Here is a 115,343-nt window from a genome sequence, read left to right as displayed (position 1 = left end):
TCAACCGTTTGGCGCATTTCTTCCAAACGTTTTTCATTGGATACTTGCATCTGTTGCAAACGTTGATCCGTCGCCTCTCGATTTTGCTGCAAACTAAGCTGAATATCCCGACGAATTTCCGTCAAATGCTGATAGAGCTCCCGCCGCAAGTCCGTCATGTCCTTAGAGGCACTTTGCTGTTGCAACAAAGATTGACGCTCTAGCTGGTAACCCATTTGGTCTGAAAGTAGGTCAGCCATGTCCTCGGTTTCATTCTCCAATTGTTTGGGCAAGAGCTGGACTGTCCGCCACAAGAAAATGAGCCCAAGCAGAACTACGCCTACTAAGAATAAAATAAGAAAATCCATTGGGTTCATCCTCGCTCCTATTTCTAATCTCGACTGTAAATAACCACCACATAACCCTTGTCTAGGGTAATGATCATGTCCCTATCTATAAATTCGTTACTGGTGTAGCACTTTTTGAAAAAATAATTACTAGCATTTAGCGGATATTTGGCATCCTTTATTTCCAAACGACTATCATCCGACGGCATAAAAGCAATATACTCCATACCTTCAATTGGTGTGATTTTATGCTTTCCTTCTGGATAAAATCGAACAATATTTTGCTCATCGCAGAGCTGGATTTGCTGCATGTGACCTGAAAAAGCTGGCTCACTGGGCAAAAAGAGATTGGCCATCATGTGGTCCAAGCGTCCGCCAAATGCGCCATAGATAGAAATTTGACCATCTGGGTAGAGACGCAACATTTCTTTCAAGGCCAACTCCAAATCCGTATCATCCTTCTCCGCAGGTGCCTGTAAAAACTCCTTTGCACATTGACGAATGAGAGAAAGTTCTGCCTCTGATACAGAATCAAAATCTCCAACAGCAAAATCAAGAGGTAACCCTGCTTTTGCCAAAAAGAGCGAATCCACATCTACACCAACATAGATATCAAAGAGCTCATCAGGTACAAGTTCAGGTAAGTCACCGCCTGCAAATAAAGCAATCTTAGTCATTTAATGCCATCCGCAAACGATCCACGCGCTCTTGCACGTCACCTTTGAAAAGGTAAGAGCCAGCCACAAAGACATTGGCACCCGCTCCTTTAGCAGAATGAATGGTCTGATCGTCAATACCACCATCCACTTCAATATCAAAATCAAGCTCTTTTTTGTCTCGAAGTGCAACTAAAGCGGCAATTTTCTCTGCCATTTCCGGAATATATGCCTGCCCACCAAATCCTGGATTGACCGTCATGATAAGGACCTGATCCACCAAGTTCAGCACATGCTCAATAGCTGATAGAGGCGTTCCTGGATTGATAACAACGCCAGCTTTCATGCCTGCAGCTTTAATTTTTTGCAGAGCGCCGTGAATGTGCACTGTTGTTTCCGCATGAATGGTCATGATATCCGCACCAGCACGCGCAAATGTTTCGATATGATTTTCTGGGTTAGATACCATCAGATGACAATCAAAGGCCAACTTGCTGTGGGGACGCATGGCAGCGACCACATCAGCACCAAAGGAAATATTTGGCACAAAATGACCATCCATAATATCAATATGAACATACTCAACGCCTGTTTCCTCCAAACGTTTGAGTTCTGTTTCAAAATTAGCATAATCTGCTGCTAAAATAGATGGGGCGATTTTATAGATTCTGCTCATAAGATTCAACTTTCTAGAGTTTTTTACTCACTTTTTTGTAGCTTTCGCGTGTATTTTCAATTTCACTTAAAAATTGTAGGTAATTGTCGTAGCGACTTTGGGCAATGTCTCCCGCTTCTACTGCTGGTTTGACCGCGCAGCTTGGTTCATGGGTGTGGGTACAGGTACGGAACTTGCACATCTGGCTAACTTCCGCAATCTCTGGGAAACAATCATTGAGTGCTTCGCTCTCCGTCACCTCATAATTCAAAGAAGAAAAGCCAGGCGTATCCGCTATTTTTCCATCGTAGACATTATAAAAACTAACCGCACGAGTCGTGTGCTTACCACGCCCAAGACTGTCAGAAATAGCACCTGTTTCCAGAGCCAATTCTGGGGCAATTTTATTGAGCAAGGTTGATTTTCCAACACCTGTCTGTCCCATAAAAACCGTCACCTGATCTTTGAGATAAGGCGCTAGCTCCTCCAATCGGTAGAGGAAAGGATAGCCAATTTTCTCATAGATTGCCTTAAACTCATCTAGCTCCGCTTGATTTTCCAATAAATCCAGCTTGGTAATATAAATAATAGGATGGATGTTTTTTTGCTCTAGGAGCACCAAAAAACGGTCCAAGAGATTAGCGTTGAAATCAGGCTCCTTGGCAGACATGATGACCACCGCTTGATCAATATTGACAATGGGAGGACGCACTAAAGAATTTTTACGCTCGTGAATGGCTAAAATATAGCCTTCAGAGTTTTCTTCTGCTGAAAATTCCACAAAATCCCCTACGTAGGGTTTTTGTCCTTTTTTGCGAAAATTCCCCCGCGCTCGTGTTTGATAAACTTGTCCATCTGACTCAACGTAGTAAAAGCCTGCTAGAGCCTTGATAATTCTTCCTTGCAACTGATTTCCTCTTTGTATGTTATGCCTCATTATACCAAAAATCCAGCTATAAATCAGCTCTGTGGGCAAAGAAGCGCTGGAATATCTTGCCTTTTCTACGAAAAAGTGTATAATAAAAGAGTTCCGCGGAGGTGGTGGAACGGCAGACACGCATGCTTCAGGCGCATGTGCCCGTACGGGTGTGAGGGTTCAAATCCCTTCCTCCGCATCTTTTGAGCTTTTTCTCGGCGTTGGACTTCGGTCAATGAACTTCAATTCTATCATCACTCTCCGCCTTGTTGAAAAACTCAAAATACATCATTATGAAGGCTGTTTCATGACTCGACGACCCGTCAGGCTGATGAGATTGGTCGCAAGTCATAGACACAGCGAACCATCCATCAACTACGACGAACTGATAAAATGATATACCCAACCTTCCATCACGAAGGCTGTTCTGTTTTTATTAGCTATCTTCTTATAAAACAACAGTATACAGATATTTTTTAAGTTTATTTCAGAAGGACACAAAAGACGAGCGCAAACTCGTCTTTTTCTTTATTCAATTACCTCTTGGTCGTGTGGATGACCAATGACTTCTTCTATTTTTTTCTCCGTGTCTTCAATGATATTTCCCTGACGGTCCTTCGAAACTAAATGACCATCTACTAGGTCACCCTCCAAATCGACCGAGATAAAAATCAATTCTTTTAGTCCTTCATCTGTCAGCTCATAGATGCCACTGCCACCATTATTGTGTGTCGTTTGATCCAAGCGCATGCGATTATTCTTATAAAACATCATAAAATCATCTGCATCTTCCACCAAAATATCCGACAACAAATCAATGACTTTTCCTTTTATCTGACCATAAACCGTCATCTTTTCGCTATCAGAAATAGGCGTCTGAAAGCCTACCAAGAGTTCGTTTGTCCCATCGCTATCAAGGTCTACCTCCTTAGCGACCACATCCGCTGCCTTTTCTACCATAAATTGTTGCAACATCTTCACACTAGTTGGATTTACCAAAGGGAATTCCTCTTGCTCCCAGTGCTCTACTGGAATAAGCTCCTTGTAATCCTTATAGATTCCAGCATAGGTCTTCTCCAATTCCTGCGTCACATCATGATGACTACTCGGATTCGATGTCTCTCCTGAAACACTTCCACAAGCAGTCAATAGCAGAGCACAAACAATCAGCAGCGTCTTTTTCATATAAATTCCTTCCAAACAAAAAGTAAGCGTTTTCTACATTATAAACAAAAATAGTTCCCTCTGCAAGGATTTGTCAAAAATGAAAAAGAAAAACACACTCAATTTCTTGCAATTTTCAGATTCCTTATTTAACCAGAGCGCATGTCAAACACTTACTCAATTAATCATATCAGTGGATTCAGTTAGCTGAAATTCTCTAGAAAACCCTTCAAAAAGGCTTTCCATAGGCCCAGTCGTCTTTAGAAAATTGTCAATTTCACCTCATCCACCAATTACTCTTCCCAAAAAACTGTTCCAATTACGGACAGACCAAAATAACGATATCTTATACTTTCAACTCTTTGATAGTCCTTCCTGAGAGTAGAATCCCTTTAGCGACTAATCATCACATTCCATCCAGCACTATCCTATTTTCAGACCCGATTTATATTTATAGATCACGGACAATATTTTAAAAATGTTCGATAAGAAACAAACAGACCATTTTGTTTCTATTATTTTGGAGCAGAATCTGCTATAATAAAATTACAAAGTTATTAGAGAAAACGATTGCTGAGATGACTATTATGGCAATTACTACAAAAAACAAGACCGTTTTCAATTTTCAAAACCATGCTAAATCCATTACTTATGGCGGATTAGACGGTATCATCACAACCTTTGCAGTTGTCGCGGGTGCTATTGGCGGAAGTCTTGGTCCTACTGCTATTATAATTTTAGGTTTTTCAAATCTCTTAGCCGATGGATTTTCCATGGCTGCGGGTGATTATCTGAGCTCCACCACTGAAGAGCACAAAGAGCATGCTCACGCTATCAAAAATGCCATTATGACTTTTCTGTCATTCAATATTTTTGGTTTGGTACCACTGGTAGCTTATTTACTTTTAGCAAATCTAGCAGTCATGTCTGATACCATCACTTTACTGATGGCGTCTGTCATTGTTTCCCTTGCTCTAGCTACTCTGGGCTGGGTTAAAGCTACTATTACTGGGCAAAGTAAAAAGTCCGAAATCATCCGGACATTGATTGTTGGTATTGTCGCAGCTGGTGTTGCTTACGCTATTGGCCAACTCTTGGAACAAGTTATTTAAAAAAATTCAAAAAGACCGAGCGTGATAAACTCAGTCTTTTTTAGTGAGCTGATAAGTAATTTTTTCCAATTCTGAACTGTAATGGAAAAAGGCTGTATCCATGGCACCATTGGGCTCTTCCACACTGCCATCAAGAGACGTAGGCAAGAAAACAACGAATGTTCTCATTAATTTTCTTTCTATAATCCTTGCTCTTTTAATGCATCCGATAATCGTCCAAACCGCTCAATAGTGAGGGCTTCGCCACGTACACTTGGTAATAGCTCTGCCATTTCAAGGGCAGCTTGGAGCTTTTCTTTCACATCCTCTGCTTTACCAAAGCGGTTGGTCAGATTGTTCCAAAGAGTTTTGCGACGATGGACAAATGAGCTCTTCGCCACATCAAAGAGAAAATCTTCATCTTGAACACTCACTAAAGGCTGATCCCGACGGACCATTTTGAGAATGGCACTATCCACATTTGGCGCCGGTACAAAGACGGTGCGCGGCACGATGAAGGCAACCTTGGCTGTCATGTAGTACTGGACAGCGATAGAGAGGCTGCCGTATGCCTTGGTGTTAGGTTCCGCCGAAATGCGATCCGCCACCTCCTTTTGCATCATGACCACAAACTCTGTGAAAGGAATCTTGCTCTCAATCAAGTGCATAAGGATAGGCGTGGTGATGTAGTAAGGCAGGTTTGCCACCACTTTGATAGGCAGGTCAGGATTTTTGAACTCTTGGATTTGCGTTTGCAAGTCCGCTTTCAAAATATCTTGGTTGACTACTTGAACATTGTCGAAATCTCGAAGGGTATCCGCCAAAATCGGAATGAGCCGGTCGTCAATCTCAAAAGCCATGACCTCAGCGGCATTCTCCGCCAAAAACTCGGTCAAAGCACCGATGCCAGGCCCAATCTCGATGACATTGACATTCTTGTCAATCTCCGCCGTATCGACAATCTTCTGTAAAATATTAGTATCGGTCAAAAAGTTCTGACCGAATGACTTCTTAAAGGTAAACCCGTGATGCTCAAGGATGGCGCGGGTTACCGAATGATCTGCGATTCTCATAATGTTTCTTTCTAGGTAAAAATTTAAAATAAAACTTTAGGAACTACCAACCCCATCTTCTACTCTCGCCAAAATAAAAATGGTATCTATCATTAGAAGCTATTTGTTTATACTGGATTAAATCTTTAAGCCCATCCTTACTAAAAACAATAAAATAAAGACAATCTTCGGTCACAGTTAAAAAAATATACCCTGAAACAGTCTGATTCATACTTTTAGTCGAAAGCATAAACCAACTGCTCCATTTATATTTTTTGAATATCTTCCAACTACCTGTTTGATTTGCGTAATTCTTACTTATACGCAAATCAAATTCAACCTTTATTAACTCATTAAATATATCTTCAAAATACGGTCCGATTTTTCTAGTATCTTCAGGCATATCTTCAAAAATAGCGCTTTTGACACGATAGGCTTTCCCTGAAAAATTTGATATTGGCAACGATTCTCCCCTACCTCTAAAATCTTTAACCTCGCCTTCATCTAAAATCTTTAACCTCGCCTTCATCTAAAACTTCACCTTCGAGATTCTCTTTTTGCAACTTTTCTTTCAACATTGTTTCAAAGTTATCAATAAATTCCATTATTTCCCCCCTTAATAGCATCAGAATAAAACTCATCTATTCCGCTCAACCATTTCTCTTTAATTTTGTTAGCCGGAACTTCCTTTCCCCTACCATAGTAATAATTACATTCTTTGAATTTTGGGGGATTATCTCTACCCTCCTCATCATGCCTAGCATATTTTGAAAATGACTTCAGGTCAATTGTGCACTTAATAAATTTAGAGCCAGGTCTAAATATAAAGACTAAATCCTCATTATCATTATTTTTGCCAAATTTTCCACTACTAAAAATTTTACCGAAATCCAAATTGAAATAACTGTCACTATCAAATAAAAAATAAATTCCTTGTATTGGATCTCCATCCTTCAATTTACTATCATTTTTATCATAGACAAGTATTCTCGTCAGTAGTCCACCAATTTCTACTACCAATCTATCATTTCCTTCGGCATTGTTCTTTTGTATATTAGTTAAAGCTTCATATATATCACTATTAGAAATAGTTGTTATTATCAAATCTTTGTTTTTATATCCTTGGATTTGCTCTAATAACTCAATATACTCTCTCACACTTAGAATCATTTTTCTTAGTTTCGCTTTATTTCTAGAATTTAGCTGTGAAGTTACTTGCTTCTTACATCTATCATGAGCTTGTTGCAATTCTTTTGTTATTTGAAAAGAATATTCAAAATTACTAACTTGTCTATCAGATTTTCTATTATCTAACTCACTCTTCCAGAGCAAAAATGTTGGGAGCGCTACACCTATACCTACAATTATTTCTCCCTGACTTAATGTCATGTAGATATTTTTGATAAACTGATTGTCTTGGGTTACACCCTTATTATAAAAAAATGCTAGGCAAAAATTAATAACCCCAGTACAAAACAACACACATAAAAACAAATTTATTCGCCTATTATTTCTCATCATCGCAATCACCAAATCCTTCCATACACTCTTCTACCTCTTCCAACATCACTCCAAACAACTCCAGTCGTTTCAAGAGTTGTTTTCCGTTGCTGTAGCCGATGCGCAGCTGTTCGCCCAAAAACTCACGACGTTGGCGGCTATCAGTGGCTGCAATGAGGCCTAGGCGAACGAGATCACTCTGAGTGATGTCAAAATTGTTTTCGTCATCAAAATGCTGGGTGACTTTGGAGAGAGCCTTCTCTAAGTCTTCAAAGGAGGCATGCTCAATGCCCAGAGAGCGTCCTTTGCTCTTAGAACCTGGGCTAGCTTCATCTCGATTGAGAAAGGCGTGGCGGACAGTGGGAATGGCATCCATAATGATCCGGCGAATCCGCTCACCATTGTAGTCAGGGTCGGTAAAAACGATGACACCTCGGAGATTGTCCAATTTTTCAATGCGCTCCAAGTCATCTTCCGTAATGGCAGAGCCACGGGTTTCATAGGTATCCACGTTATAAAAACGTTTGAGATTGGCAGTATCATCTCGCCCTTCAACAACAACCACTTCGCTAATTTTAATCTTATCAGTCAAGTCCAAATAACCTCTTGGCATTCTCGGTCGTAGCCATTGCCACCTCCTTGACGCTCAAGCCTCGCAGCTCGGCGATTTTCTCCACGACATAGCGAGTATAGGCCGTTTTGTTTTCCTTGCCGCGTTTGGGCACTGGCGCCAAGTAAGGGGCGTCAGTCTCAACTAGGATTTTTTCTAGGGGCAAATGCTGTGCGGCTTCCTGAATATCTGTGGCTTTTTCAAAGGTTACCACCCCAGAAAATGAAATAGTCATCCCTAGCTCCATAAAGCGCTCTGCCATTTCCAAAGAACCTGAAAAAGAATGCATAATGCCGCCACGAAGACCTACACCAACTTCCTTGATGACCTCATAAGTATCTTCAAACGCGTCACGGGTGTGAACCACAAAAGGCAAATCCAGTTCTTTAGCGAGAGCCATCTGGCGCTTAAAGACCTCTATCTGCACCTCTTTAGGATCCTCCATCCAATAATAATCAAGGCCAATCTCCCCAAGAGCGATGACCTTTGGATGCGCAAGGACTTGACGCAGGTAACTTTCCACCTGGTCATCATAAGAGCCAGCCTCGGTCGGGTGCCAGCCAAGAGTCAGGTAAATCTCTGAATGCTGATCCGCTAACTCCAGCGCTCGCTCAATGGTTGGACGGTCAAAACCAACCACATTATGATAGACGACGCCCATCTCGCGTGCCAAGGTCAGCTCTTCTTCAATCCTATCTTTAAAATTGTCCACATTTAGATGCGTGTGGGTATCGAAAATTTCCATTCTATTCATCCATACTTTCTATCACTCTATTTTACCATAAAACCCATTCTTAGTGAGCTTGCTGCAGCAAAGAAAAAACCAAGAGACTCGAGTTTCTCTTGGTTTCTCATCTTCATCTTATGCTACCGCAAGCACTTTGCGCCCTTTACGGCGACGAGCTGCTAATACGCGACGGCCATTTTTTGTAGCCATACGGTTACGGAAACCGTGTTTGCGCGCACGACGGATTTTACTTGGTTGAAAAGTACGTTTCACGATGAATACCTCCTCATAGATTTTCGTATTCGTTTAGCCGGCTAGTTTTGATCAGTTACTAAACATACCAAGCTATTCTACACTAACCAATGGCCATTTGTCAAGTGCTTCTGGTTAGAAATTTCGTGTTTCTTCGTAGTAGGGAACTAGGCGCATCATCCCCTCATAAAGTCCTTGAAGCAGCACAGTTTCTTCCAATCCTTCCGTCCAGTCAATATCCGTTTTTGCCAATACCTTGCGAATAGCTCCGCTTTGAACTTTGTCTCGGAGGTTCAGACGATTCTCCTCTGTTGCCGGAATCCGAATGACCTCTTCCTGGTTCATATATTGATAATAAGTTCCTTCTTGAGCGGGACAATTCAATAGTCGAGCCTGCTTTTCAAGGCTATATTGGTCCTTCTTGCGCTCCATAATGCTGACTTCGACAGAAATACCAAAATGTTCAGCCTCTCCATACAAACGCAGAGCAAACACGGGTTCTGTGATCTCCCCGTGTCCCAGCAAATATACCCAAAAATGCGGACGAGCAATTTGCGCTTGATTAACCCAGTTACTAACACGTTGCAAGCGAAACTGTGGATGAAGTGTCTGGAAGCGCGTTGCCAGCTGTGAAAAAGCGAGACGAGCTGCTTGCCCCTCTCGCTTGATTCGCTCCATTTCTTGACGCAAGTCACTCGCTTTTTCAGGCATGATGTACTTGGCTCCCTTGTGGACAAGGAAAGCTGAAATGGCACTGTATTTAGTCATGATTACCCTCAATATCTACTACCACATAGCGATTTGGCTCATTGCCTTCTAAATAGCTTGTCAAACCGTCCATTTTAGAAATGATGCGATGGATAATCTTACGCTCGCTGCTAGACATTGGGTCTGTGTGGTAAGCTTCTTGATCTTCCAATACACGCTCTGCCAATTTTTGCGCATAACCTTGAAGAACTTCGGCGCGATGCTCTACATAGTCGTTAACATTGATTGTGATGTAGAAATTGCGCTCATAACGATTGTAAAGGAAGTTTTGTGCCAACAATTGCAAAGCTTTGAGCACTTTTCCGTGGTAACCAATCACACGGCCTGGTTCATTGGCATCCACTTGGATATTGATGGTGCGACGGTTGTGAGTGCTTTCAAGGCTTGCTTCCACATCCATATCATCCAAAATTTCTTGCACATAAGCAGAAACTTCTGACACTACTTGGTCAATATCGTACTCATGTTCAATCTTGATATCCAAATCTTCAAAGCTTTCTGTCGCAGAGGCATCTTCCTGAACAGACTCAACATCTGACTCTGAAATAGACTGAGCCGCTGTGATGTCTCCCTCTTGAAGAATTTCAACTCGTCCTGTTTCTTCCAAAATCGTTGTCGCTTCTTTGTCGTTTTTCAAGATTTCAGCTTTGATTCCATCATCCAAAGTTTGGCCTGATTTTTCTAATTCTTTGACAGCTGTAACGACACGACCCAAATCAAGTGTCGCTTCTGATACACTCTTAACAGGCTCATTTTTATCGTTGACTTCTTTTGGTACACCGCGTACAGCTTTTTGATTGGCTTTGACAACAGTGGTTTCATTAATCACATCAATGTCAACTTGGGCTGGCTTTTTACCAAATCCCAAAAATCCTTTTTTCTCGCGCGCAACCACTGTAATGTGGGCTTTTTTGCGTGGAATATTGAGTTCGTTCAAGCCATTTTGAATGGCTTCTTCAACAGTTGCTCCTGTAAATTTCATCATAGTCTCCTTTTATCGATTTTTACGAGCTTTTTTCTTGGCACGACGAATGCGAGCTTCGCGTTCTTTTTCTGCATCAAGAACAGCTTGGCGCTCCGCAATGATTTTAAATGGGTTATTGAATAACAAAGTTTGGAAAACTTGGAAGGCATTGGAAACCACCCAGTAAAGGGCAACCCCGCTGGCTGCGTTAAGGGCAAAGATGAAAATCATAACCGGCATAGCGTAAGTCATAACTGTCAGAGCCATGTTTTTCTCCAGTGCAGCTTTATTGGATAACCACATGCTGAGGAATGTAAAGCCTGCTGCAAGGATTGGCAAGATAAAGTAGGGATCTGTCTCACCAAGATTGAGCCAAAGGAATTGACCTACCCGCAATTCTGGTACCCGAGTCAAGGATTGGAAAAGGGCAATCAAAATCGGCATTTGAATAAGAATTGGCAGCATAGATGCCCACATATTCACGCCATTTTCTTGCTGAAGAGCTCGTGTTTCTTCTGCCAGCTGCTTACGACTTTCTAGGTCCGTAGCTGGATATTTTGCTTGTAGTGCTTTGATTTGTGGTTGCAATTCCTGCATCTTGCGTGACGATGTCATCTGCATCTGGAAAAGCGGGAGTAACAATGTTCGAATCAAGAGAGTAAAGAGGATAATCCCGATTCCAATACGACCATTGATAGAGAGGAATTGGATGATATCACCAAACCAATAAATCAACTGATCCCAGCCTGTCGACTGACTGGTCACGTCTCCTCTGCCACAACCGGCTAAGAAGAGCAGGGCGGCCGCTAATATGCTAGCCCATTTTAGTTTCTGTTTCAAGAGTTTCACCTTTCTGGTAAATAGTTGCTAATTTTAAAACATGGCGAAGATTATCGCGGACTTCTTGGTAGGACAAATTTTCCACACCTTTTCGGGCGATGACCACAAAATCATCTGTTGTCAGATTCGGAGAAAATTCCATCAGGACATGGCGAATCGAAAATGCTCTTGCTCCTTAGGCAAACGGTAGACCACAAACTTCCGATTTGCCACATTTTTTCCCTGTGTAAATAGATCGTTAAAATCGCGTTTTCGCTTGACACGATAGCTTTTCTTCAAAATACAACTCCATCTTTCAAAATTATCTTTATTATATCATATTTAACCATCATTTTTCAAAAAACCCGAAAAACTAGGCACTTGAGGGACTTATCTGCGCATTTTAACACAAAAAAACAGAAAGAGAAATATCTCTTTCTGTTTTAGCGGCTAACTAGACATCTTTTTTCTTTTTACTAAGAGCAAAGATTCCAAGAGCTGCTAGGCCGAGACCAAGAAGGCTCCAGAAGCCAGTTTCAACAGATCCTGTCTTAGGCAAGATTGGTGTAGCTGGTTTTGGTGTCGGAGCTAGCTTCTTAGGCGGTGTTGGTAAATCACCTTTTGGCTCTTCAGGTTTTGGAGGTGTCGGTGGAAGTGTTTGCTCCTTAGGAGGTACAACCGTTACTTTGTTAGTCTTCTTAATGAGGTTGGCATTTGGATCATGATTGAATTGTACTGTTGCAGTATTATCGATTCCCTTGGTGAAATGATCATCTGTCAAAGCTTTCACATCTGTGATACTTGAGTAGATTATCACGTTTACAGTGTAGCCTCTAAGGGCTTCCATTGTGTCCTCATCTGTGAATTCAACCGTTACAAGTTGTCCTTCTACTTTAATTGTTCCGCCCAAAGCAGCAATTGCTTCAGCCGTCAATCCACCTTTAGCATTTACCTTAGCCAATTGTGCCATGCGTTCTTGTACTTCAGCAGTCTTCGCTTGTGCTAAAGCTTCTTGAGCTTTTTGTACTTCTACTTTCGCAGCTTCCAATTTAGCTTGTACATCTGCTATTAAGGCTTCTTGCGCAGCAATTTCAACTGAATTATCAATTGTCGTTCCAGCTACTGAAGTATCAGTAGAGGATGCTGTATCTGTCGCAGGTTGCTCTGTAGTAGATGCTTCTGTTGATTTCATAGCTTTAAGCTCAGTCAATTTAGCTTGTGCTTCTGCCAACTGTGTTTCAAGTGCAGCGACTGTCGCTTGAGCTTTCGCAAGAGCAGCTGTGGCTGCTTCTGTTTGACCAGATTGCTTGATTTCTTCCAATTTAGCTTTTTCATCATCAAGGGCAGCTTGCGATTTTTCAACATCTTCATCGATAAAGTTCGCATTTTCCTGAGGAGCATCTATAACCTTCACAGCTACTTGGTCCTTCTTCACAGCGAAGAGATTGTCCAAGTTATCCGTAATCGTGATGCTTGTAAGGTTTTGACGTTTGTCATCAGCTTCGTCCATTGGAACGACTGACTTGATGTCAAAGCGGAAGGCTTCTGTAGCTTTAAGAAGAGCTAAGAGGCTAATTTGGCAGGAATGTAAAGTTGGATTTGTTTGAAGCCAGCAAGTTTTGCAAAGTCTACGACACTTGCAGTCACTTTATTGCCTTCTACAGTTACTTTCACAGCATCTGTTGTGTATCCATCTACATAGGCTACCACATCACCATTGATTGCAAGGACAGATTCAAGCGTATCTGTCACGACAAATTCACGGTATGTTGCAATGTCTTGTGGAAGATCCGCAGTGACATTATACATGTAGGATTGATTTGTTTCGATGTCAAGATGTTCAAGAGTATGATTGATTTTCTTATCAATTTCTGGTTCGTTAGGAGTTGGTGGTAATACCGGAACAGTGTTTGAATCCTTCTTAGTTGCCGGGTTGTTATTGACGATGTAGCTTGCAGTATTTGGAATGCTTGTCACACCATTTGTCATGTATGGTGTCAAATCAGCACCATCTTTGACCTTAGCAGAGAATTCAACATGAACTGGTTTACCAGCTTCTTTACGAACTTGATCTTTAGTCAATTTAACTGTAACAGTTTGTCCAGAGATAGAAATTTGATTTGAAGAGATTGCTTTACCAGCCAAGGTTGCAGTGATATCACCTTCAAATGTCAAGGCATCTTTGAGTGTATCGCTGATTTCGAATGCAAATGCGCCAGTTGGAACAGTTGTGGCGATTGTGTATGTAAATACTTCTTGGCGGGCTGATAGTTTCGCACTTTCTGCACCATTTACTTTCTTCTCAAGTGGAGGAGTATTTGGTGTAGGCGGTGTTACGGTTTGTCCATCAACTGTTACATCAAAGAATTTCGCGGCGTCACCAGAAATAACTGGTGATATCCAAGTGATCAAGCGTATTGTTAATCTTCTTTTCAACAGTCGGTGTTTCACCCGGAGGCGTTACCGTTACTGGTGGTGTAGGTGGTGTTTCGCTATCTGGCGTTCCATCTACGTGTGATTTATTTTGGTAAGTCACTTTAGTTGTATTTGGAATCGCTTGACGAGTCACACCTTTACGGATTTGTGAGACAATCACAAGCTCTACTTCTTTACCTGCATAAGCTTTCGCTGCATCGAAGTCTGTAATGGTGGCCGTAACAGTTTGACCGCTCACTTCAACCTTGAAGAACTTAGCCGCGTCCCCTGTAATCGTTGGGGGCCTTGTACTTCCAATTCTTTCTCAAGCGTATCCTTAATCACAAATGTCTTGTAAGTGGCGATATCGGTTGGAAGGGTTGTCTTAATGTTGTACTTGTAGTCTGTCCCGTTACTGGCGGTGTTGGTGGGGTCTCGCTATCTGGAGTTCCATCAACATGTGATTTATTTTGGTAAGTGACTTTCGCAGTGTTTTCAATCTTCGCTTCTGTGCTTGTTGCTTTCACCTGCGCTGTGATCACGAGTTCTACTATCTTACTTGCCAAGTTCTCATTCACTTCGTCGACAATCGTGTAAGCTTTGTAGCTTGTGATGTCCATTGGAAGGAGTGCCTTGATATTGTAAGTGTAGTTAGACTCTGGTAATACAAGGGCGTCCGTCAATGTACCATTAATCTTCTTCTCAACCGTTGGAGTTTCACCTGGAGGAGATACTGTGACCGGTTCCGTTTTCCTATTCCCCTGTTTATTAACAGCATTTGTGAAGTCGATAGAAGCTGTATTTGGAATCTGAGGAGTCTTCACACCTTTGTTGATTTGAGCTGGAATAACTAACTTAATTTCTTTGCCAGCTGAATCTGTAGCTGTTATGAACTCTTTCATTGTTGCAGTAACCGTTTGTCCATCCACTTTTACATCGAAGAATTTAGCGGCGTCACCTTCAATGAATGGTTTGTTATCAGCTGTATTGAGAGCTGTCAATCGATCATCCAATGTATCCTTGATAACAAATTTCTTGAAATCTTGGATGTCTGCTGGCAATTGTGACGTAACGATATAGTTGTAAACTTTTTCGTTTTCGATATCCAAATCTGTTACAAGTTCTTTTGTATCAGGAGTCTCAATCATTTTCTCAACTGTAGGATCCTCTTGTGGAGGTGTTACAGTTACTGGTGGAGTAGTAATGACATGTGACTCCCCATTTGGCTTGATGCCCGTCTTCGTTGCCACGTTTGGAAGAGTGGCTTGCACATCATAGTTGAATGGCACACCTGCCTCATTTCCATCAACAGTTGAAAAGATGTGAGTATCATCTCCATTGATTAATTTGATGGCTGCTGGAGAGTTTGGACTAACTGTTACTTTATTTGAAGTTTGCGAATTATTGTTTAAAGTGACATTGGCAGTATTTGGTATTTTAATTTTACCATTTGCATCCGCATACTTTGCAAGAACAGCATTGTCACGGACACGCGCTTGAATCCCTAATGTGATAATCGCAGGACCATTGTTGCCTTTGTTCAACGCCTCAATTTCAGTATTAATTTGACGAAGCTCTAATCGACTCAATTTCGACGCATCTAACTCAAAATAGACACGATCTCGTGAAACACCGTTAACTTGAACGACCTCTTCCTTCAAGTACTTTGCCAAGGTAGTAGCTTCTTTGCCGTTAATCAATACTTTGTCTTCACTTTTTTCATCATGAAGGGACATCAATTCTGGTACCAGAGTATCTTCAATCAAGCAGCGATCGAAAAGACCAGACCATGTGGAATTGAGTTGGTAATAGTAAGCATCCAAGCGAGTTGGCAACTCAAGGTGGTCTGTACCTGCTACATTTAAGTCTTGAGTTACTTTTTTACTAATATCTGTCTTCACTGGTGGAACGACGTAAACCGCATTTGATCGACGTAATTTTGCTGTAGTGTCCTCAGGATCTGCCGTGGCACCATCCCAAATGATTTTCGCTTGGCTCAAGAAACCGAGACCACCATTGTCTGTCATCATCTTTTTGTATTCATCAGGGTTATTCTCGAATGAATATTGATCTTTGATTTTAGCATTGATAACAAGGTTATAGACCTTAAATTTGTGACCACCATAGTTTCCTTCGGTAACAGTATCCGACTCATTCGGACCTTTTAATGGAGGGACTGTCGCATAAACAATGGTGATTGGTTTGCCAGCAGCATCTGTACTTTGCTTCGTCGAAACTTTAAAGTCAGGCAGGGTTTTACCACTTTCACCCTCAACGTGTGCATCCACATAGTCCACATGATAATTCAATGCATCTACGAACATAACATTGTTGTTCATTGCAAGCGCACCATTATACATGTTGTAGCGTACTTTATAAGTAAATGCTTCACCTTGATCAGAAAGTGTTGCTGCATAGGTCGGACGACTAATACTTGGATCTGCAGATTTCAACAATGGATCTTCAGCGATGGTACCAGTCTTGCCATCATCACCATTTGTATCGTTTGAGATATCTTTATCTTTAACATCTTTGGTAGCGCGTGGATAACAATATTGCAAATCTTCTACAGAAATAGTTGAGGCTGCACTTTTCCCGATTTCAGCAGTTGTATATGTCCTAACTTGGAATGTACCTACTAACTTACCAATGGTGTAGTTTTTCTTCTGTGGAACATAGTTTGCCGGGACTTCAATTTCGTTAGCTACGTCGGCTTGTTGCGATGCTTCACTGTATTCCAATTCGTAATCGAACTTATTGTCTCCAGATTTAAAGACAGTGTCTGGCACAGAGATGGTGACTTTCGTTCCTTCCTGTGTAACGGTCCCACGAATTTCCGTAGCTTCGTTCGTTACCTTGTCAACAATCTTTTTACCATTGATGCTCACTGATTTGACCTTATAACCATCTGTGATGGTAAAGTTACCCAATACATCTTGTTTTGTAATGGCGGATGTCAGGGACTGTAAGATATTAGCCGCAAAAGCGTTAATGTCCGATTCCTGAACGTAGTAATTCGCGTCCTTCCCATTCGGGAGCGTTTCAGCACCTGAAGCGACTGATTGCAGAGCCGTTGAAAAGACTTCACGTACGGAACGGGGATCACCAGTTTTGATAGTCGTACGACTATCCGGATCACCAAAAGCATTTTCATAGGCGTACATATAGCCATATCGCGTGTCGAAGGCTTCAAGTGTCTGTTTGTCTTCCCAGAAACCAACTGCAACTTTACCATTGGCCCCTGCTGCGGCCTTTAACTTATTTCCTGCATCTGCCAATTCATTTGCACGTGCAAGGTAGTTTTGCGCTGCTTCTGGCCAACGTCCATTTGTCCCCCAGTCTTTCATCAAACTATAGGTACGATAGAAACTTCGGTCAAAATAGACTGTTGAGTCACTTGGATTATTTGGGTCGCGATATCCGTTAGCCACTCCGTCAGTAATCAAAAGGAAAACAGTCTTACGGTTATTTGCCATACCCCCATCATTATTCTTGATGGCTTCGTATTGCTTGATGGCATCGTCAATAGCGGGTACAGTCGGTGTCCCGCCACCGGTTGATATCTTGGTAATTTCAGCATTAATAGCATCAGTAGAAGACATCAAATTGCCATTCGATTCAAAACGATAGCGACCACTGGACTGTTCCTGTGTTTCTCGTAGTGTTTTAAAGTTACTATCTGTCCCGGTTATCTCCAAAGAAGCGTTGGTAAAATCGTAATATCCTTTAGCAAACATACCTTTGATATTCATTGAGGTGCTGCCCGCATAACGAAGAAATGTACGAGTGTAGTAGCTAAAAATTGGTTCCTCTGGTTGATAGAAATCCGTTACTTGACCGCGTTCTGGATCATTATACGTGTAAGAATCACCAACAGCAATAGTATCCATGTCAACATATGCCCAAGGAGAATTACGATCAGGAACAAAGCGACTAGCTCGAGAAAGAATGTCCGCATCGTCATATAGACGCTCCGCATCGATACCCGCATAGGAGGTAATCATGACACGGTCAGTAGTCTTAGGATCATTTGTAAAAACTAACTTCGGATTATTTTCATCATAAGCTTTAGCACTAGTTGTTTCTGTAACCTTCTTCAATGCCTCTTTAATATTCGGCATAGTTTTTTCAAAAGAACCACTGGCGTCCTGAATAATGACCAAGTAAACCTTTCGAGCTTTGCCTCTCTGTTTTTGATTGCATGTTTTTCTCTAAAATATTTTATTCTTTTTTCCTACGGAACGTGAGTATTCCAGCCACACCTGCTAGAAGGACAGCACCAAACACTGTAAAAATTGACATTTGTTCTCCAGTTTTTGGTAAGACATTCTTGTTCTCTTTCATTGTCGAACATTCTTGTACCTTATCACCCGACTTAGCTGTTTGCTGCTCCTCAAGTACTGATTGTTGTGGTTGAACCGTCTTCTTGGACCCAACACGGTAAACCGCTGGGGTACCAGCTGTTTCTACAACCATTGGTTCGTTAGCATTGGCAATGCCTGTTGCGATTGTCCAATGTGTAGGTTGTGGTCGTGGTTTTTGAACCAAGTACTGCAGGAGTTTTCAACTCGCGTTTGCCTTCTTCAAGATTTGCATCCAATTCTTCGACAGCTGCGGGTGCTGGAATTGCTTCGGTCACAACTTCTGTTTTTGTTCCCACTGAGACACGTTTAGGGATCATCGGTATTGTTTCAGTGCCTTGATCGCGGACACCATTTGTTACCGTATACGTGATTTCTCCGGGTGTTCCTTCGTTGAGAACTGTCTGCGTATTGGCTTTAACTTCAGGGTCTGCAATGTAGGCAGTTGCTACTGGAACATTTTCCTTTTCCTCAGTCACAATAGGTGCTGGTTGAGGCATTGAACTCATCCTATTTATTTGAGCATACAAGGCTTCGATTTGAGCGACCAATTCCCTAGATTGAGTTTTATTGATTGCCTTTAATCCAACTAAATTAATCTCGTCAAGGGGCTGTAAAGCATAGGGTTTATCAGCTTCGGTGTATGCTGGATCTTGAACAATTTCCAAAGCTTCCGCATAAAGTGCTCGGGAATTATTGATGAGAGACCATTCATTTGCGTCTGGAACATCTTCGTCAGCTGGAGGATCTTGAGCATAAATGGTAAGTCCAAATAACAAGGAATTATCTTGATAAGCATTAAATGAGGATAGAACAGTGGTAGAAAACAGAGTGATAACTGATGCTACGGCGACTTTCTGCAAACATTTGTCCATAAGGATCTCCTTTGAATATTCTTTTTCTTTATTATCTCTAATTGTTACAGTAACTCGAGAAGCATTTTTTCAACATCTTCTTTAGCTACTTCCGACACTTCGATGTTCTGAATCGTACCATTTGCATCTACAAAGGAACGGCTTCTACTTGTAGTTTAGCTGCGGCACTCAATTCATTATCGAAATAATAAGGGAAAGTGTATCCCTCTTCTTTAACATATTTTTGAGCAGACTCTTTGGTCTCTCGGTCATTATCTGTCGCATTGATGAGAACGAACTCAATTTCATTACCATGCTTCTTATACATTTCCTCTATGATAGGTAGCATTTGTTGGTAACGAGGGCACCAACTCCCCCACTCCACAATCAGAGTTGGTTTGTTGGCAAATTGAGTGGATGAAACAGATTGACCTTTTATATCCGTCACATCGAACTCTGGTAAGTTCTTGTTAAGCAATCCCATCACAGCTGGGAGAGATTCTTCTGTCTCTGAAGAAGCAGTTGAAGTAGTTTTCTGACTCGCTTTTTCTGCAGCTTGATGACTAGAATAAAAAATATATCCTGTCCCGGCTACAATCGCAATGAGGGCGACGACTAAAATGATTAAATTCCTATATCCTTTCAATTAGCATATTCCTTTCTTATAGCAATTATTAATCTGCCGTATTTTACCACATTTTTTTATTAAATAAAAGATGTAAGCCTTGGAATTTTTTGCTTGAAAACGCTTTTGTTTTTTGTTTATAGCAACAAATAATGGGGTTTTATAATTTCCCCTACTAATCTTACTTTTCCCCTTATTCCAAAAGGTTTTGTCTGCTAAATAATTTTATTTTTATGCAAAATAAAACAAAAAAATATTTTGATAACTAAAAAAGAGAACCAAATGGTTCTCTTTTTTAGTTAGTTATACTAAAGATAAAGTTAATAACATATCCTCGATATGCTGGATAGATCTCTCACGACCTAAAAGATAAATGGTATTTGGCAATTCTGGTCCATGCATTTCGCCTGAAACAGCAATACGGATTGGCATGAAGAGATTTTTACCTTTGATGCCAGTTTCTTTTTGAACAGCTTTGATTTGTGGGAAGATATTTTCCGGTTGGAATTCTTCATCTGTCATAGCTTCCAACTTGGCTTTGAAGGCTTCAAGTACCGTTGGTACGGTTTCACCAGCCATGACTTCACGTTCAGTATCCGTCAATTCTGGGAAATCTGAAAAGAAGAGATCTGTCAAGGACACGATTTCATCTGCTGATTTCATTTGTGGCTTGTAGAGTTCTACCAATTTTTCAGCTTTGTCGGTCAGACGTCCTGCTTCTTCTAAGAATGGTTTACAGAGTTCAAAGACAGTTTCTAAATCAGCATTCTTAATGTAGTCATTGCTCATCCAGTCCAACTTCTTCTGATCAAAGGCTGCTGGTGATTTGCTGAGACGATGTTCATCAAAGAGCTCAATGAGTTGCTCACGTGAGAAAATCTCCTCTTCACCACCAGGATTCCAACCCAAGAGGGCAATAAAGTTAAAGACAGCTTCAGGCAAATAGCCTTTTTTACGGTAGTCTTCGATGAATTGAAGCGTATTGGTGTCACGTTTTGACAACTTCTTACCAGTTTCAGAATTGATGATAAGGGTCATATGACCAAATTCTGGTGCATCCCAACCAAGTGCTTCATAAACCATGAGTTGTTTTGGCGTATTGGCAATGTGGTCGTCTCCACGGATAACGTGAGAAATCTGCATATCATGGTCATCCACGACAACGGCGAAACTATAGGTTGGGTAGCCATCTTTTTTCTGGATAACCCAGTCACCACCGATGTTACCACCCTCAAACTCAATATCACCTTTGACCAGGTCAGTCCATTTATAGATACCAGCTTCGTTAACTGCTAGGCGGACAGTCGGAACGATACCTGCTGCCTCACGCTCTGCAATATAAGCAGTTTTTTGATCTTCGGACATCCCGAGGAATTCATTGATGTAACGAGGTGTTTCGCCTGCTGCTTCTTGGCGTTCTCGCTCAGCCGCCAATTCTTCCTCAGTCACGTATGATTTGTAGGCTTTGCCTTCTGCCAAGAGTTGGTCGATGTATTTTTGGTAAAGGTCCAAACGTTCTGACTGACGGTAGTTTTCATGGGTCTCCGGACTTTCGTCCCAGTCAATGCCCAACCAACGTAGGTTTTCAAGCTGGCTACGCTCACCGTCTTCTACGTGGCGTTTACGGTCTGTATCCTCAATACGGATTAAGAAAGTACCGCCATGGTGACGAGCATACAGGTAATTAAAGAGCGCAGTTCGCGCATTTCCGATGTGTAAAAGCCCTGTTGGACTTGGTGCATAACGCACGCGAATTTTATCTGACATGTTTTTCTCCTAGTCATTATTTTCAATCATTTCTAGTATAGCACAATATTGATTTTTAGACGAAAAAATCAGCCAAAGAGGCTGATTTCTACTATAAATGTTTATCCCTTATCTCGACTATTCAAGATGAGATTGAGTACAACGGCAACGACCGTCGCGATCACAATTCCATTGGTCAAGAACATTTGGACCGTAGTCGGTAGACTAACAAATAGATTGGTACCATTAAAGCCGACACCGGCTGCAATGGCAACTGCTGCGATGATGAAATTGTGCTCATTCCCAGCAAAGTCCACACGATTGAGCATCTGCATTCCCTGTAGCGCCACCATTCCAAAAAGAACCAGCATGGCACCACCCAAAACAGGACTTGGAATCATTTGTGCTAGGGCACCAAATTTAGGCAAGAGACCAATAACGACCAAGAATCCTGCTGTGTAGTAGATAGGACGACGGGTCTTGATACCAGACAAGCAGACCAGACCGACATTTTGTGAAAATCCTGTATAAGGGAAGGTGTTGAAAATTCCGCCTAAAAGCACCGCAATCCCTTCTGAACGGTAACCATTGCGCAAACGCTGTTCTGTCAGCTTGTCATCTGTCAAATCTGACAAGGCCAAGTATACACCCGTTGACTCAACCATAGAAACCGTTGCAATGATACACATCATGAGGATAGATGTGAATTCAAAAGTCGGAGCCCCAAAGTAGAATGGCGTTGGTACGTGAACCCATGGTGCATCCGCTACTACCGATGTATCCACCAAACCCATAAAAGCGGCGATAAGAGTCCCTGCGACAAGACCAATAAGGATTGAAATAGATTTAACAAACCCTTTGGCAAACATATGAACCAAGAGGATAATCAAAATCGTGATGAGCGCCAAAATCAAACTTTGCAGGGTTGGCTCAGCGGTGTTATTCCCCATATTACCCATAGCAACGGGAATCAAGGTCAAACCGATGGTTGTGATAACCGCACCAGTTACGATTGGTGGGAAGAGACCCGCAATTTTTGAGAAGATACCTGCCACTAAAATGACGTAGATTCCCGACGCAATCAAGGCACCAAACATGGCACCAGATCCTTGTTGCGCACCAATGATTGAAAGTGGCGCAACCGATTGGAAAGCACAGCCCAAAACAACTGGTAAACCAACGAGATCAAGTAGGTCAATTGTGTTGCTGAATAGCCCAAAACAGAGGCAATCATGATTGGCACTAAGATAGATCCTGCATACATTGAGAGCAAGTGTTGTAAACCTAGAATAGCTGATTGTGAGTGAGAATGTTCTTGATGTTGCATCAAGCGTCTGCCTCCATAAAATGTAGTTGTCCTTGATCAAAGTTTTTAATTCGTGCAAGTGATGTCACTTGGACGCCGGTTTCTTCTAACAGTTTACGTCCATCTTGGAAAGATTTCTCGATAACAATACCAACACCAACCACTTTAGCTCCTGCTTGTGAGATGATGTCAAGCAATCCCTTTGCCGCTTGACCATTGGCCAAAAAGTCGTCGATAACCAAGACTTTGTCCTCAGAACTAAGGAATTTTCCAGCAATAGACACAGTGGAAGTAACCTGCTTAGTGAAAGAATAAACCTCCGCGGTCAAAATCCCCTCTGTCATCGTAATGTTCTTATGCTTTTTCGCAAAAATCATTGGTACATCCAATGCTTCTGCCATAGAAGCTGCTGGTGCAATTCCTGATGCCTCAATAGTGACTACCTTAGTAATCCCTGCATCGCGATAGGTCTCCGCAAAGACTTTTCCCATTTCCTTCATCAATTTATGATCCACTTGGTGGGTGAGAAAGGAGTCTACTTTTAAAATTTTTTCTCCTAGAATATCTCCATCTTTTAAAATGCGTTCTTCTAATAACTTCATGTGTTCTCCTTATTTTCAAAAACAAAAAAGAGCCTGCTCGCTTTTCTTTGGAATACCAAAGAAAAGCTTGGGTGATACACCACAAGCAAGCTCCATGCTCACTTATTGTTAGACATTCCGGTGTCTTGTAGAAACGCTGAGCCAATTCTCAACATAAATAAGTCTTTTATTTTGTTCGGGAAATTCCCTTGATTGAAATAGTCTAGCATTTTATATCCAATTTGTAAACAACTTTTAACCTTAATTTAGGATATTTTTTTGATCAATGTTCGCGATTTACAATAAATGTATAAAAAACTAAAATAAAACTCAGGCTAAGAGCCGTCAAGCTAATCAAATCAATCGGTACAATCAAAATCAAACCTGAAGCAAAAGGATAGTTCCCAATTGAAAATAGGTACCGATTCCACTACTAAGCAAGGCCAGTTGTTCCTCTGGTAAGGTATTCAGAATGAGCGCATTCAACTTTGGACTGATGACAGCCGCTATCATCATAAGAATCAGTAACATCAGCCCAACTCCGTAAATATGGTGTTGATAAAAGAAGAAAAAGAGACCAGAGACAAACAGTGTTAACAGACGAACAACGGTCATGATGGAAGGCCGTTTTAACAAAGTCATAGCAAGAATACTACCAACGATTCCACCAACAAGATGAAATAGACCGATGACCGCCAAGGTCGTGGTCGGATTGACAATGACAAATCGTGAATCTTGAGTCATCATCACCGCAATGATAATGGACATCACATTGAGAAGACCGTTAACGACAGGGGCAACGACCATGCAAAATTTGATTTCTGGAATCTTGATACATTCGTGAATAGCGGTTTTGAGGTTTCGCCACATATCTTTGAGGAGAGGTTGTTCTCTTTGTCCTGACACCTGAATAGGCCGTTCCTCCAAAAGCTGGAGAAGCTTCGGCTTGATAAACAGGAGAAAGCCCAGACTGATGGCAAAGATCCCCGCATTGACAAAAGCTAAAGCTTGATAGCTCATGATACTGACCAAAAGCGCACCAGCCGATTGAAAACCAATGCAAAGGAAGAACTCACTGCTTGGCGAAAAGAATAACTGGTTTCTCGTTCGCCGTCGGAGATAATCCGCAAGCTCAATGGCGTATAAAGGCCATTTTCATATTGACCAGCCAAGTCGGAGAGAAAATTCATCAGAGAAACGATGATGACAACCCACAAACTAGGCGCAAAACCCATCACCAAACCAACCAATAAATAAAGTAGGACACGAAATACAGGAGTCTGGAGAATGGTCCCAACTTTATCCGTCGTCTGATCGGCAAAGTAGCCCATGACAAATCCGGTTAATATCGGCAAGGTTTCAGAAACACTAACGATAGCAATAGCCAGCTTAGCATTTGGCAACTGAAGAATGTAAGTCATAAGTGCCAAATAATAAAGGACATCGCCAAAGTTTGATAGCATATCGCTTGCAAATAAGGTCATGTAAATTTTATTGGTTAATACTTTTTTCATGATTTTTACATTTTGTCTGAATGTTCAGATTTTTGTTTTTCTTAAAGAAAGAGCATGTTTGCTCCTTCTTTACTTATAAACAATGAACCTCTAAGCGGCTAAAGACAAAATCACCTGTTACCTCTAGTAACTTGTCCGTCTGCGCACCACTTGGATTGGCCTTGATGGAACTCATTACCGTATCACCTGTGATGCGAACAGCCCAAGTCTTTGGAACATAGAGTTTTAAAGTTGAAAAGACGGTATCACCAGAATAAGTAGCTTTGTCCCCCAACATGCTATCGGCCGTAAAATAAACAGAACTAGCAGAAAAGAATGTATCACCACTGACATCAGTAAAAGGGGTATCAATATAGCACGTACTACCACCAAAAACTGTATCAGAATTGGATGATTTAACCTTTCCCATATCGGAGTCACTTGCCTTGCCAAATAACCTTTTCTCTGTTTTAGCACTGCGATAGAAGTTGAATCTTCTCTCTTTTTTAAACAGCATCCGCACTCCGATATAAATGAGAAGACTGGCTACAATCAAGGTCCCTGTCCCTACGCGCAACCATTGAAAATGATGATTGAGCAAGATAAAAACAGCAAGCGATTCACAGATACTGATGATATACGATTTGCAGAAAATAGATAGATTCCCCAGCCTCCAAATCAATCTCAACCAGCGGAAATTGCATATTGCTGTCAATAGTGTATTTCATTCGATTATCCATGTGTTTCTCCTTATCCGTTATTTGCTGCTGCTTCCATCTGCTTGACATAGTCAATAGCGATGACTAAGGTAACAACCAAATCTGCATAGTCATCTTCCAAGACTTGTCCCTGATAGGTAGAGGCTAAACGCAACCATTCTTGATGAATTTGTGCGATTGTTCGACCATTTTTCGACAAAGTGAAATTCATATCCCACCAGTCACCGTTGATTTCAAGTCCCAGATTATTGATGCTATACTTATCCTTAAAAAAAGTAAACTCCTTCAGTAACGTAAAGGTCTCCCCACTCGCCATGGTCACTTCAAACTCAGGCAAGAGAAAAGAAAATCGATGCTTGATGGATGAAACTTCTTTTCCTAAACTATCGGTCACTGTAAATTCTTTAAACCATTTCAAAAATGAACCTTCTACATGATAGACTGGCAGTCCCAATTCATCTGCGATATCAAAGGTCCCATTTAAGGACAAAAATTTTTGCTTGATTCGGTATTCTTTCATGATACATCCTCACTTTCTTTTTTGTACCACATGATTAATACAAATATAGCACCAAGCTCTGCTATCGTCAAGAAAAGACTAAAAAAGAGTTCGGGACAAAAGTCAGTTCCAAACTCTTGTTTTATATATTTTTTTGACATAAGAGGAGACTGCCGCAAAATCGCCATGTCCTCACGCACGCTTTCTTCTACATCTGTAAAAGGGAGAAAATCCTGACCAGCTACATCCACGCCCAAATCACGGGCCAACTGCTGGGCAAATCCCTCATTTGTAAAGGTCTGAGCGCCACAGTCCGTATGATGCAAAACGACAATTTCCCGTGTTCCTAATTGCTGCTGAGAAATCACCAAGGATCGCAACATATCATCGGTGATCCGTCCACCAGCATTTCGCAAGATATGAGCATCACCAAGTGCTAGTCCTAGCGCCTGCGCCACATGTAGACGAGAATCCATGCAGGTCACAATAGCTACTTTTGTCTTCGGTCTAAGTGGCAGATGATGGGTACCATGAAGGTCCACATAGGCTCGATTGGCTTTCATAAAATTCTTGAAATAGGACATGGGAACTCCTTCTTTATTCGAAATACAAACTATTATGATGTTGCATATTGTATCATTTTTAATAGATTTTGTCTTTTCGAACTGCTTCGCGAGTGTTTCAGCCGAACTATGCTATAACAACCGTAGTTTTCACGAAAGAATTAGGACGATTATGAAAAAATATATGATTGGAGCATTCCTCACCATTGGGCTTGGAGCTCTGCTATTTTTCTTCTACCAAGAAAATCAATATACTCAACAGCACGAGGATTTTCTGCCAATTTTTGAGAAAACCGTTGGACAATCTCCCGGCTATAAGGCAAGTAGTTGGCGGGAAAAGCGGAGCATCAGACGTCAGGTGCTTGAGGACATTGAGCGTCTTGATAAAATGGGCTGGAGTAAAACAACAATCCAAAAAGGCTATTTGGAGACTTTAGGAGATATATCGGATAACCAAGAGCCTATGGCTCAGAAGCTTCAAGAAGCCTATGAAGATACACTTCTAATCGGACAATCAGGTTTTATGGACTTGTGGAACGCTGATATGGAGGATGTGAGCCCACTTGCAGCTCAAAATCGGTTACAAGTTCTTATGAATTATATACACTTTCCTAAGAAGTTAGTGCAGGATCCAAAAGAAATAGAGCATTTATTAAGAGCCTTCTCTCCCCAATTATCTCCTATTGACCCTTTTTGGCAAGATTTAGCAGATACGGTTCAGGCAGCCTTTCCCCTAGGAACATTAGCCCACGACGGCAAACTTCAAAAGCAAACCCACCAGCTACGCTACCTCATTTCTGCTCAACAAGTACAATGGGTCCGAGATAATTTCCGATCTGCTCAAGAAGACGATCGAACAGCGCTGGCTAAATACTTAGCAACTTTAAAAGAGGATGATTATAATTTGAATGAATCCTCCCGACTTCACAATAAACTTGCAACAATCGACAATGGCAAAAAATCGGACCAAGAAGCGCAATACGCAGATGATATTTCGCAAAATAATTTCAAAGTCGTCCTACATTTCCATGCAGAATTTAACCTATCTGAAAACGGTAAATTTCTCAACAAAATAGATCCCGAGGATACGAACGAAAATGGAATTGTAAATGGCGCAAGTTTTAATTATGCCGACAAAAATGATGCTGTCCACCAACAACTAGATGTTGACCCAGTCAAACTGCACGACCCTAAGTTTATTGTCAAGGAAACGGATAACGAAACGGTTCATGCTAATGAAAAAGAGGCTTCAGACTTTGAGTCTCCTAGTAAAAAAGAAGAGAGCGACGAAAATAACACAATAAAGTGGAACTCCGTTTGGAATTCCATTTTTTCTTATGCAAAAACCTTCTGCAGAACCTCTCCTAGCGTGGTGACACCAATGACCTGGATGCCCGTAGGCACCTGAATACCTGTCAAAGAATTTTTGGGTACGTAGACTTTCGTAAAGCCTAGTTTTGCTGCTTCATTGATTCGTTGCTCAATGCGGTTGACACGGCGGATTTCCCCCGTCAAGCCGATTTCGCCGATGAAGCACTCTTGAGGATTGGTCGGCTTATCCTTGTAGCTGGACGCGATAGCGACAGCGACTGCTAGGTCAATAGCTGGTTCGTCCAAGCGGACGCCTCCAGCTGATTTGAGATAAGCATCTTGATTTTGTAAGAGAAGACCTGCTCGTTTTTCCAGCACAGCCATGATCAGACTGGCACGGTTAAAATCAAGTCCCGTCGTTGTTCGCTTAGCATTACCAAACATGGTTGGCGTGACCAAAGCCTGTACTTCAGCTAGGATAGGACGCGTTCCCTCCATGGTCACGACGATGGCAGATCCTGTCGCACCGTCTAGCCGTTCTTCCAAGAAAACTTCGCTAGGATTGGTCACTTCAACTAGACCCTGAGACTGCATTTCAAAAATGCCGATTTCATTGGTAGAGCCAAAGCGATTTTTGACTGCTCGCAAAATACGGAAGGTGTGCTGGCGTTCGCCTTCAAAGTAAAGAACGGTGTCCACCATATGCTCCAGAGTACGCGGTCCAGCCAGCGTACCTTCTTTGGTCATGTGGCCGACGATAAAGGTGGCAATATTATTGGTCTTGGCAATCTGCATGAATTCATTGGTCACTTCACGGACCTGACTGACAGAACCTTGAACACTGGAAATTTCTGGACTCATAATGGTTTGGATGGAGTCAATAACCAGAAAATCAGGCTTAATTTTCTCAATCTCGGTACGGATGCTCTGCATATTGGTCTCTGCATAGAGACAAAACTCGCTGTCAATGTCGCCCAAGCGCTCGGCGCGCAGCTTGATTTGCTGAGCAGATTCTTCCCCAGATACATAGAGCACGGTGCCGATAGTAGATAGCTGGGTGGAGACTTGTAAGAGTAAAGTAGATTTCCCGATGCCAGGGTCACCGCCGATCAAAACGAGGCTTCCTGGAACCACACCACCGCCAAGCACTCGGTTAAATTCGTCCATATTGGTCTTGGTCCGTGCAACCTGAATAGAAGACACTTCATTCAGCTTCATCGGGCGCGTCTTTTCCCCTGTTAGACTAATTCGCTCGTTTTTGACCTCGGCCACTTCTACTTCTTCGACAAAGCTAGACCAAGCACCGCAATTGGGACAACGCCCTAGATACTTGGGTGAATGGTATTCACAATTTTGACAGACAAAAGTTGATTTTTTCTTAGCGATGATGGTTTCCTCTACAATTCTACTTCAATAATTTGGCAATACTCAATCATTTCTAGTGGAGCAAAAGGCCGCATGAGCATGCCATGACAGACGATGATCACACAATCGTAGTGCCGATACTGTTCGAGCGCTGTCAGAAAACGTTCCTTCATTTGACTAGCAGTTTCATAGCAAACTGGCGAATGAACCGGCAATTCTCCATTATAATCTTCATATAGTTGAACCGCTTGCATAGCCTCGTCTCTAGTTGCATTTTGGCCTGTCATATCTGGCCTCCACTCATGAAAGAAGGGCTCAACCAAGAGTGGCAGATGGATTTCACGGACAATAGTTGCCGCCGTTTCCAAGGCTCTTGTAACAGAGGACGAGACAATGACCTGCGCCTGCAATAAACGATTATCTTTTGCCATTCTAGTTGCGATCGCTCTGCCATTTTCCGACAAGGGAGCCAAGTCACGTCCAAAACCTGTGTAAGTACTTTTGCCATCTAGCATGCTATAATCTGGCTCACTATGTCGCACAAAAAGAATCTTCATCTATTTTCCCGTAGAGCCAAAACCGCCTGTGCGCTCGCCTGTCGCCTCATCACCATCTGCAACAAGGAAGGGTGCAAAAACAGCTTGAACAATGCGCTCGCCGACTTCCACAACAACCGTTTCATCGGTAATATTTTTCATTTGTGCAAAGATATGTCCCTCATTGGCTTCATTGCCATAATAATCACCATCAATGACCCCAACTGAGTTGATGAGGACCAAACCTTTCTTACGTGGATTGGACGAACGGTCATAAAGATAGAGTACCTCAGTCTCTTGCATGTAGGCTTTGTTGCCTGTTGGCACTAGCTTAATTTCACCTGGGAGCAATTCCACGCGCTCCGCTGCTTTTAAATCATAGCCCGCTGCATGGGCAGTTTCCCGCTTGGGCAACAAGTTTTCGTCTGTAAAACGAGATACTAACTCAAATCCACGAATTTTCATACATTCTATCCTCATTTCCTTGATTTCTTTCCATTATACCACAGAAATCAGGCACAGAAAGTCACCAAGCTGAAAAAGACCCTTTCCTGTTTTATTCGTAAATTCTCGGTAAAATAAAAAAAGATCAGCACTAGCCCATCCTTCTTCAGGTGATTCATTTAAAAGTCATGGGAAAATGGATGCAATGGATGAGCGATAACTATCGTTTTACGATCCTGTTGCTATCTACTACAGCTTTGGAGGGGGGCCATTAACTAGTCTAACCACCAGATTGGTAGAATTACTATTGCCGTCAGCCCTATTAAAAAGACGAGAACGATTCCTGTCTTCTTTCTAGACCTTCATCCTTTGAAATCCTTTATGCGCATCTCAAATCTCCATGTGTTAATCCTATTTTATCATAGATTTTTTCCTTGCCTAATATATAAATCCTATAACTTTTTTAGGTTTCTTTATCAGATAACAGTCCATTCCTTTGAGAACGAAACTGTTTCAAACATGCCCATTTTATAGAGAAAAAATACTAAATATAGCTTTTTACTATTTCACCTGCCACTTCTTTCCCTGGTTGGATGAGAAAACGCTCCCAACTAAATAAGCTAAGCTTGTCTTTATTTACCCGCACAGCTCCGTCTATGGTATAATAAGTTAAATGCAGCAAAAAGGAGAAAACATGACAAAACAAACCATTGCTGTCTTGGGCCCAGGTTCTTGGGGAACCGCCCTCGCACAAGTACTCAATGATAACGGACATAATGTCCGTATCTGGGGTAATTCAGCAGAACAAATTGATGAAATCAACGAACATCATACTAACAAACGTTATTTTAAGGATATTGTCCTTGATGAGAACATTGTAGGCTACAAAGACTTAGCAGAGACGCTCGATGGCGTAGATGCCATACTTTTCGTAGTACCAACCAAGGTGACGCGCCTAGTGGCTCAACAAGTGGCTCAAGTGCTCACAAAAAAAGTGGTCATCATGCACGCTTCTAAAGGTCTGGAACCGAAGAGCCATAAGCGTATATCAACCATCTTGGAAGAAGAAATTCCAGCTCAACTCCGTAGCGAAATTGTGGTTGTTTCAGGACCAAGTCATGCCGAAGAGACTATTAAGCGTGATATCACCCTTATCTCTGCAGCTTCTAAATCCATGGAAACAGCAACCTACGTTCAAAATCTCTTTGGCAATTCCTACTTCCGCCTTTATACCAACACAGATGTCAGCGGTGTTGAAACTGCAGGTGCTCTCAAAAATATTATCGCAGTTGGCGCAGGCGCCCTTCATGGACTGGGTTATGGAGACAATGCAAAAGCTGCCATCATTGCACGCGGCTTGACAGAAATTACCCGCCTCGGCGTCGAAATGGGTGCTAATCCTCTGACCTACAGTGGTTTATCAGGAGTCGGGGACTTGATTGTCACCGGAACTTCTATTCATTCACGCAACTGGCGAGCAGGAGACGCTCTGGGGCGCGGTGAAAAGTTAGAAGATATCGAACGCAATATGGGCATGGTTATCGAAGGGATTTCGACTACCAAGGCAGCCTACGAACTAGCACAAGAATTGGGCGTTTATATGCCAATTACGCAAGCTATTTACAGCGTGATTTACCAAGGAGCTAGCATGGATGAAGCCATCAAAAGTATCATGGCTGGTGAATTCCGTGCTGAAAATGAATGGTCTTAAAAAATATGGAGAAGAATATGACAAAAAAAGTTAGAAAAGCCGTTATCCCCGCAGCTGGTTTGGGAACCCGTTTCCTTCCTGCTACTAAAGCTCTCGCTAAAGAGATGCTGCCGATTGTAGACAAACCAACTATCCAATTTATCGTCGAAGAAGCTCTCAAATCAGGTATCGAAGATATCCTAGTAGTCACTGGTAAATCCAAACGTTCTATCGAAGATCATTTTGACTCAAACTTTGAATTGGAATTCAACCTCAAAGAAAAAGGCAAAACAGATTTGCTCAAGTTAGTGGATGAAACCACTGGCATTCGTCTTCACTTCATCCGTCAGAGTCATCCAAAAGGGTTAGGCGATGCTGTATTACAAGCCAAGGCTTTTGTCGGCAATGAACCTTTCGTCGTTATGCTAGGTGACGACCTTATGGACATTAACGGTACGGAAAAACCATTAACTCAGCAATTGATTGAGGACTACCAAGCAACCCATGCATCTACTATCGCAGTTATGCCTGTTCCTCACGAAGAAGTGTCCGCTTACGGTGTCGTCGCACCACAAGGCGAAGGTGTTAATGGCCTTTACAGCGTTGAGACATTTGTCGAAAAACCAGCACCCGAAGATGCCCCATCTGACTTAGCCATCATTGGTCGCTATCTCTTGACTCCTGAAATCTTCAATATCTTGGAAAATCAAAAACCAGGAGCAGGAAATGAAGTGCAATTGACAGATGCAATTGATACACTCAACAAAACACAGCGCGTATTTGCTCGTGAATTCAAAGGCAATCGCTACGATGTTGGTGATAAATTTGGTTATATGAAGACTTCAATTGACTATGGTCTCAACCACCCACAAACCAAAGGTGACCTGAAACAGTATATCATTGATCTTGGTAAACGCCTAGAAGGTAAACAACATAAAGAAAAATAAGCTAAAAAGATTGGGGAACCCAATCTTTTTTCTATGCTATGATCGTAAGAATGAAAAATCCGATGAGAACAAAATAGAGAGCGCAAGCTAAGTAGCTCTGCCATTTTGCAAAGAGCTGACCTTCATGTGGTGGAGTAATCATGACAGCACAGAGCAAGCCACCGACCAAACCACCCAAATGCCCTGTCAGACTAATAGAGGGTGTCAAAAAGCTAATCGCCAAATTAACCACCAAGAGACCGACATATCGCTCGCCCAAAGCCTTGATATGGGGACTTTTAGCATGATAGCGAAGCAAAGCCATGAGATCAAAAAGCCCAAAGAGCGACGTGGAAGCCCCAGCAGTCACTACGGCAGGAGTAAAATAGAGCACAAAAGCGTTCCCCATCACTCCAGACAAGAGATAAATAGCGAGAAATTTCTTCCAACCAAAAAGCTCCTCCACCTGATAGCCCAAAACGTAGAGCGTCAGACTATTAAAGAGAAAATGCTCCCAGCCAATGTGAACAAAAATAGGCGAAATTAGGCGCCATAGTTGACTTGGGTCCATCTTGATGGCATAGCCCAAAAGTCCACCAAATTCGTAAATTGTATAGGCGTCTGTCGTACGACCAACACGTAACATTTGGATTGCAAAAAAGACTGCTGCCGTCAAGGAGAGCAGTGCATTTGTAGCTAGAAATCGTTTATCAAATGCTTGCTTCATTTATTTCTTATGTACACTTTCTGATTCAAAGTTTTTTCTTTCTAGTATGATAGCATGATTTATGATTTTTTTCTAAACCTAACCTTGCTCTTGCTATTTAAAACAAGTTTTCTTAGAATAGTAGTGAGATTTATAGTGGAAAAAGATAGGAGAAGACATGCAGGATTTAACCAAAGGGAGTCCCATTCGCATCATTTTGTGGTTTACAACTCCCTTGCTGATTGGAAGTTTCTTCCAACTGGCTTATAATTTTGCCGATAGTATGATTGTTGGGCACACCTTGGGACAGACTGCTTTTGCTAGTGTCGGTGCTACAGGAAGTTTGGTTTTTTTAATCATCGGATTTGCTCAAGGGTTGACGTCGGGATTATCCATTGTGACCTCTCAAAAATTCGGCGCTGGAGACCAGATAGGCGTCAAAAAAAGCTTTGTACATGGACTCTTTTATTCCATGGCAGTCAGCCTAGTCCTTTCCATTTTAGCATTGATCTTTTCTCGCTCTATGCTGGTTCTCATGCAGACACCTGAACGCCTATTAAACCATGCACATGTTTTTCTCTTAGCCATATTTGGTGGGATGATTTTCACAATCCTCTTTAACTACCTATCCAGTGCTATTCGTGCTCTAGGAAATTACAAAACACCCTTGATAGCGTTGATGATTGCTTGCCTTATCAACATTATTTTGGATTTTGTTTTCATCTTAAACTTCCACATGGGAGTCTTCGGCGCAGGCCTTGCCACCATTATCGCGCAAGCATTTTCCGTTTTCTATCTTCTTTTTTACATCCATTTTAAGGTTCCTTATTTTCAGGTTGGATTAGCCGATTTGAAACTAGATAAGATAAATCTGAAAAATCACGCTCGACTTGGATTTCCTATGGCTTTTCAAGCTAGCATCATCGCTCTGGGTACCATTACACTGCAAATCGCGCTCAATAAGCTGGGAACAGATGCTGTTGCTGCGCAATCTATCGCCAGTAAAACAGACCAATTAGCTATGTTTCCTATGATGAATCTAGGACTAGCTATCTCGACCTTTACGGCGCAAAATTATGGTGCCAAGCAATATCAACGTATCTTATCAGGCTTGAAGAAAACAGTTATCATCAATATTCTCTGGTCCATTTTCTTTGCTACCCTGCTGATCGTGTTCAATCGTTTCTTCTCAGGACTCTTTGTGGCAAATGCCAGCCCAACCGTACTAAATCTCGTATTGACCTACTATATTATCAACGGTTGCTGTTACTGGATTTTGTCCATCCTCTTCATTCTACGCAGCTTTATTCAGGGTCTAGGCTACGGTTTTGTCCCCACTTTGGCTGGTTTTATGGAGTTAATCATGCGAGCAGATGTCGCTATTATCGGTCTCATATACTTTGGATTTACAGGAGTAGCTACTGCTAGTCCCGCCGCTTGGATTGGCAGCGTCCTCGTTCTCATCCCAAGTACCCTTATACTCACGCGCCAGCTTAAAGCACGAACTATAGAAAACAAAACGTAAAAAGCCTAGCCTCAAACTTTTTCAATGGATGTTTTTCCAGAAAGAGTTTGACAGCAGGGCTTTTCTTCTTCAATTATTTTTTTGAGAAGCTAACTTCAAAAACAAAATCTTTTTGCTTAGTTGTCTGATAGATATCCCAGAGTGATCGCCAATGTGTGCAGGTGTGCTTCTGTTACACGGTAGTTTTCCGGGACATCCCATTCAATAACATTGTCAGGATACATTTGCAAGCCTAAGTCCAATTTATCCGTCATTTTATTATCATAAGAGAAAATTTGTGCCCCGTCAGTTGTTTTATAGATAACCTGTACAAAGAGAGCATTCTCTTCATCCATTGAATTTTTTAAACCATTTGGTCCTACTGGTGGTTCCACTTGATTCATACCATCTAGAACAGGTTGTTCAGGCTTGATTGGTTCTTCAACATTTTGTGCTGGTTCAGGAACAACTGGTTGAGCTGTTTTTTGCGCAGCAATTCCATAAAAGGCAGTTCCTTCTTGGTTCCAACCACGCTTTGCCAATACTGTATATTCATTGGCATCTTTCGTATACAAATGAACTTTCAAACCTTTGTGATAAAGACGATAAACGACATCACCTTGATTATCTGAAGTGGTCCAAGCAGTTCCTTCTTGGCTCCAACCACGTTTTGCTAATACTGCGTATTCATTTGAATCTTTGGTATAGAGATGAACTTTGAGTCCCGTATGGTAGAGACGATAGAGAGGTGTGTCTGCGTGAACTTGCGCACTCGCTGATAAACCGACAAACAAGAAAACAAGTGCCAGCAAACCAGCTACAAAAGATTGCTTTTTCATATAAACTCCTTATAGCAATCCTATATATATGCATTTCAAAATTTCACAAATTACTTTTGTCCATCTAAATACAGTAAAAATCTCCTCATTATGCATTAAAAAGAACTCTGCTTTTACAAATAACAGAAACTTTCTACTGGAATATCAAAGTTTTCTTTCGCAAACTCCTGCGACTGAAAAGGATAAATAGTCGACACCGATCTCCCAGAAAAATCCTTCAGATAGCGATCATAATATCCACCACCAAAGCCAATGCGATACCCCTCCTTATTCCAAGCTAGACCTGGCACATGAATGAGATCGATCTGATCCGGGCTAATTTCTTTGTCAGAAATGGGCTCGCGAACACCAAAGGAACTTATTTGAAGCTGGGCAGCGTCATATTCCACAAATATCATTCTTCCTTTTCCAAAGGTTTTGGGAACGAGGACTCGTTTCCCATCCGCGAGAGCAGCGTCAATCAACAGTTGTGTATTAAACTCAACGTCCATAGATAAAAAGGTGGCAATAGTCCCAGCTTCTTGGTAAGCAGAGGACGCTAGGATTTGTTTCGTTAGCTCTTTATCCCATCTTACCTTCTCAGTACTATCTAGTGCTTGGAGTTGCGCAATCATCTGCTTTCGTAGCACAGCTTTTTTCATCAAAGACTCACTTCCTCTAAGAAATCACCAGCAACTTCTAGCAAATAGAAATGGTGCTTTCTTTTTTCTTCTATTATGCCAAAAAAGAGGACATTTGTCAGAAACAATCAAATTTTCTTTCCAAATATTTGTTACAGTTTCCTATAATAGAGGCATTGACATGATCCATTTTTTTGCTAAAATTTTTTTGATGCTGCAAAACAGCACAACTATTATGTCATCGGAGGTCATATGAAAAAGAAAACACTCTATCTCATCCTACTTACAGGACTTGTTCTATCAGTAAGCATCCTTCCCTTAAAGGCATGTGCGGACAGCCAGTCTTGGAAAAGTTGGTTGATTGAACAATATTTTTGGTTACGTGGTGATAAAAGTTACTACGATCAGCAAGATGAAGCTATTTTTGACCAGTATGTCAAATCATCTGGCGAAAAAAGCAATCTCGGCTTCTACCTATCAACTAGCGATGTCAACGGCCCATTGAAATATGATTACGTTTCTAGAGAATTTCAAGCTTATACCTGGAACGACAATGAGAAACCCGATCAAAAAGTGATCTTTTATCTTCACGGCGGTTCTTATCTAAACAATCCGTCTTCTTATCATATCGCAGCCCTACGCAAGATTTCGGAAAAATTGGATGCAAAAATCGTCCTTCCTATCTATCCTAAGGCTCCAACTTATCACTATCATAAGGCCATGCCTTTGCTCGTTGATTATTATAAAAAGACTCTAAAAGAAACCAAAGCCGAAAATCTAATCTTAATGGGAGATTCTGCTGGAGGCGGGCTAGCTCTTGGTTTGGCATTAGCCCTCAAAGAAGAGCCCGAAAAACCAGCTATGCCAAAAGATATTATCCTGCTTTCTCCTTGGTTAGATGTCTCAATGGAAAATCCAGACATCAAACAATATGAATCTGTTGACCCCATCTTGTCAGCTTGGGGATTGGAACGCGTTGGTCAACTCTGGTCCGACCATAATGTCAAGCACCCTTATGTCAGCCCTATTTACGGTGATATGGCCGGCTTGCCAAAAATCACTTTATTTGTTGGAACACACGAGATTTTTTATCCAGATATTACTAAATTTGCAAAGCAATTAGCAGATAGTAAACATCCATATGAGCTGATTGTCGCTGAAAAAATGAATCACGTCTATCCGATTTATCCTATGCCTGAAGCGGAAACTGCACAAAATCAAATCGTCTCCATTATCCAACAATAGCCATAAAAAAACGGCCTTCTACAGAAAGTCGTTTTTTTTTGACTATTGTTCCATCAGATTCTCTGCTTGTTCTCTAATGGTTGTCATGGCTTGTGTGAGCTGGTCGCGAGCTGCTTTTAATGTCGACACCAATGTCTCACGTACTGAATCAGGGATAGAGGCATCGTCATCGCCGATTGTCGCAAACTGTTCTTCTAAAGCCTTATATTGCTCATCCATCATTTGCACCAGTTGCTCACGATATGGAGTCAAATTTTTCTGGGCTACTGGCGGAACTTGTGTGACTAACTCATCAAAATCGGCCACGTAAGAGTCCATTAGTGATCTAAAGGCTTGCTTATAGTCTTCCAAAGTTTGAACTGCTTCAATTTCTGCATCAGAAAGGTATGTGATCGTAGATTCCTTTAGAGTCATTGCAGTGCTAGCAGTCGTTTCTTCCGTAGAAGAAGTTTTTTCTATCTTAGATGAGCTAGAAGAAGCCCCGTCTTCCTTCTTACCTCCCCAATTTGAACAAGCGGTCAATGCTAAAATAGCAAGTAAAGCTACAGCTGATGTGATTCCTTTATTTTTCATATAAAAACTCCTTATTATGTACTTTATTTTACCATTCCTTGTGACAAAGGTCTACTGGTCTCTGTACATAAAAGCCTGACTTCACAAGAAAGTCAGGCAATCTATTATAAGCTATTGACTACTGAAACGACATTTTCAACAGTGAAGCCATAATTGTCAATGACCGTTTGCGCTGGAGCTGAAGCACCAAAGCGGTCAACACCGATCACTTGACCATCTAAACCAACATACTTATACCAGCTTTGTGTCGCTGCCATTTCGATTGCAACACGACGGCGAATATTGGCTGGGAGAATTTCTTCTTTGTAGGCAGCATCTTGTGCATCAAAAATATCTGTTGATGGAACAGAAACCACACGTACTTTTGTACCAGACTCTTCTAATTCTTTTGCAGCTTTGACTGCCAAGTTCACTTCTGAACCAGATGCCAAGAGAATGGTATCAAACCCTTCTGCTTCATAAACTACGTAAGCACCTTTAGCTACTTTAGCAAAATCAGTACCTTCTTCAACCGTCAAGTTTTGACGAGTCAAGATCAAAGCTGTTGGGGTAGATTCACTTGTAAGCGCCAAATACCAAGCAGCTTGTGTTTCACGCGCATCAGCTGGGCGAATAACGTTGAGGTTTGGCATCGCACGAAGTCCTGCCAAATGTTCGATTGGCTCATGTGTTGGACCATCTTCACCAACTGCGATTGAATCATGTGTGTAGACATAGGTCACAGGTAATCCTTGAATTGCAGAAAGACGCATGGCTGCTTTTGCATAGTCTGAGAAGACTAAGAATGTACCACCATATACACGCAAACCACCATGAAGAGCCATACCATTCAAGATAGTTGCCATGGCAAATTCACGAACACCAAATTGAATATTACGTTCAAGTGGATGTTCAGAGTCTTGCAAACCTTCCCCTTTGATGAAAGTCATATTTGAATGTGACAAGTCTGCAGATCCACCAAGGAAGTTTGGCATGATTTCAGCAGCTACGTTCAAGGCATCTTGTGAAGAATTACGAGTCGCTTGTGAAAAGCCATTTTCAATAGCTGGGAAATCTTCTGGTTTGATGACAACGGGATCTTTACCAGCCAAGATAGCAGATACTTCCTCAGCTAATTCTGGATAGGCAGCTTTGTAGTCTTCTACCAATTGAAGCCAAGCATCATAACTTGCGACACCACGATCTGCTACATGTTCTTTGAAATCTGCATATACTTTTGCTGGAACTTCAAATGGTGCATATTCCCAACCAAGATTTTCACGAGTAGCAACGACTTCGTCTGCACCAAGAGGAGCACCATGTGAAGAGTTAGAACCCGCTTTAGCTGGCGAACCATGACCGATAATGGTCTTGATTTCAATCAAGGATGGTTTACCAGACGCTTTAGCCGCCTCAATAGCTTGGTTAATCGCATCAACATCTGTACCATCTTCTACCAAATCTGTGTGCCAGTTGTAAGCTTCGTAACGAGCACGAACATTTTCTGTAATACTCTCGGAAGTTGGTCCATCCAAGTTAAGTATAGTGGTCAAAAAGATTGTAACCCTCTTTATTATATTTAGCTGCAAGGAAGCGTTCTGCTTGCGCAAAACCAACCGCAGTTGAAATCCCTTGTCCAAGAGGACCCGTTGTAGCATCAATACCAGCTGTATGCCCTACTTCTGGGTGCCCGGGTGTTTTAGAATTCCATTGACGGAAATTTTTCAACTCATCAAGAGTAACATCCTCATAGCCCGTTAAATGCAATAAAGCGTAGAGCAACATAGATCCATGGCCTGCAGATAGTACAAAACGGTCACGGTTGATCCAATTTGGTTGTGCAGGGTTAACTCGCATATGATTTGTAAAAAGGCTGTAAGCCATTGGAGCTTGTCCCATCACTGCTCCCGGGTGTCCTGAATTTGCTTTTTCAATAGCATCAATGCCTAAAAAGCGAATGGCATTTACTGAAAGATTTGACATACTTTCCTCCTGTTTTTGAGATAAATCTATTATAACATAAAGCGTTTTCTATTGTTTAATTTTCGCTATTTACTGAATCAAATACCCACACATCGTCAAATGTGTAGGTATTGAACCTTATTTTACAACAATGCTTTGAATTGAATATTTGAATCTTCTAAGAAGCAATCATCGAAGCCACGTGGGTGGTGATATTCGATTCTATCTTTGTCTTGTGGGTAAGTGTATTTACCACCAACTTCCCAGATAAATGGATGGAAATCATATTGAAGGCGTTCTTTGCGCATGTTCCACAATTGAAGGATTTCATCTGTTGAAGCCATAAGGTTTGACCAGATGTCGTAGTGAACTGGGATAATAACTTTAGCACGAAGATTTTCGGCCATACGAAGAAGGTCAATAGATGTCATCTTATCTTGAATGCCAAGTGGGTTTTCACCATAGTTGTTCAATGCTACATCAATCTTAAAGTCACGACCATGTTTTGCGAAGTAATTAGAGAAGTGTGAGTCTGCACCATGGTAAATTGTTCCACCAGGTGTTTCAAAGACATAGTTAACAGCCTTGCGAGCCATTTCTTCGTCCGTCACAGCAAGACCAGCCAATTCACCATCTTGAGCATCTGCAACGTCAACAGGAAGGGTTACCAAGCAAGTACGATCAAATGATTCAACAGCATGGACCGTCATATCTTTCAGTTGGAAAGAATCACCTGGTTTTACAATCATGATACGATCTTCAAGAACACCCCATTTTTTCCAGATTTCACCACATTCATAAGGACCTACAAATTTTACATGGTCTAATTTTGGATTGTTAATAATCGCTGCTGCAGTATTGATATCAATGTGATCGCTATGGAAGTGTGATACCAAGTAGTAATCTAGTTCATTGATTGCAAATGGATCAATTACCATTGGTTGAACGCGCAAGTTTGGTTGCAATTTGCGCACACCCGCCATGTTGGCCATTTGATGTCCGCGTACCATATCTTTCACTTTTTTGGTAGATTTACCACGAGCTGACCAAAGGTCCATGACAATATTTGCACCGCCAGGTGTTTTAACCCAGACACCGCAATTTCCAAGCCACCACATTGCGAAGTTTCCTTCTGGCACCACTTCTTCTTCAATCTCTTCATTGAGCCATGTTCCCCACTCTGGGAAAGTTGAAAGAATCCATGATTCACGTGTAATATCTTGTACTTTAGCCATTATATTTCCTCCGAAATTCTACTGTTTTGTAGTTTACTACAGTTACAGTATATCCTTAAAAACGTTTCCAAAAAAGACCAAGTGTCACACACTTTTATGTTCAAAAATGGATGGTTTGTCTCATCGATTATTTTTGAACACAAAAAATCCCCAGCTCTATCTTTCTGCCTATCAGAAATAGCTGAGGTCTACTACTAGTATAAAAATTTATTGTTCAAGTAAAATATCTTGCATTAATGCCTACCGGATTATTTTTTTTATTTTGTTCTTTAAGGCATTTCGCTCACTATCTTCTTTTACAAATTGTGCGATAGCCTTATCCAATTCCCTAGACAAATTGGATGTTTCGGATAACCGTCCTTGCTTTGAAAAACGGATTAAGCGAATAATATCCTCGTCGCTCAAAATGGAGTGAATAACAATCTGTGGAAAAGGAGAATCCAAGGTATCCATGGTGGAGATTACCATGTCAATAGACATCAGGTCTCTCACGCTCTGAAATTGTTCAGGGGTAAATACGGCTTCAATTTGACAATTGCTTAAATATCGTTGACACTGCTTTAGCAGCAATTTTTTTATACCAATTCCGTCATCTGAAACAATTACTACGTTTTGAGCCTTCTGTTTTGCTCGGCTATTGCGTAATTCTCCGCCTAGATGAATGGTCAAGTAAGCTGGTGTGTCTTTGAACTTAGCCAGTACGGTAACCCCTTGCATCTTCTTAGCAGCAAGAACCTGACCATTCTTATCCACCGCAAACATTACAATAGTCCCCCGACTTCACTTTCCCGGCCCGGCGCCCAATGGCCACCCGCCCGAGGTGTCGCATCTCCCTGTAGGTCGTATTAAAATGTTTTAGTTGTTGCATTCCAAAGACGATCTGTAAGGCATAGGCTGCCATACAAAATGCTCCAAAAACTAGCATAAAATTCATTTAAAATACTCCTTTATTTCTACTCAACATCCGCAAATCCGAGTCTGTTTTTATCTTTCGCAATTCTTCTTTTAAGCTTTCATCGCTTGCGATTCGGAAAATATCATTGTACAATTCAAGCAAGTCGGACTCCACTTCTTGTTCAACTTTTTGTGGAATGGCAACCAAGAAAATAAATTCCACATCTTCTTCCCTAATTTCCTGCGCCTGATTCACAACACCAAGCATCAAAATTGTTTGAGAAGATTGTCCATTAACGGTATGGGGGAATCCAATTCCATTTCCAAAATTAGTTGATTGCTTTTTCTCCCGCTCAAGAATCCGTCTTGAGAACTCCTTGTCGACCAGTCCTTCCTTTTCAAGGGACCGAGACATGATTTCCAGATTGGCTTGATAAGAATTTTCGCTTGATAAACCTATGTACTTTGCGGTCAAGGTCTCAAGATTTTTTTGATGATAGCGATGAACTCGCTGCCATTCATTTTGCAACCATTGATCATCAAACGAATTGGTAATTTGAATAACTGGTGATTTTCTGCCGCTGAATTTCAAGGGAATAGTCGTAAAGATTGCAAAGTAATCATCACTATCCAAGGGATCAAATTCCTCCTCTGAATACTGAGTAACGGCAATATCCTGCCCTAAAACTCGTATTAACTGCCAGCATGCCGTTCCACGCCCTGTGGTACAAACCACAGCGATTTTTCTCTGCTTATTGGACCAATCCTGCTTATTTTCCCGCAGAATCATCTCAAAGTAGAGAGCAAGATAACTCAATTCAGACGATTCAACTCTTCCACCAATCTTTTCTTCTAGAACGCTGGCAGCTACTTTAGCCATTTCAAATGCCAAAGGATACTTGCTTTGAATCTCTCCGTGAAAAAGATCACTGGCCTGTGCATGGAAAATTAAACGATTGATTAGGAATTTTAGGTGAGACTTGATTTCTATGTTGAATTGCTTGGCCAAATCCTTAACATGTTTCAAATCTTTATTGATGGTCGTGCGACTGACACCAATTTCATAAGCCAAATCATCAATCAAGAGGGGACTTGAACTTTGAATGAGCCGCTTTATCAAATAGGAAGACCGCTTACTGGAAGAATTGAAGTCACTTTCCTTACGGAGGCTACCTGCCAGAATTTCTTCTAACCGATCATAGTCATAGACTTCTAATACCAATTGATTCTGTTCAAACCGGATGTGAAGATCGGCGTCAAGCACTTCATTCAACTGCTCAATAGACTTTTGTAAGGTTGCTGAGTTGATGTTCAAATCAGATCGCATCTCTTCAAAGCTAACCCGATGCTGCAATACCAATGTCTCTAAGACTCGATACCAACGATTGATGATGGCCACTCTGCTCCCCCCTTTTTTTAACACTTTATCCGCGCGTCTTACCACCTGCCACATTTGTTGTGATTCCTGTGATATAACTGGCTCTATCTGAAATATAATAGGCTACCAAATCAGCCACTTCACTCAATTTTCCACTTCGCCCGAGCGGAGTTGTGCTCGTTGAGGCATAGCCAGCGCGGATTTCGTCAACTGTTTTTCCTCTAGTATATCCGAGCGCCTCTTCATATGCAAGCGTTCTCAAACCTGTAGCTTCCATAATCCCTGGTGCAATTCCGACTACACGTACATTGTGTTTTCCAAGCTCCTTTGCCCATGAACGAGTGTAGCTGTAAACCGCTGCTTTAGTTGCTGCGTAAGCACTTTGACGTTCAGAACCTTCTAGACCTGCCTCTGATGCCATATTAATAATGACGCCATTTTTCTTTTCAACCAAAATACGGCCCACTGCTTGGCTGACCAAGTACAAGCCTTTTTGATTAATCATGATAATTTTATCAAAGGTAGCATCGTCCAACTCATATTTTCCATAAGGATCTTTTAGATCTATCAATAGTCGAGGAATATTGATACCAGCATTGTTAACCACCGCATCAATGGTCCCAAAGCGTTCTACAGTAGCAACTACAGCTGCTTCTACCTGTTCACGAGATGTGACATCCACTTTTTGGAATAGGAGATATTCATGCTGTTCTCCATTATCCACAATGTCAAAATTGGCAACATTGACTCCCAATTCCAATAGTTCATCCACGATTGCTTTCCCAATCCCTGATGCCCCCCTGTTACGACAACTGTTTTACCAGCAATATTTAACCAATCTGTCATTTTATCCTCCTTGAACTTGTTTGGTTTATTTTTGCTTCTTTATTATAAAACGCTTCCAAAGGATAATTAAGACACTCTTTTTTACAACTTAGAAAATTTTTCTTGACTAATTTCAACACAAAAACCCCAACCATTTCTGGCTGGGGTTGACTATTTCTAACGATTAAAGACGACCGTTCAATTCTGCTGCAAGCTCTTCAAAACCTGGTTTGCCAAGGAGAGCAAACATGTTTTTCTTGTAAGCTTCTACACCTGGTTGGTCAAATGGATTGACACCATTGAGGTAACCTGACAAGCCAATTGCGATTTCAAAGAAGTAGATCACATAACCAAGTGTGAATTCATCTTGAGCTGGCAACGTAAGGAACATATTTGGCACACCACCATCAGTATGGGCCAAAAGTACACCGTCTGTTGCTTTTTTATTTACAAAGTCCACATCTTTTCCTTGCAAGTAGCCAAGACCATCAAGGTCTGCTTCTTCTGTAGGAATAGTGATATTTTTGCGCGGTTTATCCACACGGACAACTGTTTCAAACATATTGCGGTAGCCTTCTTGGATAAATTGACCAAGAGAGTGCAAGTCTGTTGAGAAGTTAGCTGAAGTTGGGTAAATACCTTTTTGGTCTTTTCCTTCTGACTCACCAGCTAATTGTTTCCACCATTCGCTAAAGTATTGAAGTGATGGCTCATAGTTTGCCAATACTTCTGTCACATAACCTTTTCTGTAAAGGACATTACGGATAACAGCATATTGGTAAGCTTCATTTTCTGCAATTTTATTTGACGAGTAAACTTGACGAGCCGCATTGGCACCTTCCATAAGAGCAGTAATATCTGCACCTGAAGCCGCAATTGGTAATAGACCAACTGCTGTCAAGACTGTGAAACGTCCACCAACACTATCTGGAACGACAAAAGTTTCCCAACCGTTGGCATCTGCTTCTACTTTAACAGCACCTTTTTGGCGGTCTGTTGTTGCATAAATGCGTTTGTTTGCTTCTTCTTTACCGTATTTTTTAACCAAAAGTTCTTTAAATACACGGAAAGCAATCGCTGGTTCTGTTGTTGTCCCTGATTTTGAAATCACGTTCACAGAGAAGTCTTTATCTGCTACATAATCTACAAGATCTGCCAAGTAGTTAGAAGAAATTGAGTTTCCTGCGTATAAAATTTGTGGTGCTTTACGTTCTTCTTTTGATTGCAGGTTAGCAAATGAAGTGTTCAAGAAATCAATCGCTGCACGCGCACCAAGATAAGAACCACCGATCCCAATTACAACCAAGACTTCGCTATCTGATTGAATTTTTTTAGCTGCTTCTTGGATACGAGCAAATTCTTCTTTATCGTAATTTTCAGGTAGATCAAGCCAGCCCAACATTTCTGCACCAGGACCAGTACCTTCACGTAGAGCTGCATCCGCAGCAGTTATATGCATCTGCATATAATCCAGCTCATGCGGCGCTACAAATTGATCTAGTACTTTTGAATAATCAAATTTAATATGTGTCATTGTAAACCTCCGATTTCAATACTTTATGATACCGTTTTATCTGTATTTTATCAAGTACTTTGTTAAGTCTCAACCATATTTCATACAAAAAAAGAGCACACACCTCACACTCGCTTAGGGCTGCTGGATTCCTCCCCTGACCCGCTTCACGCAGAAATGTTGCTCCGCTATTTATTATACCATAAACTCTTCATTATGCAAGCGACGTACCTGCCTGCTCTTTGGCTGCCTGTTTAGCAGCTTTCTTTTTCTCTCGTCCTTGGCGGAAGAAATCCTGCATTATCTGCGCACATTCCTCCTCTAAAACACCCGTTTCAACCTCTACTCGATGATTGAGACGCTCATCCGTCAAAATCTGATAGAGACTCTCAGCTCCACCAAATTTTTGATTAGCTGCGCCATAGATGACCTGTGGGATACGAGCAAGCCCAATGGCTCCGCTACACATAACACAAGGCTCGATCGTCACAAAAAGAGTACTATCTAGTAAACGCCAATTCTGCTCTCTTGCATTGGCTTCATTAATGGCCATGATTTCCGCATGCATGATTGCTTGACCCAGTTCTTCACGCGCGTTGTGTCCTCGACCGATAATGCGTCCTTCTTTTACAATAACACACCCTATGGGAATTTCTTCCTTTTGTAGAGACTTTCCAGCTTCCTTCAAAGCCTCTCGCATAAAATATTCTTTTTCTTCTTGTGTAAATTTCATAGGCTTATTATAGCACATTCCAATCTATTCAGTATGTTTTTCAGAGCAAAACAATAGACCGATGGTCTCCCATCGATCTACTGCGGATTAAAAGAACAGGCCAGTTAAAATAATGATAATTTCGGCCACCAAAGTACTACCAAAAACCGTGATAAAGGTTTGTTTGAAGCCATTTTTGTGATTGAGACCAGTGAGGCTCAAGAAGGTTAAAAAGACGCCAGATTGTGGTACGATGGGCAAAATATTAGAAGCAACAGCCGCCACACGGTGAATCATTTCCGGTGAAACTCCGGCATCCAAATAGTATTGGGCGAAGTTTGGCATGACAATACCTAAGGCTCCTGATGATGAACCTGTAATAGCTGACATAGCTGAAGTCAAGACAGTCAAACTGATAACAGGTGGTCCAGGAATGTTCAAGATGACATCTGAGAATACTCCAAAACCAGGCGCTACCATAACCACAGAACCAAAGGCTACTGCAGAGGCTGTCGCAAAGATTGGTCCAACCGCACCACTTGCACCGATGCTGAGAGTCGCAATTTTCTTATCAATATACTTATTAAATAGAACGATAGCTGAAATAATCCCTGTCAAGAGCGCCACATAAATGATATTTTTCTTAACAAACTCATCACCTAGTAGACTCCCTGTGATAGCGACAACAATCAAGAGTGCCAAAGGTAAAATGCTGGCTACAAATGGTGGCAAGATTTTATCAGTTGTGTCTTCTTCTGTTTGATTAGTGTAAGTCGCATAGTTTTCACCTGCTGCCAGAAGTATTGAGGTATTGGATAGGAATAACGTTTTGAATAGCTGGTGTACCAGGCAAGATGGTCATGGTAAAGGTCGCAATTCCCAACCAAAGCGGCGCTTGAATAAGATTCCATGATAAGTCCATCTTTTTAAAGAGGGATCTCGCCAATGGTAGGACAGCAAACATAACCACGAAAAGGCTGATACCGCCATAAGTCAAAATGGCGCTGATGATAAAGATGGCTACCAAGATACGGTATGGATTTTGATAACCGACTTTTTACCCAGCAAGAAGATGGCAAAGTAGCTCATGACATAGCCACCGAGTGCACCCATATAGTTGTTTGGTTCCTTGCCTAAGATTGACTCAACCAGCGGCATACTATTTAGAAGAACAACCAAGATAGTTGCCATAGGAGCCGCAACAGTGATATGAATTTCCTTTAGCGAAAAATAAATGATGGCAATAATGCCTAGCAAGACCCCAATCGGTCCTAAAAATTCCATAATATTTCCCCTCTCATACTAAGATGGAGCAAGGGATAGAGGAATGTCACTCTATCCCTTATTCTCCTATTTCCCACTGAATGGAATGCTCTTATTGAGCAGTGTAACCGCCATCCAAGATAACTGGTTGACCAGTAACTCCTTTTGCCTTGTCGCTTGCAAGGAAAGATACATAGTCAGCGATTTCTTGCACGTCAATCAAGCGTTTTTGTGGTACCAATGGGTACAATACTTGTTCCAATACATTTTCAAGTGGAATGTTGCGTGTTTTAGAGAGGTCTTCGAATTGATCACGAACGAGTGGTGTGTCCACATAGCCTGAGCAGATAGCATTAACAGTGATTCCTGAATCTGCTGCTTCAAGCGCTGCAACTTTTGTCAAACCGATCAAACCATGCTTAGCTGAGTTGTAAGCTGCTTTACCGGCAAAACCGATTACACCATTGATAGAAGCCATGTTGATTACACGACCGAAGCCTTGTTTTTTCATAGTTGGGAAAGCACGCTTGATAGCGATAAATGGTGCTGTCAGCATGACTTTCAACATAAATTCATATTTTGCTGTTGGGAAATCTTCAATCATAGCAACGTGTTGCAAACCTGCATTGTTGACTAAGATATCCAAACGACCATGTTTTTCAACTGTGTAGTCAATGGCTTTGTTGATTGCTTCTTCGTTTGTTACGTCACACAAAACAGAGTCAGCTGCTAAGCCTTGTGTTGTGTACTCATCAACAACGGCATCCAATTTTTCTTGGTTGATATCTGAGAAGACAACAATTTTTCCTTCTTTCAAGAATGTTTCACCAATTTGTTTACCGATACCGCTTGCTGCACCTGTTACGAATACTACTTGTTTAAACATATTTATTTCCTCACTTATCTTGTTTAATGTTGTTCTCTGTTATTTATTATAAATCAATGTTGCTTCTGTTGCTTCTTGGACTTCTTCAAAGGTATAATCTGGATGAATTTCTTCTACCGCGATTCCCTCTGGAGTAACTGTGAAGACACCCATTTCTGTGACAATCTTGTCGACAACCCCTGCTGCCGTCAAAGGCAACGAGCACTCTTTCAAGATTTTCCATTTCCCTTTATTGGTATGTTCCATAGCTACGATTACTTTTTTAGCACCAACTAGTAAGTCCATGGCACCACCCATTCCTGGAACCATTTTTCCTGGAATCAGATAGTTTGCGATGTTCCCTTTTTCATCAATTTGTAAAGCACCAAGGACAGTAGCATCTACGTGACCACCACGAATGATACCAAATGAAGTTGTACTATCAAAGAAAGCTCCACCGGATACAATACCTACTGGCTGACCACCAGCATTGACAATCGTTGGGTCAATTTCATCGCCTGCTTTATCCAAGCCGACAAAACCATTTTCAGATTGCAACATGATTGTAATGCCTTCTGGCAAGAAGCTAGCTACTTTTGTTGGCAAGCCGATTCCCAAGTTAACCAAGGAGTTATTTGGAAGTTCTTGTGCCACTCGTCTCGCAATGCGTTCTTGAATTTCTTCTTTACTCAATTCTTTCATAATGACACTCACTCCCCTTCCACTAGATAATTGACAAAGATGCTTGGTGTTTGGACCGCAATTGGTTCAATATCCCCGATTGGCACAATTTCACGTGCTTCAACGATCGTAATTTCTGCATTGGCTGCCATAACTTGGTTGAAATTATTTTCAGAACCCTTGTAGCACAAGTTTCCTAAGTCATCAGCTTTATCCGCAAAAATCAAAGCTACATCTGCTTTCAAAGGCAATTCTAGAAGGTAATCTTTGTCATTGACATGCAATTTTTGCTTGCCTTCTTCTACTAAGGTCCCGATACCTGTTGGGGTCAAGAATCCCCCAAGTCCAAAAGCTCCCGCACGAATACGTTCTGCTAAGGTTCCTTGTGGCACCAAGTCAATGACTGTTTCACCAGAAGTCATTTGACGTCCAGCTTCTTTGTTCAATCCGATGTGAGAAGCAATGATTTTCCAGAATTGGTGTTGTGCCACCATTTTACCAACTCCCTTGTCAGGGAAACCTGCGTCGTTACAGATGAGAGTTAAATCTTTAACTCCTTTTTCTACTAAAGCGTCAATTAAGCGTTCCGGCGTTCCATTTGTCATGAAACCACCAACCATGATGGTATCGCCGTCTTTTACAAGGTTGACAGCTTCTTCAATGCTAATTCGTTTATTCATGAAACTATCCTCCTTTTTATTTTTCAATCAATACAGACGTTCCTTGACCGCCACCAATACAGAGTGTTGCCAAACCTTTATGCGCTTGACGTTTTTCCATCTCGTGCAATAGTGTTACCAAGATACGCGCACCACTAGCGCCGATCGGATGACCAAGAGCTATTGCCCCACCGTTGACGTTGACAATATCTGCATTAAGGCCGAGTTCGTCTACAACACTGATAGCTTGTGAAGCGAAAGCTTCATTGGCTTCCACCAAATCTAAGTCTTCCACAGTCCAACCAACTTTAGCAAGAGCTTTTTGAGTAGAAGTAATTGGGCCAGTCCCCATTACTTCTGGTGCGACACCAGCACTTGCATAACCTTTAATAGAGCCCAAGATTGGAAGACCAAGTTCTTCAGCCTTGTCACGGCTCATGAGAAGAACAGCTGCTGCACCATCATTGATTCCTGAAGCGTTTCCTGCGGTAACAGTTCCTGAACCGTCACGAACAAAAGCTGGACGAAGAGCTGCTAATTTTTCAAGTGTTGTCCCAGGTTTGATGTACTCATCTTCTGTAACCAAGATTGGATCGCCTTTGCGTTGCGGTACTGGCACTGGAACGATTTCCTCTACGAAACGACCAGCGGCTTGCGCAGCGGCAGCTTTTTCCTGACTAGCCAATGCAAATGTATCTTGTGCTTCGCGACTGATATCATAATTTTTTGCAATATTTTCTGCCGTGATCCCCATGTGATAATCATGAAAGGCATCTGTCAAGCCATCGTTTACCATAGTATCGATGATTTTTCCATCGCCCAAACGACCGCCCCAACGGTAATCTTTAAGGACATAGCTCGTTTGGCTCATGTTTTCAGCACCACCAGCGATGACGATATCTGAATCCCCACAGATAATGCTTTGAGCCGCTAATTCGATGGATTTGAGACCAGAACCACACACCATATCCACAGTGAAGGCAGGCTTATCATTAGGAATCCCCGCCGTTACCGCTACTTGTCTGGCAACATTTTGACCCAGTCCTGCATGAAGGACGTTTCCGAAGATAACTTCGTCGATTTGCTTAGGTTCTAAACCTGATTTTTCTAGTAAGGCCTCTACAACCACTTTTCCCAATTGAACAGCTGAGACTGACTTGAAGGCTCCGCCAAATGAACCAATGGGGGTTCGCACGGCTGTTGTGATAACGACTTCTTTAACCAATGTGTGATTCTCCAATCTTAAGTTTTACCAGAAAGCGTTTTCTTGTTCCTGGTTTTATTTTATCGCGGATGAAAGCGTTTGTGAAATTCGTTTTTTTATTATGATTATAAAAAATTTTTATCATTTTGATTGACGGCTACAAAAATTGTCCGTAATATTAATAGGTAGAGAGACTGATAAAAATTATGGATATCAAACACTTGCGTTTCTTTATTGCCATTGTGGAAAATAATTTCAATCTGAGCCGTACTGCTCAACAACTTTATATTTCACAACCTGCTCTCAGTATCATGATCAACGATTTTGAGGAGAAACAGGGTATCAAGCTCTTCAATAAAAAATACAATAAGATTCTAGGCTTGACCATGACAGGGAAACAATTTTACGAAGAGTCTCTAGAAGTCATTCGAAAGTATGATAAAATGCATCAAAATCTTTTCGCTACAGATCAAAAGATTGAGGGCAATATCACCATCGGTATTCCTCCATTGATTTTATCGGTTGTATCTTCGAAAATCATGCCTGAAATCATTCTGGAAAATCCTAACATTCACTTCAATATCAAGGAATATGGGGCCAATCGACTGCGTCAAGACCTAATTTTAGAGAATGTCGACATCGCTGTTCTTCTCCATCCTGAACGAATTGCCGCAAACACTATTGATTCTTTCCAAATCCAAGAATCAGAACTCTGCGCATTCGTCTCCAAGGAACACCATTTAGCCAATAAAAAAGCCTGACTTGGGCAGAGCTCCACAATGAAAAATTGGCTATATTTGATAAGACTTTCATGATTCACCATTTAATAAAGGAAAAATGCAAATACACGGATATCAATCTTCAAATCGTTTTGGAGTCTGCCTCATGGGATTTTCTAGTGAATTCGACTCGTATCAATCCACAACTGATGACCATTATTCCCAAACCAACGGTTGATAACTATGTCTTACAAGATATTGTTGCTATTCCAATGGAAAATCCTATTCCTTGGAAAGTCATGGGCAGCCGTCTCAAGAAAGATAACCATTCCACTATCGAAGAATATATTTTCAACAAAATTCTTGAAAAATTTCACGTAATATAAAAGCACTTATCCACAGCTTGTGCGTAATTTTTGCAATACAACGCTGGAACAGAAAACGACTAGACTGACTACTGCACAAGATCCTGACATGGTCAAGTCCAACTGATAGCCAATGAAAAATCCTGTGCTCGCATTCACCAAAGCGACAGCAAGTCCTCCAAGTAAGAGTTGCTGAAATGAGCCAACCCAAGACAATGCTGTCATAGCTGGTGCAACTAAAAAGACAATAACCGTCATAGAACCAATAGCGTCAAAGGATAAAACCGTTGTCAAGGCCACCAAAAGCAAAATCAGAAACTGCAATTTTTTAACAGGTAGACCCGTCAGGCGAGCCTGCGTTTTGTCCAAGAGAAAGAGCGATAAAGGCCGATAAAAGAACGCGAAGAAAAAGCTATTGAGGAGCAATGTCACACCCGTTTTTATCATGGATACTGATAGACTGATTCCAAAAATATCCATCCGATGCAAGGGAGCAAATAAGACTTCTCCCATCAGTACCATGTCCACATCCAAATGCACATTGCGCGCAAAAAGAGAGATCAAAATGACTGCCAAAGCAAAAAAGAAAGAAAAGACGAGACCTGTGGCCGCATCATGATTGACTTTCTGACTGTGCAATAAATCAATTGCCAAAACAGCTAGCACTCCAAAAAACGTCGCACCCAATACCAACAGAGGCGATTCTAAGCTATTACTGATGAAAAAACCAAGGACAATCCCTAGTAAGACCGAGTGTGACATGGCATCCGCCAGCATGGATTGATTCCGCAAGACCAGAAGTGATCCAATCATGCTACAAGACATGGCAACCATCACCATAATACACCAAACTTCAAGCATGTCCATTCTCCTTTCGCACATAGGTTACATAAGAAAAAGCAAGCAAAGTCGTCACTGTCATACAAACGATAATACTTGGTCCAGTAGAGAGCCCGGAAATGGCAGAGCTCACCCAAGTTCCGATAAAAGCAGATAGGCAAGCGCTGATAGCCGATAATTGCAGGACGCGACGATAAACAGGGCCTAACAAGAGCCCCAAAATCGCTGGCGCAATCAAAAAGCTACTCATAAGCACCGCCCCTACCACCTAACTGAGCAAATTTCTCGTCAAAAAGATAGATTTTAAATGATTGATAGTTGAGGAAAAAAATTAGGAGGCATAGAGCTGCTACCAGACAAATTAACCAAACATCGTCTAATTGAATGAAAGCAGCTTAAGGCCAGAATATTGATCAAGCTATGTTGGCTATGTCGCTTGACCAACTGGACCAGTCCATAAGAAAGATAACCCGATACCACCGCTCCTAACATGAGAAGAAATGGATTTCGCGACTGAAAGACGATAAAGGAGAAAATCACTCCTGGATAGGCTGCATGACCCAAGCTATCCCCTATCAAACTCTGCTTGGTTAAAACGCTAATCGTTCCTATCATACTGGCAGAAAGCGCTAGAAAACAGGTTCCTAAGGCAACTGTCCAGAAGGAATAATCCTGCAAAAGCTCAAACACCGTCATGTCCTCCCTCGTTGGTTAAAAAAATTCGATCCACCACACCATAGGCCTCCTGATAATGCTCTGTCGTAAGCGTAGTTGTCATATCTCCGCTAGCAATGACTCGACGATTGACCCAAACCAAATAATCAAAATAGGTATTCAAACTCGTCAAATCGTGATGAACTACGATGGATGTTTTTCCTTCTTTTTGAAAATTTTTTAAAGTATCCATAATAATGGTTTCTGTCAAACGATCAATTCCCGCTAAAGGCTCATCCATTAAGTACAATTCTGCCTCCTGAGCCAATGCCCGTGCAATAAAAACTCGCTGACGCTGGCCGCCAGACAACTGGTCAATCTGCCGGTGAGCTAAATCCTGTAAATTCATTTTTTCAAGAGCAGCATGTGCCATTTCCCGATCCAGCTTACTTGGCTGCTTGAGCCAGCCCTCGATATGAGCGAAGCGTCCCATTAAAACAATCTCAAAAACAGTAGCCGGAAATTGCCAATTGACCTGATTGCTTTGCGGAATATAGGTTGGTCCCACGATTGCTGTGCGACTCCCTTTGGGGATGGTGAGATTGACCCCCTCCAAAGCCGAAACGGTGCCATAGTTGACACTTACATTTGTCAATTCAAGAGCTGATTTCATTATTGTTCTTTCTAGAGAAGTCGCTAACCCCTCACTTATATGTGGAAAATAGAGAAAGCCGAAGTGTCCGCTAACGAGTCAGAGAATAATTCCTTACCTTCACCTGTTACAACTTCAACTTGACTGCCTTTAGCCGCAACCGCTTCTTGAAGTTTTTCCATGCGCTCTGGATTTGTAGTTGACTCGGTAAAGATTGCCTTAATGTTATGCTCAATAATCAAGTTAACAGTTTCAATCATGTCGCTATTGGCAACTTCGGAATCCGTGCTAACTCCTTGTGGAGCATAGAGCGTGAAACCATAAGCACGCGCAAAATAATTAAAGGCATCATGCGGGGTAACTAAATAACGGCTATTTTGGGGTACAGCTGCCAACTGCTCTTTGTTCCAAGCGTCCAACCTATCCAATTCAGCTAGGTAATCTTTCGTATTTTTAGAAATAGCTGATTGTTTATCTGGGATGAGTTTTTGCAATTCTTCTGAGGCAACTTGCACTGCTGATTTGTAGGGAGTAATATCAAACCAGAAATGGGGATCCACAACACTTTCGCCATCTTCATCCATGGTTCCGATATCTGATTTTTTGAAGTCCTTGGATACGGCTACTCCACCTTGTTCCAGAGCATCAACCATTTTCCCTTCAAAATGAAGTCCATGATAAAGCACGAGATCGGCTTCTTGTAATTTCTTCAAATCGCCCGCTTTAGCAACGTACAAATGTGGATCTTCCCCTGCTGGAATAATCAATTCGCGCTTGACATAGTCGCCCGCCAACTGATCAACCATATCATACAAGAATGAAGTTGTAACCGTTACGACTGGCTTTTCTGATGGATGATTGGTGTTTTTATTAGCTCCGCAAGCTACCAAAAACAAGATGGATAATGCCGCTATAAAACCGGCTATTACTTTTTTAAACATAAATCCTCCTGAATTAACCTTTGTTATTTTATTTATTAGGTATACCTAACTTTGCATTTAATATATATTAAAAAAATTATCTTGTCAACCTTTTTAAGCATTTTTTGATATAATATTTTTATAGAAAGTGAGTCAACATGACACCAAATAAAGAAGATTATCTGAAATGTATTTATGAATTAGGCCAGTCTCAAGTGCGCATGACCAACAAACAGATTGCTGAAAAAATGCAATTTTCTGCACCTGCTGTTTCTGAAATGATGAAAAAATTATTGGCGGAAGGCTTAGTTTTTAAAGACACGAATGTCGGTTATGGATTAAGCCAAGAAGCACTTAAAATGGTAGCCGATCTTTACCGCAAACATCGTCTAATTGAAGTTTCTTTGGTAAAGGAATTGAAATATTCTCCAGAAGAGGTCCATGAGGAAGCAGAGATTTTAGAACATGCTGTATCAACACACTTCATTGACCGGCTTGACCAGCTCTTAGGTTTTCCTACTACCTGTCCACATGGCGGTACCATTCCAAAAGCAGGAGAACCACTTGTGGAACGCTATTCGAGGCGATTATCAGATGTCACAGAATTGCGCGATTATCGATTGATGCGAGTCCATGATTTTTATCAACTCTTACAATATCTGGACCAACACCACTTAGAGATGGGGGATAGCTTTTCTGTGGTAGCACGTGATGATTTCTCTAAAACCTTAACGTTGCAGTTCAAAGGTAAAGAGCTCGCTCTGCCATTTTCCATCGCCAGTCAACTATATGTCGAAGACAAGTAAAAAGCATCCTGACGGATGCTTTTTATATGCTTAAATGGTTACAATGTTGCTACCTCTTTTTCTATTGGAGCCTTGGTTTTCAAAGCCAAAACAACTGAAAGTAGGCTCAAAAAGAAGAAAATGGTCCAGCAAAGAAGCATATTAATTGTCGCCAGACTAGAGAAGAAGACTGTCCCAATCGGAACGGCTAGTGTAAACAAAAGAGTTAGAAGATTGTTGGTCCGAGCAAGCATTTCTGGAGCAGTATTGGCTAGAAGAGGGGAGTCAATTTTAGGATTAACCTTTCCAGTCAAGTAAGCAGCGAAAACCAAAATCAATACGCCTACGATAGCTGGGAGTCCAAGGATATAACTGAAGCTCATCCCTGCAAATACAAGTGCAGTTAGCACCATCATTGTATGGATAGACAATTTGGAAAAGTAATCTTTCGAAAAAAGGCTTCCAAGGATCATAGCTCCAAGAAATAGATACTAAAAATTGCACCAATAGCACCACCTAGACTATTTAAAAGGAGAACAGAAGCCAGTACTGCGCCAAAGCTAGCAGAACTTTCTGACTGAAAGATGACTCTCATACTGTCAATGGCATCTTTCATCTGTTCAAGAAAAGTTTGGTCGGGAGCATCCGCAACTGTTTCATGAGTCAACTCATTTTTATAGAAAAACAAAACGAGTCCTGAGACCAGGAAGCAAGCTCCATTTATCAAAGCAACGAGGGCAAAATTCTGCTGACTAATCTCTAGTAGCCATAAGCCGGTTGCCTGACCAGCTAAAATACAAATAAACGAGACAAATTGTAAGAAAGAATAAGCTTCCATCATGTCTTTTTCGTCAACATTTTTCTGCATAATCGGCAGGCGAAGCCCCCCCCAGAATAATCATTCAATACATCTGATACAACATTAAATAAACAAACGATGGAGAAAACAACTAAGGTGCCTTGATTGATAATGAGAGCCATGATAACGAAGAGGATAGCTTGAACCAAGGCTGTCCAAATCAAGCAGCTAGCCTTTCTCTTGGTGTGGTCTGCCTTAATTCCCACCCAGAGGCTAAATAGCGTCGGAAGAACCATGATAATGTTGGCTGCTGCAACGGCTAAATTTGATTGGTATTGACTAGCCGCATAGATAACAAAAACCATATTATAAATATAGGCACTGAACGAATTTAAAATCCGAGATGTGGTTAAAATTCTATATAATTTGTTTTTCAAAAATAATCCCATTTTTTATTCTCCTATAGTGTGCTAGCAAACAGAGATACTCGGACTTTTACCTATTGGTTAGTTTTAAGAAAATGTTGATATCTCTCTATATTATCTATTCGCAAAGTTTTAAAAAAGTTAAAATAAAAAAGAAACTATTTCTATAATTTTTTAAATTTGTGATTGTGTTTTAATATATCCATATCAAAAGCAAGTAAAAAAGCATCCATCGAGATGCTTTTTGTCTGTTTAAAATACGAGATAGAGGAGGACAAGAAGAAAGATATTCCATCCCATTCGGATCAGATGATGCTGGAGGTTGGGACGTTGGCGCATGTGGATGCCATTACTGAGGGCAATCCCTGAAATTGCAAAAAGCCCAGCTATTTGACCTTGCATTAGATAAATATAGGTAAAAGCGATGGTAACAACCACTGCAAAAACAGTCAGAGCCATATTACGAGTGGTGATAATCTTGGCTACACGATTGCCTATAATGGCACTATATGCTACCAAGGCAAGATAGAGGGCTAAAATAAGGACTACAACGATTTTTATTTTCTTTTCTCTTCTCTTATTAGTTCATCGATTTTTTGTATCTAACAAAATGGTAACAGGTCCGTCATTTATGAGGCTGACTTGCATATCTGCACCGAAAATCCCTCGCTCGACGGGAACAAGTTGCGCCAGCTGGTCATTGAATTGATCATAAAGCTGACTAGCTAGTAGCGGACTAGCCGCGCCAGTAAAAGCCGGTCGGTTTCCTTTTTTAGTCTCCGCAAAAAGCGTAAATTGGGAAATAGATAGGATTTTTCCGCCTATATCTTGCACTGATAAATTCATCTTATCATCCGCATCCGAAAAAATCCGCATCTGACTGATTTTTCGCACCGCATAGTCGACATCTTCCTGAGAATCTTCTGGACCAACACCAACTAAGAGCAAGAGCCCATGGTCAATCTGACCATGGACGGCTCCATCAATGGATACTGAAGCTTCCGTGACACGCTGAATAACAACTTTCACAAGGTTTCCTTTCTTGAAAAATACTAACAATAGAAAGACTAGTTTCGCCTATTGCCAACTTGTGGGCTCTTGACTTTGTCAAGCCCCTATTGCCAACTTGAAACAATCCCCCGGATTGTTTCAACCATTCGTTCTTTTGACTGAATAGACTTCTGGGACAGATTTGATTTTGTCCACTAGGCTATTTAGGCTAGCCAGGTTTGAAATACCAAAGGAAACGTGAATGGTTGCAAACTTCATATCCTTGGTTGGCTGGGCATTGACCGATGAGATATTCTTGCCAGAATTGGTCAATACTTTAAGGGCGTCATTGAGGAGACCAGGGCGGTTGAGACCGTAGACGTCGATATTTGCCATGTATTCCTTGGTTGAATTATCATCTTCCCAATCGACATCAATCAGACGCGCTTCGACGTTTTCCTGACTCTTAAGATTCATACAATCTACGCGGTGAACTGCGACGCCTCGTCCTTTAGTAATATAACCCACAATCTGATCACCAGGAACTGGATTACAGCATTTGGCAATCCGAATGAGCAAGCCAGAGGCTCCTTCGATGACAACTCCGCCTTCGTGGCGGATTTTGAGCGAGTCTTTATTATTGGCTTGCTTAACTTCGCCACCGTTGACTAATTCATCCGCTTCTGCTTTGGCACGCGCCCGCTCGGCTTCGCGGCGCTCTTTTTCCGTCAAACGATTGAAGACTGACTGAGCAGAAATTTCGCCAAAACCTACCGCTGCAAAGAGGGCTTCCTCGGTTTTGTAGCTCGTTTTTTGCAGAACTTCATCCATATGTTTGCGATCAAAATATTGGTTAGCAACATAGCCATTTTCCTGCAAAAGATTTTGAATCAGTTCACGTCCCTTGGACACAGAAAATTCCTTATCCTGATTCTTGAAAAATTGACGAATTTTATTGCGTGCCTTATGAGTTTTGACCAGATTAATCCAGTCACGACTTGGACCAAATGAATTAGCATTGGTCACAATTTCCACTTGGTCGCCCGTCTTCAACTTGGTCGTCAAAGGAACCATACGGCCGTTGACTTTCGCTCCCGTTGCCCGCTCACCAACCTTGGTATGGATTTCATAGGCAAAATCAATTGGCACAGAGTCTTTAGGTAACTCTCGCACGGAACCATCTGGCGTAAAGACATAAATGCGTTCCGTGAAAATATCATCTTTGACCGAATCAACAAATGTCTTGGCGTCCCCAGCGGCATCTTGCTGAAGCTCCATCATATTATTGACCCAGCGCAACTCACTTTCCTTAGCCCGCGCATCACCGCCGCGCTTGTAAGCCCAGTGAGCTGCCACCCCATACTCCGCCACTTGGTGCATTTCCCACGTACGAATTTGGAATTCAATGGGTCCTTTTGGGCCAAAAACGGTCGTATGGATGGATTGGTAACCATTGGCTTTGGGATTGGCAATATAATCCTTGAATCGACCTGGCATTGGACGCCAGAGCTCATGAATGTAACCCAGCATGGCATAAACGTCGCTTGGTGTTTCCATAATACAGCGAATAGCAATCAAATCATAAAGCTGGTCGAAACGCTTTTTCTTGTCATGCATCTTCCGATAGATGGAATAAATGTGCTTAGGACGACCGCTGACTTGACCATTGAGATGGCGTTCTTGTGCGTAGGCTTGAATTTTTTCAACAACTTCTGCAACCAACTCTTCGCGCTCACGGCGCTTTTCGCGCATGAGGTGGGTAATCTTATAAAATTCTGTCTCGTTAAGATAGCGGAAAGCCATATCCTCCAGCTCCCACTTAATAGAAGATATCCCCAAGCGGTGGGCCAAAGGAGCATAGATTTCCATTGTTTCTCTTGAAATACGCTCCTGCTTATCCTTGCGCAAATGCTTCAAAGTGCGCATATTGTGCAGGCGGTCGGCTAGTTTGACCAAGATTACGCGCATGTCTTTAGACATAGCAATCAGCATTTTTCGGTGATTTTCTGCTAGTTGCTCTTCGTGACTCTTGTATTCGACCTTCCCTAACTTGGTCACGCCATCCACAATCATACGGACATCAGGACTAAATTCTGTCTCAATATCCTCTAAAGTGACATCCGTGTCTTCGACGACATCATGCAAAAATCCGCAGGCAACCGTCGTCGCATCCAATTGCAGACCTGCTAAAATCCCTGCTACCTGAATAGGGTGTACGATATAGGGCTCGCCCGACTTACGAAACTGCTCCTTATGTGCTTCAACCGCATAATCCAGAGCCTTATGGACAAAAATAACATCATCCTCTGGCATATATTCAGCAGTTAGAGCAACCACTTCCTCCCCCGTTAAATTGACTTCTTTCATCCCGACTCCTCTTTCTAGATCTATTATTTGTACTATTTTACCACTTTCAGACCAAAAGAAAAAGGGAAGAAATTCCCATTTCAACTACTTCGTGCTTTTATCTATTCCTTATGGTAAACTAAAACTAGTAGAAAACGAGGAAAGCACATGATTGATGTAGAAGATATTTTAACGCAGATGAATCCGAATCAAAAAGTAAACTATGATCGCGTCATGCAAAACATGGTCAAAAAATGGCAGGCAGATGATATACGTCCCACCGTTTTGATGCATGTTTGTTGCGCTCCTTGTAGCACTTACACTTTGGAATATATTACCCAATTTTGTGATGTGACCATTTATTTTGCCAATTCTAACATCCACCCAAAAGACGAATACGAACGTAGAAGCTATGTCACACAGAAATTCGTCCATGATTTTAATAAAAATACAGGACAATCGGTTCAATTTTTGGAAGCGCCTTACACGCCTAATGAATTTTTCAAAACCGTGCACGGTCTTGAAAAAGAACCAGAAGGCGGCGATCGTTGTCGTGTCTGTTATGATTACCGTCTTGACAAAACAGCACAAAAAACGGTCGAGCTCGGATTTGATTATTTCGGCAGTCCCTTGACCATTAGCCCGCATAAAAATTCTCAAACCATCAATGCTGTCGGAATTGAAGTCCAAAAGATTTACGATACCCAATATTTGCCAAGTAATTTCAAAAAAAATAAAGGCTATCAGCGATCTGTAGAAATGTGTGAAGAGTACGATCTTTACCGCCAATGCTACTGTGGCTGTGTCTTTGGAGCACAAGCTCAAGGAATTGATTTGATACAAGTGAAAAAAGACGCCAAAGAATTTATGAACGATAAAGACCTCAAGCACGACTACTTGCATATTCGCTTTATTTTCAACGGAAAAGAGATTGACTCTTATTCGCATATAAAAAGGTTGACCTTTTGGGTCAACCTTTTTGAGTGAAAAGAGACACATTATTGACAGACTAAAGCCAAACCTCTCTAATTAGTTTGTCTTTTTCTATGTCTTTATTAATTTCACGCTAATTCCACGTGATAGCACCACAGGCATCCCTAAGTCAAGTAGGGAAGATGTCTGTTATTTCTTTAGCTACCAGATGAGATCTTCTAAGGTCCTTGATGCTAGATATGAGGTATTGACCATATTATTCAATCCAAGAGAAAGGGTTCTTTTCGTTTTGGGAGGATAAAGCAGTTAACTGAAAGACCATAGTCATCACTTTGGTCTCTCCTTTTTGCAGACGGATATCCCCAAATTCAGGATGGTGAAGGCTATCTGGAAGGGTTTGTGGCTCTGTTGCGAGACAGTTAAATTGTCCTGCATCTTGGGCCTCTTGATGACATGGATTAGCCGTAAAAAGTACCAGACCATTGCGGTCACTTGAAACCATCAATTCTATTTGTTTTTCTTGGTCGCGCACCACGACACAAGGTTTTGTCATATCCCCATCCACCAGATAAGCGTGGTCCAAGGTCAAGGACTGAGCAATTGTCCATTGAGATAAATCATCTACGCCCGCTTGAAGAGTCACTAGATTGCCTGTGGGTACCTGCTCCGCATCCAACTCCAAACAAGCTTGACTATCCACATAAATCTCAGCTGCGGCTAATTGCTCACTAAGCTTCCAATAGGTGTGGAGAGTAGGGTCGAAAACCGTGGGACCGTCAATCGTTCTCGCTTTGTAGCGAACAGTCAATTCACTTTCTTCTGATAAGTGATAGCAAATCAACAAATCAATTGTTCCTGGAAAACCATCACTTTCCTCAGTTAGCAAGGTATGCAACAAAAGATAATCTTCAGTTTGATCCACCAAATCAAAATGGCAGGTAGATAAACCATCTCTACCACCATGTAAGAGATGCGCTCCCGCATTTGGTTCTAGCTGATATTCCTTACCAGCTAGATTAAACTGAGCCTGGCGAATCCGGCCCGCCACACGACCAATTTGCTTATTCACCTGAAAAGGATTTTCCACATACTCTTCAATTGAATCAAATGAGAGAACATGATTCACTCGTTTGTCGCCATGAAGAAGAGAAAATTCATGGATAATGCCACCTAAACTAAGGACGGTGACCCGACTTCCAAGGCTATTTTTCAGTATATAGCTGTAAATATCTCGCCCATCAACACGTCCCATTATTGCTGCCATTTTTCACGTCCATTCTATTTCAACTTCTAAACCGTAATGATCACCAATAATAGCTTCTTCTTTACCATCGAGCACCACACACGATCGTGCGATTTTGACTCCCTGACTGACAAAGACATGGTCAACTTTTAGAGCTCTGCTATTACCTTCCCATCCGTCAATATCCGCCAAAATCGTCGCCTCTCCCTTGACAATCTCTGCACAAGCATGGCTATCTTTTAGATGTAAGTCGCTGGCTAGAATGGTTCGATAACCTTCTTGCCCTGTTGGATTATTGAAATCCCCCATCAAAACCAGCGGCATCTGTACGCCCTTGAGTGCTTCTTCCAAGCGCTGCCACTCCCCTTGGAATCCCTCAACAATCATCACATCTTGCCCTTGATAGCACGTTTCTGCTACCAATACACGGCGCGTGTGGTAGTCTGTCTCATCATCCACATCAGACACCAAAATCTCCCGCGCTGTAAAAGGGGTCTTAGAGAGAATGGCCACTCCCTCATGGTAGCGATTATAGCCGCTATGATTTTTTTCACCAGCTGCTGCATTTTTCCTAGGGGATCTTCTTCCAACCAACTATGTGTGTTTAGTGTGAGGCACTTCATTTTGCATCCTTTCTAATAAAGAAAAGCTGGGAGCCTCTCTCAGCTTTTCTTATTTTTACAGTTCTACACTGGCCACAGTTGTGCTTGCAGCTTGCAGACCAGTTTGAAGTAAATGGACAGATTTGACTTCTGCTGTATTGGTAAAGGCTACGACAACCGTTGTTTCACGATCTGCTGAGCGAATCGCTGCCAAGTCAGCTACTACTAAAAGATCACCTTTTTGGACACGTTGACCTTCCATGACTTTGACCGAGAATGGAACACCGTTCAGTGCAACAGTGTCTAATCCCACATGTACCAATACTTCCAACCCACTATCTGTCAATAGACCGAAAGCGTGCTTGGTTGGGAAAACACTGGTTACCACACCTGAAACCGGTGAATAAATATTGCCATTATCTGGCTCAACCGCAAAGCCATCAAACCAGCCGCAGGCATAACGGCAATCACCACCATCAAGCATTTACCGAACTTTTGCCAAAATTCGAAGCTAAAAAACTGTTTGAATGATGTTTTCATCCTAATTCTCCTTTTTTGTAACCGTTTTACGCAATCGGTTGCATTGTTGTGGATTCATTATATCATGTCCTAAAATTTTGTAAAGACTTTTTTAAGTTTTTTATCATTCTGGCTGTTTAGACAAACAAAAACAGCTGAAAAGCTGATGAAATTGGCTTTTCAGCTGTTCTATTTTTTTTGATAAATTGGGGTTGAAGCTCTCTCAATAATTTGATGAGGAATAAGGAATAACTTCTGCCGCTTTTTCTCCCAGTTCATAAGGAAAAACTTCAACAGATGTTAAAGCTGGGGTCGCAATCTCTGCAATCATGGAATTGTTGAAGGCAATAATGGCGCAACAATCTGATTCAACACCAATCTTCTTGAATAGGCGCTGTAATCGTACCGCCATAATATCATCACAGGCAATAAATGCCTGAGTCTGCTGCTTCTCTAAAAAATTTTTTAAGAGGTGACCATTTTTTTCTTCATCCACACGGGATAAATGGTGCGTCTGAGCCCTCTGATGATGCGCCTTACTTTCAGAAGCATACCCCATGTAGCGTTCAGCTTGCGCTAATTCATCCATGTTTGTATAGGCATATGTGATCCGTTGATAGCCCTTTTCCAGTAAAAACTTGGTCACATCTTGTCCGGCTTTACGATTATCATTATCTACAAAATAGGTTGAGCCTGTATCTTCCACATAACTTTGTCCAACTACGACACAGTCTACCTTCTCTTGCTTCACAAAATCAAATACAACATCATCTGTTTTAGAGCATAAAAAGATGAATTTTTCTACCCGATTGCTACGAATCAGATTCTGAACATTTACCAGCAATTCTTCTTCTGTCCGACCTGTTGCCAGACTCACTATGTAACGATAATCCGTACAAATGCTTGAAATCCCTTGAATCATTTGCATGAAAAAAGGATTATTCCCTAGAGAATCTTGGCTTTCTCGGACAGGCAAAATAATGCCGATGGTATTGTTTTTTCGATTAGCCAGATTTTGAGCAGAGAAATTCGGCGAATAGTCTAGTTCAATCATGGCTTGACGTACGCGCTCCTTCGTCGCCTCGCTAATCATATGATTATCATGCATAGCACGAGAGGCTGTTGATGTTGAAACGCCTGCCAGCCTCGCTACATCTTTGATAGTCGCCATCCTCTCCCTCTTTTATCTTTTCATTTCTAATGCAAAAGACACCGTACTCAAGGCATATAGCGGCGCTGTCTCTGTCCGCATAATGCGCGGACCTAGACCGACTTTGACGCCACCTACTGACTCAAAATTCTCAATTTCTTTGGGCGAAATACCACCTTCTGGACCGAAAATGAAGAGAATTTTTTGCCCAGCTTGAACCTCTTGCAATTCATGCGCAAGGGCAGTTAATTCCCCTGCCTTAGCTGTTTCTTCATAGGCAATAAAAATCTTATCAAAATCTGCTAACTGTGCTAAGAAATCCGATTTTTTTTCAAATAGTCTTACTTGAGGCACACGATTTCGTTTAGATTGCTCTGCGGCACCAAGAGCAATTTTGGCTAATTTCTCTTCTTTTTTAGTGAGTTTTTTGCCATCCCACTTAACCACGGACCAGTCCGCTGGAAAAGCCCAAATGCCCGCTGCACCAAGCTCTGTCCCTTTTTGCGTGACCAAATCCAGCTTATCCCCCTTAGGAAAGCCCGAAGCGATGGTGACATGGACGGGCATTTCGACATTGTCTGCTAGCTCTTCTACGATGTCAAAGGTGTGAGCTACGCTATCTGCCACTTTTGCCAAGCGTTTGATGCCATCATCAAAAACCAAGACCACTTCATCGCCCTCAGCCAAGCGCATGACGTTAAACATGTGCTTGATGGTGTCTTTGTCTAGAATTTCCATCCGATTTTCCGCTTTGCCACTTACAAAATACTGCTGCATTATCCGCCAATCACTCCCGAAATATCGTCTGTCTTCTTGAAGATACAAGCATTCCACTCGCCCTGCACCATGTGGGTTTCAAGGAAAAAGCCTGCGCTTTCAGCACTTTCGCGTAGCATGTCCCATTTTTCAGAGATGATGCCAGACATGATTAAATACCCCTCGTCTTTGACGAGACGGTAAGCATCCGCTGTCAAATGCACGAGAATGTCAGCCAAAATATTGGCTACAATCACATCTGCCTCCTGCGTGACACCTTTCAAAAGATCGCCAGCAGCTACGTGAATGTTCTCCATATTTGGGTTGAGCTCAATATTGTCCTGAGCCACGCGCACCGCTACATCATCCAAATCGTAAGCGAAAATTTCCTTAGCCCCCAAGAGCGAGCTCGCAATAGAAAGCACACCGGACCCTGTCCCCACGTCGATGACGGTTTCGCCACCACGCAAGACTTGTTCCAGTGCAAAAAGGCTCACTTTTGTCGTTGGGTGAGTCCCCGTACCAAAAGCCATTCCAGGGTCCAACTTGATGACTTTTTCACCTGCTATCGCCTCGTAGTCCGTCCAAGACGGTACGATGGTCAAATCATGCGTAATACGAGCTGGCTCATAATATTTCTTCCAGTTGTCCGCCCAGTCTTCCTCGACCAATTCCTGACTTTCAAGGGTCAAGTCTCCAGTTTCTAGACCAAAGCTGGTGAAATCCGCCAAACGCTCTTTCAGCTTCTCTTTGACCGCCGAAATATCCAAGGTGTCTGGGAAATAAGCTGTGATCGCAATCATGTCCGACTGCGCCACTTCAGGATAGAGCTCGCCAAAACGGTCCTCCTGCCCAATGTAATCCGCCGAGCCGCTAATCGCAGCTCCAGCGCTCCCCGCCTCAATCAAAAGATTAGAGACCGCCTGCTCCGCGTCCCGATGGACGTGGACGGTGAGTTCTTGCCAAGTGTTCATAATAAGATACAAAGGGACGCTTCGCTTGCGAAAATTTTCGTAGAAAAATAGTCCCGTGTTCAGTTAGATGGATTTACTGAACATTCCTTTCTTTATTGCTTTTTTCCTTTACTAGAATTTACAGATTTAGACATAATAGTTAAACCTATTTCCTCTGAAAATAACTTTTTAATATCGTCCAATAATCCTAAATAGTACTCACTTTGAAATACTGCTGTCTTAATCCTTGAAAGATAAATTTCATCCATCATTTTTGAACCTTTTCTTTTCGCTATTGGAATATTTTTTCTACACAATAGGCAACTATCTCTTCGCTTAATTTACTTAGATATTCAAATTTTTCAGGAACATTTTTATTATTAAATATTTTTTCTAAAGGTCTATCATGATCCAAAGATAGATTTCTCAGCTCCGTGGAATAAAATTCACCATATTGTTTTGAATCAAAATTTTGCATTGAATATAGTAAATGTTTTTCCTTATTTATCACAATTTGAACTGGTAAATTTTCAGGTAAAATGATATAGCAGACATCGTCTAGCGTAGCTATTTTTCCTGCCGTATTATCTAAGACAAATTTTGTTTCTTTTAATTTTTCTTTTATAATACTTCTGAATTCTTCCCAAATAATTTTATCACGTTCCTTAAATAATTTATTTATGATCCTTAAATTAAACACATATTTCTGATAGCTTCTATCTTGTGTCAAAATACGACTATAGAAAATTCCAACAAGCTTTTCACGTGAGTATTTAATGTCTGGTAATTGAGTAATCTTAAATAATCGTTGTTTATCGGCTTTCACCTTATCCGAGATAGAGTCTTTGAAACGATATTCTTCGTCAAATAAAAATTCCTGAAAAAGCCTAAGGCTAGATAGGTAATTATTTATTGTTTTCTTACTCCTAATAGGGTTAGCAGTTGATTTTTCATTTACAAGAATCAATTCCATTAACTCAATTGGGTTTAATACATTTTCATTTTTTGATACCCCTCTCTCAAAATTAAGTGGATTAAATTGACCATTTTGAAAATATGGTTCAAAAAAATTTTGAAACGAAGACTTTAAATAGCTTTTATATGATTTTGCACTACTTTCATTGGCGATTCCATTTTCAACTATCCACTCCCTATTAAATATCTAAAATCTGTATAAAATTATATGTACTAATCACTTTTCCTCCTACTAGCCAGCCCAGCCAGCTAAACTTTAATTCCAAAATACAAGTTTCTCCTAATACCTCGGATATCCAAACCATTCTTTCTCTTCCAAGCCTGATTTACCTTCTTCAAAGACCTCTGCGTTCCATTCGAGGCCGAAATCAACGGCTTTTTCGTCTTCCAAGAAGTCCATGAGGTCGCTGAGGCCTTCGGTTGCTACATCGTTCAAGAACATAGCGAAATATTCCAAAAACTCACGTGACAAGCCTTTTTTAGGCTCGTAAGGAATGGCTACCAGATAATCATCTGCGTCAAACTGTGATTTTTCAGGATTGTAAAAGAGAACGTAGTCTTCAAAAATAATGTCTTCCCTATTGACTTGGCCTTCTTCATCAATCGTTTCAACGCCCGATTTGTTTTGCGCCTCGAGGACAAAAGTGACCTCAACCGCGTGGTTTTTCTTGTCCCAATCCATGGTAAAATCGTAGTTCAAATGCTTGTCTAATTCTTCCTCTAACACTGATAAAAAGCCAAATTTAGCCATATGAATACCTAATTTCTATTTTGTAGTATAATAATTATATCATGTTCAAGTAAAAAGAGGGATAGCTATGCAAAAACAATACCCATTCTTGGGGCATATGGCTGCAATTTTTTGTGTGTTTGTTTGGGGAACATCTTTTCTAATTAGTAAATACCTGATGGATCATATTTCTCCCATCACATTGATCCCCATTCGATGCTTTATCGCTTACATCAGCCTGTGGATCATTCATCCTGTCTGGCACATCAATTGGAAGGAGGAAATTCAGTTCCTTCTTGCTGCACTCTTTGGCAATACCCTCTATTTTTTAACAGAAAATCTCGCGCTCACCATGACTCAGACCTCAAATGTCAGTATTCTCGTCACGACCAGTCCACTCATGACTGCTTTTATATTACAGTTTTCTAAAAAAGAAGACGGTCTCAACTGGCGACAATGGCTAGCTTATTCCATTTCCTTTATTGGCGTCATTTTAGTTGTTTTAAATGGTGTACTTGGTTTAAAATTAAATCCCTTAGGAGATTTGCTTTCTCTAGGTTCTGCCTTATCTTGGACAATCTATAGTTTTTTAATCTTAAAATGTCAAACCAACCACCACAGCAGCCTCTTTGTCATGCGTAAAATCATGGGTTACGGATGCCTGCTATCCTTGCCTTTCCTAGCTTTTTCTGAAAACTCCAATTTCTCTGTTCTCCTGACTCCTTTTGGTTTTTCAAGCCTAGCCTATCTCGGTGTTATCTGTAGCGCGCTTTGCTACATTCTTTGGAGTCTTTCTATCAAGCAAATCGGAACTCTTCGAACAAATATTTATATTTATGCCATCCCTTTAGTGACGATGGCGGCTGGTGCTCTACTTCTCTCTGAAATCATCACCTTGACTGGAGCTATCGGCGCCGCACTCATTCTTACAGGAATGATTCTCAGCACTCGCTGGGAATAAGAAAGGAATATCATGCCAGATAATCTCGCACTTCGAATGCGCCCCAAGACCATTGATCAGGTCATTGGTCAAAAACATCTTGTGGGTAAAGGAAAAATCATCCGTCGCATGGTGGAAGCCAATATGCTCTCTTCCATGATTCTCTACGGTCCTCCCGGAATCGGGAAGACCTCCATCGCTAGCGCTATCGCAGGTACAACCAAATTTGCTTTTCGCACCTTCAACGCAACCGTTGATACCAAAAAGCGCCTGCAGGAAATCGCCGAAGAAGCTAAGTTTTCTGGTGGCTTAGTTCTGATGTTGGACGAGATTCATCGCCTAGATAAGACCAAACAAGACTTCCTCTTACCACTTCTGGAAAATGGCAATATCATTATGATCGGAGCAACCACAGAAAATCCATTTTTTTCTGTTACACCTGCTATCCGCTCGCGTGTGCAAATTTTCGAGTTAGAGCCTCTATCCAATGAAGACATCAAAAAAGCCATTCAGACCGCAGTTGAAGATAAGGAACGTGGCTTTGATTTTCAAGTTAAACTGGATGATGATGCGCTTGATTTCATTGCAACAGCGACCAATGGTGACCTGCGCTCTGCTTTCAACTCACTGGGTTTGGCAGTCATGTCTACTCATCCAGATGAAAATGGTCTGCGCCAGCTTACCCTTGATAGCGTCGAAAATAGTCTGCAACGCAGCTACATTACCATGGATAAGGACGGAGACGGACACTACGATGTGCTCTCTGCCCTGCAAAAATCCATTCGTGGATCCGATGTCAATGCCAGTCTTCACTACGCTGCTCGCTTGATTGAAGCAGGTGATTTACCCAGCTTAGCGCGTCGCCTAACTGTTATCGCCTATGAAGACATTGGTTTGGCCAATCCCGAAGCACAGATTCACACCGTTACTGCTCTTGATGCCGCTCACTGATTTGCGCAAATCAGGGCATCTTCCTATTCCTCGTCACTTACGCGATGGACATTACGCTGGTAGCAAGGAATTAGGCAATGCGCAGGAATACAAATACCCACACGCTTATCCAGAAAAATGGGTTGACCAGCAATACCTACCAGACAAACTAAAAGGCGCCAGCTATTTTACCGCCAATGAAACAGGAAAATATGAGCGTGCTCTCGCCATTACCCAAGAAAATATCAAAAAATTGAAAGAGCAGAAAGCCTTGTCAGACAAGGCTTCAAAATGATTTCTATGATACCGCTTCCAAAAAATGAGGTTTGCCTCTTGAAAATTTTTAAAAAAGTGGTAAGATAAAGGTACAGAAAAGAACTGCTGTGGTATACGAATTCACATCTAAGTGTTGACCGACTATTTTTGTATTACTAGGGAAACAAAAGTTTTCTGACAGTATGCAGGCCGTCTCACACGGAAGCAACTAAGTCAGAAACGCGTTACCCACCTGCTTATATTTGTGCGGGATCAATACAAATCGTGGATTACCGGTACCAATACAGCATTTTTCTTTGTGCCTCCTTGGCTTAGTTGGTAGAGCAGTAGACTCTTAATCTATGGGGCACAGGTTCGAGCCCTGTAGGGGGTATCAGTTGACATGAGAAAAGCCTTGGTTTCAAGGCTTTTTTCTTGTGGAATTTTATATCTTGGCTCCCATTTCACCCACTCAAAAAGAGGCTAGGACAAAAGTCTCCCCTCCTCTCATTTTGGGTAATAGAAATTCGGTACAGTAGTTGATTATTCAAATCCAAGAGCAGATTCTCCATACCATGCAATCCCTTCATAACGCCAACCGCGTTCCTGAAGTAGCTTCACCTCATTCTGATCCATTGTATAATGATGAGAACCCGAAGTGAGTCCTTTATGGAAGAGACGATAAACTGGAGCGTTACCATCTGAATACCAAGCAATTCCCTCGTTTCGCCAATGATGCTTGGTGGTCAAAACCGTCGCCTCATTTTCATCCATTGTATAATGGTGATCTCTTAGGGTCGGATTGTAAAGACGGTAGACTTTCTTCCCTTCTTTAGGGGCGCTCCATGCCACACCTTCATATTTTCCCCATCCAATACGAACTAGTGTATCTCGTTCATTTATACTACTAGTATAGAAATGTTCTTTGTTATTAGGATTATAGAGACGGTACATCGGCACAACTGGAGCATCAGGTGCTGTCACCGTCACCTCCCAAATAATTGCGACTTCAGCTTCGTGTATCTCGACTGGATTTAACTGAAGCTCTTCATTAAATTTTTTCGCTTGTTCGCTATCGCCACTTGGAAAACCTGGAACAATTTGGATCTTTCCTGATTTTAACGCAATCCAATTTCCCTACTCATCAAATGAAATAATGGGTGGATCATTCACATGCATATCAAAAGAATAGATAAAATCTTTCAATGGGGAATTTTGAGGTCGACGAATTTGCCCTTTTTCTCCTACTTGCAATTCCATTTTAAAAGTATCTGGTTCAAATTCAGAACCACCACTACTATGGAATCGAGGAGTTTCTCCCTCCATCGCATAAACCGTTTGACCAATTCTTGTTTGAAGAGAATCTTCTACAGACAGAAACATTGGTCCACTACAAATTGTTAAAAGAGCTATACTCTTCATGAACTTACGAAACATCTTTTCTTCCTTTCTAATTAGCCTTAAAAGCTACACCTTGGTCTTTCCATCCAGAGTTTAACAACAATTCTTTTCAGTGCTATTCACTGTATAAAAATGTTTTTTGTTATTGACTCTATCACCTAAGAGCCCTTTTATTATTTTTACAAAATTATATCATTTGTCTAAAAACTTTCAATATCTTTTTCAAATCAATACATATTTATTTTTTCGCTTTCCCAATGACGTAAGATAGCAGGACTAGGCACATCAGCGTTCCTCCTCTCACAAATAGTGGCAAATCAGCCGCCTTGGATAGAATGAAAGAAAGACTAACACAAATGAGGTCGACACCATATCGAAAATAAGAAAATGGTTTACCAGTAGCTTCCTCTAATAATTGACAATACTTTTCTATTGGAAATTTTAAGACATCATAGTGCAATATCCTTCCCGTCCCAATGCCTGCCAAACAGGTACCCATAATAAACAAAAAAATATTCAATAAATATGTTTCTTCTTATTTCTGAACATTGAAATATGTTTTTGGTATTATATTCCGTTTTTTCCTTCTATTTTTTTAGAAATTTAAAGAGAGAATGTATAATTTCCCAATTTTTTCCTAAAAAAAGATAGATTTCTTTAAAATAGGTCTTCAGACCGAGTATTTTTATGGTATAATGACTTATAATGTGTTTAGTAAATGTAGCAAAGGAGATACTACATGATTAAAATTTATACTGTATCTAGTTGCACGAGTTGTAAAAAAGCAAAAAATTGGTTGACTGCACACCAACTGTCTTACAATGAGCATAACCTTGGTAAAGAATCTATCACAAAAGAAGAAATTCTTAACATTTTAGCAAAAACTGAAAATGGGATTGCCAGTATTGTTTCCTCTAAAAATCGCTATGCCAAAAGCTTGGAATGCGATATTGAGGAATTGAGTGTTAATGAGGTCATTGACATCATCACTGCTAATCCTCGTATTTTGAAGAGCCCTATTTTGATTGATGACAAACGTCTTCAAGTTGGCTATAAAGAAGATGATATTCGTGCCTTCTTGCCACGCGCTGTCCGCAATGTGGAAAACGCTCAAGCTCGTATGCGCGCAGCTTTGTAAAAATAAAAAGACACAGCCTAGAAATAGGCTGTTTTTGCTGGTCTTGAAAGCGATTCACTTTTTTATTCAGAAACCTCAGAACCCCGCTTTCATTCATTGAAAGTCTTGGAAAAACGTGTTATAATAGACCATAAGTACAATTATGAAAGAAGGTGTAAGTATGGGATTCACAGAAGAGACAGTTCGCTTCCGGTTGGATGACTCCAATAAGAAAGAAATCAGCGAAACCTTGACCAATGTTTATCGCTCTCTCGAAGAAAAAATTGTGGAGGAGTTGGTTCGTTTTTACTTGAAAGAAAATGGGATTGACCTCTAATGAGAATTATGGGATTAGATGTCGGATCAAAAACCGTTGGCGTTGCCATCTCTGATCCGCTCGGTTTTACCGCTCAAGGCTTGGAAATCATTCCAATCGATGAAGAAAAAAAAGAATTTGGACTGGAACGCTTAAGTCAACTGGTTGAGCAATACAAGGTTGATAAATTTGTCGTTGGTCTTCCAAAAAACATGAATAATACTAGTGGTCCTCGCGTCGAAGCTAGCGAAGCTTACGGACAATTGCTCATTGAGCATTATGGACTTCCGGTGGAGTATCAGGATGAGCGCTTGACGACTGTCGCTGCCGAGCGCATGCTGATTGAACAAGCTGATATCAGCCGTGGTAAACGCAAAAAAGTCATTGATAAGCTGGCAGCTCAGCTTATTTTACAAAATTATTTAGATAGAACATTTTAAGGAGAAAAAATGGCATACGATCATAACCATGACCACAATCATGAAGAACGCGAATTAATTACTTTGGTAGATGACCAAGGTAACGAAACCTTGTTTGAAATCCTTTTGACAATTGATGGGCAAGAAGAATTTGGTAAAAACTATGTTCTTTTAATTCCAGCAAGCGCTGAGGAAGACGAAAATGGACAAGTTGAAATCCAAGCCTACTCATTTGTAGAAAATGAAAATGGTACAGAAGGCGACTTGCAACCAATCCCTGAAGATGCAACTGCTGAGTGGGATATGATTGAAGAGGTCTTCAATAGCTTCCTTGACGAAGAAGAATAAAAAATTTTTACAATGATAAAAAAGAAAAAGTGGCAGGGTCTCAGCCCTGCTTATTTTTTATGGCAAAATGGAGTTTTTCAGATATGTCACACCAAGAATTAACACAAGTGGAAGCTTGGCTGAATGCCAAGCAAGGAAAGGTATTCCGCTATAAGGTGGAGAAATTTCAACTGGCTTTGGACTTGGCTGGTCATCCCGAGCAGGGTTTCCCTTCCATCCACATCGCGGGGACCAACGGAAAAGGTTCTACTATCGCTTTTTTGCAACAGCTTTATCAAGCGCATGGCTTACGCGTCGGTGCCTTCGTTTCCCCACACATGGTCAGCTATCACGATCGCATGACCATTAACGATCACCCCATTCGTCAGGAAGTATTTTTAGAGCTCGCTCGCTCTGTTAAAGATCTGGAATCGACGCTTACTCAAACCTATGAGCCACTTTCCTATTTTGAAACGATGACTCTCATCATGTTTCTCTACTTCAGTCGTGCCAATCTTGATATTGCTTTGATTGAAGTCGGTATCGGTGGTCTCCACGATGTTACCAATGTCATCCAACCTCTGATCAGTGTCATTACTTCTATCGGACTGGACCATCAGGACATCCTGGGGCCGAGTCTAGGGAAAATAGCAGAGCAGAAAGCAGGTATTATCAAAGCGGGCATACCAGTTGTCCTCGGACCACTTGATGCGCAAAGTCGAGACATCATCACCCAAATCGCATTTGAGAAATCTGCTCCAGTTCTTGCTTCTAATCAGGATTTCCACTGGATAGGTCAGCGCTTTACCAATGCGGATGTGACTCTGGACCAGCTAGAGTTAAACTTAGAGGGAGCTCACCAAAAGGAAAATGCAGCCATTGCACTAGAAACATTTTTCCTCTCTGGGCAGGAAGACTGGAAATAATTTCCGCAAAGCCGCTCATCTATTTAGATGGTGCACACAATGTCCCTGCAATTGAACGCTTGATTGAATTTCTGAAAGAAGCGACTGACAAAAAAGTCACCATTCTCTTTTCAGCTCTAGCACGCAAGGATTTTCGAGATATGCTAGCTTTACTTGAAAAAGAACTTCCACAAGCTGAACTCTTGGTGACAAGTTTTGCTTACGATGGTGCCATTTCAGATTCCTCTTCTACTGGTCGTTCTTTTATCCCTGATTATCAATCCTTCCTCGAGGAATGGCAAGTTAGCGCCTCTCAGCAAGATCTACTTGTGATAACAGGTTCTTTGTATTTCATATCAGAGGTGCGTCGATTTTTGGTTGAGCATCAAAATTGACAAAGTGACAACACAATCGTTAAAATAGAGTTGTAACAATGAAAGAGAGGAATTTCAAATGAAGAAAATTCTAACATTGACCACTTTACTTGCTACTTCTGCCCTCCTTGTCGCCTGTGACATGGGTGACAACGATGATATGGTTCAAAATCAACAACAAACCACACAACAATCATCAACGGCTGCTATCGAAACAACAAATGAAATTGATGGCACCTATGTCTTAGAGGAAATGGGCGAAACAAAAACCTTAACCATTACTGACGGTATGGGGACCTTGGAAACCATGGAAAAAGATGGAGAAAAGGACTCTGAACAAGTAACCGTTGATGGAGCCAACAAGGTCATTGTCATCGGTGATGATAGTAAAACCTACATGCTAGAGGGCTCTACTTTAACCTTGAAAGAAGATGACGGTGAGACCGCTGTCTACACTAAACAATAATATAACTAGAATGAAAGAGCTGGGGTCAAAAGCCCCAACTCTTTTCACTTTTTAGGTAGTGGACGTTCAACGCAGTGCTTGATTGGAAGTCCTCCTTTCTTATGCTGCAAGAGATAGCGATCTCCCTACTCAACTGTGCGGAGGTAGGGGGAAAACAGCCTAGTAGACTATTTTAGCTCAGTACCCAAAAATGAAAAAGTACTAAAAAATCGACATCTCATTTCATGGCGATTGATCGATTTTTATCCCACTCTCTTTTTTTACGAATAAATAAGTATGAAAACTGACAACCTACACCATTTTTTGAGACTATTTCAAGCTAAAAAATATCATACTTTTCGTGAGTTAGAGCGTTTTTCTCAAATTAAACAAGTCCAAAAGAGTAAATGACAGAAAGCTTTCTTTTTGGTATAATGTGAAAGAATTGATACCAAGGAGTGACTCATGACAATAAGCGATCAAGAACTCGAAGCCTACGAAGGCTATACACGAAGAAGTCGTCAAGCTTCTAAACGCAGAAGAATGCAAGTAGAGGCACCATCTTTTAACGAACATTTCAAAGATAAGATTTTACCCTTGACGATTTGGCAATCCCTCTTGTGGAGTCTTTTGCTCAGCCTTATAAGCGTTGCCAATCCTTTTTTGACTGAAATGGCCAACAGCATCCAATCGCAAAATCTGTACGCTGGTTTTGCCATGCAAGCAGGTCGCAGTCCTTACGGGGATTTCTTCGGTTCTAGTGGAGTTCTCTTTTATTTGTTGACACAGCTTGGCTCTTCTTTTGGTACGACCATTGGACTGGCTATTTTACAGTTCATCGCTCTTTTTGTCGCGGGAATTTTCTTTGACAAGATTGTCGGTTATTATAGCCAAAGTCATCCAATCACCAATCAATTGACAGTTTGGTTTTATTTATTCATTTTAGCGCTGGATTTTGGGGGTCTCTATGCTAGCTTGCTCGCTCTGCCATTTATTTTGACTAGCTTGTGGTTCTTGGTCCGTTATTTTGACAATGCTGTACGAGATGAAGGCTTTATTTTCTACGGAATGGATGCCGCCATCGTCTTTATGATTGACCCCAAAAGCGTTCTGCTTTGGGCAGTCGCAACGCTAATTCTTCTTGGTTACAACATTAAGTATAAGCGCAAAGCGAGAGGTTTTTACCAATTATTGGCTGGTTTGTTTGGCTTTTTGCTAGTAATCTACTCTGTAGGCTACTACACCTTTATCAAGCAGATTTTAGGTGTTGCTATTTCGCAAACCTTCCTCTACAATCTTGACCTAAATTTTCAGTTGGATCATTTGACAACTCCTGCTCTCATCATCGGTGCTGTCTTAGTCATTTCTGGATTTTTAATAACCTTCTTCAAGACTCTGGGCTCATTAAGAGATGAAAGACGTCGTTATATGAAAGTCGTTGCTCTCTTAACTTTCCTAGCTCAACTAATCTTCATCTTGGGCAACCAATCATTTGATTTGCACCAATTGATTGCTATCTTACCTTATGGATTTTTGATGGTAGCGTTGCAACTCCCTAAAGAAATAGATGCTCACGCTGACTATGAAGAATACGAAGAAGAATCCCAAGCCTCATTTAGCTACTTAAAAGCGAGTCTCTTCTTGCCACTTCTGGCCTGCATGTACATTCCACTCCAACCGGTCATCTTCTATCTACTAGAAGGACAGGTAGCACAGGAGCGCACGAGCATTGCCCATTACATCAAAGAACATGCTGAAGCAGACGCCAGTATTTATGCTTGGGACGATAATGCTCAAGTCTATCTGGAAAGTCAGCATCTGTCTGCCGGAACCTTTATTACTGTGAAACCACATTTGGACAAGACTACTAATCAGCAAGTCATCACTTACGATTTAAATAAAAATAAGGCGCAATATGTGGTAGTCAATAAGGACATTCCACTCCTCAAAAATGTCAAAAGTAATCTTGAAAAAAATTACAATATCGTAGATACAGACACATCCTACTTGACCTTATATCAAAAAAATAATTGAAAACGGCTGTGAAAACACCGTTTTCTTTTTCTTTGTGCCACTTTAGTTTCACACTATATATAGTATAATTGAAAACATTTTTTGAAATGCGTCTACTAGATATTGATTTTTGTAAAAAATGCTGCTACACTATAAGACAGTTAGATAAAGGAGTGAAGAACATGGAAAAAGTAGATCTCGTCCCCATACAAAATATGATGGTCATTAAGCGTGACGGCCGTCGAGTGAGCTTTGATATGGAAAAAATCCACGAAGCCCTCTTGAAGGCAAGCCGCAAAATTTCGCCGGATTCTGATTTCATGGAAGTAAAATTAGCAGAGATTTGCCGCCGAGTGGAGACTGAGATTTACGAACGTTTTTCCAAAGATATCAAGATTTACGAAATTCAAAACATCGTGGAACACGAACTGTTGGAGGCCAACGAATACCCCTTGGCTAAAGAGTATATCCACTACCGTACACAACGTGATTTCGCGCGCTCACAGGCGACTGATATCAACTTCACCATCGACAAACTGATTAACAAGGATCAGACGGTAGTCAATGAAAATGCCAACAAAGATAGTGATGTTTTCAATACCCAGCGTGATTTAACCGCAGGGATCGTCGGAAAATCTATCGGACTGAAAATGTTGCCACCTCACGTGGCTAATGCCCACCAAAAAGGGGATATCCACTACCACGATTTGGATTACAGCCCTTACACGCCCATGACCAACTGCTGCCTCATTGATTTCAAAGGTATGTTGGCAAATGGTTTTAAAATCGGCAATGCCGAGGTGGAAAGTCCAAAATCCATCCAAACAGCAACCGCCCAGATTTCTCAAATCATCGCTAATGTGGCTTCTAGCCAATATGGTGGTTGTACCGCAGATCGAATTGATGAATTTTTGGCACCATACGCAGAACTGAATTTCAAAAAACACATGGCTGACGCGGAAAAATGGGTCTTGCCTGATCAGCATGAGGCTTACGCCCGTGAAAAAACACAAAAAGATATCTACGATGCCATGCAATCCTTAGAATATGAGATTAACACACTCTTTACCTCTAATGGACAAACGCCATTTACATCACTCGGATTCGGTTTGGGAACTTCTTGGTTTGAACGCGAAATTCAAAAAGCCATCCTTAACATCCGTATTGCAGGTCTCGGTAGTGAGCACCGCACCGCTATTTTCCCTAAATTGATTTTCACCGTCAAACGTGGTCTCAACTTGGAGCCTGTTTCACCCAACTACGACATCAAACAGTTAGCCTTGGAATGTGCTACCAAACGCATGTACCCTGATATGCTCAGCTACGACAAGATTATTGATTTGACGGGTTCATTTAAGGCTCCAATGGGGTGCCGCTCTTTCTTGCAAGGTTGGAAAGATCAAAATGGGCAGGATGTGACATCTGGTCGTATGAATTTGGGCGTTGTGACCATCAATTTACCACGGATTGCCATGGAATCCAAAGGAGATAAGGAGAAATTCTGGGATTTGTTCCAAGAACGCATGCAGATTGCACACGACGCCTTGGTTTATCGTGTGGAGCGCGTCAAGGAAGCGACGCCCGCTAACGCGCCCATCCTCTATCAATACGGTGCTTTCGGCCAACGTCTTGAAAAATTTGATGACGTGGATCAACTCTTTAAACACCGCAGAGCTACCATTTCTCTAGGTTATATAGGTCTTTATGAAGTCGCTAGCGTCTTTTACGGAGGTAATTGGGAGAACAATGCACAAGCTAAAGACTTTACGGTCTCTATCGTGAAACAGATGAAAGAACTTTGTGGAGCTTGGTCGGATAAATACGACTATCATTTTTCTGTTTACTCGACACCATCTGAGAGCTTGACAGACCGCTTCTGCCGTCTAGACAAGGAGAAATTTGGCCTAGTCGAGAATATCACAGACAAAGATTACTACACCAATTCCTTCCATTATGATGTCCGCAAAAACTCGGCCCCATTTGAAAAATTAGACTTTGAAAAGGTTTATCCTGAAGCAGGTGCTAGCGGTGGCTTCATCCATTATTGTGAATATCCTGTGCTCCAGCAAAACCCTAAGGCTCTGGAAGCCGTTTGGGACTATGCCTACGACCGCGTAGGATATTTAGGAACCAATACACCGATTGACAAGTGTTATCTCTGTGACTTTGAAGGCGACTTTGAACCAACTGAACGTGGCTTCAAGTGTCCAAACTGTGGCAATACTGACCCTAAAACCGTTGACGTGGTCAAACGCACTTGTGGCTATCTAGGCAATCCTCAGGCCCGCCCAATGGTGCATGGTCGCCATAAAGAAATTTCAGCACGCGTCAAACACATGAATGGGGCAAGTATTCTATCTTCAGGACAAGGATGAGGCTTTTATGGCAGAAATATTAAAAAGCGAAACCGTTCGCTTTGATTTAGAAGACCGCGAAGAGATGGGTGCCGATTTGAAGGCTGTGTCTGACTCATTGGCTGAAATTGGCTACAATCCCATCCATCAAATTGTAAGCTATATTCTCAGCGGAGACCCCGCTTATATTCCCCGCTACAAAAATGCTCGCAACCATATCCGCCACTGTCAACCTGATGATATCGTGGAAGAATTAGTTCGCCATTATTTGAAACATAAGGCTAGTACTACGGACCGCCCGATCTAAGCAAGCTTCGTTCCATTATGGTAGAATAAAGAGAAAAGTCATAAAAACTGACTTTCAGCATAGAAAGGAATAATAGGGCGCTCAAGTATTCGAACTCGGGCTAAAACTCTTATTATCCACTATAGCTTAGAAAGGAACCGAACACGCCTACGACACTTTACAAAAAGATAAGTAATTCCTAGCTGCGAGTAGCGTCGTCATACTTCCTATTTTGTTGCGTGTCGCTTAACGGCTTTGTATCTTATGTTATGGGAAAATTTCAATTAGATTATAAGGGAATGCAACGTGTGGAGAAATTCCACGAGAAGCATTCGGTTGTGAAAAGTGATAAAAAATCACGTGTACAAGAGCTTTTGAAGAAAGCTCAAAGTAAGAAAAAATAAAAAGAGCCTCGTGCTCTTTTATTGTATGATACCAAAAAGAAAGAAGAAAAATATGCTACACATTGGCATTGTCGGTTTAGGAGGGATTTCGCAGAAGGCTTATTTACCTTTTATGCGCCAATTCCCTGATATTCATTGGCATCTTTTTACCAGAAATCAAGAAGTTTTGGCAGAGGTTGCTGAGCTTTTTGGTACTGTTACTACCTACGGTAGCCTACAAGCACTGGCTGCTGCTCCACTTGATGGTGTCTTTATCCACACAGCCACCATTGCTCGCTTCGAAACGACACAAGCTTTTCTCCAAAAGGGCATTCCCGTCTACATGGACAAACCTCTCACGGAAAGATATGCCCAGACCAAAGAGCTCTATGATTTGGCGGAGGCGCATAGCACCTTTCTCATGGCGGGCTTCAATCGTCGCTTTGCGCCCAAAGTTTTGAAAATGGCAGAGCAGGTTGATAAGACCCGCATTTATGTGGAAAAGAATGATGTTAATCAATCTGGCAATTTCCAGTTCAAACTCTTTGATTTCTTCGTCCATCCACTGGACACAGCCCTCTTTTTAACAGATCAAGAATTGCTCAGCGGACGCTATCAGTTCCATAAAAAAGATGGGCAACTGTACCAAGTATCTGTGACCTTGGAAACAGCTCAATCTACTATCTTGGCCAGCATGAACCTGCAATCAGGCAGTCGTCGGGAAATCATGGAAGTACAGATATCTCGTGCTACCTACCATTTGGAGAACTTGGAAAACTTGTCCATTTTTGAGGGAACCAAACAAACAATTGAACATTTTGGTTCATGGGACACTACCCTTTACAAACGAGGGTTTGAGTCCATTATTTTAGCATTTATCGATGCTATAAAGACTAATATAAATCCTGTCACACCAGAATCAAGCCTGCTTAGTCACTGGATTTGCCAACAAATCAATACTGCAATAGAAAATACTGGACCATTAGATCTGAACTTACCGAAAGGATAATCAATGACCAAATTAGACCTACGAAGACCAACTTTGGAAGATAAGGAAGCTGTACTAGATCTTATGCGAGAATTTGAAGAAACGACAGCTGCCCACGATGGCGGATTTTGGGATGCAGAACACTTTGACTACGAAGAGTGGATTGCTGGAAATACTGATGAGGAAATGGGGCTCAATATTCCCGATAGCTGGGTACCTGCGGTGCAATTTGTAGGATTTGTTGATGGAAAAGCCGTTGGATTTCTCAATTTACGTTTGCGACTGAGTGATTTTTTGCTGCATCATGGTGGTCATATCGGCTATTCGGTACGACCTAGCCAGCAAGGAAAGAGTTACGCGACCCAAATGCTCCGTCAAGGTCTCAGCGTAGCTATTTCCAAAAACATCTCAAAGGTGCTTGTCACTTGTGACGAGACCAATGCTGCCAACCGCGCGGTAATCCTTAAAAACGGTGGAGTGTTGGAGGATGTACGTGATGATACAGAAAGATATTGGATTAATCCAGAATGAGGACAATGTGAGGGAAAAGAATTGGAACACGCCGAAGCCTGGCGAATGGAAATCTGCAGAACTTAGCCAAGGGCATATTATTGACTACAAGGCTTTTAACTTCGTAGATGGTGAGGGTGTCCGCAATTCCCTCTATGTAGCAGGTTGCATGTTTCACTGCCAGGGCTGCTACAACGTCGCAACGTGGAATTTTCGTGCAGGTATTCCTTACACACCAGAGTTGGAAGAGCGAATCATGGCAGATTTGGCACAGCCCTATGTGCAGGGCCTGACTCTTTTGGGAGGTGACCCCTTCCTCAATATAGGAATTCTCCTGCCACTAGTCAAACACATTCGTCAAGAATTACCAGAAAAGGATATCTGGTCCTGGACTGGCTATACTTGGGAAGAAATGATGCTAGAAACTGAAGATAAACTGGAACTGCTAGGTCTGATTGACATCTTGGTGGACGGACGATTTGACCGTTCCAAGCGCAATCTCATGCTACAATTTCGTGGTTCATCCAACCAGCGCATCATCGATGTCCAAAAATCTCTGGCAGCTGGTCAGGTAGTCATCTGGGACAAGCTCAATGATGGGCAACATTCTTACGAACAAATCAATCATGCTGACTAAAAATCCCTATTGATGATATTTTACATTCAGTCCATAGCTAAATATGGAAGAAAGAGGCGGAGAATTTTCTCTGCCTCTATTTTCTATAAGCTGATAAATTTCTTCAGAATAAGGATGGCAGAGCGCAACAACACGTCCCGTCAAAACCACTGCAACTATGGACCCAACCCCAATTCCCAAGAAACCTTTTCCGAAGGAAAAACTAATGATGAGCGCAATCACTAAGCAAGTTGCATCCAGTAAATTTTTCCCGAAACCAAAGTCTTTTCGAAGAATATCTCCGATGGTTTTTGCCAGAGCATCTGCGGGATTCGGAATCAGGCGCATGACAATGGTCAGGGAAGCTCCCAATCCTGTTAGGAAAATAGCCAAAAGAAGAAAGATGAGCCGCATACTCATTTCTTCAGGTACACGCAAAACGTTATCAAACAATTGAATAAAGATACTAGTAAAAAAACCAGCCAAAACTTGCATCAATAGCAGCAGCTCTGCCTTTTTCCCAAGTAAAAGAAACTGTAATACAATCAGGAAGCAGTAATAGAGAAAACTCATGGTCCCAATGGAGATATGTAGGATTTGCGAGAGATTGTAGGCAATCGAAATGACGGGAGAAACACCTAGTGCCGCCTCGGTATTGAGGGAAATACCTGCCCCCAGCAGGATAACGCCAAGTAAATAAACAGCTGATCGAGCACCCATCTCTTTTGTTTTCATATCTTTCCTCCTATTGCCATTCCTACAAAGAAAAGATGAGCTGGCAAGTCAACTCACTCTACCTTTATTTTATTCCAAAATTCGCTGTACGTCAAATAGGACTAATTAGTCCAGTCTAAACTGCAATTGTGGCCATTTTTGTCCCCAATTTTTCTTGGCAATGCGCTTATCATACAAGGACATCCGTTCTGCATTGTCTAGAAAATAAGGCGTCGGTCTCACGATAAATTCGCAAATTGCCTCTAAGCCATAGGGACAATAGACTTCCACTTGCCCGATACTCGTCAAACGCACTCCAATCGCAGTGCAGGTTTCAGGATATTTAAACATGACATCACGCGCACTGAGGTATGTTAGCGTTTGGGGATTATGATTATGCATATAAACTTGATTTTTCAATTCCCAACGATACTGAGGATGGGTCTTTTTCAAATTTTCTTCCAGCTGACAAGTCTCTTCACAGGAAATCTGCGGATCAAAAAAGATAACATCCACATCTGTTTTCTGGTCAAAAGCTGGTAGCTGACTCCGTTTATTCCATATAAAATTGCGTATACTACCTGCACACAACCAACCATCTTGTAAATTCAGCTCTGCTATGATCTCTAAAATTGCCCGCATATCTGGATTTTCAAGCAAATCCTGTTTCAAATCATCTATTTATAGGTCATAAATTTATTTTAGCAAATAGAAAAGTCAGCTTCAAGCGAAACCGACCTTTCTGGAGATAATATGAAAAAGAATAAATATAGTATATAAGAGAAACCTTAAAATTTCCTTAAAATGGAAAATTTTTTTATTTTTTTTCGTAAGGGTATCCAAGATGCTCATAAGCCTTTGTGGTTGCTACGCGACCAGTCCGCGTCCGCATGATAAAACCTTTTTGAATAAGGTAGGGCTCATACATATCTTCCACGGTATCGCGTTCTTCTGCAATATTGACGGATAGGGTTCCAAGGCCTACTGGACCTCCATTATACAAATCAATCATAGTCCGTAGAATTTTCTGGTCCACATAGTCCAAACCTTCACGGTCAACATCTAGCATAGACAAGGCCTTGTCCGTAATGACATCATCGATCAAGCCATCTCCCATAATTTGGGCAAAATCCCGCACTCGTTTGAGCAGGCGATTAGCAATACGAGGGGTTCCTCGACTCCGACGAGCCAGCTCAATGGCTGCTTCGTGGGTAATTTCCATCTCAAAAATATCCGCCGTCCGCTCCACAATTTCCGTCAAGTCGTCCAACTCGTAATATTCCATATGCCCTGTAATCCCAAAGCGCGCGCGTAAAGGATTGGATAGCATACCCGCTCGAGTCGTCGCCCCAATCAGAGTAAATGGAGGCAAATCCAAATGCACCGCCCGACTGGCTTCACCTGTACCAATCATGATATCAATGTAAAAATCCTCCATTGCCGAGTAGAGAATCTCCTCCACTGCCATAGGCATGCGATGAATTTCATCGATAAGGAGGACATCTCCAGGCTCCAAATCGTTGAGAATTGCCACCAAATCACCTGCCTTCTCAATGACCGGTCCCGATGTCTGTTTGATATTGACACCCAACTCATTAGCAATCACAAAAGCCATAGTCGTTTTTCCCAGACCCGGAGGACCAAATAGCAGAGCATGATCCAAAGCCTCGTCCCGTAATTTAGCCGCCTCAATGAAAATCTTCAACTGATTCTTGACCTTATCCTGGCCGATATATTCATTTAATTTCTGAGGACGCAAGGTCCGCTCAACGAACTCTTCATCACCCATCTGTTCCGTATCAAAAATTCTAGTCATGGACATATTATAACATAGAAATAACTAATTATCGTCATCTGCTAAGTTTTGAGGTTATCAAAAAAGAGAATAACAATTCTCTTTCAATCACTTCTAATTAATAAACCACCAATCTTTTCCTTCTGATAATGTTTGCATTGTTTGACTAATAAATGGTAAGGCTAATAGAAATAGTGCTGTAATTTTACAAATTTTTTCATTGTATCTCCTAAAAATTTTATATATTTTACAAAATAAATTGTATAAAACAAAGTCAAAACACAACATGACAAATTTGTCCAATTAACTTAGCTAAACCTCCTTACTTAATTTTTGCCACTCAACTTGCAATTGTTCTTGTAACTTTTTATCATTAAATAGTTTTGCAAACAAAAGAGCTTCTTCGTAATAATGTTTAGCTAATTCTTTATCTTTTTTATAAAATATAGCATACTCACATTGCAATAAACAATAAATCGATTTCTTTTGAAAGTCTTCTGTGACCTCCATAATAGCATTACTCTCGTTTAAAAGTTCTAGCACCAAATCAGCATCTTTCAAATATATTCTCATGGCTACTGCTGTTAAGATTAAACGATTTAAAAAAAATAATTCCTCGGAAAGCAAATATTTACGTTGTTGCAGTAAGTTCCTACAGAAATGCAAAAAGTCAGATTTTTGAAAGATTGAAGAATCAAAATAAGAAATTGCCGCAGCAGTCAAATACAAATCAATCAAAATAAGATCATTCATTCTGTATCTTTTCTTTTTCTTCAATTGCTCAAAGTATTCTGGAATCAAATCAACTCCAAAATCCACCTGCCCAGTATGATAAACCTCAAAACTAGATTGAAGCGCATCGATAGCTAACTGTTCCTCCTCAGGTAGTTCATCATAATATTCCGAAAAAATTTCATCAAAATGCTCTTCTCGCTCTTTAATTCTATCTTGGTCCATATTAAAGAGGCTTTCTCAAAATAGCATATTTAATTTCTTTATATCTTCGTGGAATAGCAAAGCTCTCTCCGTCTGTTAGCTCTCCTATTTTCATTCCTAAGCGGTTCGCAATATAAGAAACTTTTTCCAAACCAGGTATAATCTTTCCGCTTTCAATTCTTGCGAGCTGTCTTACAGATAATTCCGACTCATCACCACAAAAATCCTCTCGTGTAATCGCCTGTTCTTCACGTAGTGTACGTACTCTCATCCCAAATTTTTGTGGCATAACTCATTCTCGTTTCCCATCTCTATTTTAGCATATACTTTGTGAGCATTCAAACAAATTTTGTCTAAAAATATATGGAAAAAAGAAAAGGCAGTAAAACCCTTTCCTTAATGCCCCTGATCCGCATAGTGGTTAATCGGTAGTTCTCTGCACCTATAATATAGGTAATTTCGACCATCCTAACCAATTTTGATAACAACATCAAGTTTTTTTAACTGCTGATTTCTGTCTCACTCGCCCAATCCAAGGCGGTCGAAAATGTCGTCCACACGTTTGGTGTAGTAAACTGGATTGAAAATATCGTCGATTTCATCTTGGGTAAGACGTGCTGTCACTTCTGGATCTGCTTCCAAGAGAGGTTTGAAGTCCACTTGGTTATCCCATGAATGCGCAGTTTTAGGTTGGACCAAATCATATGCTTCTTCACGCGTCATGTCTTTTTCAATGAGTTTAAGCATAACCCGTTGGCTGTAAATAAGACCAAAAGTTGAATTCATATTGCGCAGCATATTGTCCGGAAAGACCGTCAAATTCTTAACAATATTACCAAAACGATTGAGCATGTAGTTTATGAGAATAGTCGTATCAGGCGTGATAATGCGCTCCGCAGATGAATGAGAAATGTCACGCTCATGCCAGAGAGCCACGTTTTCGTAAGCTGTCACCATGTGACCACGCACCACGCGCGCTAGACCGGTCATATTTTCAGAGCCGATTGGGTTACGTTTGTGGGGCATAGCAGAGCTACCCTTTTGCCCTTTAGCAAAGAATTCTTCGACTTCACGTTGTTCTGATTTTTGCAGACCACGAATCTCTGTTGCCATACGCTCGATTGATGCTGCAATATTTGCTAAAACCGCAAAGTATTCTGCGTGGAGGTCACGAGGAAGAACTTGAGTTGAAATTTCTTGCGGACGGATGCCTAATTTGTCACATACATATTCTTCCACAAAAGGAGGAATATTGGCAAAGTTACCAACCGCACCTGAAATTTTTCCTGCTTCTACACCTGCGGCAGCATGTTCAAAACGCTCCTGATTGCGCTTCATTTCAGAGTACCAAGTCGCCAACTTGAGACCAAAAGTTGTTGGCTCCGCATGAACCCCGTGAGTGCGCCCCATCATAATGGTCATCTTGTGTTCTTTGGCCTTATCCGCCACAATCTGCGTGAAGTTAGCAAGGTCTTTGCGGATGATGTCGTTGGCCTGCTTGTAGAGATAGCCGTAGGCTGTATCCACCACGTCGGTAGAAGTCAAGCCGTAGTGCACCCACTTGCGTTCCTCCCCAAGCGTCTCAGACACCGCACGGGTGAAAGCCACCACATCGTGACGCGTTTCTTTTTCAATCTCAAGAATGCGGTCAATATCAAAATCCGCCTTTTCACGAATTTTCGCCACATCTTCCTTAGGAATTTCCCCCAACTCAGCCCATGCCTCACCAGCCAGAATTTCCACCTCCAGCCAAGCACGGTACTTATTCTCTTCACTCCAAATGTTCGCCATCTCAGGGCGTGAATAACGTTCGATCATTACTAATTGCCTTTCTACTAATACTTTTATTGATTCTATATTAAGGTTGTTAAATCTGATTATAGGATAAAGAATACAATTATACTCGTAATTGCCCCCATCAACCAATATAGCTGCTCTTTTTTATTCCACCGAATTTCTTTTTTTATTGTCCTTATTTCGGGAAAACAGTTATCTCCATCTTCGATATCATCTTTATTAACTTTCTTGAATAAGTTAGTAGCATTTGCAATACAACCTATTGACAAAATTAAACATAACCATTTAAACATTCATATCACCTTTTAGCAATCCTTGCCTATATTCAAATGCTTCAGCCTCTTCGGTTAATTCAATTGTTAATTCTTTGTGGTTTTCCAAGGTTGCTTTTATTTCTGAGAAAGGTACTTTAAAGTATTCTTTACGGCTATTCATTTTATTGATTTTATATTTATCAAATTTTTCGTGTATCTCTTTTTCAAGAGCAAAAGCATTCTCACTAAAAATTAAAGCATGAACATCGAATTGGAAAGGAACAGAGGCACTGCCTAGTTCTCTAATCCTATCCAACGGTTCTAGTCGTCTAGTTACACCAATTTTATAAATATCTTGGCCAAACGCTCCCAGGTTAGAAATAACGTAGACATAACCCGCTGCTGCATGTCCTTCACGATAATCAATATCTTCTTCAATTTCTTCAATCTCAGCCAATATTTCTTTGTATTCTTTCAATTGAGCATCTAATTTTATTTTTTCTTCATCCGTAGCCGTCGACAATAATTTTTCTACTTTATCAACCATTTGTGAGAAGTGCTCTCTGTCTTTTTCAACTTGCTTACGTTTAGCAGCAATCTCTGCCTGTAATTTCTTATCTTCTCTCTCTTTTTCTCTCTGCTCTCTCAGAATCTCTTTTTCTTCTTGTTTTTGCAACTCATATTCTGTAGCAACCCTTAATTCATCAAGTTTTAAGGCTAAATAATTATTGGATAGTTTAATTTGATTCCGCTCGTACATTTTATTCAATTGTTCAAAGCTTTTTCTTACAGCAGCAATTTTCTTTTCAAGATTAGAGGCAGAAACTTTTACTAATTGAGCATCAACTTCACCATTAAAACCTCTAATCATTGCCTTAATCAATTGTTTTTGCATAGTCTTCCCTTTCGCCTGACTTCCGTCTAAGGTCATCGGTATTATTATTAAACCAGCCTCACCATCTTTTATTAACTGCTTTTGCTGAATTCTTAAAGAATCAAGTTTATTTTATATTGCGTGGAGTCTGTAAAGTTATATTTTCGATCAAAAAAAACCAAATTCTTGCAAATCTAAAACGTCGTTAGAGACAGCAATGTCTTTTTTTATGTCTTCTAGTTCAATTTTTTTCTTGCTAATCTGATTTTCGATATCGACTAATTCATCACCTAACTTTAATTGGCGTTTAAGATCATTCAGTTTTGCTTTTTCAATTTCTGATTTTAAATTTGAAAGCCTACTCTCCAGAACTTCATCTTTGGGTTTTCCAAAATTAAATAGTCCCATATTCCCCTCCTAAAACTCCTCCACACTCTCCGCCTCATCCCCCAACACCGTCACATGTCCCATCTTGCGGTTGTGCTTTGCTTCTAGTTTACCATAAAGGTGGAGGTGGGCGCTAGGGTTTTTAGCGACAAAAGCTTGCGCATCATCCATATGTTGACCCAAAATGTTGAGCATGACGGCTGGTGCATGGAGATGGATAGCTGGAAGAGGAGCTCCTAGCACACCCAAGATATGGGTATCAAACTGTGAAAAATTGCAGGCTTCTATGGAATAATGCCCTGAGTTGTGTGGACGCGGTGCAATTTCATTAACGATAACATCGTCTGCCGTCACAAACATCTCCACACAGAGGATGCCTGACAGGTCTAGCTGTTTAGCAATTTGCATAGCCATAGCTTGCGCTTTCTCCCCTAAACTCTCTGAAATTCGAGCTGGGACGATTGTTTTGGAAAGGATGTTGTTGCGGTGGATATTTTCCTGAACTGGGAAGACCGCCACATCCTTACCATTCCCCGACACGATGACAGAGATTTCCAGATCAAAATTGACAAACTCTTCCAAGACACAGTCAGTTGAATCTGCTAATTCACAAGCGGCAGCTAAGTCCTCTTGTGATTTGATGACTACTTGTCCATGCCCATCATAACCACCTGTTGCGGTTTTGAGGACATATTTTTTAGTGAAATCCAGATTAGCTAAGCCGTTAGCATTTTTAACAACCTTGTAAGGTGCCACTTTCACGCCTGCTTTTTGAGACAGGAAGTCTTTTTCTGTGGTACGGTTTTGAGAGATTCTGAGCAAATCAGTTCCCTGCGGCAGCTGATTTTTCTTAACGACAGCATCCAAACCGTCCGCATCGACATTTTCAAACTCGTAAGTCAAAATATCGCAGCGGTCCGCCAATTCCTGAAGCGCAGCCACATCGTTGTAGGGTGCTACGATGATCTCCGCCACGCGCGAAGCAGGGCAGTCGGCTGCCGGATCTAGAGCAATAACCCTGTGTCCCATATAAATAGCAGAAATCGCCATCATCTGCCCCAGCTGCCCACCACCGATAATCCCAATTGTTTTAGAAAAGCTCATTGGTTGACTCCTCTGCAATTTTTCCTTGTTCTTGGTGGAAATAGCTAAGTTGCTCTACGATTTTTTCGTCCTCGATGGAGAGGATGCGAAGGGCAGTCAGAGCTGCATTGGCTGCTCCTGCTTCCCCAATAGCCATGGTTGCCACAGGCACGCCAGCTGGCATCTGAACGATAGAGTAGAGAGAGTCCAGACCAGACAGAGCACGCGATTTGACGGGTACGCCAATGACAGGCAGGGGCGTTTTAGCTGCGACCATACCAGGTAAGTGGGCTGCACCGCCAGCACCAGCGATGATGATTTTGATGCCACGATCACGTGCTTCTTCAGCATATTTGAACATGAGATCTGGTGTACGATGAGCTGAGACAACTTTTTTCTCATAAGGGATACCGAAGTCGTCTAGAATATTAGCTGCTTTTTGCATGGTTGCCCAGTCAGAGCTGGAGCCCATGATGATAGAAATGATTGGATTTTCCATAAAAATTTTTCCTTTTTTTGACAGTTTCCTTAAGTAGTGGGGTCGCAAGCGACCTCCTGCGGAGTGCCATTGCTAGCTTTCGAGCCTATAGTCTAGAAAGCTCCCCCCGACGATTAACCTTCGGTTAAGCGTCTTTTCACTACGGCGGAAACCGTCGGATTTAGCAACCCTCGGTCGCTTTTGCTATCGTTAAATACAAAATATCGCTCTAATCTTTAATGGCTTTACTACCGATGTCAGTCCTATAAAACAGTCCATCGGTATCTTGCTTCGCGAGTTTCTCGTAGATTTTTTCTTGCGCAGCTTTGACGGTGTCGGCTGTGGTGACGAGCATATAGACCCTTCCGCCGTTTGAGAGCAGTGCTCGGCTATTTTCAGAAAAACGAGCGCCTGCATAGTAGGTGATGATGTCGCCGTCCGTCTTTTCAGGCAGTTCCACACCTTTCTTGTAATCGAGCGGGTAGCCATTTGAAGCAACTACGACCCCAAGGGTCACTCCATCTTCCATCCAACTGATGGTTGGCTCCCTACCATCTAGGATGTCCGTGATGTTCTGCGCGAAATCGGAGGTCAGGCGAGGAAGGATAATCTGGGTCTCAGGGTCACCAAAACGCGCGTTGAATTCGATAACCTTAGGACCTTCAGCTGTCAAAATCAGCCCAGCGTAGAGCACACCAAGGTAGGGACGTCCTTCGCTAACCATACCCTTAAGCACAGGTTTGGTGATGGTTTCTACCGACTGATCGATGACACTTTGAGACAGATGGGGGACTGGTGCATAAGCTCCCATACCGCCCGTGTTCGGCCCCTTGTCACCATCATAAGCCCGTTTGTGGTCCTGCGCTGTCGGCATGATGTAAAACTTCTCACCATTGACGAAGGCAAAGAGAGAGAACTCTTCCCCGTCCAGGAACTCCTCTATCACCACGCTCGCACCCGAGTCACCGAACTTATTATCCAGAAGCATGTCCTGAGTGGCTGACACTGCTTCTTCCACGGTTTCCGCCACGACCACGCCTTTCCCTAGTGCTAAGCCATCTGCCTTGACCACAATGGGAGCACCTTGTTTATCGATGTAGGCTTTTGCTTCTTCGAAGTTGGAAAATGTGCCATAGGCTGCTGTTGGAATGTCGTATTTGACCATGATTTCTTTTGCAAAGTCTTTTGACCACTCCAGCTCCGCTGCTAAACGAGTAGGACCAAAAGCCTTGAGTCCAGCCTGATTAAAATCATCGACGATTCCAGCCGCTAGCGCATCATCAGGACCGACAAAGGTCCAAGCAATATCGTTCACTTTCGCAAATTCAATTAACTTTGAATGTTCGGAAATAGCGATATCCACCAAAACCAAGCCATCCAGCCTCATCCCATCATTCCCAGGAGCCACAAAAACCTTTTCTACCTGAGGAGACTCCGACAATTTCTTTGCGATGGCATGCTCACGCCCGCCAGAACCAACAACCAAAAGTTTCATAGCTAAGATACCAAGAGTGAGAAGAGAACGACTGAATTTTAGGAAATTAATACCATATGCTTGCACACAAGGAGATTTATCTAAATTCCAAATTCTCTGCCCGGCTTCAACCCTTTCTTTTTACGAATTATATTTTACATTATAACACATTTGTTCGTAAATGCCACGAAGCACATGAAATTCTGTGATGAAGATTATGAGAAAAAGAAAAACGCACCACGAGGGTGCGGAAGATAGACAAAATATTTTCTAGGAGGTATACTTTTCGCTGATATTTTAGTTCAAGATGTTTCTCCAAAAATATTCCAACTCATCATTTATTCTTATAACATAGAAAATCAAAATTTGAATAAGTTCGAGGTAATTTTTAAAATTTTCTTCCTCACTTGCTCTCGCCATCCGTGCGTGAGCGTATCTATTCCTGATTTTTAGACCGTTCCCATATTTTTTATCATCCAAGACAAATGAAATATAATTAGACTCGATTTCTGAAAACAGAGTGCTTTCATATTTTAACAAATCCTCTTGTACTAGATTGTCTGCAATTACCTTCAAATCTTGATTGCTATAACATAGGCAATACGAACCATTCAACCACACTAAACGTAACAAAGAGATTTTTGCTAAATTCGAAAAACGAACTTTCTTTTCATCATCAATATAAACAATTCCTTCATCAACTAAATCTCTGATTTGAGCAAGTTGATGCTCGTCAAATTGAGAAAATAAGACCCTGTTTTAATTATTTTAAAAAACGTTGTCTCCTCTGTTCCTTTTATATGCGCAAGTTGACTTTGGTCCGCAAACAGTAACTTACACAACTGCTGATTTTGATTACTCTCCACCATTGTAATAAATTTCCGCTTAGAGAATGACTTTAACGTCCGATAAAATGTAGATTGTGATTTAATTAACAGCGGTTCTGGATTTATTTTATGATGTGTTTGAAACAATTCGTACTGATCAAGCACAGTCTGACTTGCTTAAACAAATCCAAAGCTATCCTCAAAATTCCCCCTCCCCATTAAGCAGCAGACCTCCCCTCCAAAATTTTTTCAAATTTTCCATGTTAATTGTCGAATTGGTTAGGTAGGAGGAAATGAATGAAAAAATATTCAACACTATTATTGTCGTCAGCGGTTTTGCTGGCTAGTTTGGCTCAACAACCTGTGGCTTTTGCGCAGTCAAGTTCTGATTCCTTTTCTGCTGAGAGCTCTGCTATTTTTCCAGAGACGGAAAAGGCGAATGCTAGTTTTGATATTCAGTCTATTGATGTAGCAACTTGGTCTACTCAGGTTGAGAGTGCAATGCGCATCCGCGTCAAGGAATCCAACTATGCTGGCAAGCAATATGTTGGTGATTTCCGTGGCTGGTTCAATCCTGTCGCAGATGGTGTCACAACCTATATTTATCCAAATTAAAGGGACTCTGTAACAGGACAAGTCTTTCAGAATAAACACAAAAAACACCCCATCAATTAGGAATTGATAGGGTATTTTGCTTAAATCTGACAAGCATAACCATCAAATTTTCAGTTTTTTCGCTATTATTGGGGCTTCTAATGACTAATTATTCTGCTTCTGATCGGAAAACAAGTAGTCCAAAACCGCAGAATAACAGGAAGAAAATAAGTAAAGCTACTACCTGACTACCAATGGCGCCAGATAGAGAAATCGTTTGGCGTAATCCTGAAACGGCATAGCTAACGGGCAAGAATGGCTGAATGTTTCCAAAGAATCCTGGACTGAGCTGAATTGGATAGGTTCCTGCACTAGATCCTAATTGCAACAACAACAAAATCATAGCAACAAAAGAACCATATCGACTATTCCAACCAATCAAAGCAGTCACCAAGGCCATCAATGTCCAAGCAATTAAGAGGGTAAAACCAAAAGTTGCTGCAGGATGAGCAGGAACGAGACCAATCAACCGAACTGCACCATAGAGTAAAATAGCTGCTGCCGTTGCAATGCTACCATTAACTAGGAGCTTACTCTTAGCCCAATCCCAGCGATTAGCAAAGTTTTTCCCATCTAATGATTTTGCAAAAATAACATTGGTTGAAATGGCCACCACCATGAGCGATACCGCCATCATGTAAGGAGCAAGACCGACACCGTTTGTTGCAACCTTGTCTCTATCTGTCTTCTTGGTTTTGACAGGTTGTGAAACAGCTTGAGCATTCTCATCTGAAACAGAGACAAGAGAAAGCTGGTCACTGGCATCTTGCAGGGAAGTGGCTAGTGTGTTTATGTCTTCCGTCAAGGTATTACTTCCGTCTATCAATTGACTAGCTCCGTCTCTTAACTTGGTCGCTACACCATCCACCAATTGATTGCTTCCTTGAGCCATCTTGCCTTGAAGAGTGGAGACGCCAGTTGCAATTTGTTGCCCTGCAGGGGTGATTTGGTCCTGCAAAGCAGCGTGGATCTGATCCAAACCTCCCATCAATTTTCCAAGAGCATTAGTAGCGCCAGACAGAGCGACTTGAGCTTGACTATTGAGCTGAGACACTCCAGCTTGCAGCTGGATCATTTGACCAGAAATTTGTCCCAATTTGAAGGGCTTTGGGAAATAGCAGAACTGATTTCAACTTGCTGGTCCGCGGTCATACTTTGATAAGCTGCCGTTGCCTGCACCGCAGATAGACTTGCTGCGCGATCAACTTTGGCAGAGGCTAGGATATTCTTTGCCTGACTCGCGATGTCCGTCAATAAACTTGTAATTCCCTCCGTATTGACAGAACCATTCATAGCAGAAAGTCCTGTCGCCAATTGGTTCAGCCCCTCCTGCAATGAGTTGATTGATTTGAGCACGGTCTGTTTGTGGCAAGCCGCTTGCAGTGGTCAGTTGTGTTAAGCCAGCTGACAAACGATTAGCACCATCTACTAAAGGCTGCATGTCTGTTGAACCAGCGGCTAATTGCTGCACACCATTTAAGAGAACAGCTGATTTTTGATTCAGTTCTTGAGCCCCACTGGCTAATGCTGAAGTCCCTTCTGTGTAGGCTGTTAAACCTTGAGACAACTGCTGCGCACCAGGAGCCAATTGTCCAACACCATTGGTATACTGAGAAAGACCACTATTTAATTTTCCAGCTCCGGCGGACAAGTCCGTCGTTCCCTTGGACAAAGCAGACAAGCCATTTGACAAGTCTTGACTACCAGTAGCTAAGCGTTGACTGCCAGATAATAATTCCTGACTGCCCGAACTGGCATCTTTCGTCCCTGTTTGCAAGCTCCGCATATTGTCAAAAACTGCGCTAGTATATGTCTCGGTGATGGTTTCAGAGACGGACTCTTTTAGCGAAGTCATAGCAGTATCGCTCATTTTGGCTGCAACGAAGCTATGCCCCTTGGATGTCTGATAATCGATTTCCAATTTCTGAGGATCATCCGTCATAAGGGTCGTGGCTTTTTGTGACAAATCCTTTGGTAAGGTCACCACCATGTAATAGTCGCCTGCTTCCAGACCTACTTCAGTATCTTTTTGAGAAACCATATGAAATTCTAGCTCATCGCTGTCCTTCATTTTTTCCACCATATCATTGCCGATGGTCAAGGTCTCATCATTTAGCTTAGCTGCCTGATCCTGATTGACAACTGCAACTGGCAAGTGGTCCAAACGCCCATATGGATCCCACATCGATGAAAGGAAAATCAAATTATAAAGGGCTGGTATAAGGGAAATTCCTACCAGTGTAATCCACAATTTAGCTCGTTTAAATTTTTCTGCTCGTTCTAACAATTTTTTCTCTCCCATTTAGACGCTATGTCTATTTTTATGATAAAATATATTATACAAGTTCCAAAAGAATAATCAAGTTTAAAAATTTGTTTTTGGACATCGTGTGTAAAACCGTAGAATAGGAGATTGTCATGGCACGTGACAAACGAAAAGAAAACACAAGAAAAGCCCTCTTCCATGCCATGGTTACTTGTTTGGAAAAAAACAACTTCAATGATATTACCACCATTGAACTAGCCAAAACAGCTGGAATTAGCCGCTCTAGCTTCTATACTCATTATAAAGATAAATATGAGATGATTGAGTACTACCAGAAAGCTTTTTTCAAAGAATTGGAGCATATTATTGTATCTCGCGAAGGAGACAAGGCCGCTGCACTCTTGGATATGTTTACTCTTTTAGCTAAAGAAGAGCTCTTATCCGCTCTTCTCAGTCATAACGGAACTCAGGAATTACAAGGGTTCATCCTCAATAAAGTCCGTCTTCTGCTATCCAAAGACTTAGGTGAAACAGTCAATCGTCCAAATCTCAATCCCAATGAAAAAGAATACACCAGCATTTACTTCTCACACGCTATTGTCGGTATCTGCCAAGCGTGGATTAGCAATGGCAAGAAAGAAAGCCCACAGGAAATGACTAATTTCCTCATTAAATTACTCCCATAAACAATCATTCCCAACTCCAAATAGAGCGAGTTGGGCTTTTTTAAACGAAAAAGCCAGCTCATGTGAACTGGAATTTTCTAGGAGATTTATGAAAAAAGTTTTGCTCTAACTCTTGCTAGATTGATGATAGTATAGACTATCTAACTTACAACAGACTTAAATTTTCCTTTCACCAACCTTAATCTCTCATCAGATCAACTGTCATAGTGCATAGGAATTTTCAAACCTACATTATCTCTCTCATTTCTATCAAAAAAGAGGTTGGGAAAATGACCAACCTCTGTCACCTTATAATGAAAAATGGTACTGTTCTTTAGCTCTTGCTAAATGGAGTCTACTATTCTCTATAAAAGCCTCAATGTCTAAAATGTCTTACACCCGTAAATATCATCGCAATACCATGTTTATTGGCCGCGTCAATGGAATCTTGGTCACGAACGGAACCACCTGGTTGGATAATGACTTTGATACCAGCAGCAGCAATTTCTTCAATATTATCCGCAAATGGGAAGAAAGCATCTGAGGCAAGAACTGCACCATCAAGACGATCTTTAGCCTGCTCAACAGCGATGCGTACAGAAGCTACACGGTTGGTTTGTCCAGGTCCGACCCCCAATGTCATATGATCATTAGCAATCAAAATCCCATTTGACTTCACGTATTTAATAGCTTTCCACGCAAACTCAAGAGCAGTCGCTTCTTTGCTAGAAGGCTGACGCTCGGTTACCACTTTCCAGTCAATCGGACTTTCTTTGATAACATCTTGGTTTTGCACCAAAATTCCACCAACCACACCTGTATACTCGGATTCATCTTCACTAGCATCTTGCGCATCAAAAGGCAATTCCAAAATGCGCAAGTTTTTCTTCTTATTCGTTAAAATAGCTAGTGCTTCATCAGAGTAAGACGGTGCAATAATAATTTCGAGGAAGATAGGATGCATCTTCTCAGCTGTCGCGGCATCAACTTCTCTATTGAGAACCACGATACCACCAAAAATAGAAATAGGGTCCGCCTCATAACAATAATCCCAAGCTGTTTCAATGTCGTCGGCTTGACCGATTCCACAAGGGTTCATATGTTTCAGTGCCACAACGGTTGGACGTTCTTTAAAATCGCGAATGATACGAATCGCCGCATCAGCATCACGGATGTTATTAAAGGACAATTCCTTCCCATTGAGTTGCTTAGCTGAGGCGATAGAATAATCTGTCGGAATGGCTTTTTGGTAGAAATCTGCATCTTGTTGAGGATTTTCACCATAGCGCATTGGTTGTTTGAGGTCGTACGTCAGGGTAAGTTTTTCTGGTTTCTCTTCACCAACTTGCGCTGTAAAGTATTCCGCAATCAAAGCGTCGTAGGCCGCGGTATGACGGAAAACTTTTGCTGCTAAACGCTGGCGTGTCTCGTAAGTCGTCTTACCGGCGCTAGCTAATTCTTCTAAAACAGTTGTATAATCCGCAGGATCAACTACCACTGTCACGCTGTCGTGATTTTTAGCAGCCGAACGGAGCATGGACGGCCCACCGATATCGATATTTTCTACTGCCAAATCGTACGTCACATCAGGACGAAGAATGGTCTCCTTAAATGGATACAGGTTAACTACCACAAGATCAATGAGGTCAATCTTATTGTCTCTAGCTGCCTGCAAGTGGCTGTCCATATCACGACGCGCTAAAAGCCCACCATGAATATTCGGATGGAGAGTCTTGACACGACCATCCATCATCTCAGGGAAACCTGTCACATCATCAATAGCAATCGTCTCAACACCTGCCTCATCAAGAGCAACCCTAGTTCCACCAGTCGAAATAATGTCCCATCCAAGTTTTTTCAGTTCTTGGGCAAATGTGACAATGCCTGCTTTGTCGGATACGCTAATCAGTGCGCGTTTGTTTGTCATGATTTCTCCTTATGTTTCATATAATCTGTGAAAATTTACTTGTGATATCCTATTCTACCAAGCGATTTCAAAGGCTAAATAGTCATGTGAAGATTGGTATCCTAACTTTTCAGCTAAAGCTAATGAAATCTTTGTATGAGTGTCCCAGCTGGGATAGAGATTCTTAGATAGACAGGTCAGTATTAATTTTGCAGCAACAGCTTTTGCCAAGCCTCAACAAAAAGCGACGAATAGTGCGACAAATAATCCATCAACCCTCTCCATTACGCACTCAAATCTGCTTCTCCACTAATTTCGGATCAATCATTCCCTCTTTTATTTTAGCCTTGTCATACTAAATCCTGAAATAATCAAGGCTATCCCGTAAGCTAAGGTCAAACGCACAGGAGTGTCCAGAGTCGCCAAAATGACATGATTGATGAGTAGAGTCACCAAAAGAAAAGTGAGAATAAAAGTGATGATTTTCTTTAGCATAAGCATTTCTCCATGTATCTGTTTTTGATTTATTGTATCAAAAATAGACTATTTTTCCCACACTCCAAGCTTTTTCAAGACTTGAGGATAGAGTTGATACTCTGCTTCATGGATTCTAGCTTCAAAACTTTCAAAGGTATCGTTTTCCAGTCGTGGCACACGGACTTGCTTGATAATTTTCCCCGTATCAACACCACTGTCAACCCAATGAATAGTAACACCAGACTCAGACACACCAGCATCCCAAGCCTCTTTAATACCGTGGGCACCTGGAAATTCTGGCAAATAGGCCGGATGAATATTGATAATCCGTCCTTCGTAAGTAGCTAGTAAAGTTAGTCCAACAATCTTCATGTAGCCGGCTAGACACACCAAATCAATCTGACGCTCATCAAGCATAGTCACGATAGCTTTTTCATAATCTATTTTGCTATCAAATTCCTTGAGCTCAAAAGCCGTCGTCTGGATACCAAGATTTTGAGCACGTTCAAGGACATAAGCATCCCGATGATCTGAAAAGACCAATTCAACAGAAAACTGCTCTGCAATGGTTTGGAAATTTGAACCATTCCCTGAGGCAAATACGGCTATCCTCATTGGATCACCACACTAGCATCAGATTTTTTGATGATACGACCAATTTCGTAGACCTCTTCATCAATTAAAGCTTTAACCTGTTCCATATTTCGAGGACTGATTGCTAGCACGAGACCTAGCCCCATGTTAAAAATTTCAAACATTTCCTCGTGCGGAATATTGCCATATTTTTCAAGAGCTTTGAAAATCGGCAAAACGGGTACTTTACTTTCATCAATTTTAGCAGCAAGTTCATCCGAGAACATTCGTGGGATATTCTCAATAAAACCACCACCAGTGATAGGGGCAATACCATTAACCAAATTTTCCTTAACCAAAGGAAGGATGGTCTTAACATAGATACGAGTCGGCTCAAGCAAAACGTCCTTCAGCTTTTTACCTTCTAATTCTGGCAATTCCTCTTCACCCGTATAATCCGCAAACACACGACGCACAAGAGAGTAGCCATTAGAATGAATTCCGCTTGAAGCAAGACCTAAGAGAATATCTCCCTCCTCAACTTTTGAACCGTCAATAATGTTAGATTTCTCGGCGACACCAACCGCAAAACCAGCTAAGTCATAATCATCTTTGCCATACATATCAGGCATTTCAGCCGTTTCACCACCAATAAGAGCGCACCCAGCTTGGACACAACCTTCAGCTACGCCTGCAACTACCTGCTCTAACTTACTAGGCACATTTTTTCCAGTTGCGATATAGTCAAGAAAGTAAAGGGGCTCTGCACCCGTAGCAATGATATCATTGACACACATAGCTACACAGTCCTGACCAATGGTATCATGTTTGTCATAATTGATAGCCAGCATGAGCTTTGTCCCCACACCATCCGTACCAGAAATAAGGACCGGCTCTTTGACGCCCATCTGGGTCAAGTCGAATATCCCTCCGAAGCCCCCAAGAGCGCCCATCACTCCAATTCGTTCCGTGCGTGCCACATGTTTCTTGATGCGCTCGACAACTTCATAGCCGGCTTCAACATCCACTCCTGATTTTGCATAGGAATTTTTGTTTTTAGACATTTATAAGTCCTTTCTTTTCTATTACAATCCTGTCAATCTTGTCAACATGTTGTCAACTTAGTGACAAGCACTTTGTCTTCCTAATAGCAGAGCTATTTCATTACCTTTTCGATATAGAAGCTTGTTTTTTCTTCTAAACTAAGTAGATATTCTTCTTCGTAATCATAAAGAGGTGTTGGATAGTTACCATCAAAATAAGCCACACACAGGCCACCATTCGGTACATCTGTTTCAAGACCGATAGAATCAATCATGCCGTCCAAAGATAGATAAGTTAGGCTGTCAGCTCCGATTATAGCTCTGGACTTCCAATAGCCACATGAACTTCCTTGGCACCAGCTTCGCGAAGTAGTCTCACTATGCGGCGTGAGGTTGTTCCCCGCACGATAGAGTCGTCAACCATGACCACTCGCTTGTCTTTTACGACACCAGAAACAGCTGATAACTTCATACGCACACCCTGCTCACGCAACTCTTGCGTTGGTTGGATGAAGGTCCTTTGGGTATATTGGTTTTTGACCAATCCCATCTCATTGGGTAGTCCTGATTCTTCGGCAAATCCCATAGCAGCACTGAGTGAAGAAGTTGGAACACCAACCACGATATCTGCTGCGTACTCGAATTCTTGTGCCAGCCTTTTCCCCATATTCTTACGAGCTGTATGAGCATTGACACCATGAATAATCGAGTCAGGACGAGCAAAGTAGACGTATTCCATAGAACAGATTGCCAATTGAGTCTTATCAGTATAGGTATCATAATGGATGCCCTTATCATCAATGACAATTACCTCACCAGGTTCTACATCACGCACCCATTTAGCACCAATCACTTCAAAAGCACATGTTTCCGAGGATACAACCCAAGCACCATTTTGCATTTGACCAATAGACAAGGGACGAAAAGCATTGGGATCAAGCGCTGCAATCATTTTGTCCTCCGTCATGAGCAAGTACGCAAAACCACCTTTGACTGTGGACAATGCCTCTTTAACCTTGTCCATAAAACTCAAATGTTGGCTACCATTGTGACAAAGCCCAAATTGTCCATCGTGAAATTTATAAAGGAAGGGCTGAATATTACGGATGTCAGCAGAGCCTGCTGTTGCATAACGGACGTGACCAATAGCTGCGCTGCCAGTTAAATGTTCCAAATCTTCTTGATTCTTAAAGACTTCAGATAAGAGGCCTGTTGCTCGATGACCACGAAGCTCCCCTTTGTCATTTGAAACAATTCCTGCCCCTTCCTGACCTCGATGCTGTAGAGCGTGAAGTCCGAAATAAGTAACTTGAGCAGCCTGAGGATGACCCCAGATACCAAAGACGCCACATTCTTCATTGAGAGATTTTTTTTCAAACATGATTATTTTCCTGTTGTAAAGTAGCAAACTGCTGATTCAAAGAGTTTTTGATCTTTGTTTCCTGGAATATTTTATTCCTGCTTGTAATGCCTTCAATAGCATTGATAGAACCGTTTGGATTATATTTAGATTCCATGCTTGGCTCGCCATCAAAATTCACATATTGACTAAAGATTTGACCATGGTCACGGAGTTCTGCGAATTCCTCAGCCGTTACGACAAATTTCCCTTCGCCATGTGAGACTGGAATAGTATGTACATCCCCAACTTCCACGCCTGCAAGCCATGGAGAGTTGGTATTAGCGATGCGAGTTTCCACCATCTTAGCCACGTGTTGGTTAGCATCGTTATAAAAGAGGGTTGGTGAATTGTCATTACTATCTTCAAAATTACCATAAGGCAGAAGTCCAGACTTAACAAGGGCCTGGAAACCATTACAGATTCCTATAATCAGTCCGCCTTTTTCTATAAAACTGTCAATAGCAGAGCGGACCTTGCCATTAAGTAAGATATTTACGATGAATTTAGCAGAGCCATCTGGCTCGTCAGCAGCTGAAAAGCCACCCGCAAAAAAGATAATGTTTGCTTTACAAATGTTGTCAACCATCGTATCAACGGATTCTTCAATGGCTCCTTCATCCAAAGTTAAAAATGGTACCAAATTAACTATTGCTCCAGCTTGCTCGAAAGCCTTCGCCGAATCATATTCTGAGTTTGTCCCCGGGAAAACAGGTATATAAACCAGTGGTCTTTCAACAGTTTCCTTAGCATTGACAATCACATCCGAAACCACAGCAGGAACTTCTTTTAATTTCGTTTGTTGCTCAAAGACAGTTGGATAAACACCTTCTAACGTTCCTTCGTAGGCTTCTAATAAGCTAGCACCAGATAAGTTGACATCATTGACAACAAGTGTAAAGTCTTCAGTCGTGTGACCAATCTTAATAGCATCCGCAATTTCTTCACTCGATGTAAAGATAAAGCCACCCAACTGAGCTGTCAAGCTACTGTCAAGATCTTTCAATTCGATCGAAGCTCCAATACGATTACCAAAGCTAGCAAGCGCCAAACATTCCATGATACCACCATATTTTACAGCCGATGCAGATGTGATACTATGCACTGCTTGAATGGCCTCAAACTTGGTAAAATTAGCCTTAATAAGACCAAAATCAACATCTTCAGAAATCGCTTGACCAGGAATATAGTAAATGTTCTCGCCTGCCGCTTTAAATTCTGGAGACAGTACTTGTTGTGAATGTACTGTCGTTACACCAAAAGCAACTAGCGTCGGAGGTACCGTTAATTCTTCAAAAGTCCCAGACATGGAGTCTTTGCCCCCGATGGATGGTAAACCAAGTTGAATTTGTGCTTCAATAGAGCCAAGAAGAGCTGCTACAGGCTGTCCAAAACGCTCTGCTTGTTTGTCCATCCGCTCGAAGTATTCTTGGTAAGAGAATCTAGCCTTGGACCAATTGGCACCGGATGCTACCAAGCGGACTGTCGCCTCGATAACGGCGTAGACTGCACCGTGATATGGAGACCACTCAGCGATGTAAGGATTATATCCTTGCGCTATGACTGATGCGGTTGTAGTCACACCATTTTGTACAGGTAATTTTTGGACAGAAGCCTCAGTCGGTGTGAGCTGATAGCGACCACCGATTGGATGGTTAACCGTTGAACGACCAACAGACGAATCAAAAAGGGTTTGAAGCCTGATGTTATTCGTTTTTCGGGTAAGTTGACAGACTTGTCAACTACCTTAGCATCTACCACTACACGAACACCATTGGTATCCAGAAAACGACGTTCAATATCAACAATGGTTTGTCCATTCCAAGTCATGACAAGATTTGGTTTTTCAGTAACCCTTGCTACAGCAACAGCATTGATATTTTCTTTGGTACATTCTGCAATAAATTGCTCTACATCTTTAGGACGAACGACAACCGACATCCGCTCTTGTGATTCTGAAATAGCAATTTCTGTTCCATTTAGCCCTTGATATTTAAGAGGCACCTTGTCCAAGTCAATCTCCAGACCATCAGCCAATTCACCAATAGCCACACAAACACCACCTGCACCAAAGTCATTTGATTTCTTGATCAAACGAGTCACTTCACCATTACGGAAAAGACGTTGAATCTTACGCTCTTCAATAGCATTCCCTTTTTGAACCTCAGCACCAGCTGTTTCTACAGATTCCACTGTTTGAATTTTAGAAGAACCTGTCGCACCACCAATACCATCACGCCCTGTTTTACCTCCAATAAGAATCACTACATCGCCAGTTTCTGGTTGCTCACGAATCACATTTTTCTTAGGAGCAGCACCAACTACCGCACCTAGCTCCATGCGTTTTGCGACGAAACCTGGATGGAAATATTCCTTGACATAGGTTGTCGCAAGACCAATTTGATTTCCGTATGAGGAATAGCCGTGCGCCGCCGTTTTTGAAATCACTTGTTGAGGGAGTTTCCCAGCGCGAGTACCAGCGATTGGTGTTGTAATGTCGCCAGCGCCTGAAATACGCATGGCTTGGTAAACATAGGACCGCCCTGACAATGGGTCACGAATAGCTCCACCAATAGAGGTCGCTGCCCCACCAAATGGCTCGATTTCCGTTGGATGATTGTGCGTTTCATTTTTAAACATGAGGAGCCATGGCTCTTTCACACCATTCACATCTACCTCAATTTCAACGGAGCAAGCATTAATTTCATCAGACGCTTCCATATCATCTAAGCGGCCATTGGCACGCTCATAGCGACCGAAAGTCGTCGCCATATCCATGAGTGTTTGTGGTTTGTGAGAACGTCCCAATTCCTCACGCATAGCAAGATATTTATCGTAGGTTGTCTGTAATTGTTTTTGAAATTTCGATGCTGAAAAATCAATCGTTCTCATTTCCGTCTCAAAGGTCGTATGACGACAGTGATCAGACCAGTAGGTATCCAATACTTTCAATTCAGTTTCTGTCGGCACGCGCCCCGTTGATTTGAAGTAGGCTTGAATGAAAATAAGGTCATCAACCTCCATAGCCAACCCCTGCTCTACCTTATACTTGGAAAAATCCTCAGCGGTATAAGTCGCAAAGAAATCTAAATTTGGAATCGTCCTGTCCGATGCAAATAGTGTTTCACAGTCTCAAGTTCTGTAGTTGCAATATCCTTGTTCAATAAATAAAGTTGAGCTGTAGTGATGACAACATCACTAGCACTTCCAAGCAATAGCAGAGCTTCTTGAGCAGATGCTGCACGCTGATCAAATTGGCCAGGCAAGCTCTCAACAGCAAAGAAAATGTAGTTGTCAAGTTCCGCCAACACATCCGCTTCAGTTAAAATATTGTCCGTCACCTGCTCAGAAAAAACATGTTTTTCCGCACGCTCAAACAAGTCTTCTGCCAAACCAAAAACATCGTAAACCTGTATAAGTCGCAAATCTTTCAATGTTGATAGTTGAAGATTATGCGTCATCTCCTTAACCAATGACTCTGATTTAATACCAAAATTAGCTTTTTTCTCAACGAAAATACGTTTATCCATAAATAAGTTACCAAGTCCGATTAGAAAACGGATAAAAAATAAGAGACTGTCTGATAGCCTGATTGCAGAAACTGACGTTCTTTTCTTAGAGTTTTCTGGACGAGTTCAATTCCTTTCGTTTTCTTTCTGTTCCAACTAATTCTAGTTAAGTTCTTTCAACTTATCCAAAACAATCTGATACACATCTGTTAAGCTGCCCAAATCACGCCTAAAAACATCCTTGTCCATACGATTGCCATCAGCGTCCCAAAGGCGACAATTATCTGGCGACAATTCATCTGCCAAGATAATATGACCATCCGCATCTTTTCCAAATTCCAACTTGAAATCAATGAGCTTTAACCCAATTTGACTAAACCAATCTTTCAAAAGCTCATTGATTCGACTCGTTTCTTCCTTCAAATAAGCAATTTCATCTGCGTTAGCAATTTTCAAAAATTCAACATGCTCATCATTGACAAAAGGATCATCCAGGTCATCATTTTTATAATAAAATTCCACAATTGGCGTTGATAATTCAATTCCCTCATCTACACCGAAGCGTTTTGAAAACGAACCAGCTGTCGCATTGCGCAAAACAACTTCCAGCGGAATAATATTCACTCTTTTATTCAATTGTTCGGTTTCTGATAACTGCATCATAAAGTGAGTCTTTACACCAGTACCATTCAATTTTTCAAAAATAAGAGACGAAATCTGATTATTCAGCTTACCCTTCCCTTCAATCGTCTCCTTACGAGCACCATTCAGCATAGTTGCTTGATCTTTGTAAACCGATTTAATCACATTTTCGTCTTCTGTACTATAGATGTCTTTTGCCTTCCCCGTATAAACCAACTCATTGGACATGTAAATGTTCGCCTTTCAATTTTTGTTGTTTTGATTATAGCATATAATAAACGAAAGGTAAATTAAAAGCAGACTATATTTATATATAACAAAAAATCGTTCGCAATTGGCGAACGATTAGTTTTTGTTTTCAAAAACATAGTCTACAACATCAGAGAGTGTCACAAATGTTTCAATAGCGGCATCTGGAATATCTAAGCCAAACTCATCTTCCAAAGTCAGGACAAATTCCATGACTTCTACAGAGTCTTGCGCTACAGAATTTTCCAGTAAGGTATCTAAATCTACTGAGAAATCCGCCCCCTTTTGCTCTTTCACAGTAGCTACGATCTTCTCAAAAATAGCTTCTTTAGTCAAGTTTTACCTCCATTTGAGAAAATTTTTCTACTGATTTCGCCACAACATCTGAATCTAACATAGTCCGAATCTGACGAATCGTCGCAAAAATTGTCTTAGCATCACTAGAACCATGAGCCTTTACCACAGGTGCATTGAGACCAAATAAAACAGCACCACCCGCATCTGAATAATCCAAGGATTTCTTCAAAGTACGCAAGCTATTTTTCATAAAGAGGTAACCGATTTTAGATTGCAAGCCTCCGCCTTCAATAGCAGATTTTAATTGACTCATAATGCCCAAAGCCGTACCCTCAATGGATTTGAGCACGGCGTTTCCCGTGAAACCATCCGCCACAACAACATCAGCAACGCCATTCATCAATTCACGCGCCTCTACATTTCCAACAAATCCTCTGTTCCATTATTCAAAAGACCCACACGAGGCTTCTTAATCCCCCGAACATTTTCCGCATAGAAAGATCCTAAAATACCGTACTGATGCAAATGCTTGGCTGTATTTTCCGCATTGGCGCCTAAATCCAACATATCAAAGCCCTTACCGTCTGTCGTTGGCAAGGTAGACAGAAGCCCTGGACGTTCAATCCCTTTGATACGACCTACCACAAAGAGTCCAGCTGCTAAAAGAGCACCAGTATTCCCTGCAGACAAGACCGCTTGTGCTTCTCCATTTTTGACTGCACGCGCCGCCAATACCATTGACGCATTTTTCTTGCGACGAATCGCTTTAGCTGGCTCATCATCCGAATTGATCTTTTCATCCGTATGCACTACTGTCACACGCTCAGTCGCTGTCAAGTACTCTTTAATTTTGCTCTCGTCACCATACAAAATAATCTCCACATCCACAAAAGCTGCTACAGCTTGATTGACGCCTTCTACCACTCATTTGATAGCCATATTATATCATATTTTCAGGACTTTTCTGTCAAATAGCAAAACTTCCTACCCCACAAAGTGTGACAAAGGATAAAAAAGAAGAGGTTAATTTTCCTCTTCATCTCCCTTATCAGAACGCATAATTTGTCCCCAGGACCCCAAATCATCAATAAATTTCTTACTTTTTAAATGGATACCTACATATTCCTCATAAATCTGGTCAATAAAGAGGCGGAATTTACGCTTCATATCAGACTTGACTGAAATGGTCTTCAAATCCTCAAAGGAAATGGATTGGAACTGGTCCAGTAAATAAAGCACATTGGGATCCACATGACTCCGTCGCTCATCCTTTCCATAATGCTCTGGACACAAAAGGCCTGAGTAGGCATAGGAAAAATCAAAAGGCAATCCCACTCGATGACAAAAAACGCACTCGTGAAAATTGAGCGAGACTCCAAATCGTCCCAACAACTGAATTTCAAAAATATTGGTCAAAATTTCATAATCCAAACCCTCTTCCATCAAAGATAAGGCCTTCTCTAAAAATGCAAACAAGGATGGATCAGCATGATTATCCTGCAAGCAAGCATCTGCCAAAGCCACAATATAAGTCGCATAGCTGAGCAAGAAAATGTCCTCGTTGATCCACTTAAAAGGCATTACCTGCTGAAAATCTTCTATGTAACTCAACCCATCATCATTGATTTTCAAATGAAAAGTTGCCAAAGTCAACGGTTGAATGCCGGAAACCAATTTCGATTTACTAGCGTGCTTGACAAAAAACATGCGCTTGCCAGCCTTCTCTGTAAATATCTTGACCAACTTATCATCTTCCCGAAAGTTCCGATTGTAGAGCACTAGCCCTCTGGACTCAATTCTCTCCATTTTCTTCCATAAATTCCTTTAACCGTTTCATAGCTTCTTCGATTACCTCCATACTTGCCGCATAGGAGATTCGAATGTAACCCTCACCATATTTTCCAAAAGCAGCATCAGGAATAAAGGCTACAGATTTTTGACGCGCAAATTCCTGTAAGAAAGCAAAAGAATCTTGGTTATAACCTATCGGTATCTTTGCAAAGATATAAAATGCCCCATCAGGCCTAATAATCTTAAGACCCAAATCCTGCATTTTCTCCATAATATAATCCCTACGTGCCACATAAGCCTCACGCATAGGAAGTGCGTCATCCTTACCATTTTTTAAAGCCTCTAAGGCCCCGTACTGCATGGCCGTAGCTGATGCCGTCACCAAATATTGATGACTCCTTAATTACTTGCGCAATAATCTCCTGATGAGACAGAATAAGACCAATCCGCCAGCCGGTCATAGCATGCGATTTAGACAAACTTTGAATCAAAATAGTCTGCTCAGGTAAATACTCTGCAATTGATACATGTAGCTGATTAGTATATGTTAATTCAGCATAGACTTCATCCGACAGAACAAAGATAGGATATTTTTCCAAAACCTCAGCAAAAGCCTTGATTTGTTCACGTGAATAGGTCACCCCTGTTGGATTAGCAGGATAATTGAGAATCACTGCCTTCAACTTATCGCCCTGAGCAATAATTGCCTCTTCTAACATCTCAGGCGTCAAAATAAAATCATTAGCGGTCGTATCAATTTCGACAATATCTGCCCCACCATATTGACAATAGACTCATATCCTGGATAAGCGGGCGCTGGTAGTAAGACCGTGTCTCCTGGCTCCAAAATTGCTATCAAAGGAGCAGACAAGGCTTCTGTTGCCCCAATTGTTACCAAAATTTCTCCATCAGCCATATACTCTACATTGTATTTTTCAGATATGAATTCTGAAGCAGCCTGACGCAGTTCTAAAAGTCCTGCCATTCCTGTATAGTAACTCTGATTCGCATCAATGGCTCGCTTAGCAGCCTCTTTCACGTGGTCAGGCGTCAAAAAATCAGGCTCTCCTAAAGTCAGCTTCAACATCTCTGGAATTTCCGAAATAGATTGGTCAAACTGGCGAATCATCGACACCTCGATCCGATTCAAATACTTATTAAAACGATTCTGTAACTTCAAATCCCTTCCTCACCTTTCACTAGTCCCTCTATTATACTATATTTTTAAAAGGAAAAGCCACCGGCAAATAAACTAGTGACTTCTCTTCTTATTTAGCTTTTGATGTTTCAAAAAGTGGGGACAAAGGACGTTTTTCATGGATACGGATAATCGCTTCCGCTAACAAATCAGCTGTCGAAATCATTTCAATTTTATCAATCAAACGATCCTCAGGAATTTCAATCGTATCTAAAACTACTAATTTTTCAATCGCTGAATTGGCGATATTGTCCATAGCAGGACCTGATAAAACAGGATGTGTACATGAAGCATACACTGCTGTCGCTCCTGCTTCTGCCAAAGCATCTGCTGCATGTGCAATAGTTCCCGCCGTATCAATCATGTCATCAATCAGGATACAAACTTTTCCTTCAATATTACCAATAATATTCATCACTTCTGATGTATTCATCTTATCAACACTACGGCGTTTATCAATAATGGCAATTGGTGTTTTCAAGAATCGCGCCAATTCACGAGCACGAGTAACACCTCCATGGTCTGGTGAAACAACTACATGCCCTTCGCCAACCATACCACGACGTTCAAAGTAATCCGCTATTAGGGGAGCACCCATCAAATGATCAACAGGTATATCAAAGAAGCCTTGGATTTGTGCCGCATGCAAATCAATTGTCAATACACGATCTGCACCAGCTGTTTCTAACATATTAGCTACCAATTTTGACGTGATTGGCTCACGAGCACGTGCTTTACGATCCTGACGTGCATATCCATAATAAGGGATAACTACATTCACTGACTCAGCAGAGGCCCGTTTCAAAGCATCTACCATAATCAAAATTTTCATTAAATGATCATTGACCGGTGAACTCGTTGATTGAAGAATGTAAACATGAGCTCCACGAATTGACTCTTCAATATTCACTTGAATTTCACCATCTGAAAATTGACGAACAGAGGATTTTCCTAAAGCTAATCCAATTTTTTTTGCAACTTTAGCCGCAAGATCTTGGTTGGACGAAAGTGCAAACAATTTTAAGTCAGAAAATGACATGACAGCCTCCTATTTTTTGCTACCTTACTATTTTAACGCTTTTTACAGCATTTTTCAAACAAAATCACAAGGAGTTTTCAAAAGCTGACCCTTGCTAAACGAAAAAGAAGAGAGTGGAGACAAAAATCGGTTATTTCAAAGAAAGCTGATCTCGTCTCCACTTTCCTCCGGATCTTTTTACTCCCCCCCTCCACACTGCTCAAAAGTACGATAAAACTTTTGAGATTAGAAACGAAAAGAGCTTTACTCATAACTTTCGTTTAGGACTATAAAAGCTGATTTTCAGCGTATTAGAGAGGCAATTCGCTTTGTAACTCAGGATTCCCTACATCACACTTTTGAAAAAATTTGAGTACTCAACGACTGCGACAAATTCCTATTTCCTAAAAATAAAACAAGAGGAGGGACTATTGTCCCAGCCTCTTCATTGGTTTATTTCTTAGTTTGGATAAATGTAACCAGATACACCATCAGCTGCTGGACTAAACCAACCACGGAAGTTTCCAACATGCTGATGACCAGCATAATTTGACTCTTCTACCTGAATTTGTGAACCATTTACAGCTGTAACAACTGCTACGTGTCCATAATAACCCGCAGTCCATACCACTACCGCACCAACTTGTGGTGTAGAACCTGTACGGAATCCTGCTGCAGATGCAGAATACAACCATTGATTTGCATTACCCCAGTAATTCCCAACCCACGGAGCACGTACTTTTGCGCCCCATGTACATTGGCCTACAGGATAGGTATTTCCAGCTGAATTATAAGATACCGCTGGAGGTGCTGGAGTTGGAGTCGGTGTTTGAGCTGGAGCTGGAGTTGGAGTGGCTACAGATGCTACTTGTGCAGCCGGAGCTGGAGCTACAACCGGAGTTTGCTCCGATACGGCAGCAACTGCTGCTGCTTGTTGTTGAGCAACTGCCGCTTGTTGTGCTTGATAAGCTGCTTGTGCTTCAGCCGCTGCTCTAGCCGCTGCTTCCGCTACTGCTTTTTCCTCAAGAAGACGATTCTTTTCATCTTCAGCTGTAGCTTTTTCAGCTGCCAAGTTTAATTGAGCTGCTTTCAAAGCTGCTTGTTGAGTGTTCAACTCTTGCTGTGCATCATCCAACTTTTTCCAGTTAGCTTCAACTGTGTTGATAGCTTCTTGGTTAGCAACTTGTTTTTTAGCAATTGCTTCTTTATCTTCTTTTTGTTGTTCCAACATGTGGTTGTTGGCTTCAACAATTTCACGCATCGCATTGACACGCGTAAAAGCATCTACAATTGATTTTGAATCAAGAATAGTATTAATGTAGCTTGTCGCTGAAGCATCTGTTTGAGCGCTACGAGCTTGCTCTTCCAATGCTGAAGAACGAGATACAATATCTGCCGCTAATTTTTCAATTTCTTGACTTAACTTTTTAGACTCAGCTTCCAAAATAGCATTTTCAGCTTCCAAAGAACTTTTTTCTGAAAACACTGAATCTACTTTTGCTTGTATTTCATTTACTTTTGCTTGTGCATCTGCTTGTTGAGCTGTAATTGAATTAATTTTTGAATCTTGAGCAGCAATTTTACTATCTGTATCCTCTGCTTTGACTAAAGCTACGTTGCCCAAGTTTGATAAAGCAACAACACTCAATAAAAGTATAGCTACAATTTTTTTCTTCATAAAATGAGATACTCCTCTGTTTTTTCTGACTATATCATTCTAACAAAAAAATCGCGTAATTATGTTACGCAATTATTACAATTCCATGTCTTATTGATGTTTATAAAAAAGAGTATTAAGGAAAGGATGTAGCCCCAATAATAAGATTAAATTAAAGATTAAGGTGGGCAATAAATGATAAATAACAAACAAAAAAAGGGAAAGGTTCGTCAAATGAAAAAGTCTAGCCAAGCCAAAACTAGCACATTCTACAAAAAAGACAATGACTAGCAAAATCACTAAATTTGTTCCCATCCGAAAGCGCAAATTTTGATAGAAAAAATAAATAAAATAAATAGCTAACGGAAATAAGGTCATTGCGATACCAATGAGATTGAAATAATAGAGATCATAAACCAATCCTACAACAGCAAATAAAAAGAGAGAATATCCTAAGGGAAGGTAAAAATTCAAATAGATTCCCAATATCATCAACAAATATACGCCTATTGTAAAAGAACCTGGCAATAAATTAGAGACTAAAGTAGCCAATTGACCGTCTAGCAAAAAAGCACAAAATAATACCAAAGGGGAAATAAAATAAAATTTCTTCGTCATCATTGTTCTCCCACAACTGTCATCGAATAAATAGATGAAAAATCTATTGCAGGCTGCACATATAATTCACTATTTAAATTACTGCTGCTAACCTTAGAAGACTTGACGGTTCCAACTGGTAAATTGGATGCTAAATGCCCCGCTAAATCAGATGTTACTACCGTGCTCCCCTCAGGAATAGGTACATTGCTATTCAATTGGGTTACAACAAAAACATTTTGATCTGGTAGATAACCACTTAAAATCCCATAAATGATTGTATTATCCACTAAAACTTTAATTGCAATTTTAGTTGGCGTCACTGAATTAGAAAACAATCGAACACCAGCAGAATGGTTAGAGACCTGATCCACAATCCCAGCCAAACCACCATTCGCCACAACTAACATTCCCTCTTCGATCCCATTCTCAGCACCTTGATCAATCACAACCTGCTCATTCCAAGTTGTAGGATATCTGACTACGACAAGACTGTCCATCAAATGTTTCTCAGGAAATGTTGTCTCAAAATCAATAGATTTTCGAAGACTTTCATTTTCTTTTTTCAGCGACTCATTTTCGCTATTAGTATTTTTAAGTTCAGAAAATGTCTGTTTTAACTCAATGTTTTCATTATAAACATTCATCAAGTGTGACAATTCATCTACTTTAGATGAAATATGTTGGACTGGTCTTGAAATAATAGCATTTACAGAAGAAACACCAGAGCGCACAACATTAGAAAGCACAGGAATTTCAAAACCTATCTGAGTTGATAAGTATAAAAAAGAAAGTGATACAACAAGCAACACAGAGCTAGTAACAATCAACCGAGATTTTTTATATTGATTCATTCCCTTAGTCCTTACATTAAAATACAATAAAACGAGATATCTATTCAGATAATCTCGTTAACTACGGAGAATAAGGGATTCGAACCCTTGCGCCAGTTACCCGACCTAACGATTTAGCAAACCGTCCTCTTCAGCCTCTTGAGTAATTCTCCATCCATATTTACACGCCTGACGGTTTTCAAGACCGTTCCCTTCAGCCGGACTTGGGTAATCCTCCAAAAATTATATGGACCTTGTAGGACTCGAACCTACGACCACTCGGTTATGAGCCGAGAGCTCTAACCAGCTGAGCTAAAGGTCCAGCAACAAGGTATAAATAGCGGCGAAGGGGATCGAACCCCCGACCTCCCGGGTATGAACCGGACGCTCTAGCCAGCTGAGCTACACCGCCAAAATAATACAA

General features: G+C 41.4%; 110 protein-coding genes, 5 tRNA genes, 2 other RNA genes, 21 pseudogenes and 1 riboswitch (1 of these 139 running past the window's edge). Of the genes and pseudogenes, 29 read left to right on the top strand and 109 right to left on the bottom strand.

The genetic code is table 11. The features are described 5' to 3' along the window. The 4 genes in view from AEX56_RS06270 to rsgA are tightly spaced (at most 23 nt apart) and all read right to left on the bottom strand, a layout consistent with a single transcriptional unit that may run on beyond the window. Positions 1 to 347: the 5' portion of a DNA recombination protein RmuC gene (locus AEX56_RS06270; protein ID WP_049618550.1), read on the bottom strand. The gene continues 889 nt to the left of window position 1, outside the view; only the first 347 of its 1,236 coding nucleotides appear in the window; its start codon is at positions 345 to 347; its stop codon lies off the left edge, out of view. A 23-nt stretch (positions 348 to 370) separates the two neighbouring features. Next, on the bottom strand, positions 371 to 1,003 hold the full coding sequence (locus tag AEX56_RS06265) for a thiamine diphosphokinase (protein WP_049618382.1): 633 nt from the start codon (positions 1,001 to 1,003) through the stop codon (positions 371 to 373). Beyond that, positions 996 to 1,658, bottom strand: a complete 663-nt coding sequence (gene rpe, locus AEX56_RS06260; protein ID WP_049618381.1) for a ribulose-phosphate 3-epimerase — start codon at positions 1,656 to 1,658, stop codon at positions 996 to 998. The genes AEX56_RS06265 and rpe overlap by 8 nt, the downstream gene beginning before the upstream one ends. Before the next feature lie 13 nt (positions 1,659 to 1,671). Continuing rightward, on the bottom strand, positions 1,672 to 2,544 hold the full coding sequence (gene rsgA, locus AEX56_RS06255; protein WP_049618380.1) for a ribosome small subunit-dependent GTPase A: 873 nt from the start codon (positions 2,542 to 2,544) through the stop codon (positions 1,672 to 1,674). A gap of 125 nt (positions 2,545 to 2,669) precedes the next feature. Here rsgA and AEX56_RS06250 point away from each other — a divergent pair. After that, positions 2,670 to 2,752: transfer RNA gene (locus AEX56_RS06250), tRNA-Leu, on the top strand. 329 nt (positions 2,753 to 3,081) lie between these two features. Here the strand turns inward: AEX56_RS06250 and AEX56_RS06245 are convergent. Next, a complete protein-coding gene (locus AEX56_RS06245) occupies positions 3,082 to 3,738 on the bottom strand; it encodes a hypothetical protein (protein ID WP_049618379.1) in 657 nt (218 codons plus the stop codon). A gap of 566 nt (positions 3,739 to 4,304) precedes the next feature. On the opposite strand from AEX56_RS06245, the gene AEX56_RS06240 reads away from it, so the two are divergent. Further along, a complete protein-coding gene (locus tag AEX56_RS06240) occupies positions 4,305 to 4,829 on the top strand; it encodes a VIT1/CCC1 transporter family protein (RefSeq protein WP_049618549.1) in 525 nt (174 codons plus the stop codon). Between the two features lie 30 nt (positions 4,830 to 4,859). Here the strand turns inward: AEX56_RS06240 and AEX56_RS08580 are convergent, their stop codons facing one another. From AEX56_RS08580 to AEX56_RS06120, 28 genes and pseudogenes are all read right to left on the bottom strand, one after another. Then, complete coding sequence (locus AEX56_RS08580) at positions 4,860 to 4,997, bottom strand: hypothetical protein (RefSeq protein WP_160315180.1); 138 nt, start codon at positions 4,995 to 4,997, stop codon at positions 4,860 to 4,862. Positions 4,998 to 5,008: 11 nt separating this feature from the next. Continuing rightward, positions 5,009 to 5,881 (bottom strand): 16S rRNA (adenine(1518)-N(6)/adenine(1519)-N(6))-dimethyltransferase RsmA, encoded by an 873-nt coding sequence (gene rsmA / locus AEX56_RS06235; RefSeq protein WP_049618378.1) that lies wholly within the window; start codon positions 5,879 to 5,881, stop codon positions 5,009 to 5,011. A 43-nt stretch (positions 5,882 to 5,924) separates the two neighbouring features. Further along, the gene (locus AEX56_RS06230) at positions 5,925 to 6,389 is read right to left on the bottom strand and encodes a hypothetical protein (RefSeq protein ID WP_049618377.1); all 465 of its coding nucleotides are present in this window, start codon (positions 6,387 to 6,389) and stop codon (positions 5,925 to 5,927) included. A gap of 62 nt (positions 6,390 to 6,451) precedes the next feature. Continuing rightward, a complete protein-coding gene (locus AEX56_RS06225) occupies positions 6,452 to 7,390 on the bottom strand; it encodes a hypothetical protein (protein ID WP_131542215.1) in 939 nt (312 codons plus the stop codon). Beyond that, complete coding sequence (gene rnmV / locus AEX56_RS06220) at positions 7,368 to 7,973, bottom strand: ribonuclease M5 (RefSeq protein WP_049618375.1); 606 nt, start codon at positions 7,971 to 7,973, stop codon at positions 7,368 to 7,370. Before rnmV ends, AEX56_RS06225 begins: the two co-directional genes overlap by 23 nt. After that, on the bottom strand, positions 7,945 to 8,715 hold the full coding sequence (locus tag AEX56_RS06215; protein ID WP_049618374.1) for a TatD family hydrolase: 771 nt from the start codon (positions 8,713 to 8,715) through the stop codon (positions 7,945 to 7,947). Before AEX56_RS06215 ends, rnmV begins: the two co-directional genes overlap by 29 nt. Before the next feature lie 117 nt (positions 8,716 to 8,832). Next, entirely contained in the window at positions 8,833 to 8,970 is a 138-nt protein-coding gene (gene rpmH, locus AEX56_RS06210; RefSeq protein ID WP_049618373.1) for a 50S ribosomal protein L34, read from the bottom strand. A gap of 114 nt (positions 8,971 to 9,084) precedes the next feature. Beyond that, positions 9,085 to 9,717, bottom strand: coding sequence for a hypothetical protein (locus AEX56_RS06205; protein ID WP_049618372.1), 633 nt, complete (start codon positions 9,715 to 9,717; stop codon positions 9,085 to 9,087). Next, positions 9,710 to 10,702 (bottom strand): RNA-binding cell elongation regulator Jag/EloR, encoded by a 993-nt coding sequence (jag, locus tag AEX56_RS06200; protein WP_049618371.1) that lies wholly within the window; start codon positions 10,700 to 10,702, stop codon positions 9,710 to 9,712. The genes AEX56_RS06205 and jag overlap by 8 nt, the downstream gene beginning before the upstream one ends. Before the next feature lie 9 nt (positions 10,703 to 10,711). Then, positions 10,712 to 11,521 carry a membrane protein insertase YidC gene (locus AEX56_RS06195; protein ID WP_049618370.1) on the bottom strand — a complete coding sequence of 270 codons (810 nt, stop codon included), beginning with the start codon at positions 11,519 to 11,521 and terminating at the stop codon, positions 10,712 to 10,714. Beyond that, a pseudogene (locus AEX56_RS06190) lies at positions 11,496 to 11,800 on the bottom strand (ribonuclease P protein component). Before AEX56_RS06190 ends, AEX56_RS06195 begins: the two are co-directional and overlap by 26 nt. A 154-nt stretch (positions 11,801 to 11,954) precedes the next feature. Next, a complete protein-coding gene (locus tag AEX56_RS06185; protein WP_049618369.1) occupies positions 11,955 to 13,010 on the bottom strand; it encodes an LPXTG cell wall anchor domain-containing protein in 1,056 nt (351 codons plus the stop codon). A gap of 53 nt (positions 13,011 to 13,063) precedes the next feature. Continuing rightward, positions 13,064 to 13,912, bottom strand: a complete 849-nt coding sequence (locus AEX56_RS06180; protein ID WP_049618368.1) for an isopeptide-forming domain-containing fimbrial protein — start codon at positions 13,910 to 13,912, stop codon at positions 13,064 to 13,066. Beyond that, positions 13,878 to 14,174: a hypothetical protein gene (locus AEX56_RS06175; protein WP_049618367.1), complete on the bottom strand. Its 297-nt coding sequence runs from the start codon at positions 14,172 to 14,174 to the stop codon at positions 13,878 to 13,880. Before AEX56_RS06175 ends, AEX56_RS06180 begins: the two co-directional genes overlap by 35 nt. Continuing rightward, positions 14,171 to 14,281, bottom strand: coding sequence for a hypothetical protein (locus tag AEX56_RS09535; RefSeq protein WP_443031021.1), 111 nt, complete (start codon positions 14,279 to 14,281; stop codon positions 14,171 to 14,173). Before AEX56_RS09535 ends, AEX56_RS06175 begins: the two co-directional genes overlap by 4 nt. Then, entirely contained in the window at positions 14,257 to 18,036 is a 3,780-nt protein-coding gene (locus AEX56_RS06170; RefSeq protein ID WP_152907871.1) for an isopeptide-forming domain-containing fimbrial protein, read from the bottom strand. The genes AEX56_RS09535 and AEX56_RS06170 overlap by 25 nt, the downstream gene beginning before the upstream one ends. A gap of 100 nt (positions 18,037 to 18,136) precedes the next feature. Continuing rightward, a complete protein-coding gene (locus AEX56_RS06165) occupies positions 18,137 to 18,391 on the bottom strand; it encodes an LPXTG cell wall anchor domain-containing protein (protein WP_049618365.1) in 255 nt (84 codons plus the stop codon). A 7-nt stretch (positions 18,392 to 18,398) separates the two neighbouring features. Continuing rightward, positions 18,399 to 19,151, bottom strand: coding sequence for a G5 domain-containing protein (locus AEX56_RS06160; protein WP_049618364.1), 753 nt, complete (start codon positions 19,149 to 19,151; stop codon positions 18,399 to 18,401). Between the two features lie 127 nt (positions 19,152 to 19,278). Beyond that, positions 19,279 to 19,776, bottom strand: coding sequence for a TlpA family protein disulfide reductase (locus AEX56_RS06155; RefSeq protein WP_049618363.1), 498 nt, complete (start codon positions 19,774 to 19,776; stop codon positions 19,279 to 19,281). 282 nt (positions 19,777 to 20,058) lie between these two features. After that, positions 20,059 to 21,522: a glutamate--tRNA ligase gene (gltX, locus tag AEX56_RS06150; RefSeq protein WP_049618362.1), complete on the bottom strand. Its 1,464-nt coding sequence runs from the start codon at positions 21,520 to 21,522 to the stop codon at positions 20,059 to 20,061. Between the two features lie 101 nt (positions 21,523 to 21,623). Continuing rightward, a pseudogene (locus tag AEX56_RS06145) lies at positions 21,624 to 22,828 on the bottom strand (nucleobase:cation symporter-2 family protein). Beyond that, complete coding sequence (locus AEX56_RS06140; protein WP_049618361.1) at positions 22,828 to 23,409, bottom strand: xanthine phosphoribosyltransferase; 582 nt, start codon at positions 23,407 to 23,409, stop codon at positions 22,828 to 22,830. Before AEX56_RS06140 ends, AEX56_RS06145 begins: the two are co-directional and overlap by 1 nt. A gap of 85 nt (positions 23,410 to 23,494) precedes the next feature. After that, a riboswitch (purine riboswitch) is annotated at positions 23,495 to 23,590 on the bottom strand. A gap of 176 nt (positions 23,591 to 23,766) precedes the next feature. Then, positions 23,767 to 24,408: a hypothetical protein gene (locus tag AEX56_RS09080; protein WP_236683014.1), complete on the bottom strand. Its 642-nt coding sequence runs from the start codon at positions 24,406 to 24,408 to the stop codon at positions 23,767 to 23,769. Beyond that, positions 24,405 to 24,902, bottom strand: a complete 498-nt coding sequence (locus AEX56_RS09075) for a hypothetical protein (RefSeq protein ID WP_236683013.1) — start codon at positions 24,900 to 24,902, stop codon at positions 24,405 to 24,407. The genes AEX56_RS09080 and AEX56_RS09075 overlap by 4 nt, the downstream gene beginning before the upstream one ends. Positions 24,903 to 24,975: 73 nt before the next feature. Continuing rightward, the gene (locus AEX56_RS06130) at positions 24,976 to 25,482 is read right to left on the bottom strand and encodes a hypothetical protein (RefSeq protein WP_131542220.1); all 507 of its coding nucleotides are present in this window, start codon (positions 25,480 to 25,482) and stop codon (positions 24,976 to 24,978) included. A gap of 31 nt (positions 25,483 to 25,513) precedes the next feature. Continuing rightward, positions 25,514 to 25,621: pseudogene (locus tag AEX56_RS08475) on the bottom strand (TIGR00266 family protein); the annotation flags it as partial. A gap of 10 nt (positions 25,622 to 25,631) precedes the next feature. After that, on the bottom strand, positions 25,632 to 26,120 hold the full coding sequence (locus AEX56_RS06125; protein WP_049618359.1) for an LURP-one-related/scramblase family protein: 489 nt from the start codon (positions 26,118 to 26,120) through the stop codon (positions 25,632 to 25,634). Positions 26,121 to 26,257: 137 nt separating this feature from the next. Beyond that, positions 26,258 to 26,683: pseudogene (locus tag AEX56_RS06120) on the bottom strand (beta-class carbonic anhydrase); the annotation flags it as partial. 151 nt (positions 26,684 to 26,834) lie between these two features. Between AEX56_RS06120 and AEX56_RS06115 the strand changes: the two are divergent. Then, on the top strand, positions 26,835 to 28,070 hold the full coding sequence (locus AEX56_RS06115; RefSeq protein ID WP_160315179.1) for a DUF3114 domain-containing protein: 1,236 nt from the start codon (positions 26,835 to 26,837) through the stop codon (positions 28,068 to 28,070). On the opposite strand, the gene radA is transcribed toward AEX56_RS06115, so the two are convergent. The 3 genes from radA to AEX56_RS06100 are packed head-to-tail and all read right to left on the bottom strand — an operon-like array spanning position 27,998 to position 30,339. Beyond that, positions 27,998 to 29,377, bottom strand: a complete 1,380-nt coding sequence (radA, locus tag AEX56_RS06110; protein WP_082326195.1) for a DNA repair protein RadA — start codon at positions 29,375 to 29,377, stop codon at positions 27,998 to 28,000. The two genes, AEX56_RS06115 and radA, sit on opposite strands and share 73 nt — an antisense overlap. Further along, a complete protein-coding gene (locus AEX56_RS06105; protein WP_049618357.1) occupies positions 29,371 to 29,895 on the bottom strand; it encodes a histidine phosphatase family protein in 525 nt (174 codons plus the stop codon). The genes radA and AEX56_RS06105 overlap by 7 nt, the downstream gene beginning before the upstream one ends. Next, positions 29,896 to 30,339 carry a dUTP diphosphatase gene (locus tag AEX56_RS06100; RefSeq protein WP_049618356.1) on the bottom strand — a complete coding sequence of 148 codons (444 nt, stop codon included), beginning with the start codon at positions 30,337 to 30,339 and terminating at the stop codon, positions 29,896 to 29,898. It abuts the gene before it with no gap. Positions 30,340 to 31,012: 673 nt separating this feature from the next. Here AEX56_RS06100 and AEX56_RS06095 point away from each other — a divergent pair. Both AEX56_RS06095 and galU read left to right on the top strand, forming a co-directional pair. Then, positions 31,013 to 32,029 (top strand): NAD(P)H-dependent glycerol-3-phosphate dehydrogenase, encoded by a 1,017-nt coding sequence (locus AEX56_RS06095; protein ID WP_049618355.1) that lies wholly within the window; start codon positions 31,013 to 31,015, stop codon positions 32,027 to 32,029. A 17-nt stretch (positions 32,030 to 32,046) separates the two neighbouring features. Next, entirely contained in the window at positions 32,047 to 32,955 is a 909-nt protein-coding gene (galU, locus tag AEX56_RS06090) for a UTP--glucose-1-phosphate uridylyltransferase GalU (protein ID WP_049618354.1), read from the top strand. Between the two features lie 31 nt (positions 32,956 to 32,986). Here the strand turns inward: galU and AEX56_RS06085 are convergent, their stop codons facing one another. Further along, positions 32,987 to 33,661, bottom strand: a complete 675-nt coding sequence (locus AEX56_RS06085; protein ID WP_049618353.1) for a rhomboid family intramembrane serine protease — start codon at positions 33,659 to 33,661, stop codon at positions 32,987 to 32,989. A 157-nt stretch (positions 33,662 to 33,818) separates the two neighbouring features. On the opposite strand from AEX56_RS06085, the gene AEX56_RS06080 reads away from it, so the two are divergent. Continuing rightward, on the top strand, positions 33,819 to 35,165 hold the full coding sequence (locus AEX56_RS06080) for an MATE family efflux transporter (protein ID WP_049618352.1): 1,347 nt from the start codon (positions 33,819 to 33,821) through the stop codon (positions 35,163 to 35,165). 116 nt (positions 35,166 to 35,281) lie between these two features. Here AEX56_RS06080 and AEX56_RS08695 read toward each other — a convergent pair whose 3' ends face one another. Together AEX56_RS08695 and AEX56_RS06070 are read right to left on the bottom strand one after the other, a co-directional pair. After that, positions 35,282 to 35,983: a hypothetical protein gene (locus tag AEX56_RS08695; RefSeq protein ID WP_053093947.1), complete on the bottom strand. Its 702-nt coding sequence runs from the start codon at positions 35,981 to 35,983 to the stop codon at positions 35,282 to 35,284. Between the two features lie 113 nt (positions 35,984 to 36,096). Continuing rightward, entirely contained in the window at positions 36,097 to 36,624 is a 528-nt protein-coding gene (locus AEX56_RS06070; protein ID WP_049618351.1) for a 5-formyltetrahydrofolate cyclo-ligase, read from the bottom strand. A gap of 231 nt (positions 36,625 to 36,855) precedes the next feature. Here AEX56_RS06070 and AEX56_RS06065 point away from each other — a divergent pair, with 231 nt between their 5' ends. Next, the gene (locus tag AEX56_RS06065) at positions 36,856 to 37,848 is read left to right on the top strand and encodes an alpha/beta hydrolase fold domain-containing protein (RefSeq protein ID WP_049618350.1); all 993 of its coding nucleotides are present in this window, start codon (positions 36,856 to 36,858) and stop codon (positions 37,846 to 37,848) included. A 42-nt stretch (positions 37,849 to 37,890) separates the two neighbouring features. Here the strand turns inward: AEX56_RS06065 and AEX56_RS06060 are convergent, their stop codons facing one another. The 16 genes and pseudogenes from AEX56_RS06060 to AEX56_RS05995 all read right to left on the bottom strand — a co-directional run bounded on the left by AEX56_RS06060 (position 37,891) and on the right by AEX56_RS05995 (position 51,612). Then, entirely contained in the window at positions 37,891 to 38,421 is a 531-nt protein-coding gene (locus AEX56_RS06060; RefSeq protein WP_049618349.1) for a hypothetical protein, read from the bottom strand. A 104-nt stretch (positions 38,422 to 38,525) separates the two neighbouring features. Continuing rightward, positions 38,526 to 39,395 (bottom strand): transketolase-like TK C-terminal-containing protein, encoded by an 870-nt coding sequence (locus tag AEX56_RS09070; protein ID WP_236683025.1) that lies wholly within the window; start codon positions 39,393 to 39,395, stop codon positions 38,526 to 38,528. A gap of 159 nt (positions 39,396 to 39,554) precedes the next feature. Next, positions 39,555 to 40,383: pseudogene (locus AEX56_RS09065) on the bottom strand (transketolase); the annotation flags it as partial. A 122-nt stretch (positions 40,384 to 40,505) separates the two neighbouring features. After that, positions 40,506 to 41,597 (bottom strand): L-ascorbate 6-phosphate lactonase, encoded by a 1,092-nt coding sequence (ulaG, locus tag AEX56_RS06050; protein ID WP_049618348.1) that lies wholly within the window; start codon positions 41,595 to 41,597, stop codon positions 40,506 to 40,508. 240 nt (positions 41,598 to 41,837) lie between these two features. Next, positions 41,838 to 42,281, bottom strand: a pseudogene (locus AEX56_RS09060) (BglG family transcription antiterminator); the annotation flags it as partial. Further along, positions 42,264 to 42,531: pseudogene (locus AEX56_RS09390) on the bottom strand (transcriptional regulator GutM); the annotation flags it as partial. The pseudogenes AEX56_RS09060 and AEX56_RS09390, both read right to left, overlap by 18 nt. Next, the gene (locus AEX56_RS06035; RefSeq protein WP_049618347.1) at positions 42,532 to 43,890 is read right to left on the bottom strand and encodes a PTS sugar transporter subunit IIA; all 1,359 of its coding nucleotides are present in this window, start codon (positions 43,888 to 43,890) and stop codon (positions 42,532 to 42,534) included. It lies immediately after the preceding pseudogene. A 25-nt stretch (positions 43,891 to 43,915) separates the two neighbouring features. Further along, positions 43,916 to 44,715 (bottom strand): annotated as a pseudogene (locus AEX56_RS06030) (SDR family oxidoreductase). Positions 44,716 to 44,878: 163 nt separating this feature from the next. Next, positions 44,879 to 46,228 carry a glucose-6-phosphate isomerase gene (locus tag AEX56_RS06025; RefSeq protein ID WP_049618346.1) on the bottom strand — a complete coding sequence of 450 codons (1,350 nt, stop codon included), beginning with the start codon at positions 46,226 to 46,228 and terminating at the stop codon, positions 44,879 to 44,881. 80 nt (positions 46,229 to 46,308) lie between these two features. After that, positions 46,309 to 46,404, bottom strand: an RNA gene (ffs, locus tag AEX56_RS08285) — signal recognition particle sRNA small type. A 17-nt stretch (positions 46,405 to 46,421) separates the two neighbouring features. After that, on the bottom strand, positions 46,422 to 46,940 hold the full coding sequence (tadA, locus tag AEX56_RS06020; protein ID WP_131542225.1) for a tRNA adenosine(34) deaminase TadA: 519 nt from the start codon (positions 46,938 to 46,940) through the stop codon (positions 46,422 to 46,424). Positions 46,941 to 47,027: 87 nt separating this feature from the next. Next, positions 47,028 to 48,203 (bottom strand): annotated as a pseudogene (locus AEX56_RS06015) (GntP family permease). A 91-nt stretch (positions 48,204 to 48,294) separates the two neighbouring features. After that, entirely contained in the window at positions 48,295 to 49,068 is a 774-nt protein-coding gene (locus tag AEX56_RS06010) for a 3-hydroxybutyrate dehydrogenase (protein WP_049618344.1), read from the bottom strand. Between the two features lie 39 nt (positions 49,069 to 49,107). Beyond that, positions 49,108 to 49,752: a 3-oxoacid CoA-transferase subunit B gene (locus AEX56_RS06005; protein WP_049618545.1), complete on the bottom strand. Its 645-nt coding sequence runs from the start codon at positions 49,750 to 49,752 to the stop codon at positions 49,108 to 49,110. Positions 49,753 to 49,757: 5 nt separating this feature from the next. Beyond that, entirely contained in the window at positions 49,758 to 50,408 is a 651-nt protein-coding gene (locus tag AEX56_RS06000; RefSeq protein ID WP_049618544.1) for a CoA transferase subunit A, read from the bottom strand. A 16-nt stretch (positions 50,409 to 50,424) separates the two neighbouring features. After that, positions 50,425 to 51,612 carry an acetyl-CoA C-acetyltransferase gene (locus tag AEX56_RS05995; RefSeq protein ID WP_049618343.1) on the bottom strand — a complete coding sequence of 396 codons (1,188 nt, stop codon included), beginning with the start codon at positions 51,610 to 51,612 and terminating at the stop codon, positions 50,425 to 50,427. A 185-nt stretch (positions 51,613 to 51,797) separates the two neighbouring features. On the opposite strand from AEX56_RS05995, the pseudogene AEX56_RS05990 reads away from it, so the two are divergent. Continuing rightward, positions 51,798 to 52,696: pseudogene (locus AEX56_RS05990) on the top strand (LysR family transcriptional regulator). A gap of 6 nt (positions 52,697 to 52,702) precedes the next feature. Here the strand turns inward: AEX56_RS05990 and AEX56_RS05985 are convergent. From AEX56_RS05985 to AEX56_RS05970, 6 genes are read right to left on the bottom strand one after another with little or no spacing between them, the layout of a single operon-like run. After that, positions 52,703 to 53,536, bottom strand: coding sequence for a metal ABC transporter permease (locus AEX56_RS05985; RefSeq protein WP_049618342.1), 834 nt, complete (start codon positions 53,534 to 53,536; stop codon positions 52,703 to 52,705). Next, positions 53,529 to 53,765, bottom strand: coding sequence for a metal ABC transporter permease (locus tag AEX56_RS09285; RefSeq protein ID WP_269082029.1), 237 nt, complete (start codon positions 53,763 to 53,765; stop codon positions 53,529 to 53,531). Before AEX56_RS09285 ends, AEX56_RS05985 begins: the two co-directional genes overlap by 8 nt. Then, a complete protein-coding gene (locus AEX56_RS09280; protein WP_269082031.1) occupies positions 53,758 to 53,847 on the bottom strand; it encodes a hypothetical protein in 90 nt (29 codons plus the stop codon). Before AEX56_RS09280 ends, AEX56_RS09285 begins: the two co-directional genes overlap by 8 nt. Next, positions 53,819 to 54,211 carry a metal ABC transporter permease gene (locus AEX56_RS09275; protein WP_269082028.1) on the bottom strand — a complete coding sequence of 131 codons (393 nt, stop codon included), beginning with the start codon at positions 54,209 to 54,211 and terminating at the stop codon, positions 53,819 to 53,821. Before AEX56_RS09275 ends, AEX56_RS09280 begins: the two co-directional genes overlap by 29 nt. Further along, complete coding sequence (locus tag AEX56_RS05975) at positions 54,198 to 54,842, bottom strand: metal ABC transporter ATP-binding protein (RefSeq protein ID WP_049618341.1); 645 nt, start codon at positions 54,840 to 54,842, stop codon at positions 54,198 to 54,200. The genes AEX56_RS09275 and AEX56_RS05975 overlap by 14 nt, the downstream gene beginning before the upstream one ends. 35 nt (positions 54,843 to 54,877) lie before the next feature. Continuing rightward, positions 54,878 to 55,762 (bottom strand): metal ABC transporter solute-binding protein, Zn/Mn family, encoded by an 885-nt coding sequence (locus AEX56_RS05970; RefSeq protein WP_049618340.1) that lies wholly within the window; start codon positions 55,760 to 55,762, stop codon positions 54,878 to 54,880. Between the two features lie 137 nt (positions 55,763 to 55,899). Here AEX56_RS05970 and AEX56_RS05965 point away from each other — a divergent pair, with 137 nt between their 5' ends. Beyond that, on the top strand, positions 55,900 to 56,547 hold the full coding sequence (locus AEX56_RS05965; RefSeq protein ID WP_049618339.1) for a metal-dependent transcriptional regulator: 648 nt from the start codon (positions 55,900 to 55,902) through the stop codon (positions 56,545 to 56,547). Between the two features lie 38 nt (positions 56,548 to 56,585). Here the strand turns inward: AEX56_RS05965 and AEX56_RS09050 are convergent, their stop codons facing one another. The 6 genes from AEX56_RS09050 to AEX56_RS05935 all read right to left on the bottom strand — a co-directional run bounded on the left by AEX56_RS09050 (position 56,586) and on the right by AEX56_RS05935 (position 61,107). Next, positions 56,586 to 56,909, bottom strand: coding sequence for a hypothetical protein (locus AEX56_RS09050; protein ID WP_236683012.1), 324 nt, complete (start codon positions 56,907 to 56,909; stop codon positions 56,586 to 56,588). An 86-nt stretch (positions 56,910 to 56,995) separates the two neighbouring features. Then, entirely contained in the window at positions 56,996 to 57,394 is a 399-nt protein-coding gene (locus AEX56_RS09045) for a hypothetical protein (protein WP_236683011.1), read from the bottom strand. Then, on the bottom strand, positions 57,364 to 57,690 hold the full coding sequence (locus AEX56_RS09040; RefSeq protein WP_236683010.1) for a hypothetical protein: 327 nt from the start codon (positions 57,688 to 57,690) through the stop codon (positions 57,364 to 57,366). Before AEX56_RS09040 ends, AEX56_RS09045 begins: the two co-directional genes overlap by 31 nt. 312 nt (positions 57,691 to 58,002) lie before the next feature. Next, positions 58,003 to 58,269: a hypothetical protein gene (locus AEX56_RS05945; protein ID WP_236683009.1), complete on the bottom strand. Its 267-nt coding sequence runs from the start codon at positions 58,267 to 58,269 to the stop codon at positions 58,003 to 58,005. A gap of 66 nt (positions 58,270 to 58,335) precedes the next feature. Beyond that, positions 58,336 to 58,779, bottom strand: coding sequence for a D-aminoacyl-tRNA deacylase (dtd, locus tag AEX56_RS05940; protein WP_049618334.1), 444 nt, complete (start codon positions 58,777 to 58,779; stop codon positions 58,336 to 58,338). Between the two features lie 120 nt (positions 58,780 to 58,899). After that, positions 58,900 to 61,107 carry a RelA/SpoT family protein gene (locus tag AEX56_RS05935; RefSeq protein WP_049618333.1) on the bottom strand — a complete coding sequence of 736 codons (2,208 nt, stop codon included), beginning with the start codon at positions 61,105 to 61,107 and terminating at the stop codon, positions 58,900 to 58,902. Positions 61,108 to 61,254: 147 nt separating this feature from the next. Between AEX56_RS05935 and AEX56_RS05930 the strand changes: the two genes are divergently transcribed. Next, positions 61,255 to 62,073 (top strand): epoxyqueuosine reductase QueH, encoded by an 819-nt coding sequence (locus tag AEX56_RS05930; protein WP_049618332.1) that lies wholly within the window; start codon positions 61,255 to 61,257, stop codon positions 62,071 to 62,073. A 202-nt stretch (positions 62,074 to 62,275) separates the two neighbouring features. On the opposite strand, the gene AEX56_RS05925 is transcribed toward AEX56_RS05930, so the two are convergent. From AEX56_RS05925 to AEX56_RS05890, 9 genes and pseudogenes are all read right to left on the bottom strand, one after another. Further along, positions 62,276 to 63,283, bottom strand: a complete 1,008-nt coding sequence (locus tag AEX56_RS05925) for an aldose epimerase family protein (RefSeq protein ID WP_053351183.1) — start codon at positions 63,281 to 63,283, stop codon at positions 62,276 to 62,278. Between the two features lie 3 nt (positions 63,284 to 63,286). Next, a complete protein-coding gene (locus AEX56_RS05920; protein ID WP_053093944.1) occupies positions 63,287 to 63,856 on the bottom strand; it encodes an endonuclease/exonuclease/phosphatase family protein in 570 nt (189 codons plus the stop codon). Between the two features lie 84 nt (positions 63,857 to 63,940). Further along, positions 63,941 to 64,306 (bottom strand): annotated as a pseudogene (locus AEX56_RS05915) (PTS sugar transporter subunit IIA); the annotation flags it as partial. Positions 64,307 to 64,572: 266 nt separating this feature from the next. Then, positions 64,573 to 65,554 (bottom strand): annotated as a pseudogene (locus AEX56_RS05910) (LacI family DNA-binding transcriptional regulator). A gap of 12 nt (positions 65,555 to 65,566) precedes the next feature. Next, on the bottom strand, positions 65,567 to 66,310 hold the full coding sequence (locus tag AEX56_RS05905) for a 16S rRNA (uracil(1498)-N(3))-methyltransferase (protein WP_049618329.1): 744 nt from the start codon (positions 66,308 to 66,310) through the stop codon (positions 65,567 to 65,569). Continuing rightward, positions 66,310 to 67,263 carry a 50S ribosomal protein L11 methyltransferase gene (gene prmA / locus AEX56_RS05900; protein WP_049618328.1) on the bottom strand — a complete coding sequence of 318 codons (954 nt, stop codon included), beginning with the start codon at positions 67,261 to 67,263 and terminating at the stop codon, positions 66,310 to 66,312. The genes AEX56_RS05905 and prmA overlap by 1 nt, the downstream gene beginning before the upstream one ends. Before the next feature lie 92 nt (positions 67,264 to 67,355). Then, positions 67,356 to 67,514: a hypothetical protein gene (locus AEX56_RS08575; protein ID WP_160315178.1), complete on the bottom strand. Its 159-nt coding sequence runs from the start codon at positions 67,512 to 67,514 to the stop codon at positions 67,356 to 67,358. A 20-nt stretch (positions 67,515 to 67,534) separates the two neighbouring features. Further along, on the bottom strand, positions 67,535 to 68,215 hold the full coding sequence (locus AEX56_RS05895) for a hypothetical protein (protein WP_049618327.1): 681 nt from the start codon (positions 68,213 to 68,215) through the stop codon (positions 67,535 to 67,537). A 282-nt stretch (positions 68,216 to 68,497) separates the two neighbouring features. Continuing rightward, positions 68,498 to 68,968, bottom strand: coding sequence for a DUF3013 family protein (locus AEX56_RS05890; protein WP_049618326.1), 471 nt, complete (start codon positions 68,966 to 68,968; stop codon positions 68,498 to 68,500). Positions 68,969 to 69,035: 67 nt separating this feature from the next. On the opposite strand from AEX56_RS05890, the gene AEX56_RS05885 reads away from it, so the two are divergent. The 4 genes and pseudogenes from AEX56_RS05885 (at position 69,036) to AEX56_RS05875 (ending at position 71,466) form a co-directional block, all read left to right on the top strand. After that, positions 69,036 to 69,908 carry a DMT family transporter gene (locus tag AEX56_RS05885; RefSeq protein WP_049618325.1) on the top strand — a complete coding sequence of 291 codons (873 nt, stop codon included), beginning with the start codon at positions 69,036 to 69,038 and terminating at the stop codon, positions 69,906 to 69,908. 12 nt (positions 69,909 to 69,920) lie between these two features. Further along, positions 69,921 to 71,112, top strand: a pseudogene (locus AEX56_RS05880) (replication-associated recombination protein A). A gap of 80 nt (positions 71,113 to 71,192) precedes the next feature. Then, positions 71,193 to 71,387, top strand: a non-coding RNA gene (gene ssrS / locus AEX56_RS08275) — 6S RNA. A 6-nt stretch (positions 71,388 to 71,393) separates the two neighbouring features. After that, positions 71,394 to 71,466 (top strand) — tRNA-Lys (locus AEX56_RS05875). A 149-nt stretch (positions 71,467 to 71,615) separates the two neighbouring features. On the opposite strand, the gene AEX56_RS05870 is transcribed toward AEX56_RS05875, so the two are convergent. Continuing rightward, positions 71,616 to 72,056, bottom strand: coding sequence for a hypothetical protein (locus AEX56_RS05870; RefSeq protein WP_053093943.1), 441 nt, complete (start codon positions 72,054 to 72,056; stop codon positions 71,616 to 71,618). A 153-nt stretch (positions 72,057 to 72,209) separates the two neighbouring features. Then, positions 72,210 to 72,509, bottom strand: a complete 300-nt coding sequence (locus AEX56_RS05865) for a hypothetical protein (RefSeq protein ID WP_049618324.1) — start codon at positions 72,507 to 72,509, stop codon at positions 72,210 to 72,212. A gap of 703 nt (positions 72,510 to 73,212) precedes the next feature. Here AEX56_RS05865 and spx point away from each other — a divergent pair. From spx to nrdG, 13 genes and pseudogenes are all read left to right on the top strand, one after another. Continuing rightward, entirely contained in the window at positions 73,213 to 73,611 is a 399-nt protein-coding gene (gene spx / locus AEX56_RS05855) for a transcriptional regulator Spx (RefSeq protein ID WP_049618323.1), read from the top strand. 160 nt (positions 73,612 to 73,771) lie between these two features. Beyond that, entirely contained in the window at positions 73,772 to 73,927 is a 156-nt protein-coding gene (locus AEX56_RS08660) for a hypothetical protein (RefSeq protein WP_173554783.1), read from the top strand. Next, positions 73,927 to 74,346 carry a Holliday junction resolvase RuvX gene (gene ruvX / locus AEX56_RS05850; protein ID WP_049618322.1) on the top strand — a complete coding sequence of 140 codons (420 nt, stop codon included), beginning with the start codon at positions 73,927 to 73,929 and terminating at the stop codon, positions 74,344 to 74,346. Before AEX56_RS08660 ends, ruvX begins: the two co-directional genes overlap by 1 nt. A 9-nt stretch (positions 74,347 to 74,355) precedes the next feature. Continuing rightward, a complete protein-coding gene (locus AEX56_RS05845) occupies positions 74,356 to 74,673 on the top strand; it encodes a DUF1292 domain-containing protein (protein WP_049618321.1) in 318 nt (105 codons plus the stop codon). Between the two features lie 83 nt (positions 74,674 to 74,756). Then, positions 74,757 to 75,952: pseudogene (locus AEX56_RS05840) on the top strand (bifunctional folylpolyglutamate synthase/dihydrofolate synthase). Between the two features lie 58 nt (positions 75,953 to 76,010). Next, positions 76,011 to 76,397, top strand: coding sequence for a hypothetical protein (locus tag AEX56_RS05835; RefSeq protein ID WP_049618320.1), 387 nt, complete (start codon positions 76,011 to 76,013; stop codon positions 76,395 to 76,397). A 444-nt stretch (positions 76,398 to 76,841) separates the two neighbouring features. After that, complete coding sequence (locus AEX56_RS05830) at positions 76,842 to 78,410, top strand: hypothetical protein (RefSeq protein ID WP_049618319.1); 1,569 nt, start codon at positions 76,842 to 76,844, stop codon at positions 78,408 to 78,410. A gap of 161 nt (positions 78,411 to 78,571) precedes the next feature. Then, on the top strand, positions 78,572 to 80,764 hold the full coding sequence (gene nrdD, locus AEX56_RS05825; RefSeq protein WP_049618318.1) for an anaerobic ribonucleoside-triphosphate reductase: 2,193 nt from the start codon (positions 78,572 to 78,574) through the stop codon (positions 80,762 to 80,764). 7 nt (positions 80,765 to 80,771) lie between these two features. Continuing rightward, positions 80,772 to 81,050 (top strand): IreB family regulatory phosphoprotein, encoded by a 279-nt coding sequence (locus AEX56_RS05820; RefSeq protein WP_049618540.1) that lies wholly within the window; start codon positions 80,772 to 80,774, stop codon positions 81,048 to 81,050. A 248-nt stretch (positions 81,051 to 81,298) separates the two neighbouring features. Then, positions 81,299 to 81,433 carry a hypothetical protein gene (locus tag AEX56_RS09270; protein WP_131542238.1) on the top strand — a complete coding sequence of 45 codons (135 nt, stop codon included), beginning with the start codon at positions 81,299 to 81,301 and terminating at the stop codon, positions 81,431 to 81,433. 52 nt (positions 81,434 to 81,485) lie between these two features. Beyond that, complete coding sequence (locus AEX56_RS05815) at positions 81,486 to 82,421, top strand: Gfo/Idh/MocA family protein (RefSeq protein WP_049618317.1); 936 nt, start codon at positions 81,486 to 81,488, stop codon at positions 82,419 to 82,421. A gap of 3 nt (positions 82,422 to 82,424) precedes the next feature. Continuing rightward, positions 82,425 to 82,931, top strand: coding sequence for a GNAT family N-acetyltransferase (locus AEX56_RS05810; protein WP_049618316.1), 507 nt, complete (start codon positions 82,425 to 82,427; stop codon positions 82,929 to 82,931). Beyond that, entirely contained in the window at positions 82,897 to 83,547 is a 651-nt protein-coding gene (gene nrdG, locus AEX56_RS05805; protein WP_049618315.1) for an anaerobic ribonucleoside-triphosphate reductase activating protein, read from the top strand. Before AEX56_RS05810 ends, nrdG begins: the two co-directional genes overlap by 35 nt. 6 nt (positions 83,548 to 83,553) lie before the next feature. Here nrdG and AEX56_RS05800 read toward each other — a convergent pair whose 3' ends face one another. The 11 genes and pseudogenes from AEX56_RS05800 to purD form a co-directional block, all read right to left on the bottom strand. Continuing rightward, on the bottom strand, positions 83,554 to 84,261 hold the full coding sequence (locus AEX56_RS05800) for a YczE/YyaS/YitT family protein (RefSeq protein WP_201776493.1): 708 nt from the start codon (positions 84,259 to 84,261) through the stop codon (positions 83,554 to 83,556). 105 nt (positions 84,262 to 84,366) lie between these two features. Then, the gene (locus tag AEX56_RS05795; protein WP_049618538.1) at positions 84,367 to 84,882 is read right to left on the bottom strand and encodes a nucleotidyltransferase family protein; all 516 of its coding nucleotides are present in this window, start codon (positions 84,880 to 84,882) and stop codon (positions 84,367 to 84,369) included. Positions 84,883 to 85,057: 175 nt separating this feature from the next. Beyond that, positions 85,058 to 86,056, bottom strand: a complete 999-nt coding sequence (ruvB, locus tag AEX56_RS05790; protein WP_049618537.1) for a Holliday junction branch migration DNA helicase RuvB — start codon at positions 86,054 to 86,056, stop codon at positions 85,058 to 85,060. A gap of 291 nt (positions 86,057 to 86,347) precedes the next feature. Beyond that, complete coding sequence (locus AEX56_RS05780) at positions 86,348 to 86,992, bottom strand: hypothetical protein (RefSeq protein WP_049618313.1); 645 nt, start codon at positions 86,990 to 86,992, stop codon at positions 86,348 to 86,350. Between the two features lies 1 nt (position 86,993). Continuing rightward, a complete protein-coding gene (locus tag AEX56_RS05775; RefSeq protein WP_049618312.1) occupies positions 86,994 to 87,260 on the bottom strand; it encodes a helix-turn-helix domain-containing protein in 267 nt (88 codons plus the stop codon). A 230-nt stretch (positions 87,261 to 87,490) separates the two neighbouring features. After that, the gene (gene purB, locus AEX56_RS05770) at positions 87,491 to 88,789 is read right to left on the bottom strand and encodes an adenylosuccinate lyase (RefSeq protein ID WP_049618311.1); all 1,299 of its coding nucleotides are present in this window, start codon (positions 88,787 to 88,789) and stop codon (positions 87,491 to 87,493) included. Between the two features lie 59 nt (positions 88,790 to 88,848). Continuing rightward, positions 88,849 to 89,061 carry a hypothetical protein gene (locus tag AEX56_RS05765; RefSeq protein ID WP_049618310.1) on the bottom strand — a complete coding sequence of 71 codons (213 nt, stop codon included), beginning with the start codon at positions 89,059 to 89,061 and terminating at the stop codon, positions 88,849 to 88,851. After that, positions 89,054 to 90,304: pseudogene (locus AEX56_RS05760) on the bottom strand (DUF4041 domain-containing protein). The gene AEX56_RS05765 and the pseudogene AEX56_RS05760 overlap by 8 nt, the downstream one beginning before the upstream one ends. Positions 90,305 to 90,313: 9 nt before the next feature. Beyond that, entirely contained in the window at positions 90,314 to 91,387 is a 1,074-nt protein-coding gene (purK, locus tag AEX56_RS05755; RefSeq protein WP_049618309.1) for a 5-(carboxyamino)imidazole ribonucleotide synthase, read from the bottom strand. Further along, the gene (purE, locus tag AEX56_RS05750) at positions 91,374 to 91,865 is read right to left on the bottom strand and encodes a 5-(carboxyamino)imidazole ribonucleotide mutase (RefSeq protein WP_049618308.1); all 492 of its coding nucleotides are present in this window, start codon (positions 91,863 to 91,865) and stop codon (positions 91,374 to 91,376) included. Before purE ends, purK begins: the two co-directional genes overlap by 14 nt. Positions 91,866 to 92,073: 208 nt before the next feature. Next, positions 92,074 to 93,339, bottom strand: a complete 1,266-nt coding sequence (purD, locus tag AEX56_RS05745; protein WP_049618536.1) for a phosphoribosylamine--glycine ligase — start codon at positions 93,337 to 93,339, stop codon at positions 92,074 to 92,076. A 1,289-nt stretch (positions 93,340 to 94,628) separates the two neighbouring features. Between purD and AEX56_RS09385 the strand changes: the two are divergent. Then, positions 94,629 to 94,760: pseudogene (locus tag AEX56_RS09385) on the top strand (peptidoglycan hydrolase PcsB); the annotation flags it as partial. Between the two features lie 148 nt (positions 94,761 to 94,908). Here AEX56_RS09385 and AEX56_RS05725 read toward each other — a convergent pair. Further along, positions 94,909 to 97,101 (bottom strand): annotated as a pseudogene (locus tag AEX56_RS05725) (YhgE/Pip family protein). 116 nt (positions 97,102 to 97,217) lie between these two features. Here AEX56_RS05725 and AEX56_RS05720 point away from each other — a divergent pair. Continuing rightward, on the top strand, positions 97,218 to 97,751 hold the full coding sequence (locus tag AEX56_RS05720) for a TetR/AcrR family transcriptional regulator (RefSeq protein WP_049618304.1): 534 nt from the start codon (positions 97,218 to 97,220) through the stop codon (positions 97,749 to 97,751). Positions 97,752 to 98,106: 355 nt separating this feature from the next. Here the strand turns inward: AEX56_RS05720 and purH are convergent, their stop codons facing one another. The 19 genes and pseudogenes from purH to AEX56_RS05635 form a co-directional block, all read right to left on the bottom strand. After that, positions 98,107 to 99,657: a bifunctional phosphoribosylaminoimidazolecarboxamide formyltransferase/IMP cyclohydrolase gene (gene purH / locus AEX56_RS05715; protein ID WP_049618303.1), complete on the bottom strand. Its 1,551-nt coding sequence runs from the start codon at positions 99,655 to 99,657 to the stop codon at positions 98,107 to 98,109. Positions 99,658 to 99,711: 54 nt separating this feature from the next. After that, entirely contained in the window at positions 99,712 to 99,867 is a 156-nt protein-coding gene (locus tag AEX56_RS08270; protein WP_082326194.1) for a GNAT family N-acetyltransferase, read from the bottom strand. Positions 99,868 to 99,972: 105 nt separating this feature from the next. After that, on the bottom strand, positions 99,973 to 100,131 hold the full coding sequence (locus tag AEX56_RS08650) for a hypothetical protein (RefSeq protein WP_165497260.1): 159 nt from the start codon (positions 100,129 to 100,131) through the stop codon (positions 99,973 to 99,975). 48 nt (positions 100,132 to 100,179) lie between these two features. Beyond that, on the bottom strand, positions 100,180 to 100,728 hold the full coding sequence (gene purN, locus AEX56_RS05710; protein ID WP_049618302.1) for a phosphoribosylglycinamide formyltransferase: 549 nt from the start codon (positions 100,726 to 100,728) through the stop codon (positions 100,180 to 100,182). Further along, entirely contained in the window at positions 100,725 to 101,750 is a 1,026-nt protein-coding gene (gene purM / locus AEX56_RS05705; RefSeq protein WP_049618301.1) for a phosphoribosylformylglycinamidine cyclo-ligase, read from the bottom strand. The genes purN and purM overlap by 4 nt, the downstream gene beginning before the upstream one ends. Before the next feature lie 92 nt (positions 101,751 to 101,842). Next, a pseudogene (locus tag AEX56_RS05700) lies at positions 101,843 to 103,113 on the bottom strand (amidophosphoribosyltransferase). After that, positions 103,113 to 106,658: pseudogene (locus tag AEX56_RS05695) on the bottom strand (phosphoribosylformylglycinamidine synthase subunit PurQ). Before AEX56_RS05695 ends, AEX56_RS05700 begins: the two co-directional pseudogenes overlap by 1 nt. A gap of 141 nt (positions 106,659 to 106,799) precedes the next feature. Beyond that, on the bottom strand, positions 106,800 to 107,507 hold the full coding sequence (gene purC, locus AEX56_RS05690; RefSeq protein ID WP_049618300.1) for a phosphoribosylaminoimidazolesuccinocarboxamide synthase: 708 nt from the start codon (positions 107,505 to 107,507) through the stop codon (positions 106,800 to 106,802). Positions 107,508 to 107,624: 117 nt separating this feature from the next. Beyond that, positions 107,625 to 107,864: a phosphopantetheine-binding protein gene (locus tag AEX56_RS05685; protein ID WP_049618299.1), complete on the bottom strand. Its 240-nt coding sequence runs from the start codon at positions 107,862 to 107,864 to the stop codon at positions 107,625 to 107,627. Further along, positions 107,857 to 108,749 (bottom strand): annotated as a pseudogene (locus tag AEX56_RS05680) (phosphate acyltransferase). The gene AEX56_RS05685 and the pseudogene AEX56_RS05680 overlap by 8 nt, the downstream one beginning before the upstream one ends. A 99-nt stretch (positions 108,750 to 108,848) precedes the next feature. Continuing rightward, positions 108,849 to 109,631, bottom strand: a complete 783-nt coding sequence (gene recO, locus AEX56_RS05675) for a DNA repair protein RecO (protein WP_049618298.1) — start codon at positions 109,629 to 109,631, stop codon at positions 108,849 to 108,851. Continuing rightward, positions 109,618 to 110,796, bottom strand: a pseudogene (locus AEX56_RS05670) (pyridoxal phosphate-dependent aminotransferase). The gene recO and the pseudogene AEX56_RS05670 overlap by 14 nt, the downstream one beginning before the upstream one ends. A gap of 88 nt (positions 110,797 to 110,884) precedes the next feature. Then, complete coding sequence (locus tag AEX56_RS05665; RefSeq protein WP_049618297.1) at positions 110,885 to 111,853, bottom strand: ribose-phosphate diphosphokinase; 969 nt, start codon at positions 111,851 to 111,853, stop codon at positions 110,885 to 110,887. Between the two features lie 439 nt (positions 111,854 to 112,292). Further along, positions 112,293 to 113,510, bottom strand: coding sequence for a peptidoglycan hydrolase PcsB (gene pcsB / locus AEX56_RS05660; RefSeq protein ID WP_049618296.1), 1,218 nt, complete (start codon positions 113,508 to 113,510; stop codon positions 112,293 to 112,295). Between the two features lie 90 nt (positions 113,511 to 113,600). Continuing rightward, positions 113,601 to 114,110, bottom strand: coding sequence for a rod shape-determining protein MreD (mreD, locus tag AEX56_RS05655; RefSeq protein WP_049618295.1), 510 nt, complete (start codon positions 114,108 to 114,110; stop codon positions 113,601 to 113,603). Beyond that, positions 114,107 to 114,940 carry a rod shape-determining protein MreC gene (gene mreC / locus AEX56_RS05650; protein WP_049618294.1) on the bottom strand — a complete coding sequence of 278 codons (834 nt, stop codon included), beginning with the start codon at positions 114,938 to 114,940 and terminating at the stop codon, positions 114,107 to 114,109. The genes mreD and mreC overlap by 4 nt, the downstream gene beginning before the upstream one ends. A 64-nt stretch (positions 114,941 to 115,004) precedes the next feature. Beyond that, a tRNA-Ser gene (locus AEX56_RS05645) sits at positions 115,005 to 115,092 on the bottom strand. A gap of 75 nt (positions 115,093 to 115,167) precedes the next feature. Beyond that, a tRNA-Ile gene (locus AEX56_RS05640) sits at positions 115,168 to 115,241 on the bottom strand. 16 nt (positions 115,242 to 115,257) lie between these two features. After that, positions 115,258 to 115,331 (bottom strand) — tRNA-Met (locus AEX56_RS05635). Positions 115,332 to 115,343 lie beyond the last annotated feature (12 nt).

It is taken from the genome of Streptococcus sp. X13SY08 (assembly GCF_001182825.2).
Taxonomy (GTDB): Bacteria; Bacillota; Bacilli; order Lactobacillales; family Streptococcaceae; genus Streptococcus.
The sequence above is the reverse complement of the archived record's forward strand: the minus strand, read 5'-3'. Positions and strand labels throughout refer to the sequence as shown.

Coding starts and splice junctions, on each gene's coding strand:
- galU (WP_049618354.1), top strand. CDS start 32,047: ATGACAAAAAAAGTTAGAAAAGCCGTTATCCCCGCAGCTGGTTTGGGA.
- AEX56_RS06215 (WP_049618374.1), bottom strand. CDS start 8,715: ATGGAAATTTTCGATACCCACACGCATCTAAATGTGGACAATTTTAAA.
- AEX56_RS09045 (WP_236683011.1), bottom strand. CDS start 57,394: ATGCAGAAAAATGTTGACGAAAAAGACATGATGGAAGCTTATTCTTTC.
- purH (WP_049618303.1), bottom strand. CDS start 99,657: ATGACAAACAAACGCGCACTGATTAGCGTATCCGACAAAGCAGGCATT.
- ulaG (WP_049618348.1), bottom strand. CDS start 41,597: ATGGCTAAAGTACAAGATATTACACGTGAATCATGGATTCTTTCAACT.
- AEX56_RS05665 (WP_049618297.1), bottom strand. CDS start 111,853: ATGTCATTTTCTGACTTAAAATTGTTTGCACTTTCGTCCAACCAAGAT.
- AEX56_RS05810 (WP_049618316.1), top strand. CDS start 82,425: ATGACCAAATTAGACCTACGAAGACCAACTTTGGAAGATAAGGAAGCT.
- AEX56_RS09270 (WP_131542238.1), top strand. CDS start 81,299: ATGGGAAAATTTCAATTAGATTATAAGGGAATGCAACGTGTGGAGAAA.
- rsmA (WP_049618378.1), bottom strand. CDS start 5,881: ATGAGAATCGCAGATCATTCGGTAACCCGCGCCATCCTTGAGCATCAC.
- AEX56_RS05765 (WP_049618310.1), bottom strand. CDS start 89,061: ATGTTTAAATGGTTATGTTTAATTTTGTCAATAGGTTGTATTGCAAAT.
- AEX56_RS05975 (WP_049618341.1), bottom strand. CDS start 54,842: ATGAAATCAGCTCTTGAATTGACAAATGTAAGTGTCAACTATGGCACC.
- AEX56_RS06140 (WP_049618361.1), bottom strand. CDS start 23,409: ATGAAGTTATTAGAAGAACGCATTTTAAAAGATGGAGATATTCTAGGA.
- purE (WP_049618308.1), bottom strand. CDS start 91,865: ATGGAAAATCCAATCATTTCTATCATCATGGGCTCCAGCTCTGACTGG.
- AEX56_RS06165 (WP_049618365.1), bottom strand. CDS start 18,391: ATGGTTGTAGAAACAGCTGGTACCCCAGCGGTTTACCGTGTTGGGTCC.
- AEX56_RS06185 (WP_049618369.1), bottom strand. CDS start 13,010: ATGGACGAAGCTGATGACAAACGTCAAAACCTTACAAGCATCACGATT.
- AEX56_RS06100 (WP_049618356.1), bottom strand. CDS start 30,339: ATGAAAATTCGTGGATTTGAGTTAGTATCTCGTTTTACAGACGAAAAC.
- AEX56_RS06265 (WP_049618382.1), bottom strand. CDS start 1,003: ATGACTAAGATTGCTTTATTTGCAGGCGGTGACTTACCTGAACTTGTA.
- mreC (WP_049618294.1), bottom strand. CDS start 114,940: ATGAATCAATATAAAAAATCTCGGTTGATTGTTACTAGCTCTGTGTTG.
- AEX56_RS09075 (WP_236683013.1), bottom strand. CDS start 24,902: ATGAAAAAAGTATTAACCAATAAAATTTACATGACCTTATTTGCAAGC.
- AEX56_RS05820 (WP_049618540.1), top strand. CDS start 80,772: ATGGCAGAAATATTAAAAAGCGAAACCGTTCGCTTTGATTTAGAAGAC.
- nrdG (WP_049618315.1), top strand. CDS start 82,897: ATGATACAGAAAGATATTGGATTAATCCAGAATGAGGACAATGTGAGG.
- AEX56_RS06010 (WP_049618344.1), bottom strand. CDS start 49,068: ATGTTTAAACAAGTAGTATTCGTAACAGGTGCAGCAAGCGGTATCGGT.
- AEX56_RS05845 (WP_049618321.1), top strand. CDS start 74,356: ATGGCATACGATCATAACCATGACCACAATCATGAAGAACGCGAATTA.
- AEX56_RS09050 (WP_236683012.1), bottom strand. CDS start 56,909: ATGAGCTTCAGTTATATCCTTGGACTCCCAGCTATCGTAGGCGTATTG.
- AEX56_RS06080 (WP_049618352.1), top strand. CDS start 33,819: ATGCAGGATTTAACCAAAGGGAGTCCCATTCGCATCATTTTGTGGTTT.
- AEX56_RS06025 (WP_049618346.1), bottom strand. CDS start 46,228: ATGACACATATTAAATTTGATTATTCAAAAGTACTAGATCAATTTGTA.
- AEX56_RS08695 (WP_053093947.1), bottom strand. CDS start 35,983: ATGAAAAAGCAATCTTTTGTAGCTGGTTTGCTGGCACTTGTTTTCTTG.
- purM (WP_049618301.1), bottom strand. CDS start 101,750: ATGTCTAAAAACAAAAATTCCTATGCAAAATCAGGAGTGGATGTTGAA.
- AEX56_RS06170 (WP_152907871.1), bottom strand. CDS start 18,036: ATGCCGAATATTAAAGAGGCATTGAAGAAGGTTACAGAAACAACTAGT.
- AEX56_RS05795 (WP_049618538.1), bottom strand. CDS start 84,882: ATGCGGGCAATTTTAGAGATCATAGCAGAGCTGAATTTACAAGATGGT.
- AEX56_RS06065 (WP_049618350.1), top strand. CDS start 36,856: ATGAAAAAGAAAACACTCTATCTCATCCTACTTACAGGACTTGTTCTA.
- AEX56_RS05775 (WP_049618312.1), bottom strand. CDS start 87,260: ATGCCACAAAAATTTGGGATGAGAGTACGTACACTACGTGAAGAACAG.
- rnmV (WP_049618375.1), bottom strand. CDS start 7,973: ATGCCAAGAGGTTATTTGGACTTGACTGATAAGATTAAAATTAGCGAA.
- AEX56_RS05815 (WP_049618317.1), top strand. CDS start 81,486: ATGCTACACATTGGCATTGTCGGTTTAGGAGGGATTTCGCAGAAGGCT.
- AEX56_RS09275 (WP_269082028.1), bottom strand. CDS start 54,211: ATGACGGTGTTTGAGCTTTTGCAGGATTATTCCTTCTGGACAGTTGCC.
- AEX56_RS06085 (WP_049618353.1), bottom strand. CDS start 33,661: ATGAAGCAAGCATTTGATAAACGATTTCTAGCTACAAATGCACTGCTC.
- purK (WP_049618309.1), bottom strand. CDS start 91,387: ATGAGCTTTTCTAAAACAATTGGGATTATCGGTGGTGGGCAGCTGGGG.
- AEX56_RS06245 (WP_049618379.1), bottom strand. CDS start 3,738: ATGAAAAAGACGCTGCTGATTGTTTGTGCTCTGCTATTGACTGCTTGT.
- AEX56_RS06060 (WP_049618349.1), bottom strand. CDS start 38,421: ATGAAAAATAAAGGAATCACATCAGCTGTAGCTTTACTTGCTATTTTA.
- AEX56_RS06205 (WP_049618372.1), bottom strand. CDS start 9,717: ATGACTAAATACAGTGCCATTTCAGCTTTCCTTGTCCACAAGGGAGCC.
- AEX56_RS05890 (WP_049618326.1), bottom strand. CDS start 68,968: ATGGCTAAATTTGGCTTTTTATCAGTGTTAGAGGAAGAATTAGACAAG.
- ruvX (WP_049618322.1), top strand. CDS start 73,927: ATGAGAATTATGGGATTAGATGTCGGATCAAAAACCGTTGGCGTTGCC.
- AEX56_RS05965 (WP_049618339.1), top strand. CDS start 55,900: ATGACACCAAATAAAGAAGATTATCTGAAATGTATTTATGAATTAGGC.
- prmA (WP_049618328.1), bottom strand. CDS start 67,263: ATGAACACTTGGCAAGAACTCACCGTCCACGTCCATCGGGACGCGGAG.
- purN (WP_049618302.1), bottom strand. CDS start 100,728: ATGAGGATAGCCGTATTTGCCTCAGGGAATGGTTCAAATTTCCAAACC.
- AEX56_RS05925 (WP_053351183.1), bottom strand. CDS start 63,283: ATGGCAGCAATAATGGGACGTGTTGATGGGCGAGATATTTACAGCTAT.
- AEX56_RS06125 (WP_049618359.1), bottom strand. CDS start 26,120: ATGAAAGAATACCGAATCAAGCAAAAATTTTTGTCCTTAAATGGGACC.
- pcsB (WP_049618296.1), bottom strand. CDS start 113,510: ATGAAGAAAAAAATTGTAGCTATACTTTTATTGAGTGTTGTTGCTTTA.
- tadA (WP_131542225.1), bottom strand. CDS start 46,940: ATGAAATTTACACAAGAAGAAAAAGAATATTTTATGCGAGAGGCTTTG.
- AEX56_RS08650 (WP_165497260.1), bottom strand. CDS start 100,131: ATGCTAAAGAAAATCATCACTTTTATTCTCACTTTTCTTTTGGTGACT.
- AEX56_RS05830 (WP_049618319.1), top strand. CDS start 76,842: ATGACAATAAGCGATCAAGAACTCGAAGCCTACGAAGGCTATACACGA.
- AEX56_RS05835 (WP_049618320.1), top strand. CDS start 76,011: ATGAAGAAAATTCTAACATTGACCACTTTACTTGCTACTTCTGCCCTC.
- purC (WP_049618300.1), bottom strand. CDS start 107,507: ATGTCCAATGAGTTGGTTTATACGGGGAAGGCAAAAGACATCTATAGT.
- AEX56_RS05720 (WP_049618304.1), top strand. CDS start 97,218: ATGGCACGTGACAAACGAAAAGAAAACACAAGAAAAGCCCTCTTCCAT.
- AEX56_RS09040 (WP_236683010.1), bottom strand. CDS start 57,690: ATGGTTTTTGTTATCTATGCGGCTAGTCAATACCAATCAAATTTAGCC.
- AEX56_RS05970 (WP_049618340.1), bottom strand. CDS start 55,762: ATGTTTAAAAAAGTAATAGCCGGTTTTATAGCGGCATTATCCATCTTG.
- AEX56_RS05905 (WP_049618329.1), bottom strand. CDS start 66,310: ATGCAGCAGTATTTTGTAAGTGGCAAAGCGGAAAATCGGATGGAAATT.
- rpe (WP_049618381.1), bottom strand. CDS start 1,658: ATGAGCAGAATCTATAAAATCGCCCCATCTATTTTAGCAGCAGATTAT.
- AEX56_RS06115 (WP_160315179.1), top strand. CDS start 26,835: ATGAAAAAATATATGATTGGAGCATTCCTCACCATTGGGCTTGGAGCT.
- AEX56_RS05865 (WP_049618324.1), bottom strand. CDS start 72,509: ATGTTTCGTAAGTTCATGAAGAGTATAGCTCTTTTAACAATTTGTAGT.
- nrdD (WP_049618318.1), top strand. CDS start 78,572: ATGGAAAAAGTAGATCTCGTCCCCATACAAAATATGATGGTCATTAAG.
- AEX56_RS05885 (WP_049618325.1), top strand. CDS start 69,036: ATGCAAAAACAATACCCATTCTTGGGGCATATGGCTGCAATTTTTTGT.
- AEX56_RS05895 (WP_049618327.1), bottom strand. CDS start 68,215: ATGGAATTGATTCTTGTAAATGAAAAATCAACTGCTAACCCTATTAGG.
- purD (WP_049618536.1), bottom strand. CDS start 93,339: ATGAAACTTTTGGTTGTTGGTTCTGGCGGGCGTGAGCATGCCATCGCA.
- AEX56_RS05800 (WP_201776493.1), bottom strand. CDS start 84,261: ATGAAAACAAAAGAGATGGGTGCTCGATCAGCTGTTTATTTACTTGGC.
- recO (WP_049618298.1), bottom strand. CDS start 109,631: ATGGAGAGAATTGAGTCCAGAGGGCTAGTGCTCTACAATCGGAACTTT.
- AEX56_RS05985 (WP_049618342.1), bottom strand. CDS start 53,536: ATGCTTGAAGTTTGGTGTATTATGGTGATGGTTGCCATGTCTTGTAGC.
- AEX56_RS08660 (WP_173554783.1), top strand. CDS start 73,772: ATGGGATTCACAGAAGAGACAGTTCGCTTCCGGTTGGATGACTCCAAT.
- gltX (WP_049618362.1), bottom strand. CDS start 21,522: ATGTCAGATAAAATTCGCGTGCGTTATGCACCAAGTCCAACAGGGCTT.
- AEX56_RS06000 (WP_049618544.1), bottom strand. CDS start 50,408: ATGAATAAACGAATTAGCATTGAAGAAGCTGTCAACCTTGTAAAAGAC.
- spx (WP_049618323.1), top strand. CDS start 73,213: ATGATTAAAATTTATACTGTATCTAGTTGCACGAGTTGTAAAAAAGCA.
- AEX56_RS09080 (WP_236683014.1), bottom strand. CDS start 24,408: ATGAGCTATCAAGCTTTAGCTTTTGTCAATGCGGGGATCTTTGCCATC.
- jag (WP_049618371.1), bottom strand. CDS start 10,702: ATGATGAAATTTACAGGAGCAACTGTTGAAGAAGCCATTCAAAATGGC.
- AEX56_RS06070 (WP_049618351.1), bottom strand. CDS start 36,624: ATGAAAAAAGCTGTGCTACGAAAGCAGATGATTGCGCAACTCCAAGCA.
- AEX56_RS05930 (WP_049618332.1), top strand. CDS start 61,255: ATGATTGATGTAGAAGATATTTTAACGCAGATGAATCCGAATCAAAAA.
- AEX56_RS06160 (WP_049618364.1), bottom strand. CDS start 19,151: ATGGACAAATGTTTGCAGAAAGTCGCCGTAGCATCAGTTATCACTCTG.
- AEX56_RS06240 (WP_049618549.1), top strand. CDS start 4,305: ATGGCAATTACTACAAAAAACAAGACCGTTTTCAATTTTCAAAACCAT.
- AEX56_RS08580 (WP_160315180.1), bottom strand. CDS start 4,997: ATGAGAACATTCGTTGTTTTCTTGCCTACGTCTCTTGATGGCAGTGTG.
- AEX56_RS06230 (WP_049618377.1), bottom strand. CDS start 6,389: ATGAAGGCGAGGTTAAAGATTTTAGATGAAGGCGAGGTTAAAGATTTT.
- AEX56_RS09285 (WP_269082029.1), bottom strand. CDS start 53,765: ATGAGTAGCTTTTTGATTGCGCCAGCGATTTTGGGGCTCTTGTTAGGC.
- AEX56_RS05780 (WP_049618313.1), bottom strand. CDS start 86,992: ATGGACCAAGATAGAATTAAAGAGCGAGAAGAGCATTTTGATGAAATT.
- mreD (WP_049618295.1), bottom strand. CDS start 114,110: ATGATGACGAAGAAATTTTATTTTATTTCCCCTTTGGTATTATTTTGT.
- AEX56_RS05935 (WP_049618333.1), bottom strand. CDS start 61,107: ATGAAAGAAGTCAATTTAACGGGGGAGGAAGTGGTTGCTCTAACTGCT.
- AEX56_RS06105 (WP_049618357.1), bottom strand. CDS start 29,895: ATGAAGATTCTTTTTGTGCGACATAGTGAGCCAGATTATAGCATGCTA.
- ruvB (WP_049618537.1), bottom strand. CDS start 86,056: ATGACTAGAATTTTTGATACGGAACAGATGGGTGATGAAGAGTTCGTT.
- AEX56_RS06095 (WP_049618355.1), top strand. CDS start 31,013: ATGACAAAACAAACCATTGCTGTCTTGGGCCCAGGTTCTTGGGGAACC.
- AEX56_RS08575 (WP_160315178.1), bottom strand. CDS start 67,514: ATGATGGATGAAATTTATCTTTCAAGGATTAAGACAGCAGTATTTCAA.
- purB (WP_049618311.1), bottom strand. CDS start 88,789: ATGATCGAACGTTATTCACGCCCTGAGATGGCGAACATTTGGAGTGAA.
- AEX56_RS09070 (WP_236683025.1), bottom strand. CDS start 39,395: ATGCCAAACTTCCTTGGTGGATCTGCAGACTTGTCACATTCAAATATG.